The sequence below is a fragment of the Phyllobacterium sp. 01N428 genome (assembly GCF_056399405.1).
This window is the reverse complement of the sequence record NZ_JBFTRH010000007.1, coordinates 113,411-224,823: the sequence shown is the minus strand read 5'-3', so window position 1 is coordinate 224,823 and position 111,413 is coordinate 113,411. Positions and strand designations below refer to the sequence as shown.

Annotated in this window: 117 protein-coding genes and 3 tRNA genes (2 of these 120 running past the window's edge); 65 read left to right on the top strand and 55 right to left on the bottom strand. The window is 58.1% G+C overall.

Annotation, left to right across the window (positions count from 1 at the left end):
* From AC1DNI_RS18045 to AC1DNI_RS18005, 9 genes are all read right to left on the bottom strand, one after another.
* Positions 1–594 carry the 5' portion of a formylglycine-generating enzyme family protein gene (locus AC1DNI_RS18045; protein WP_113280657.1) on the bottom strand. Its footprint begins 396 nt before the window's first position, so only the first 594 of its 990 coding nucleotides appear in the window; the start codon lies at positions 592–594; the stop codon falls past the left edge of the window.
* A gap of 68 nt (positions 595–662) precedes the next feature.
* Entirely contained in the window at positions 663–2,021 is a 1,359-nt protein-coding gene (locus tag AC1DNI_RS18040; RefSeq protein WP_477692832.1) for a BatD family protein, read from the bottom strand.
* The gene (locus AC1DNI_RS18035) at positions 2,018–3,586 is read right to left on the bottom strand and encodes a VWA domain-containing protein (protein WP_477692831.1); all 1,569 of its coding nucleotides are present in this window, start codon (positions 3,584–3,586) and stop codon (positions 2,018–2,020) included. Before AC1DNI_RS18035 ends, AC1DNI_RS18040 begins: the two co-directional genes overlap by 4 nt.
* On the bottom strand, positions 3,583–4,596 hold the full coding sequence (locus tag AC1DNI_RS18030) for a vWA domain-containing protein (protein ID WP_477692830.1): 1,014 nt from the start codon (positions 4,594–4,596) through the stop codon (positions 3,583–3,585). The genes AC1DNI_RS18035 and AC1DNI_RS18030 overlap by 4 nt, the downstream gene beginning before the upstream one ends.
* A complete protein-coding gene (locus AC1DNI_RS18025) occupies positions 4,583–5,086 on the bottom strand; it encodes a DUF4381 domain-containing protein (protein WP_477692829.1) in 504 nt (167 codons plus the stop codon). Before AC1DNI_RS18025 ends, AC1DNI_RS18030 begins: the two co-directional genes overlap by 14 nt.
* The gene (locus tag AC1DNI_RS18020; RefSeq protein ID WP_477692828.1) at positions 5,086–6,051 is read right to left on the bottom strand and encodes a DUF58 domain-containing protein; all 966 of its coding nucleotides are present in this window, start codon (positions 6,049–6,051) and stop codon (positions 5,086–5,088) included. The genes AC1DNI_RS18025 and AC1DNI_RS18020 overlap by 1 nt, the downstream gene beginning before the upstream one ends.
* A gap of 5 nt (positions 6,052–6,056) precedes the next feature.
* Positions 6,057–7,031, bottom strand: a complete 975-nt coding sequence (locus tag AC1DNI_RS18015; RefSeq protein ID WP_477692827.1) for an AAA family ATPase — start codon at positions 7,029–7,031, stop codon at positions 6,057–6,059.
* Positions 7,028–9,559 (bottom strand): spermidine synthase, encoded by a 2,532-nt coding sequence (locus AC1DNI_RS18010; RefSeq protein ID WP_477692826.1) that lies wholly within the window; start codon positions 9,557–9,559, stop codon positions 7,028–7,030. Before AC1DNI_RS18010 ends, AC1DNI_RS18015 begins: the two co-directional genes overlap by 4 nt.
* A 74-nt stretch (positions 9,560–9,633) precedes the next feature.
* On the bottom strand, positions 9,634–11,295 hold the full coding sequence (locus AC1DNI_RS18005) for an arylsulfatase (protein ID WP_477692825.1): 1,662 nt from the start codon (positions 11,293–11,295) through the stop codon (positions 9,634–9,636).
* A 320-nt stretch (positions 11,296–11,615) separates the two neighbouring features.
* Here AC1DNI_RS18005 and AC1DNI_RS18000 point away from each other — a divergent pair, with 320 nt between their 5' ends.
* Positions 11,616–12,269 (top strand): hypothetical protein, encoded by a 654-nt coding sequence (locus AC1DNI_RS18000; protein ID WP_477692824.1) that lies wholly within the window; start codon positions 11,616–11,618, stop codon positions 12,267–12,269.
* A 6-nt stretch (positions 12,270–12,275) separates the two neighbouring features.
* Here AC1DNI_RS18000 and AC1DNI_RS17995 read toward each other — a convergent pair whose 3' ends face one another.
* Entirely contained in the window at positions 12,276–13,046 is a 771-nt protein-coding gene (locus tag AC1DNI_RS17995) for a hypothetical protein (RefSeq protein ID WP_370462217.1), read from the bottom strand.
* Positions 13,047–13,442: 396 nt separating this feature from the next.
* Between AC1DNI_RS17995 and AC1DNI_RS17990 the strand changes: the two genes are divergently transcribed.
* From AC1DNI_RS17990 to AC1DNI_RS17980, 3 genes are all read left to right on the top strand, one after another.
* On the top strand, positions 13,443–13,670 hold the full coding sequence (locus tag AC1DNI_RS17990; protein ID WP_228019418.1) for a hypothetical protein: 228 nt from the start codon (positions 13,443–13,445) through the stop codon (positions 13,668–13,670).
* Between the two features lie 149 nt (positions 13,671–13,819).
* On the top strand, positions 13,820–15,559 hold the full coding sequence (locus tag AC1DNI_RS17985; RefSeq protein WP_477692823.1) for a tetratricopeptide repeat protein: 1,740 nt from the start codon (positions 13,820–13,822) through the stop codon (positions 15,557–15,559).
* Positions 15,560–15,685: 126 nt separating this feature from the next.
* Positions 15,686–17,131, top strand: a complete 1,446-nt coding sequence (locus tag AC1DNI_RS17980) for an MltF family protein (protein WP_477692822.1) — start codon at positions 15,686–15,688, stop codon at positions 17,129–17,131.
* Here AC1DNI_RS17980 and AC1DNI_RS17975 read toward each other — a convergent pair.
* The 3 genes from AC1DNI_RS17975 to AC1DNI_RS17965 all read right to left on the bottom strand — a co-directional run bounded on the left by AC1DNI_RS17975 (position 17,128) and on the right by AC1DNI_RS17965 (position 20,357).
* A complete protein-coding gene (locus tag AC1DNI_RS17975; RefSeq protein ID WP_477692821.1) occupies positions 17,128–18,309 on the bottom strand; it encodes a hypothetical protein in 1,182 nt (393 codons plus the stop codon). The genes AC1DNI_RS17980 and AC1DNI_RS17975 overlap by 4 nt on opposite strands.
* A gap of 9 nt (positions 18,310–18,318) precedes the next feature.
* The gene (locus AC1DNI_RS17970; RefSeq protein ID WP_477692820.1) at positions 18,319–19,584 is read right to left on the bottom strand and encodes an alpha/beta hydrolase; all 1,266 of its coding nucleotides are present in this window, start codon (positions 19,582–19,584) and stop codon (positions 18,319–18,321) included.
* 140 nt (positions 19,585–19,724) lie between these two features.
* A complete protein-coding gene (locus AC1DNI_RS17965) occupies positions 19,725–20,357 on the bottom strand; it encodes a response regulator (RefSeq protein ID WP_027231580.1) in 633 nt (210 codons plus the stop codon).
* 232 nt (positions 20,358–20,589) lie between these two features.
* On the opposite strand from AC1DNI_RS17965, the gene AC1DNI_RS17960 reads away from it, so the two are divergent.
* The 6 genes from AC1DNI_RS17960 to AC1DNI_RS17935 all read left to right on the top strand — a co-directional run bounded on the left by AC1DNI_RS17960 (position 20,590) and on the right by AC1DNI_RS17935 (position 25,943).
* Positions 20,590–21,549, top strand: coding sequence for an ABC transporter substrate-binding protein (locus tag AC1DNI_RS17960; RefSeq protein WP_477692819.1), 960 nt, complete (start codon positions 20,590–20,592; stop codon positions 21,547–21,549).
* On the top strand, positions 21,546–22,238 hold the full coding sequence (locus tag AC1DNI_RS17955) for a L,D-transpeptidase (protein WP_027231578.1): 693 nt from the start codon (positions 21,546–21,548) through the stop codon (positions 22,236–22,238). Before AC1DNI_RS17960 ends, AC1DNI_RS17955 begins: the two co-directional genes overlap by 4 nt.
* Before the next feature lie 22 nt (positions 22,239–22,260).
* The gene (locus tag AC1DNI_RS17950; RefSeq protein ID WP_477692818.1) at positions 22,261–22,590 is read left to right on the top strand and encodes a hypothetical protein; all 330 of its coding nucleotides are present in this window, start codon (positions 22,261–22,263) and stop codon (positions 22,588–22,590) included.
* Positions 22,591–22,662: 72 nt separating this feature from the next.
* Entirely contained in the window at positions 22,663–24,150 is a 1,488-nt protein-coding gene (locus AC1DNI_RS17945; RefSeq protein ID WP_477692817.1) for a DUF3300 domain-containing protein, read from the top strand.
* A gap of 43 nt (positions 24,151–24,193) precedes the next feature.
* Positions 24,194–25,126, top strand: coding sequence for a DUF2950 domain-containing protein (locus AC1DNI_RS17940; protein WP_477692816.1), 933 nt, complete (start codon positions 24,194–24,196; stop codon positions 25,124–25,126).
* 28 nt (positions 25,127–25,154) lie between these two features.
* The gene (locus tag AC1DNI_RS17935; protein ID WP_477692815.1) at positions 25,155–25,943 is read left to right on the top strand and encodes a hypothetical protein; all 789 of its coding nucleotides are present in this window, start codon (positions 25,155–25,157) and stop codon (positions 25,941–25,943) included.
* Between the two features lie 51 nt (positions 25,944–25,994).
* Here the strand turns inward: AC1DNI_RS17935 and AC1DNI_RS17930 are convergent, their stop codons facing one another.
* The 3 genes from AC1DNI_RS17930 to AC1DNI_RS17920 all read right to left on the bottom strand — a co-directional run bounded on the left by AC1DNI_RS17930 (position 25,995) and on the right by AC1DNI_RS17920 (position 28,073).
* Entirely contained in the window at positions 25,995–26,411 is a 417-nt protein-coding gene (locus AC1DNI_RS17930; protein ID WP_477692814.1) for a hypothetical protein, read from the bottom strand.
* Between the two features lie 209 nt (positions 26,412–26,620).
* Positions 26,621–27,076 carry a tetratricopeptide repeat protein gene (locus AC1DNI_RS17925; RefSeq protein ID WP_477692813.1) on the bottom strand — a complete coding sequence of 152 codons (456 nt, stop codon included), beginning with the start codon at positions 27,074–27,076 and terminating at the stop codon, positions 26,621–26,623.
* A gap of 22 nt (positions 27,077–27,098) precedes the next feature.
* Positions 27,099–28,073: an MBL fold metallo-hydrolase gene (locus AC1DNI_RS17920; protein ID WP_477692812.1), complete on the bottom strand. Its 975-nt coding sequence runs from the start codon at positions 28,071–28,073 to the stop codon at positions 27,099–27,101.
* A gap of 84 nt (positions 28,074–28,157) precedes the next feature.
* Between AC1DNI_RS17920 and AC1DNI_RS17915 the strand changes: the two genes are divergently transcribed.
* The 12 genes from AC1DNI_RS17915 to arsC all read left to right on the top strand — a co-directional run bounded on the left by AC1DNI_RS17915 (position 28,158) and on the right by arsC (position 38,379).
* On the top strand, positions 28,158–28,502 hold the full coding sequence (locus AC1DNI_RS17915; protein WP_477692898.1) for a hypothetical protein: 345 nt from the start codon (positions 28,158–28,160) through the stop codon (positions 28,500–28,502).
* Positions 28,384–29,124: a sigma-70 family RNA polymerase sigma factor gene (locus AC1DNI_RS17910; RefSeq protein WP_477692811.1), complete on the top strand. Its 741-nt coding sequence runs from the start codon at positions 28,384–28,386 to the stop codon at positions 29,122–29,124. The genes AC1DNI_RS17915 and AC1DNI_RS17910 overlap by 119 nt, the downstream gene beginning before the upstream one ends.
* Positions 29,121–29,909 (top strand): anti-sigma factor family protein, encoded by a 789-nt coding sequence (locus tag AC1DNI_RS17905; RefSeq protein ID WP_477692810.1) that lies wholly within the window; start codon positions 29,121–29,123, stop codon positions 29,907–29,909. Before AC1DNI_RS17910 ends, AC1DNI_RS17905 begins: the two co-directional genes overlap by 4 nt.
* A gap of 395 nt (positions 29,910–30,304) precedes the next feature.
* Positions 30,305–31,348 (top strand): PstS family phosphate ABC transporter substrate-binding protein, encoded by a 1,044-nt coding sequence (locus AC1DNI_RS17900; RefSeq protein ID WP_027231569.1) that lies wholly within the window; start codon positions 30,305–30,307, stop codon positions 31,346–31,348.
* A gap of 85 nt (positions 31,349–31,433) precedes the next feature.
* Positions 31,434–32,900: a phosphate ABC transporter permease subunit PstC gene (gene pstC / locus AC1DNI_RS17895; protein ID WP_477692809.1), complete on the top strand. Its 1,467-nt coding sequence runs from the start codon at positions 31,434–31,436 to the stop codon at positions 32,898–32,900.
* On the top strand, positions 32,897–34,213 hold the full coding sequence (pstA, locus tag AC1DNI_RS17890; protein ID WP_091945724.1) for a phosphate ABC transporter permease PstA: 1,317 nt from the start codon (positions 32,897–32,899) through the stop codon (positions 34,211–34,213). Before pstC ends, pstA begins: the two co-directional genes overlap by 4 nt.
* Positions 34,214–34,283: 70 nt before the next feature.
* A complete protein-coding gene (gene pstB, locus AC1DNI_RS17885) occupies positions 34,284–35,057 on the top strand; it encodes a phosphate ABC transporter ATP-binding protein PstB (protein WP_027231566.1) in 774 nt (257 codons plus the stop codon).
* Positions 35,058–35,079: 22 nt separating this feature from the next.
* Positions 35,080–35,805: a phosphate signaling complex protein PhoU gene (gene phoU, locus AC1DNI_RS17880; protein ID WP_027231565.1), complete on the top strand. Its 726-nt coding sequence runs from the start codon at positions 35,080–35,082 to the stop codon at positions 35,803–35,805.
* Positions 35,806–35,823: 18 nt separating this feature from the next.
* On the top strand, positions 35,824–36,510 hold the full coding sequence (gene phoB / locus AC1DNI_RS17875) for a phosphate regulon transcriptional regulator PhoB (protein ID WP_027231564.1): 687 nt from the start codon (positions 35,824–35,826) through the stop codon (positions 36,508–36,510).
* Positions 36,511–36,665: 155 nt separating this feature from the next.
* Positions 36,666–36,944: a metal/formaldehyde-sensitive transcriptional repressor gene (locus AC1DNI_RS17870; protein ID WP_477692808.1), complete on the top strand. Its 279-nt coding sequence runs from the start codon at positions 36,666–36,668 to the stop codon at positions 36,942–36,944.
* On the top strand, positions 36,941–37,882 hold the full coding sequence (gene dmeF, locus AC1DNI_RS17865; protein ID WP_477692807.1) for a CDF family Co(II)/Ni(II) efflux transporter DmeF: 942 nt from the start codon (positions 36,941–36,943) through the stop codon (positions 37,880–37,882). Before AC1DNI_RS17870 ends, dmeF begins: the two co-directional genes overlap by 4 nt.
* A gap of 74 nt (positions 37,883–37,956) precedes the next feature.
* Positions 37,957–38,379 carry an arsenate reductase (glutaredoxin) gene (gene arsC, locus AC1DNI_RS17860; RefSeq protein ID WP_477692806.1) on the top strand — a complete coding sequence of 141 codons (423 nt, stop codon included), beginning with the start codon at positions 37,957–37,959 and terminating at the stop codon, positions 38,377–38,379.
* Between the two features lie 9 nt (positions 38,380–38,388).
* Here the strand turns inward: arsC and AC1DNI_RS17855 are convergent, their stop codons facing one another.
* Complete coding sequence (locus tag AC1DNI_RS17855; protein ID WP_477692805.1) at positions 38,389–39,516, bottom strand: LCP family protein; 1,128 nt, start codon at positions 39,514–39,516, stop codon at positions 38,389–38,391.
* Between the two features lie 233 nt (positions 39,517–39,749).
* Here AC1DNI_RS17855 and AC1DNI_RS17850 point away from each other — a divergent pair, with 233 nt between their 5' ends.
* Both AC1DNI_RS17850 and AC1DNI_RS17845 read left to right on the top strand, forming a co-directional pair.
* Entirely contained in the window at positions 39,750–40,211 is a 462-nt protein-coding gene (locus tag AC1DNI_RS17850) for a nucleoside deaminase (RefSeq protein WP_477692804.1), read from the top strand.
* 126 nt (positions 40,212–40,337) lie between these two features.
* Complete coding sequence (locus AC1DNI_RS17845) at positions 40,338–40,727, top strand: nuclear transport factor 2 family protein (RefSeq protein ID WP_477692803.1); 390 nt, start codon at positions 40,338–40,340, stop codon at positions 40,725–40,727.
* A gap of 121 nt (positions 40,728–40,848) precedes the next feature.
* On the opposite strand, the gene AC1DNI_RS17840 is transcribed toward AC1DNI_RS17845, so the two are convergent.
* Positions 40,849–44,646: a vitamin B12-dependent ribonucleotide reductase gene (locus AC1DNI_RS17840; RefSeq protein WP_477692802.1), complete on the bottom strand. Its 3,798-nt coding sequence runs from the start codon at positions 44,644–44,646 to the stop codon at positions 40,849–40,851.
* A gap of 611 nt (positions 44,647–45,257) precedes the next feature.
* Positions 45,258–45,713, bottom strand: coding sequence for an NUDIX hydrolase (locus AC1DNI_RS17835; protein ID WP_477692801.1), 456 nt, complete (start codon positions 45,711–45,713; stop codon positions 45,258–45,260).
* 271 nt (positions 45,714–45,984) lie between these two features.
* Between AC1DNI_RS17835 and corA the strand changes: the two genes are divergently transcribed.
* Complete coding sequence (gene corA / locus AC1DNI_RS17830) at positions 45,985–47,025, top strand: magnesium/cobalt transporter CorA (RefSeq protein WP_091945747.1); 1,041 nt, start codon at positions 45,985–45,987, stop codon at positions 47,023–47,025.
* A gap of 3 nt (positions 47,026–47,028) precedes the next feature.
* Here corA and gpt read toward each other — a convergent pair whose 3' ends face one another.
* The 3 genes from gpt to AC1DNI_RS17815 form a co-directional block, all read right to left on the bottom strand.
* On the bottom strand, positions 47,029–47,526 hold the full coding sequence (gene gpt, locus AC1DNI_RS17825) for a xanthine phosphoribosyltransferase (protein ID WP_477692800.1): 498 nt from the start codon (positions 47,524–47,526) through the stop codon (positions 47,029–47,031).
* A 145-nt stretch (positions 47,527–47,671) separates the two neighbouring features.
* Complete coding sequence (locus AC1DNI_RS17820; RefSeq protein WP_027231555.1) at positions 47,672–48,514, bottom strand: universal stress protein; 843 nt, start codon at positions 48,512–48,514, stop codon at positions 47,672–47,674.
* Between the two features lie 109 nt (positions 48,515–48,623).
* Positions 48,624–49,376, bottom strand: a complete 753-nt coding sequence (locus AC1DNI_RS17815; RefSeq protein WP_091921797.1) for a competence/damage-inducible protein A — start codon at positions 49,374–49,376, stop codon at positions 48,624–48,626.
* Positions 49,377–49,524: 148 nt separating this feature from the next.
* Here AC1DNI_RS17815 and AC1DNI_RS17810 point away from each other — a divergent pair.
* Positions 49,525–49,610, top strand: a tRNA-Leu gene (locus AC1DNI_RS17810).
* A gap of 87 nt (positions 49,611–49,697) precedes the next feature.
* Positions 49,698–51,203 carry an ArnT family glycosyltransferase gene (locus AC1DNI_RS17805; protein ID WP_477692799.1) on the top strand — a complete coding sequence of 502 codons (1,506 nt, stop codon included), beginning with the start codon at positions 49,698–49,700 and terminating at the stop codon, positions 51,201–51,203.
* A gap of 5 nt (positions 51,204–51,208) precedes the next feature.
* Here the strand turns inward: AC1DNI_RS17805 and AC1DNI_RS17800 are convergent, their stop codons facing one another.
* The 3 genes from AC1DNI_RS17800 to AC1DNI_RS17790 all read right to left on the bottom strand — a co-directional run bounded on the left by AC1DNI_RS17800 (position 51,209) and on the right by AC1DNI_RS17790 (position 54,231).
* Entirely contained in the window at positions 51,209–52,711 is a 1,503-nt protein-coding gene (locus AC1DNI_RS17800; protein ID WP_027231553.1) for a tripartite tricarboxylate transporter permease, read from the bottom strand.
* A 7-nt stretch (positions 52,712–52,718) separates the two neighbouring features.
* On the bottom strand, positions 52,719–53,180 hold the full coding sequence (locus AC1DNI_RS17795) for a tripartite tricarboxylate transporter TctB family protein (protein WP_027231552.1): 462 nt from the start codon (positions 53,178–53,180) through the stop codon (positions 52,719–52,721).
* Between the two features lie 73 nt (positions 53,181–53,253).
* The gene (locus tag AC1DNI_RS17790; RefSeq protein WP_091921795.1) at positions 53,254–54,231 is read right to left on the bottom strand and encodes a tripartite tricarboxylate transporter substrate binding protein BugD; all 978 of its coding nucleotides are present in this window, start codon (positions 54,229–54,231) and stop codon (positions 53,254–53,256) included.
* Between the two features lie 259 nt (positions 54,232–54,490).
* On the opposite strand from AC1DNI_RS17790, the gene ade reads away from it, so the two are divergent.
* From ade to AC1DNI_RS17770, 4 genes are read left to right on the top strand one after another with little or no spacing between them, the layout of a single operon-like run.
* A complete protein-coding gene (gene ade / locus AC1DNI_RS17785; protein WP_477692798.1) occupies positions 54,491–56,305 on the top strand; it encodes an adenine deaminase in 1,815 nt (604 codons plus the stop codon).
* Positions 56,302–57,561 carry a threonine ammonia-lyase IlvA gene (gene ilvA, locus AC1DNI_RS17780; RefSeq protein ID WP_477692797.1) on the top strand — a complete coding sequence of 420 codons (1,260 nt, stop codon included), beginning with the start codon at positions 56,302–56,304 and terminating at the stop codon, positions 57,559–57,561. Before ade ends, ilvA begins: the two co-directional genes overlap by 4 nt.
* Positions 57,561–58,109 carry a DUF1697 domain-containing protein gene (locus AC1DNI_RS17775; RefSeq protein WP_477692796.1) on the top strand — a complete coding sequence of 183 codons (549 nt, stop codon included), beginning with the start codon at positions 57,561–57,563 and terminating at the stop codon, positions 58,107–58,109. Before ilvA ends, AC1DNI_RS17775 begins: the two co-directional genes overlap by 1 nt.
* Complete coding sequence (locus AC1DNI_RS17770; RefSeq protein WP_477692795.1) at positions 58,106–58,642, top strand: DUF1697 domain-containing protein; 537 nt, start codon at positions 58,106–58,108, stop codon at positions 58,640–58,642. The genes AC1DNI_RS17775 and AC1DNI_RS17770 overlap by 4 nt, the downstream gene beginning before the upstream one ends.
* Here AC1DNI_RS17770 and AC1DNI_RS17765 read toward each other — a convergent pair.
* Positions 58,618–60,045 carry an aminotransferase-like domain-containing protein gene (locus AC1DNI_RS17765; protein ID WP_477692794.1) on the bottom strand — a complete coding sequence of 476 codons (1,428 nt, stop codon included), beginning with the start codon at positions 60,043–60,045 and terminating at the stop codon, positions 58,618–58,620. The two genes, AC1DNI_RS17770 and AC1DNI_RS17765, sit on opposite strands and share 25 nt — an antisense overlap.
* 112 nt (positions 60,046–60,157) lie before the next feature.
* Between AC1DNI_RS17765 and AC1DNI_RS17760 the strand changes: the two genes are divergently transcribed.
* From AC1DNI_RS17760 to AC1DNI_RS17720, 9 genes are all read left to right on the top strand, one after another.
* Positions 60,158–61,021, top strand: a complete 864-nt coding sequence (locus AC1DNI_RS17760; protein WP_477692793.1) for a DMT family transporter — start codon at positions 60,158–60,160, stop codon at positions 61,019–61,021.
* Positions 61,022–61,114: 93 nt separating this feature from the next.
* On the top strand, positions 61,115–62,332 hold the full coding sequence (locus AC1DNI_RS17755; protein ID WP_477692792.1) for an HPP family protein: 1,218 nt from the start codon (positions 61,115–61,117) through the stop codon (positions 62,330–62,332).
* Positions 62,333–62,671: 339 nt separating this feature from the next.
* Positions 62,672–64,006, top strand: coding sequence for a DEAD/DEAH box helicase (locus AC1DNI_RS17750; RefSeq protein ID WP_477692892.1), 1,335 nt, complete (start codon positions 62,672–62,674; stop codon positions 64,004–64,006).
* Positions 64,007–64,178: 172 nt separating this feature from the next.
* Complete coding sequence (locus AC1DNI_RS17745; protein WP_027231540.1) at positions 64,179–65,210, top strand: cysteine synthase A; 1,032 nt, start codon at positions 64,179–64,181, stop codon at positions 65,208–65,210.
* Complete coding sequence (locus AC1DNI_RS17740) at positions 65,210–65,956, top strand: alanyl-tRNA editing protein (protein ID WP_477692791.1); 747 nt, start codon at positions 65,210–65,212, stop codon at positions 65,954–65,956. Before AC1DNI_RS17745 ends, AC1DNI_RS17740 begins: the two co-directional genes overlap by 1 nt.
* Before the next feature lie 2 nt (positions 65,957–65,958).
* Positions 65,959–66,810, top strand: a complete 852-nt coding sequence (gene sseA, locus AC1DNI_RS17735) for a 3-mercaptopyruvate sulfurtransferase (protein WP_477692790.1) — start codon at positions 65,959–65,961, stop codon at positions 66,808–66,810.
* A 3-nt stretch (positions 66,811–66,813) separates the two neighbouring features.
* The gene (locus AC1DNI_RS17730; protein WP_477692789.1) at positions 66,814–67,350 is read left to right on the top strand and encodes a GNAT family N-acetyltransferase; all 537 of its coding nucleotides are present in this window, start codon (positions 66,814–66,816) and stop codon (positions 67,348–67,350) included.
* A gap of 191 nt (positions 67,351–67,541) precedes the next feature.
* Positions 67,542–67,970 carry a hypothetical protein gene (locus tag AC1DNI_RS17725; RefSeq protein WP_477692788.1) on the top strand — a complete coding sequence of 143 codons (429 nt, stop codon included), beginning with the start codon at positions 67,542–67,544 and terminating at the stop codon, positions 67,968–67,970.
* Positions 67,971–68,047: 77 nt separating this feature from the next.
* Positions 68,048–68,521 carry a DUF1203 domain-containing protein gene (locus tag AC1DNI_RS17720; RefSeq protein WP_477692787.1) on the top strand — a complete coding sequence of 158 codons (474 nt, stop codon included), beginning with the start codon at positions 68,048–68,050 and terminating at the stop codon, positions 68,519–68,521.
* A gap of 48 nt (positions 68,522–68,569) precedes the next feature.
* Here the strand turns inward: AC1DNI_RS17720 and ald are convergent, their stop codons facing one another.
* Positions 68,570–69,685: an alanine dehydrogenase gene (ald, locus tag AC1DNI_RS17715; RefSeq protein ID WP_027231534.1), complete on the bottom strand. Its 1,116-nt coding sequence runs from the start codon at positions 69,683–69,685 to the stop codon at positions 68,570–68,572.
* 151 nt (positions 69,686–69,836) lie between these two features.
* On the opposite strand from ald, the gene AC1DNI_RS17710 reads away from it, so the two are divergent.
* Entirely contained in the window at positions 69,837–70,328 is a 492-nt protein-coding gene (locus AC1DNI_RS17710) for an Lrp/AsnC family transcriptional regulator (RefSeq protein ID WP_153669225.1), read from the top strand.
* Here the strand turns inward: AC1DNI_RS17710 and AC1DNI_RS17705 are convergent.
* Together AC1DNI_RS17705 and AC1DNI_RS17700 are read right to left on the bottom strand one after the other, a co-directional pair.
* On the bottom strand, positions 70,325–70,687 hold the full coding sequence (locus AC1DNI_RS17705; RefSeq protein WP_477692786.1) for an MmcQ/YjbR family DNA-binding protein: 363 nt from the start codon (positions 70,685–70,687) through the stop codon (positions 70,325–70,327). The two genes, AC1DNI_RS17710 and AC1DNI_RS17705, sit on opposite strands and share 4 nt — an antisense overlap.
* Positions 70,684–71,931, bottom strand: coding sequence for a class I SAM-dependent methyltransferase (locus AC1DNI_RS17700; RefSeq protein ID WP_477692785.1), 1,248 nt, complete (start codon positions 71,929–71,931; stop codon positions 70,684–70,686). The genes AC1DNI_RS17705 and AC1DNI_RS17700 overlap by 4 nt, the downstream gene beginning before the upstream one ends.
* A 534-nt stretch (positions 71,932–72,465) precedes the next feature.
* Between AC1DNI_RS17700 and AC1DNI_RS17695 the strand changes: the two genes are divergently transcribed.
* The 3 genes from AC1DNI_RS17695 (at position 72,466) to AC1DNI_RS17685 (ending at position 74,590) form a co-directional block, all read left to right on the top strand.
* The gene (locus AC1DNI_RS17695) at positions 72,466–73,014 is read left to right on the top strand and encodes a Csu type fimbrial protein (RefSeq protein WP_477692784.1); all 549 of its coding nucleotides are present in this window, start codon (positions 72,466–72,468) and stop codon (positions 73,012–73,014) included.
* 195 nt (positions 73,015–73,209) lie between these two features.
* Positions 73,210–73,884, top strand: coding sequence for a fimbrial biogenesis chaperone (locus AC1DNI_RS17690; protein WP_477692783.1), 675 nt, complete (start codon positions 73,210–73,212; stop codon positions 73,882–73,884).
* Positions 73,885–73,978: 94 nt separating this feature from the next.
* Positions 73,979–74,590, top strand: coding sequence for a hypothetical protein (locus tag AC1DNI_RS17685; protein ID WP_477692782.1), 612 nt, complete (start codon positions 73,979–73,981; stop codon positions 74,588–74,590).
* Between the two features lie 236 nt (positions 74,591–74,826).
* On the opposite strand, the gene AC1DNI_RS17680 is transcribed toward AC1DNI_RS17685, so the two are convergent.
* The 5 genes from AC1DNI_RS17680 to AC1DNI_RS17660 all read right to left on the bottom strand — a co-directional run bounded on the left by AC1DNI_RS17680 (position 74,827) and on the right by AC1DNI_RS17660 (position 78,068).
* Positions 74,827–75,246 (bottom strand): hypothetical protein, encoded by a 420-nt coding sequence (locus AC1DNI_RS17680; RefSeq protein ID WP_091945815.1) that lies wholly within the window; start codon positions 75,244–75,246, stop codon positions 74,827–74,829.
* Positions 75,247–75,323: 77 nt separating this feature from the next.
* Complete coding sequence (locus AC1DNI_RS17675; RefSeq protein WP_477692781.1) at positions 75,324–76,832, bottom strand: NAD(P)H-hydrate dehydratase; 1,509 nt, start codon at positions 76,830–76,832, stop codon at positions 75,324–75,326.
* A 169-nt stretch (positions 76,833–77,001) separates the two neighbouring features.
* Positions 77,002–77,310 carry a DUF6665 family protein gene (locus tag AC1DNI_RS17670; RefSeq protein ID WP_113280697.1) on the bottom strand — a complete coding sequence of 103 codons (309 nt, stop codon included), beginning with the start codon at positions 77,308–77,310 and terminating at the stop codon, positions 77,002–77,004.
* A gap of 207 nt (positions 77,311–77,517) precedes the next feature.
* Positions 77,518–77,895, bottom strand: a complete 378-nt coding sequence (locus AC1DNI_RS17665) for a hypothetical protein (protein WP_477692780.1) — start codon at positions 77,893–77,895, stop codon at positions 77,518–77,520.
* 98 nt (positions 77,896–77,993) lie between these two features.
* Positions 77,994–78,068 (bottom strand) — tRNA-Asn (locus AC1DNI_RS17660).
* 234 nt (positions 78,069–78,302) lie between these two features.
* On the opposite strand from AC1DNI_RS17660, the gene AC1DNI_RS17655 reads away from it, so the two are divergent.
* The gene (locus tag AC1DNI_RS17655; protein ID WP_036814496.1) at positions 78,303–78,554 is read left to right on the top strand and encodes a hypothetical protein; all 252 of its coding nucleotides are present in this window, start codon (positions 78,303–78,305) and stop codon (positions 78,552–78,554) included.
* Between the two features lie 526 nt (positions 78,555–79,080).
* Here AC1DNI_RS17655 and AC1DNI_RS17650 read toward each other — a convergent pair.
* Positions 79,081–79,305 carry a metallophosphoesterase gene (locus AC1DNI_RS17650; protein ID WP_477692779.1) on the bottom strand — a complete coding sequence of 75 codons (225 nt, stop codon included), beginning with the start codon at positions 79,303–79,305 and terminating at the stop codon, positions 79,081–79,083.
* A 390-nt stretch (positions 79,306–79,695) separates the two neighbouring features.
* On the opposite strand from AC1DNI_RS17650, the gene AC1DNI_RS17645 reads away from it, so the two are divergent.
* From AC1DNI_RS17645 to AC1DNI_RS17635, 3 genes are all read left to right on the top strand, one after another.
* Positions 79,696–79,769: transfer RNA gene (locus AC1DNI_RS17645), tRNA-Cys, on the top strand.
* Positions 79,770–79,941: 172 nt separating this feature from the next.
* Complete coding sequence (locus tag AC1DNI_RS17640; protein ID WP_477692778.1) at positions 79,942–80,193, top strand: hypothetical protein; 252 nt, start codon at positions 79,942–79,944, stop codon at positions 80,191–80,193.
* 49 nt (positions 80,194–80,242) lie between these two features.
* A complete protein-coding gene (locus tag AC1DNI_RS17635; protein ID WP_477692777.1) occupies positions 80,243–81,013 on the top strand; it encodes a hypothetical protein in 771 nt (256 codons plus the stop codon).
* 124 nt (positions 81,014–81,137) lie between these two features.
* Here the strand turns inward: AC1DNI_RS17635 and AC1DNI_RS17630 are convergent, their stop codons facing one another.
* Complete coding sequence (locus AC1DNI_RS17630) at positions 81,138–81,731, bottom strand: hypothetical protein (protein WP_477692776.1); 594 nt, start codon at positions 81,729–81,731, stop codon at positions 81,138–81,140.
* Positions 81,732–82,084: 353 nt separating this feature from the next.
* On the opposite strand from AC1DNI_RS17630, the gene AC1DNI_RS17625 reads away from it, so the two are divergent.
* Genes AC1DNI_RS17625 through AC1DNI_RS17615 form a run of 3 tightly spaced genes read left to right on the top strand, consistent with a single transcriptional unit; the run spans position 82,085 to position 83,414 of the window.
* Complete coding sequence (locus AC1DNI_RS17625; protein ID WP_477692775.1) at positions 82,085–82,396, top strand: hypothetical protein; 312 nt, start codon at positions 82,085–82,087, stop codon at positions 82,394–82,396.
* 50 nt (positions 82,397–82,446) lie between these two features.
* Positions 82,447–83,061, top strand: a complete 615-nt coding sequence (locus tag AC1DNI_RS17620; protein ID WP_477692774.1) for a tyrosine-type recombinase/integrase — start codon at positions 82,447–82,449, stop codon at positions 83,059–83,061.
* Positions 82,953–83,414, top strand: coding sequence for a site-specific integrase (locus AC1DNI_RS17615; protein ID WP_477692773.1), 462 nt, complete (start codon positions 82,953–82,955; stop codon positions 83,412–83,414). Before AC1DNI_RS17620 ends, AC1DNI_RS17615 begins: the two co-directional genes overlap by 109 nt.
* On the opposite strand, the gene AC1DNI_RS17610 is transcribed toward AC1DNI_RS17615, so the two are convergent.
* Positions 83,409–84,554 (bottom strand): hypothetical protein, encoded by a 1,146-nt coding sequence (locus AC1DNI_RS17610; RefSeq protein ID WP_477692772.1) that lies wholly within the window; start codon positions 84,552–84,554, stop codon positions 83,409–83,411. The genes AC1DNI_RS17615 and AC1DNI_RS17610 overlap by 6 nt on opposite strands.
* Entirely contained in the window at positions 84,551–85,045 is a 495-nt protein-coding gene (locus AC1DNI_RS17605) for a DUF4365 domain-containing protein (protein WP_477692771.1), read from the bottom strand. Before AC1DNI_RS17605 ends, AC1DNI_RS17610 begins: the two co-directional genes overlap by 4 nt.
* 175 nt (positions 85,046–85,220) lie before the next feature.
* Here AC1DNI_RS17605 and AC1DNI_RS17600 point away from each other — a divergent pair, with 175 nt between their 5' ends.
* The 5 genes from AC1DNI_RS17600 to AC1DNI_RS17580 all read left to right on the top strand — a co-directional run bounded on the left by AC1DNI_RS17600 (position 85,221) and on the right by AC1DNI_RS17580 (position 87,322).
* Positions 85,221–85,469: a hypothetical protein gene (locus tag AC1DNI_RS17600; protein ID WP_477692770.1), complete on the top strand. Its 249-nt coding sequence runs from the start codon at positions 85,221–85,223 to the stop codon at positions 85,467–85,469.
* The gene (locus AC1DNI_RS17595; RefSeq protein ID WP_477692769.1) at positions 85,469–85,963 is read left to right on the top strand and encodes a hypothetical protein; all 495 of its coding nucleotides are present in this window, start codon (positions 85,469–85,471) and stop codon (positions 85,961–85,963) included. Before AC1DNI_RS17600 ends, AC1DNI_RS17595 begins: the two co-directional genes overlap by 1 nt.
* 5 nt (positions 85,964–85,968) lie before the next feature.
* On the top strand, positions 85,969–86,304 hold the full coding sequence (locus AC1DNI_RS17590; protein WP_477692768.1) for a hypothetical protein: 336 nt from the start codon (positions 85,969–85,971) through the stop codon (positions 86,302–86,304).
* 204 nt (positions 86,305–86,508) lie between these two features.
* Complete coding sequence (locus AC1DNI_RS17585; protein ID WP_477692767.1) at positions 86,509–86,787, top strand: hypothetical protein; 279 nt, start codon at positions 86,509–86,511, stop codon at positions 86,785–86,787.
* Between the two features lie 91 nt (positions 86,788–86,878).
* On the top strand, positions 86,879–87,322 hold the full coding sequence (locus tag AC1DNI_RS17580; protein WP_477692766.1) for a hypothetical protein: 444 nt from the start codon (positions 86,879–86,881) through the stop codon (positions 87,320–87,322).
* Between the two features lie 162 nt (positions 87,323–87,484).
* Here the strand turns inward: AC1DNI_RS17580 and AC1DNI_RS17575 are convergent, their stop codons facing one another.
* Positions 87,485–88,099, bottom strand: a complete 615-nt coding sequence (locus AC1DNI_RS17575) for a DUF3102 domain-containing protein (protein WP_477692765.1) — start codon at positions 88,097–88,099, stop codon at positions 87,485–87,487.
* A gap of 434 nt (positions 88,100–88,533) precedes the next feature.
* Between AC1DNI_RS17575 and AC1DNI_RS17570 the strand changes: the two genes are divergently transcribed.
* Positions 88,534–88,980, top strand: a complete 447-nt coding sequence (locus AC1DNI_RS17570) for a hypothetical protein (RefSeq protein WP_477692764.1) — start codon at positions 88,534–88,536, stop codon at positions 88,978–88,980.
* A gap of 179 nt (positions 88,981–89,159) precedes the next feature.
* Here the strand turns inward: AC1DNI_RS17570 and AC1DNI_RS17565 are convergent, their stop codons facing one another.
* The 14 genes from AC1DNI_RS17565 to AC1DNI_RS17500 form a co-directional block, all read right to left on the bottom strand.
* A complete protein-coding gene (locus AC1DNI_RS17565) occupies positions 89,160–89,483 on the bottom strand; it encodes a hypothetical protein (protein WP_477692763.1) in 324 nt (107 codons plus the stop codon).
* Complete coding sequence (locus AC1DNI_RS17560; RefSeq protein ID WP_477692762.1) at positions 89,480–89,914, bottom strand: hypothetical protein; 435 nt, start codon at positions 89,912–89,914, stop codon at positions 89,480–89,482. Before AC1DNI_RS17560 ends, AC1DNI_RS17565 begins: the two co-directional genes overlap by 4 nt.
* A 186-nt stretch (positions 89,915–90,100) precedes the next feature.
* On the bottom strand, positions 90,101–90,451 hold the full coding sequence (locus AC1DNI_RS17555) for a hypothetical protein (protein WP_477692761.1): 351 nt from the start codon (positions 90,449–90,451) through the stop codon (positions 90,101–90,103).
* On the bottom strand, positions 90,451–90,951 hold the full coding sequence (locus AC1DNI_RS17550) for a hypothetical protein (protein WP_477692760.1): 501 nt from the start codon (positions 90,949–90,951) through the stop codon (positions 90,451–90,453). Before AC1DNI_RS17550 ends, AC1DNI_RS17555 begins: the two co-directional genes overlap by 1 nt.
* Positions 90,948–91,616 (bottom strand): Gp138 family membrane-puncturing spike protein, encoded by a 669-nt coding sequence (locus tag AC1DNI_RS17545; RefSeq protein WP_477692759.1) that lies wholly within the window; start codon positions 91,614–91,616, stop codon positions 90,948–90,950. Before AC1DNI_RS17545 ends, AC1DNI_RS17550 begins: the two co-directional genes overlap by 4 nt.
* The gene (locus AC1DNI_RS17540; RefSeq protein ID WP_477692758.1) at positions 91,613–92,233 is read right to left on the bottom strand and encodes a phage baseplate protein; all 621 of its coding nucleotides are present in this window, start codon (positions 92,231–92,233) and stop codon (positions 91,613–91,615) included. Before AC1DNI_RS17540 ends, AC1DNI_RS17545 begins: the two co-directional genes overlap by 4 nt.
* On the bottom strand, positions 92,233–93,936 hold the full coding sequence (locus AC1DNI_RS17535; RefSeq protein WP_477692757.1) for a phage tail tape measure protein: 1,704 nt from the start codon (positions 93,934–93,936) through the stop codon (positions 92,233–92,235). The genes AC1DNI_RS17540 and AC1DNI_RS17535 overlap by 1 nt, the downstream gene beginning before the upstream one ends.
* A gap of 178 nt (positions 93,937–94,114) precedes the next feature.
* Positions 94,115–94,567, bottom strand: coding sequence for a phage tail assembly chaperone (locus tag AC1DNI_RS17530; protein ID WP_477692756.1), 453 nt, complete (start codon positions 94,565–94,567; stop codon positions 94,115–94,117).
* A 5-nt stretch (positions 94,568–94,572) separates the two neighbouring features.
* Complete coding sequence (locus AC1DNI_RS17525; protein ID WP_477692755.1) at positions 94,573–94,938, bottom strand: hypothetical protein; 366 nt, start codon at positions 94,936–94,938, stop codon at positions 94,573–94,575.
* Positions 94,939–95,217: 279 nt separating this feature from the next.
* Positions 95,218–95,847: a hypothetical protein gene (locus tag AC1DNI_RS17520; protein ID WP_477692754.1), complete on the bottom strand. Its 630-nt coding sequence runs from the start codon at positions 95,845–95,847 to the stop codon at positions 95,218–95,220.
* 370 nt (positions 95,848–96,217) lie between these two features.
* Complete coding sequence (locus AC1DNI_RS17515; protein WP_477692753.1) at positions 96,218–96,541, bottom strand: hypothetical protein; 324 nt, start codon at positions 96,539–96,541, stop codon at positions 96,218–96,220.
* Positions 96,538–96,828 (bottom strand): DUF6074 family protein, encoded by a 291-nt coding sequence (locus AC1DNI_RS17510; RefSeq protein WP_477692752.1) that lies wholly within the window; start codon positions 96,826–96,828, stop codon positions 96,538–96,540. Before AC1DNI_RS17510 ends, AC1DNI_RS17515 begins: the two co-directional genes overlap by 4 nt.
* Positions 96,829–97,348: 520 nt before the next feature.
* A complete protein-coding gene (locus tag AC1DNI_RS17505; RefSeq protein WP_477692751.1) occupies positions 97,349–97,540 on the bottom strand; it encodes a hypothetical protein in 192 nt (63 codons plus the stop codon).
* Complete coding sequence (locus tag AC1DNI_RS17500; protein WP_477692750.1) at positions 97,537–97,728, bottom strand: DNA-binding protein; 192 nt, start codon at positions 97,726–97,728, stop codon at positions 97,537–97,539. The genes AC1DNI_RS17505 and AC1DNI_RS17500 overlap by 4 nt, the downstream gene beginning before the upstream one ends.
* Positions 97,729–97,842: 114 nt before the next feature.
* On the opposite strand from AC1DNI_RS17500, the gene AC1DNI_RS17495 reads away from it, so the two are divergent.
* Positions 97,843–98,292: an Arc family DNA-binding protein gene (locus AC1DNI_RS17495; RefSeq protein ID WP_477692749.1), complete on the top strand. Its 450-nt coding sequence runs from the start codon at positions 97,843–97,845 to the stop codon at positions 98,290–98,292.
* Positions 98,293–99,486: a tyrosine-type recombinase/integrase gene (locus AC1DNI_RS17490; RefSeq protein WP_477692748.1), complete on the top strand. Its 1,194-nt coding sequence runs from the start codon at positions 98,293–98,295 to the stop codon at positions 99,484–99,486.
* Positions 99,487–99,736: 250 nt separating this feature from the next.
* Here AC1DNI_RS17490 and AC1DNI_RS17485 read toward each other — a convergent pair whose 3' ends face one another.
* Positions 99,737–101,011: an effector-associated domain EAD1-containing protein gene (locus AC1DNI_RS17485; RefSeq protein ID WP_477692747.1), complete on the bottom strand. Its 1,275-nt coding sequence runs from the start codon at positions 101,009–101,011 to the stop codon at positions 99,737–99,739.
* Positions 101,012–101,221: 210 nt separating this feature from the next.
* Here AC1DNI_RS17485 and AC1DNI_RS17480 point away from each other — a divergent pair, with 210 nt between their 5' ends.
* On the top strand, positions 101,222–102,673 hold the full coding sequence (locus AC1DNI_RS17480; protein ID WP_027231495.1) for an NCS1 family nucleobase:cation symporter-1: 1,452 nt from the start codon (positions 101,222–101,224) through the stop codon (positions 102,671–102,673).
* Positions 102,674–102,732: 59 nt separating this feature from the next.
* On the opposite strand, the gene AC1DNI_RS17475 is transcribed toward AC1DNI_RS17480, so the two are convergent.
* On the bottom strand, positions 102,733–103,284 hold the full coding sequence (locus tag AC1DNI_RS17475; protein ID WP_051614898.1) for a GGDEF domain-containing protein: 552 nt from the start codon (positions 103,282–103,284) through the stop codon (positions 102,733–102,735).
* Between the two features lie 423 nt (positions 103,285–103,707).
* On the opposite strand from AC1DNI_RS17475, the gene AC1DNI_RS17470 reads away from it, so the two are divergent.
* From AC1DNI_RS17470 to AC1DNI_RS17450, 5 genes are all read left to right on the top strand, one after another.
* Positions 103,708–104,382 (top strand): protein-L-isoaspartate O-methyltransferase family protein, encoded by a 675-nt coding sequence (locus AC1DNI_RS17470; RefSeq protein ID WP_477692746.1) that lies wholly within the window; start codon positions 103,708–103,710, stop codon positions 104,380–104,382.
* Between the two features lie 143 nt (positions 104,383–104,525).
* The gene (locus AC1DNI_RS17465; RefSeq protein WP_477692745.1) at positions 104,526–105,920 is read left to right on the top strand and encodes a TolC family outer membrane protein; all 1,395 of its coding nucleotides are present in this window, start codon (positions 104,526–104,528) and stop codon (positions 105,918–105,920) included.
* Between the two features lie 207 nt (positions 105,921–106,127).
* The gene (locus AC1DNI_RS17460) at positions 106,128–106,985 is read left to right on the top strand and encodes a PopZ family protein (protein ID WP_477692744.1); all 858 of its coding nucleotides are present in this window, start codon (positions 106,128–106,130) and stop codon (positions 106,983–106,985) included.
* A gap of 218 nt (positions 106,986–107,203) precedes the next feature.
* Complete coding sequence (locus AC1DNI_RS17455) at positions 107,204–109,990, top strand: valine--tRNA ligase (RefSeq protein WP_477692743.1); 2,787 nt, start codon at positions 107,204–107,206, stop codon at positions 109,988–109,990.
* A gap of 391 nt (positions 109,991–110,381) precedes the next feature.
* On the top strand, positions 110,382–111,413 hold the 5' portion of the coding sequence (locus AC1DNI_RS17450; RefSeq protein ID WP_036814316.1) for an OmpP1/FadL family transporter. 273 nt of this gene lie beyond the right edge of the window; 1,032 of the gene's 1,305 nt are visible here — the first part of the coding sequence; the start codon lies at positions 110,382–110,384; its stop codon lies off the right edge, out of view.

Below are 111,413 nucleotides of genomic sequence, written 5' to 3'. Positions count from 1 at the left end.
GCCTTGCCAGGTATTTGCCATCTGCCGGCCGCCGGGGTTCAGTTCGTCACCCCAGGCAAACTCGGTTTCGTCGAGCCCGCCGCGCGCTGCCAGTTCCCACTCGGCTTCCGTCGGCAGGTCCTTGCCGGCCCAATCCGCGTAGGCCTTGGCATCCTGCCATGCCACATGCACGACGGGATGGTCGAGTTTGCCGCGCAAGTCGCTGCGCCGGCCATAGGGGTGACGCCAGTCAGCCCCGAACTTGTAAGTCCACCACTGGGAAATATCGGGGCTTGTGACCGGGCGGGTCGGCGGATCGAACATCAGCGAGCCCGGCTTCAACATATGTGGCAGCGCACCGGGATAATCCTTTGGATTCGGGGCCTTTTCGGCAACGGTTATATGGCCGGTCGCCTTGACGAATTCCATGAATTGACGGTTTGTGACCGGGGTGGCCTGGATCCAGAATCCGTCGACCTCGACCGGGTGCGCAGGGGACTCCTCCGGATAGTGCTTGTTCGACCCCATCATGAAGGTTCGTCCGGGGATCCAGATGAGGCCGTCCTCCGATTTCAACTGCTCGTTGAAGCCATCTCTTTGGGCTGCGGCGGGCATTCTACCTCTCCGAATGTCAACTTGTGCGAGCATTGCCGCGAATTCGCTGCGACTGAAGTACGTTACAGTTACATACTGTTGTTTCTGGCCGGCCGTTGCCAGTTACCGAGCGGCGGATTAAGCGGGGGAAGCGCTGGCGTAACTGTAAAGGATCGCCGGTCGCGGCGGCGATACTTCACACGCCAGGCCAGTATGGCGGACGCAAGAATTCGCGCACTGCCTTGTGTCGGTGGATGTGGTGGGCCGAAGAGATCACGTTCAAATCCTGCCAGAGCGTCCTGCACCGACCGGTCATTGCTTGCCTCAGCCCAATCCGTTGCGCTTCGAAATCCCATGGCTTTCGTCCAGAGGTTGAGCGCCGAATAGGCACGCTTCGCGTCGCCCGAGTTGAGCGCTGCCAGGAGTTCACGATAGCGCGTGGGCTCGGATTGGGCCCGGGCCTGCTTGCGCGCATCAACCCAGCGTTTCATGCGGGGCCACAGGCGATGGAGGAGGAAAGCCAGGCCAAGGGCGGCGAGGACGGTGATAGCAATGCCAAGTATTGCGCGGATGGAAAGGCGGTCTGGTGCTTCCTTTGCCTGGGGAAGATCGGGCGCAATAGCGTTGGCCGTCGCTGGCTTTGCCTTTACGACGAGGACGAGGGGCTTCAGTTCGGCCCGCTGCGCCTGCATGTTTCCCGTGTCGAACCAGGTGGCGGTCAGTGCGGGAAGCGTGAACGTCCCCTCCCTATCCATCACGTAGGTGACGCGCTCGGTGCGGCTGCTCCCTCGCTCACGGCCACTGCCATCGACATTGTCCGCCAGTGCCGGGGCCTGGCGATAGAGCTTTACGCCATCCGGCACGTCGAACGATAATTCCGGCAACATCATTGCCCGCGTCCCTGTCGCAAAGAGCGTAACCGTGCGCACAAGCGTGTCGCCGACCTTGAGATTGGCCGGGTCTCCATCGATGGTCTCGCTGAGCTGGGCACGCGCGGCGGAAAACGCTGATGCTTCCGCTCCGGGTGGCAATTCCGCGGCGACAAAGGTGACTGCGGGAAGATTTACTGTTGCTGGGGTGGATTGATCCGGCACCTTGGCATAGGCGAGCGGTACGCTTGCTGTCGGGAGCGTAAATTCGCCGGCGATCTGCGGAATAATGAAATAGGTGCGGCGAATGCCGGAATATTCTTCGCCGCTGACGGATTTGACCAGGTTCTGAGCCCGCTCGTCGGGAAGCGTGACAATTGCGTTCGGGATGTCTAGCAATGGAAACTGCGGCGGCGATGTGAAGAAATTCGGAACGTAGACGTCGACATCTATGCTCACCTGCTGGCCGACCACGATCTTGCCCTGTGTCGCCAGCGACGTTTCGGCGAATGGCTCGGCAGCATAAACCGGCGATGCAAACAGAAGAGCAAGCGCGACAAGCCAGCCAAAATGTCTCATTGCTTGCCTCCTCGTGCCTCGATGGCAAACTTGCGGGCAAGAAGATCGGCCGGACTGACCTCGATATTCTTCATCCACAGATCGGCAGTCTGTTCAGAAACGTTGACCTGCCCCTTTTTGCCCTGCTTGCCCTTGGCGTCGAACTGGACCTGGTCAGGTTTGAGATTGGGGTCCTGCTGCTGTTCCTCTTCCTCCTGCTTTTGCAGCGCCACGAGTTTCTCGGCAATGGCGAGATTGGCCTTGGCCTCGGGCCAATCTGTTCGAAGTTGCAGCGCGCGCTTGTAGGCGGCGACCGCCTGATCCAGCCGATTGAGGTGAAGCAAAGCGTTGCCCTGGTTGTACCAGGCTTCTGGCGTATCCCTTGCCGCGAAGGCATCGACCGCTTCGCTGAACTTGCCAGCGCGATAGAGTGCGACGCCGTGCCATTCATTGTCCCTGAAGGCAGCCGCGGCGGCGGGATAATCGCCACGCTCATAGGCGAGACGTCCTTGCTGGTCCGGCGTCAGCCACATATCGGCAAGGCTGAGATCGGCGGCGCGTGAAGTGTGAGGGCTGAAAATGAGATGGAAGGCGAAAAGCGCGCCGGCCCAGCGCACGACCCAGCCCCGCCGGAACGACAGCGCGGCAAGCAGCACGATCGGTATGGTCAACCACCAGCCAAAGTCGCGCCAGCGCGTTTCGGCTTCGGCGGCCTTCTGCGCGAAATGCGTCTTGATCCGCTCCACGACCCAGCGCACGTCGCTGTCGTCGCTCGTAAAGGTTGCAACGCTGATGTTTCCGGCGCCTTGCAACCGTTTCAATTCGTCGACGTCAAGCTTGGCGAAGAGGCGACCTCCGGCAGCATCAATGGCGAAACCTCCACCGCTGGTTTTGACCGGACCGCCCTCGGCTGTGCCAATCGCAAGGAGCACGACGTTGTTGCTGCCGCCGAACCGCGCCACTTGATCGAAGGAGGCCGCATCGACACCGTCGGTCATGAGAAGAATCGTTCCGGGCGCTTGCGCACTTTCAAGCGTTTTTTCTGCTGCTGCCAATGCGACAGCAGTATTCTTGCCGGCAACGGGCATAATCCGCGTGGCCAGCGAGTCGACATAGGTGCGCACGAGCGCTGCATCGTCGGTTAACGGAAGAACCAGATGCGCCGAGCCCGCATAGGCAATGATGGCGGTTCGCGCTGCGGGCCGCGCGGCAAGGATGTCGTGAACCTTGAGCTTCGCCCGTTCAAGCCGCGACGGGGTGACGTCGATAGCGTCCATCGTCTGCGACAGGTCGATAGCGATCACCAGCGGCGCTTCGTCCTGAACGAAAGGCGGGAGTTCGCGTTGCCATGTCGGGCCAGCAAGGGCGAGTGCTGCGAGGGCAATGAGAATTGCCGTCAGGTGATAGGGCCGCAGCCGCCCCTTGGATGGATCGTCGGAGACAAGGTGATCGAGCAATTGCGGCGCAATCATATCGCGCCAGCGCAGCCTCATGTCGGACTGGCGCGATGCCAGCCACAATATCGCGATCGCTGCGAGGATCGCGAGCAGCCACCATGGCCAGAGGAAGTGGAAATCGGCGATCATCGGTTGGCTGCCGGTTCAAGCGCAGCGCCGCTGCGGTTTCGCAGCCTTGCGAACAGGAGCGCAAGGAGATGATAGGCGATAAGGAGCAAAAGCGCGGCACCGAGAGGATAGTGGAACAATTCGATGCGCGGGCGCCAGGATAGTGTTTTCTGGTTGATGGGCGTGATGCGGTCGAGCGTCGTATAGATGTCCTGAAGCCCGGTCTGGTCCTGGCCGAAGAAATATCGTCCGCCCGTCGTCGCGGCGATTTTTTCGAGTGAGGCAGTGTCGAGCTTCTCTTCACCGGTGGCTTGGGGATTGCCGATGCCGATCGTATGGATCGTGATCTTTGCATCCCTGGCTATGTCCGACGCCTTGGCCGGCGGCATCTTGCTTGCCGTATCGTTGCCGTCAGTAAGAACGATGAGCACCTTCTCGGGCGCGCTCGTGTCCTTGAACATCTTGATCGCCAGCCCGATGGCATCGCCGAGTGCAGTCCGTGGCCCGGCAATTCCGGGCAGCGCCTCCGCGATCATGGTCTGCACAGTGGGATGATCCATGGTGAAGGGGACGAGCGGGTAGGGTGCGTCGCCAAAGGCGATGAGGCCGATGCGATCGGCCGGGCGCTTCTTGACGAAGTCGCTGACGACGCTGCGAACCGCGTCTATCCGCGAGATGAGGTTGCCGCCCGGATCGCGAAAGTCCTTTGTCTCCATCGACTGTGAAAGGTCGATCGCCAGCATGAGGTCGCGCTGCGGCTCGGTCTTCTCGATCGGCGGTTCGACATATTGCGGACGGGCGAGAGCGACAAGGACAAGAAGCCAGCAGATCGTTCCAACGATCAGCTCCGGCCAGGTTCTGCGCGTAACCAGTGAGCCGGTCGATGGTGCAATTCCCGCGGCCCGCGTGACTTCTTCGAAGAACGGAATGCGTACCGAAGCAGATTGCGAGCGATATGGCGGCAGGAGCCACCAGACGAGGATCGGCAATGGCAGCAGCACCAGCAACCACGGAAAATCAAGCTGGTACATGGTGCTTGTCGATCCAGTGGCGTGCGGCTGCGAGCAATTGCCCGGGGTTACCGGAAGGAGCGCTCCCTTGTGTGGGGTGATATTCCATGTCGTCGAGCATATGGACAAGATCCGCGCCGAGGCGTCGATCCGGCAGGGCATTTTGCAGGAACGCGACCCATGCCCCGCCGCTTTGCGCGGCAACCGCATCGCGCGGCCAGACGGCCAACGCAACGCGCTTGACCAGTATCGGCACCTCTCGGGCGATTGTATCCGCATCGCCTTCGTTCTCGAGCTGATCGAGAATTTGCAGGGCCTCGCGCCGGTAACGATTGGCTCGTCGCTTCTTGAGCCAATGCCAGCAAGCCATTGCCACTCCTGCAAGAAGGAGGATTGCCACCAAGGCCCATCCCCAGGTTTGTGGGAACAGCGCAACGGGGGCGGGGGTTTCGATATCGGCCAGTGATTTCAACGCCTGTTGTGTTGCGAGATCGAGCGGCGTATCGGCCATCATCGCCTCCTTTGCCGCCAGGCGGTCTGCGCCAGCAATCGGCGCAATTGTGGCGCCGTCTCAAGCGCGGTCGATACCGGCAACATCGGCAGGCCGAGTTCCTGCTGCCAGGCCAACAATTCGCGCCCCCTGCTTCGGGCAAAATCGCCGATCGCGTTGCGTGCCTTCGCCTGCTGGAAAGCGAGTTCTGCTTGCATGGAGCCGCCCCTGATAACCATCTCGCCTTTGGTTGGCAATTCGAGCAAGAACGGGTCGTAGACCAGAATGGCGAGCACGTCATTGCGCACGCTGAGGCGCAAAAGGAGATCGCGCGTTTCCGCCGAATGTCCGTCAAAGTCGCTGATGATGATCACAAGATGATCGTGGTGCGCGACATTCTCCACGGTCCGTAGCACCGTGTCCAGCTGTCCCGTGGCGCGCCCGCCGGGGGTGCGCGCATTCAGCGCCTGGTTCATGGCGGCGATGCCGTCGGCCAAGGCAATGACGGATTCGCGGCTGCGATGCGGCCGCAACTGCGTGGTGCCGCTATCGTTGAACACCTGCCCGCCCACCCGGTCGCCCGAGCCGAGAATGCGCCAGGCGCACAGCATGGCAGCTTCCGCAGCTGTGACCGATTTCATGACGCGGCGGCTACCGAAGAACATATTGGTGCGCTGGTCGACGACGATGAGGGCAGGACGTTCCTTTTCCTCGCCGTAGATGCGCACGAAGGGCTTGTTGGTGCGCGCCGTTACGCGCCAGTCGATGGTGCGGATATCGTCGCCCGGAAGATATTCGCGCAGCTCCTCGAAGGTCAGTCCGCGCCCACGCATCCGGGAACTGTGACGCCCGGTCAGGGGCTGCTGTACCGCGTTCCTCTGGATGAATGTCAGATCGCGCGCTGCCGATTCGAGTGCGGCGAGCTGTTCGACCGAGACATAGACGCCGTCGGAGATTTCTTGCGTGGATGGGGAAGCGGGCGCCATGGCACTCAGGCCACCGCTACGCGTTCGACGATCCGGTCAATGACTTTGTCGGGACCGATATCCGCGGCATGTGCCTCATAGGACAGGATCAGCCGGTGCCTGAAAACATCATGGACGATCGCCTTGACATCGTCGGGCGTGACATAGTCGCGGCCCTTTAGCCACGCATAGGCGCGTGAAACCTTATCGAGGCCAATGACGCCGCGCGGGCTTACACCGACCTGCAGCCATTTGGCGAGGTCAGCGTCGATCTTGTCGGGGTAGCGTGTCGCGAAAACGAGTGCCACCATGTAGTCCTCGACCGGCTTGGACACGTTGATGGCCGATATTTCGGCCCGGGCATCGAAGACTGCTTTGGGGTCCAGCTTGTCGTCGGATTTGCCGGGTTTGGACTTGGTTGCAGTCTCCTCGCTGCGAACGAGCCGCATGATCGCCGCCTCCGACTCCTCGTCGGTGTAGCTCACTTCGACATGCATGAGAAAGCGGTCGAGCTGCGCTTCGGGGAGCGGATACGTTCCTTCCTGCTCGATCGGGTTTTGCGTCGCCATCACCATGAAAAGGTCGGGCAGGGGATAGCTTTTGCCCCCGACTGTCACCTGGCGTTCCTCCATCGCTTCAAGCAGCGCCGATTGCACCTTGGCCGGCGCACGGTTCACTTCGTCCGCAAGGATCAGGTTGGCGAAGATCGGGCCCTGCTGGAATTTGAACTCGCCCTTGCCGCCCTCGCTGAAGTAGATTTCGGAGCCGGTGATGTCGGCCGGCAAAAGGTCCGGCGTGAACTGCACCCGCGACAACTCCGCATCGAGATTTTTGGCCAAACTCTTAATTGCCCGGGTCTTGGCAAGGCCCGGCAAGCCTTCCACCAGCAGATGGCCATTGGCGATGAGGCCAAGCAGCAACCGCTCGACCATCGTGTCCTGGCCGATGATCGACTGGCCGATGCGCTTGCCCAATGCGAGAATGTCGTCACGTGCGCTCATTGTGTGTTCCCGCCGAAAAACCAGGCATAATAGGCATTGTCCGGTGCATGGTCACTCACGAATGCAGCGTTGCGCTGCCAGGCGTCCCGATCACCGCGATAGGCGCTTAGGCCGGCATTGTAGAACGTGTGGAGAATTTCCCGTTCCTGCTTCGTGGATGTGATGAAGGCCGCATCGGCATTGACCAGAGGCGGTTCACTGGCAAGGGCGAGAAGTTTCGGCAGGACTGTCGGAAAGGTGTCGGGTCTTACCCACGCCGCATATTCGATGCGAGGCATATCGTCGGTAACAGGGGCCGCGTCTGCGGCATAGGTTTCAAGTCCCTCGCGATCCATCACGAATGTGGCCATCAATTCAGGAAGTGAATTGACGCCGACTTCGCGCAAGGCCTGCTTCACGCCGGGTTGTTCGAACCGCGCACTCATCTGAGCGACATCGAGGTTCATGGGTTCGAACGAGCCGACGAGGAGCATTTCATGCAGTTCGGTTGTCCATAGGGATGCGTGCGGAAAGACATCGATGAAGCTTCGAACGAGCGAGCGTGTATCCTCGTCGTTTTGCGTCGGCAACGGGAGCCATTGGGCGACCATGCCGCCGGGCCGCAGCCGCGCGGCGGCAAGCCTGTAGAAATCGGTGGAGTAGAGATTGGCGACCCCTGCGGCCGAGGGCGGCGGCGGTTCGAGCGTTACAAGATCGTAGGACACTTCGCTTCCAAGCAGTTCCCGCCTGCCATCCCGCAGCCGGATGTCGAGGTTGGGCGATGAGGGAGCATTGAAATTGCCGTTGAAAAGGTTCGCTGCCCGCTGCACGCCCGGGAGGAGTTCAGCGGCGACGCGCTGGTTGAGCCCGTCATAGGCCAGGAGCGCACCTGCGGTTATGCCGGTTCCGAGGCCTACAACCATCGCCGCCTGCGGCTGCTTTTGCATGGTTATCAGGGGAAGGAGCGCCTGGAGCCGCATGTAACGCAGTGAGGGCAGGGAGTCTCCGGTATTGGAGACACCCTGGATGTAGAGTCGGCGGAACTTGCGGTCGCGGCCCTGTTCGACGACCGCGACGGTTGCGCCAAGGCCTTCCTCGTAAAAGACGAGCCTTCCGGTCTGGGCACCAGGCAGCAGACTGGCGAAGCGATCCGAAGGGATGAGGAAGGCCAGGGCCAGTGTCAGGACGCAGACTGATGCGATGGCAATGCGGTGGAGGCGTACGGCCGCGACGTTGCGCAACACGGCGATCAGGCCAATGACGGCGGCAGCGACGGCGAGGATGCCGAACGAGCCGACGAAGCCGAAAGTGGGAACGAGCACAAAGCCAGTCAGGACCGTCCCAACAATGCTGCCGAGCGTGTTCCAGCCGCTAACGAGCCCGACGCCGCTTCCCGTCCGGCCATCGTCAACCACGAGCTTGAGTGCAAAGGGAAAGGCGGCGCCAAGCAGAAGCGTCGTTGGAAACACGATGAGGATCGCGGCGACCGCAAAGCGTGCCGACATTCCCGCAAGCTGGTTTCCTGTCAACTGCAGCAGCCAGTACTCGGCCATGGACTGCAGCATGATGATCCAGTTGCCGAGGAACGCGATGCCGCAAAGACCGACGAGGCCCGCGCCGGCGATCAGCAGGCCGAAAATGCTCCAGTGGTCGCGAACGCGATCGACCCATCTCGAGGCAAGTGCGGAGCCTGCGGCCAAACCAATGAGGTACGTGGCGAGCACGATGGCGAAGGCAAATGTCCGTGTGCTCATGAACTGGACGATGGACTGGGTCCAGATGACCTCGTAGCCGAGTGCGATGCCGCCCGCCACGGAATAGAGAAACAAGGCAAGTCGGACACTCCGGGCATTCACATTGGCAGGCGAGATGGTTTGCGCTTGAACAGGCGAGGCAAGGACGAGCGCAAAAGCAGCTGCAAGAAGGCTCAGCGCCGCCGCAGCATAGGCGGTGCCGGAGACACCAAGATAGGGGATGAAAAGGAATGCGGCAGCGAGAGTGCCAGCAATGGCCCCGGCTGTATTTGCCGCATAGAGGCTGCCGCCCTTGAGGCCGATGTCGCGGTTCGACGCGGCTACCGAACGCACCACCGCCGGAAGAGTGCCGCCCATGAGGACGGCGGGAACACCGACGAGAGCGAAAACGATCAACCAGGCGACGGGTGCCGCAGAATTCTCGATAATTGCAAAGGACGGGGCAAAATGTGCGAGCGCGACGGTAACCGCAATGCCGCAAAGGGCGACACCCGCCTCGAGCAGCGCATAAAGCCGAAAGGGATAATGGCTGCGATCGATTGCGGGCCCGAGCAACAGACTGCCGAGCGCCAACCCTGCCATGAACGCTGCAACGCCTGCCGTGACGGCATAGACGTCGACGCCAACGATCAGCGAGAGTTGCCGTACCCAGACGACCTGAAAGACCAGAGCTGAAAACCCCGAGGCGAAAAGCAGAAGGGCAGGCAGCGCCGTGAGGGTCAATCGTTGGGGCATGGAAACCTCAAACTGTTCGGCACCGGCAGGCTGGTTGCAAAGTTGCGTATCAACGCTCATCTGATGCGCTCCGTAATGATTGTTCGGCTGGCGCATCGTGTGGGCGCCAGCCGGTTATCGAAATCAAACGGGCGTTATTGCGCCTTGTTCTGCTTTGCCAGTTCCTCGTCGATCTTCTTGTGAACGGCTTCCTCCACCTGATCGACACTGAAGCTTGCCGGCTTCTGGCTCGGCGGATAATCGACGAAGGTTTGAAGGAACTCCGAAGCTTTCAACGTGGCAATACCCGTCAGATACGCGTTCTTCACGAGCCAGTCATTGTACTGGTCCGAAGTGATGTCGGCGCGCTCATAGGGGTCCATGCGCAGGTTGAAGATCTTGGGAAGACGCAGGCAGGTAAAGGGCTCTTGCCAGATGTTGAGGTTGCCTGGCGCGCGCTGCTCGCAGAACACCGCTTTCCAGTTGTCCCAACGCATGGCGACGAGTTTACCGTCGTCGTCGAAATAGTAGAACTCGTCGCGCGCACTCTTCGGCTGCTGACCTTCGAGATAAGGCAGCTGATTATAGCCGTCGAGATGCACCTTGAAGTTCTTGCCGCCGATATCGGTACCCTTCAGCAGCCGGTCCTTGATATCCGTGTCGCCAGCAGCGGCGAGCAGGGTTGGAAACCAGTCGAGGCCCGAGAACATGTCGTTGCTCACAGTATCGGGTTTGATCTTGCCTGGCCAACGGATCATCGCCGGGACGCGGAACGCGCCCTCCCAGTTGGAATCCTTTTCGCTGCGGAACGGCGTCATCGCCGCATCCGGCCAGGAGAACATGTTGGGGCCGTTGTCAGTCGTGTAGACGACGATCGTGTTGTTGGCGATGCCTTCGTCGTCGAGTGTCTTCAGAAGCTTGCCGACGTCCTGATCGTGTTCCCACATGCCGTCGGCATATTCATTGCCCGGCATGCCGCTCTTGCCGCGATACTCTTCCCGCACATGAGTAAATACGTGCATGCGGGTCGTGTTCATCCAGACGAAGAAAGGCTTGTCGCCCTTGCTGTGCTGCTTGATGTAATCGATCGCCGCACCGGTGGTCTCGTCGTCGATCGTTTCCATCCGCTTCGTCGTCAACGGACCGGAATCCTCGATCTTGCCATCGGCCGTTGCCTTGATCACGCCGCGCGGCGAGAAATTCTTGACAAAGGGATCATTGGGGTCCTTCGGCCAATAGGGTCGCTCCGGCTCTTCCTCCGCATTGAGGTGATAGAGATTGCCGAAGAACTCGTCAAAACCGTGCTTTACGGGCAGATATTCATCCTTGTCGCCAAGGTGGTTCTTGCCGAATTGGGCGGTGTTGTAGCCAAGCGGCTTAAGGGCCTGGGCGATTGTTATGTCGCGATCCTGGAGCCCAACCGGTGCTCCGGGCGCGCCCACCTTGGAAAGACCGGTGCGCAACGGCGTCTGGCCGGTGATGAAGGAAGAGCGTCCGGCGGTACAGCTGTTCTCGGCATAGTAATCCGTGAACATCATGCCTTCCTTGGCGATGCGGTCGATATTCGGTGTCTGGTAACCGACGAGGCCGCGGGAATAGGCGCTGATATTCGTCTGGCCGATATCGTCGCCGAAAATGACGAGGATGTTGGGTTTGGGAGCGTCCTGCGCCTGCGCGGCCTGAACACCGGGCCATTGCGCAAAAGCAATCCCTGTCGCTATGGCGGCGCCGGCGAGCAGAGAGGTTCTCGCCTTGGCTCCGTTCGGAACGCAAGCTTGCCAAAGCCTGCTTAAATCAATCTTCCATTCAACTGACATCAGGATCCTCCTGGAGACGGGGGCAAATTTCGTGCTGAAGCATTGTACTCTCGTGTCTGGGCAGAGGTATTATCAGGCCCCTGCAACCGCTGCGCGTGTTTCTGCCCTGGATTGGGCTTTTTGGACGACCTGCATGCTTTCGGGCTTCGGCTTCCGAAGGAAGTACGTAACTGTAACGCAATCCTAGATTTTACCGCGAACACGACGAGATTTTATCCGCCTGTTGCAGAGCGTTCTGTAACAGTTAAGTACTTTGTCTTCGGTTGAGATGCGCTCATGATGTCTGCACGCTAGACGCGAAAACTCAGCAGGAGACGTGAATGAAGGTGGCCACCGTGAAGACCCTATGTGCAATGATCATCGCCACCGGTCCATGGATATGGGCTGCGCAGGCGAAGGCTGACGACGTACGGCTTTCGGGCTTTCCATCGCTGATCCTGTCGGGGGGCACAGCCAAATCAACGTCCTATCAAATGCCCAAGCCCTTCAATAATATGCTCAAGGCAGACATGCTCGACATTTCGTTCGGAGCAACGACGCTCGATGCAATCCAGAAGGCGTTTGGCGGCGAGATCAGGACGCGCGGTTCGGGCGCCAATGGTGTCAGCTGGCTCTGCTACCAGGTTGCGCTCGATGGCCACGCGTCGAATCTCTGGTTCATTTCCAATGGTGAAGCAGCGGGCTCGAAACGGCTCCTGACAATGGTATCGGCCGAGGAGAGCGATACTGCGCGGTCAGGCTGCTCGCAAGGTCCTGAAACCTTGACGGCGTGGATGCTGCCGGTCCCGGGCTTGAAGGATGACGAGACGGATCTGCAAAAGGCTTTCGGCATGAGCATTCATGACGGGATTATCCGTTACTCGAATGAACAGGGCCCAAACAGCAATGGCGTGACGACCCTGCAAGCCCTCGTCTACCGGCTTGACGCAGGCAAGATCGACGGCATGTCATTCAGTCAGGTTACGGCCAAATGATCTCGCCTATTTGCCCAGCGCAAACTGAAAGTTGACACCGACGAATACCTGCCACTCGGGGTTGCCGCGACCGTGATCGAAGACGGTGTATTGGGGCTCGACGAAGGCGTTCATCGTCACCTTGTCGTTGACCTGAAACACCTTGCCGACGCCAAAACCGACCGGAACCGAGTAGTTCCCGCTCTCCAGGTCGAAGTTCCAGATGGCGGATGACCTGAGGTAGAAACCCTTGCTCAAGTTGAAATTGACGATGGGCTGGAACGTTGCGAGTGAAACATCATCCCGGTCGCTTTCGCCGGCAAATGACGTCTGGTACGTGACGAGACCGCCGAGCAGGCCCCAGCTTTGCGGTGCGACCACAACGCCGGCGGCGCCCGCCTGCCATTTACCGGCGCCAAGGGCATCGTCCGTCGCAGTCGGGAGGACGACGAGCGGGCCGGCGCCGAATGAAATCTCCTTGCCGGGCACGAGGAAAATGTCCATCAGCGTCAGGTCGCCCAGACCCGTCGTATATCCTGTCGGAAATTCCGGTGCGGTCGCGACCGGAAGCGTGAAACGGATCAGTTGCGGTGCGCCGAAAAGGTCCGAAGGCACGAGACCGCGCAGCAGGAACTGGTTTGCGTAGCGGTCGCCCGGCAGTCCGGTCAGTTCGGGAACATAGTAGTCGTGAAAATTCAGCGTGATCTTGGGCGTCAGCGGGTTGTTTGCAGCATTTACGTCTGCGTGTTCCTGCGACGATGCGGCTTGCGCACTTAACGAAATCGCACCGATGGCCATAATCAATACATCTAACGAATAACTTAAATATCTCATGGTCTTCATCCTTTAATTGAAAGCCAAGGTGAGCCAGATTCCATCCTGCATGACAAGTTCGTAACTGTAACGTTTACGGCCTCCCGCCCATGCCAGGGTAGAACGACCAAAAAGGGGGCAATCCAAATTCATCCAAGGCAAAACATTTCGTTTTTTGGGCTCGCGGATTTGCGGCAACGGACCCCTGTTAACCGTTACGTACTCCCATAAGGCGAGACATCATCCTATGATCAATGACCGAGCGGGGCCTGGGGATATAATTGCTGATTGCGGCCCGACCGGAGCTCGACGGAACAACGAGCAGGGGATGCAATTGAAGCGATGTCGACCGCGTCTGCCCAAAGGGGACTGTGGAAATTGATGCTCAGGCTGCCTGCGATGCGTGGGCAGCTGCAGGTCCTCAGTGCGCGGAATACGACATTGCAAAGCTTGTGCGATGCCTTCGACGAGGCCAGCTCCACGCTTGATCGCTTGCGCCGCAACGGCTCGAAAGATCTCAAGCTGATTGCTGAATATGAAATGCTCTGCGCTGACATCGAGAGTGAAGTGATCGACATCTGCATCGCCACGCGCGGCAGAAGCTACTGAGGCAGAGCGTCCCCAATATCGACCGCTGATCTCCTCAACCTGGTCTTGCGTCAGGACAATTCCATCGCAACCTGGGGGATTTCCCGTATGGCGTTGCGTAGCGTTCCGTTCAATTCTACTATCCAGTGAAACTGGGGTGGGGCGCGAACATGGAAGTTGACTTCAATGTCGACATGCCAGACTCGGAGAGGATCTCCGAAGAAGAGGCGCGGGCGGAACTCGACAGGCTCCTGTCGGACTCACAATTCCATTCGACCGAACGTAACCGGAATTTCCTGAGGTTCGTCGCCCAGGAGATGTTCGAGGGCCGTGCAGCATCGGTAAAAGCATATACGATTGCCGTCGACGTCTTTGGCCGTCCCTCGAGTTTCGACCCGACGACCGATCCCATCGTTCGCATCGAAGCGACGCGGCTTCGGGCCTCCCTGGCGCAATATTATGAGAGCCGGGCCGAGGAAGGCAGCATACGCATCGAACTGCCGCGCGGCCGATACATTCCCGTTTTCACCAAGGCGCCGCCGCAAGCGGAGGTCGTGGAAGAATGCGAGGAGGCGGAAGAACAGCCCGTTATGCCCCCGGCGCAGCCTTCGCGTAGCTTCATGACCAAGCGCCATCTTGCCGTTACAGCAGGCGTCGTGTGTATCACAGCGATTTCTCTCGTGGCAGTTGCGGCCAACCGCCGTGTTTTTTCAGACAAGCCGGTTGTTGCTGTCGAGATGAAGCTGGCAGGCGATGGCACCGATGCGGAAGCCGGCCTCATCCGCGACTATCTGATGACGGCGCTTTCGCAATTTCAGACTTTGACGCTGGCGGCCGCAGAAATGCCTTCCCCGGTAAAGGCGACGGTTCCAGCGCTTAGCTGGTTCCGAAGCGCGCGGCGCGCTGCCAATCCCTACCATGTCGTCCTCAAGTATCACCCGGACATAAATGGCCGAGCAGTCTGGTGGCAGGTCGTCGATCCGGTGAGCGGCGAGGCCCTGCGGTCGGGGGTGGAGCGTGCTACCCCGGACGACCGACCGGACACGGAGGTTCGCCGCGAGCTTGTCACCGATCTCGCCACCCGCTTCGCCGGCCCGCAAGGCGTCATCAACAATATCGAGTATACGCGAGAACTCGCAGCCCCCAGTCTCGGCAATGGCTGTATCCTTAGAACCGGGGTGGCGCTCGAGCGGCAAGATGCTGCCGAACTAGACGCCGTTCGCGACTGTCTCGCCGCCACTTTGCAAGCCATGCCGAACAATCCCGATGCCAATGCAGCCATGGCAGTCACCATGATCGAGTCCGCGGCGCCGGAAGTCGTCAACGGCACTGCAGCGCAGGCGCTGCTTCTGGCCAATAAGGCCGTTGCATTGGCGCCGATGTCGGACCGCGCCGGCTATGCGCAAATGCTGGCGCTCTATCACAACGGACAGAGTGAAGCGGCCTTCGTTGCCGGCTATCGGGCGATGGCGCTCAATCCCAACAATAGCTTCATACCAGCCAAGCTTGGCGCAATGTTTTTCGCCAACGGCAATTGGACCGAGGGCGCCAACCTCGCCTCCAGGGCAGAACAGATCAACGGCAAGCAGGATGATGCCGAGTTGATCCTTGCGCTTGATGCCTATCGCAAGGGCGATTTCACCAAGGCCGTGCTCAAGGTTCAGCAGATGGGTCATTCGGGGAACTATCTGGCCGATGTGCTTGAACTTGCAGCCTTCGGCCAATTGGGTGATGCCTCTGGTGTCCGGGAAACCATGGACCGTCTGACCCGCTACCACGACCGCTTCTGGACGACGTTCCGCGCCGACATGATTGCGCGCCGCTATGCTCCGGCCATGATCGATGGACTCGAGGCCGGGCTGGCCAAAGCCGGTCTTCCGTTGGCCCAGCCGCTTCCTGCAACCAATTAACAGTTACGTACTTGCAGGGAGTGGTGGTGTCGGTGAAATCTCACCAGTGCACTGCCGTTGCTCATCCAGGATAGAACCGGGAAACCATAGCGACACGGCGCTGCTGGGCGGGGAGGCCCAAAACAAATGAATAAGAGGTGGTTCGTCAGTGCTGTCGCGCTCGCGCTGGCACTTTTGTGCGTGCCTGCAAGCCCGGCGGTGGCGGAAACAAAATCCCTCGTCCAGCCCCATCTGGACGATCTTGACGGAATGAAGCAGCGGCGTCTGGTCCGTGTCCTCGTTCCTTACAGCAAGACGATCTTTTTCCTCGACAAGGGCCGCGAACTCGGCACGGCCGTGGACTTCGGGCTGGAGCTTGAGACAGCCCTCAACATCGGCAAGAAGCGTGAAGTCGATCGCATCCACGTCGCCTTTATCCCGATGGGACGCGACCGACTGATACCGGCGTTGGACGAAGGGCTTGGTGACATTATCATGGCCAACCTGACGATCACGCCAGACCGCCTGAAGCAGGTCGATTTCACTATCCCTATCTATGACAAGGCAAGCGAGGTGCTGGTAACAGGGCCGGCGTCAGAGGAGGTAATCAACCTTGACGGACTGTCCGGTAAGGAACTCGCAGTGCGGGAAACGAGCAGCTATTACGAGCATCTTCTGAAGGTAAACGAGGACCTTAAGTCGCGCGGCAAGGAGCCGATCAAGCTCAGGATCATGGACGACAATCTCGAAGACGAAGACATCCTCGAAATGGTCAATGCCGGCATTTTGCAATACACCGTCGTCGACAAATACAAGGCGGATATCTGGGCGACGATTTTTACCGACATCAAGGTGCATGAGGATATCGCAGTCGCCAAGGACGGCGAGATTGCCTGGGCGATCCGCAAAAACAGCCCGCAACTCAAGAAGGAACTCGACACTTTCGTCGCCGCCCACCGCGTTGGAACGGCGTTCGGCAACATGTTGCGCAGCAAATATTTCAAGAGCGACAAGATCCTGCAGCGCGCCTATTCGGGCGAAGACGTGGAAAAATTCAAGCAGCTTGTCGAGATATTCCGCAAACACGGCAAGACCTATTCCTTCGATTATCTGATGTTGATGGCGCAGGGTTATCAGGAATCAAAACTCGATCAGGCGAAACGCAGCCCGAGGGGCGCCGTCGGAATCATGCAACTGCTGCCCGCCACCGCGCGAGACAAGGCGGTCGGCATAAACGGCATCGACAAGGACCAGGACCGCAACGTTGAAGCCGGGTCGAAATATTTGCGCTATCTTATCGATACCTACCTCAACGAGCCGGACATGAAGGAACGCGACCGCCAGTTGATGGCATTTGCCGCCTATAATGCCGGCCCGGGCAACCTCAACAAGTTCCGGAAAAGGGCCACGCAGATGGGGCTCGATCCGAACATCTGGTTCGGCAATGTGGAGAATTCGGCGGCCGATATCATCGGGCGGGAGACGGTGCAATACGTCAGCAACATCTTCAAATATTACGTTGCCTATTCGATGCTCGTCGAGCGCCTCGGCGAGCATGCCGACGCGGTCAATGCCGGAGCCAAAGGCGGCTAGAGAAGCAGCAGGCGCTTCAGCACCGGTACGAGTTCCTTGATCGGCAGCTGCGTGATCGCGACGGCCACGAATGGAAGCAGGGCGGCCGCGGACACCGGTACCAGGGTAGAGCGGGTCACCAGCATGGGCGATAGCTTCTTGGCGGCGTCGTAGAATTTGCCGGGATCGCCGAGTTCATCGTCGGCCATCGCCTTGCCGTCATCGGCCACGAGATTCTTGCCGAACGTCTTGCGCTCGACCTGCCGCTGGAAGTCCGTTCCGCGTTCGCTCGCCGCACGCAGTGCGCGCTTCTTGAAGTTGGCGAGAAGCGCTATGAAGCCGGCGAGCGGTATGCCGAAATAGGCAAAAATGAGGGCCAGCCACAGCCCCATGACCTGTGCGATTGCAGTAACGGTAAAGCTGCCATGCAGCACCTCGTGGGTCACCGACGCGGCAATCACACAACTGACGGCCACCGTAAAGAGCATATAGGCATTGGGGTATTGGCCGACGAAACCAAGGCCGGCGTGCCCGTCCGGGTGAGTGGCGACAAGTCGCGTTTCCAGCTTGGAAAAATCCGCAAGCAGCATCGACCAGATGATATGGCGCCAGAATGCGCGGGCGGCGAGAAACCAGAATAGCGTGTTGCTGACGGCAACCGCCCACCAGGCTGCGAGGCTCGGTGTCGGACCGTCCGGCCCGACGGCCGCCGCCCAGGAAGCCAGTGGCTGGTCCTGCATGTTGTGGTAGAGGAGGAACGAGGAGACGATCGCCAGAAAGAGACTGACCAGGTCGCCGGCCGGGGCGTTCCTTCGCCAAAGCGCCTTGGCAACGGCAGCGCTGGCCCCGGCTCTGGATGCCTCGGGAAGCAATGGGCCCGAAAAGAAGTTCCGCACACCTTCGCGAAGATTGTTTTCGATCTGGGTCTCGGCAAGCATCAGCAGGCCGATGGCAAGGCAAAAGCGGGCCCAGGGTCCGGGGTCGAGCAGGAAAGGCCGCTCTGCAAGCGGCCCGAAAGCAGTGCCTGCAACCAGGCTCAAGAGCAGCGGCACACCCCAGCTGAGCCCCACGAAGAGGGCCGCGCGCAGTGCGGGCTTAAGGTCCTGGCGACGGACGAGTTTCGCTTGCAACTGCAGATCATAGAACGGCCCCCCACGCGCAATGAGGAACTGCTGGCCGTCCTTGTGATCGTCGGTCATCGCATCACCCTAGTAGCTCAGTTCCTTCGATGGTGTCGGGCTGCCCAAGGTCGAACCGAGTTCGTCGCTCTTCTTCGGCATGCGCTTTGGCTCTTCAATCACGGTCAGCGGCGCCGCCACGGTTTTCGCTGCGATATTGCCGACGGTGCTGACCGATCCGGCAACGACTGCCGTGATGCCCTGTCCAAGCGAGACGTTGGAGTCCGTCAGCGTCTGCCCGGTCACGAGGCGCTGGCCGATAAGCTGGACCACTTGCGGGCTCTCGGCGAACTTGCCGTGGTTGAGGCTATCGCCGGCTTTCACCTTGGTGAGGTCGATAACGGTGATGCCTGCGTGTTCCAGCTTCGAGCGGTAAGGCTCCTCCGCCGGATTGATGGCTCCAAGCCGCTGCACATCGCCGGAGATGAAACGCGACGCGGCGAGAGCGCGGTCGTCCTGCGAAACGAAAATCGTGAACTTCGGGCGCTTTTCTCCCATCTCGGTGAATTGCCGCGCGAACACATCGACATCGATATCCGGTGAAGCGAGGATCACATTGTCGATCTTCGGCGCTACGCGTCCATCGCGAATTGCCATCTGGCGCAGCGACTCCATGGCAAGCCAGGTGCCCATCGAGTGGGCCATGACCGTGATATCCTTAACTTCAGGATCGTTGGCGAGCGTGCGCAAGGTTTGCTCGAAGGCGACGCGCGAATAGTTCGTGCTTTCCTTGTCGTAATTGTAGTCGAAGACGCTGGCGCGCGAAGGCCAAGTAAACAGGATCGGCGTCACCTGTGCGCCGGAGTCGTGCACGATCTGGGCAAAGCGGAAGACGGAGTCCTCATAGCGATTGTTGAACCCGTGCACGAAGACCAGCGCATGGCCGCCGACGACATGCTCGCGGAACCAAGCGCGTCCTTCGGCAACCGAATTCAATTCCTTCACGTGGGTGACCGCGAAGTCGGTCTTCGGATTGGGCGGAAGCCGCTTCGGCCACTGTACGGTGCCGGGTTTGCGAATCTTGTCGGAGGGGATCGAGACCGTGATATCGGTCATGTAGGGTTTTGGACTACGCTCGCCGGTAAAGAGCGTTGCCGGATCGTCCGACGGCACGCGGCTTGTCACGACCAGCATGTCGACCGACGAGCCACCGGTCGCACCGGTGGTCATGACCGGCGCCATCACGCCTTTGGGGTGCCCTGCGCATCCGGCAAGGGCCAAACCAAGGACAATAATGGCAGGGGAGAATGTGCGGACGGACCGGAACAAACGTGCTTTCGAATATTGACGAACCATGGTCAGGCTTTCAAACAGGCGGATTGCTCCGAACTAAGACAAAACGATACGCGCCGAACGACGACAATGTGTACATGCTGGCTTGAGCTAGTAGTGGACGAAAATGTCAGTTTGTTAAAGCTCATGCGACGGCCATCCGGTCAAGCTTCGATCAGCCGATTGCGAATCGCGTAGCGAACCAGCGAGGCGGTCGACTTCGCATCGAGCTTGCGCATCGAGGCCGCCCTATGGCTTTCCACGGTCTTTTCACTGAGACCGAGGATTGCTGCCGTCTCCTTGTTGCTGTGTCCCTCGGCGATGAGCTTCACCACTGCGGTTTCGCGCGACGTCAGGACACTCGGGGAAGCGTCCGCCTTGGCGAGATAGGACGAGACCAGGATGTCCGAGACGGTTTTGGTGAAAAACGGCTGGCGATGTTCCAGGGCCTCGACGGCCTGTACGAGATAGAGCGTTGCGTCCGATTTCAGGAGGTAGCCGCGAACGCCGGCCTCCAGGATGCTGCGCAGCAATGCCTCATTGTCATGCTGGGTGAAGATGAGGACTTCGGTTTTGGGACTGTGCAGCCTGATCTGGCGCGCCGCTTCCACGCCGTTGATGAAAGGCAGGGCATAGTCGAGGATGGCGATGTCAGGCTCGCTGAGGCGCGCCTGTTCGACGGCGTCGCGACCGTCGCCGGCTTCCGCCACGACCTCCCAGCGATCGCGCTTCGACAGGATCGCGCGGACGCCCTGTCTGACGATCTCATGGTCGTCCGCGATCAGAATTCGTGTCATGCCAATCCTCGTATTCATCTGCCACGATCATCTCGCCGGCACGGTTTACCCCTACACTGGAAACGGCGATGCGGCAAAAATTAACTGTTACGTACTTCCGGTAACGGACGCGATGTTGGCTAATGCGCGCAACGAAACAGCGGGAGCGCTGAACATGAGTCAACGATCGTTCGGGAGCCATTTGCAATCTGTGGATGAGCTTGGCTTGGGGGGACCGGCGCTGCGAAAGAGGATGGCACGGTTGGGACAGACCGCAGCGTTGACGTTGCTGCTGGCAATGGCCCAGTCCGGACTGGCCGGCGCCGCCGATCTTGTGGTCGCAATGCCGAACTGGCCTTCGGGGCAGGTGACGGCCAACATCATAAAGAGCGCCCTGAAAAAGGAACTGAGCCTCGACGTCGAGGTTCGCGAGATGGGTACGATGATCGCCTTTGCCGGCCTTGCGTCGGGCGAGGTCGACGTGCATCCCGAAGTGTGGCTGCCGAACCTGAATTCTCTCGTCACCAAATATGCCGACAAGGTTCAACTCGCCGATACCGGCGTCGATGCTTGGCAGGGCATCTGCACGACCAAGCAGACGGTCGAAAAGACCGGAATCCACTCGGTCACCGATCTCTTGGACGCCAAGAAGACCGCCGCCCTCGATACCGACGGCGATGGCAAAGGCGAGATGTGGGTCGGCGCCGAAACCTGGTCGTCGACGGCCATCGAGCAAATCCGCGCCAAAAGCTATGGTTACGACAAGGACCTGCAGCTTCTGCAAATGCCCGAGGACATGGGCATGGCGTCAGTGGATGCGGCCGAGGCCGCGGACAAGCCCGTGGTCTTCGCCTGCTACAGCCCGCACGTCGTCTTCAAACTGCATGATATCGTCAAGCTCGACGAGCCGGCCTTCGACCCCGCCAAGTGGCACGTCGTCCTTCCCGCCGACGATCCCGACTGGCTCGCCAAATCAAACGCGCCCGTCGCATGGGACAAGGCGCATTTTCACATCGCCTATGCCAAGGCGTTGGCGACGCGCAAGCCCGAGGTGACCAAGTTCCTCGAAAGCATCGATTTCACGCCCGAGGAAATCACCGACATGAGCTATGCGGTGGAAGTCGACCGCCAGACACCGGAAGACTACGCCGAGGCCTGGGTGGAAAAGAACCCGGATCGTATCGCGAAGTGGGTAAAGGGGGGAGGGCAATGACCATGCACCTGCGTAATCCGTTGAGGGCGAAGCTCGTTGCCGGGGTGGCGGTGGCAAGCCTTGTTCTGGTCGCTCCGTTCGGACTTGGTTTCGCGCAAGTTCCAAAGACCCAGATTTACGATGTGAAGACGCGTACCTGGATACCCTACGACAGCCGCAAGGCGCGCAAATACTACGCCGCCAATGGCCAGGTTCCGGAAGCGTTCAGACGGCAAATGGTTACGTTCCGCACGGCCGAAAAGCCTGGAACGATCATCATCGATGGCAACCAGCATTTCCTTTATCTGGTCAAGGGCGGCGGTCAGGCTGTTCGCTACGGTATCGGTGTCGGCCGTGACGGGTTTGGTTGGGCAGGCATCGTCCGCGTCGGCCGCATTGCCGAGTGGCCGACCTGGACTCCGCCCGCAGAAATGGTGGCGCGCGATCCGAACGCCGTCAAGTTTGCCGGCGGCATGCCCGGCGGGCCCGACAATCCGCTCGGCGCAAGGGCGCTCTATCTCTATGATGGCGACCAGGACACCATCTACCGCATCCACGGCACGCCTGAACCCTGGTCGATCGGACTTAACGTCTCGTCGGGCTGCATCAGAATGAACAATGACGATATCGTCGATCTTGCCTCACAGATACAGGTCGGCGCCAAGGTGATCGTGCTCATGCAGGGCGCTTCACTTTACAAAGGTGTTTAAGCAACTGGAGCAGGGGGACACGATGCTTTGGAAGTCTGATCGGGAATACACGAAAACGCTCGTCTGGATTGCGCTTGCCGCTGGCACCTTGACGTTCGGGGGATGCGTATCGAATACGCCTGCGCCCGAAAACATGGCGAGAAACACGCAGCAGACTGCTCCAGCCGACCTGCAGGTCGCCTGTGCCAACGCCGCGACGCAAAAGTTCGGCGCCGATCACGCTTCGGTGCTGCCGGTCAGTTCGAGCGCGCTCGACGGCGGGAAATACCAGATCATACTCGAGGCAAAGGGTCAGCGCTCAACCTGCCTGATCGACCAGACGGGGCAGGTGCTGTCGCTCGAAAAGATGTGAGTATTCTTACGTAACCATAAGCAAGCAATGAAATTGCCTGTCGCGAAAGCGAACCACCAAGGAGATGCCGGAATGCCATTGCACTACAAGACGATTGCCCTCATTTCATCAGTCGCATTCATTTTATTTTCCGGACCTGATTTAAATTATGCCTTCGCCCAGACCGCCGCCGCACCTGCACCGGCAGCGGCGCCCGCCGCAACGCATGCAACGCCCGCCGCTGAAGCTCCGGTACTGATGACGGCGGACGAACTGCAAATCCTCGTTGCGCGGATCGCGCTCTATCCAGACGATCTTGTCGCATTGGTATTGTCGGCCAGCCTCAACCCGCTGCAGATCGTGCAGGCTGAGCGGTTTATAGAACAGAACAAGCCAAACGCAAAGCCGGATGCTGCATGGGATGGAAGCGTGGTATCGCTTCTCAACTATCCGACGGTCCTGAAGATGATGAGCGACGACCTTGATTGGACGCAGCAGCTCGAAACCGCCGTCGTCAATCAGCAGAAGGACGTGCTCGTCGCCATCCAGGATTTGCGTGACAAGGCGGTTGCAAATGGCACGATCAAGTCCAACGACAAGGTCGTCGTCGAAACCAAGAACGACAATGTGATCATCCGCCCGGCCAAGAAGGAAGTGACCTACGTTCCGACCTATGATCCCGTCATCCTGACGAGCCCTACCTATGTCGCGGCCGCGCCCATTGTCTACGGCGACCCCTATCCGTCCTACTATTATCCTTACGCGCCGTATTGGGCCGGCTTCGTGACCGGGGTCGCGTTCGGTGCCGCCGTCGATTGGGATAACTGGCATTCGTGGGGAGGCAATGACGTCAACATCAACGTCAACAACTTCAACCGCGACGATTTCCATTTCGACAGAAACAACATCAACAATCTAAATTTCGACAACAGCAAGTTCAATTTCGATCGCGATTCGATCACGAACAATCTGCGCGAAAACAATGCGAACCGTCTCGATCTCAAAAACGGCGGCTTGCAGAATCTTGGCGCTGGCGGCGGCCTTGCCGGCGTCGGATCGCGGCTGCAGAGTTCTGATGTTCGGCGCGACGTCCAGAATCAGCTGAAGCAGGGCGGCGGCAATCTTGCCGGCAAGCTGCAGGGGCAGGGCGGCAACCTCGCTGGCAAGCTCCAGGGGCAGGCCGGCGGCGGCAATCTTGCTGGAAAGCTCCAGAATCAGGCTGGAGGCGGTGATCTCGCAGGCAAGCTGCAAAATCAGGCCGGGAACAGGAATATTGGTCAGAACAAGGGCAATGTGCGTGCCAATGCGCAGAAGGCCGCGGGCCGCGTCGACAATCGCCCAAGGCAGCCGAGCGCCCTCGGCAATTACGGACCGGGTCGCGACGCGCGTTCTGCCTCGCAACGGGGCAATCTGAGCCTCGGCGGCGGTGGCGGCGGACAGCGCTTCCAGGGCGGCGGCGGTGGCTTCCAGGGCGGCGGTGGGCGCTTCCAAGGTGGTGGCGGCGGGTTCCACGGTGGTGGCGGTGGTTTCCACGGCGGTGGTGGTGGTTTTCACGGCGGCGGTGGCCGTTTCCATCGCTGACCGCACTCAACACCAATTGCGCATTCCTTGAAGGGATTTCGATATGTACAGGACAACTTTCAAAATACTGCTTGCCTCCGCCTTCATTGCACTGGCGGCCCCCTCTGCACCATCATTTGCGGCGGAACCCTCCTTGCAGCGTTTCGTCGGCGCTGAGCCGCAAATGTTCAAGGAACCGGGCGAAGCGCTCGATGCCTTGAAGAAAGACCTCGATGCAAAGGACGTGGATGCCTTGGCAAAGGTTCTGGGCCTCAACGCAGCGGCTGCGAAGAAATCCGATGATTTCGACGACCGGCTGAGCGATCTCCAGAAGGCATCGAAGGAGCGTGCCGAACTCAAGGATCGCGAGGATGGCTCAAAGACCGTCATCCTTGGAAATCTCGACTGGCCCTTCCCATTTCCGCTGGTCAAGCACGATGCCGGTTGGCAGTTTGATACGCTTGCCGGCCTCGAAGAGGTCGTGGCGCGGCGAATCGGTGAAAACGAACTCGAAGCTATCAAGACCATGCGCAATTACGTCGCCGCGCAGGTGCTTTACGCCCAAAGCGATCACGATGGCGATGGCGTGCTTGAATTTGCCCAAAAGCTCATTAGCGACAAAGGCAAGCAGGATGGACTTTATTGGCCATCGGCAGGCGGCGAGGAGAGCCCTGCCGGCAATTTCGGCGAAGCAAGCAAGATCGAGGGCGCTCCTGCCTCGGATCATGGGTATTTCGGCTATCGCTACAGAATACTCAGGTCACAGGGCGATAACATCGCCGGCGGCAAGTATGATTTCGTCATCAATGGCAACATGATCGCAGGTTACGCGCTGATCGCCTGGCCGGCGGTCTATGACGAAACGGGCGTCAAGACATTTGTTGTGAGCCATCATGGCACCATCTACGAAAAAGACCTTGGCCCGGCTACCGATAAGCGCGCAAAGGAGATAAGGTCATTCAATCCTGACAAGTCATGGGAACCGGTCGAGGATTGAGTGCTTGCGCAGAACTCGGGGGAATGACATGAAAAATCCTATCGCACTTGTGTCCGTACTGGCTGCGGGTCTGCTCGCCGCCAGCCCGGTACGCGCCGCTGATATTTACTCCGCGATGGCGCCGGAAATGAATCAGGTCGAGAGGGACGGTTGGACATTCGCGGTCAGCCCCTATTTCTGGGCGGCGGGAATGTCCGGGGATACGGGCGTCTTCGGCCTCCCGCCCGTACACACGGATATGAGCTTCAGCGATATCTGGGACGAGCTTGACTTTGCCGCGATGACAATCGGCGAAGCGCGCTACGACCGGTACAGCATTTTTGCCGACGTGATGTACAGCAAGATTTCAGACGCATCGGGGACACCGCGAGGAATATTGGCGGATAGCGTCGGTGTGTCTTCCGAAACGTTCGCCGGCCTGCTCGGCGGCGGCTATTCGGTGCTGCAAAACGACCGAGGCAATCTCGACCTCGTCGCAGCGGCCCGTCTCTGGTACGCCAAGACTGAGATTTCATTCAACGGCGGCATACTTGACGGCGTCGATCGAAGCGACAGTGCTACATGGGTTGATGCGCTTGCCGGCGTGCGCGGCAAATATTCGCTTACCAACAATATCTATTTAACAGGCTGGGGCCTGGTTGGTGGCGGCCAGGCAAACCTTGATTGGGACGTTGCGGGTGGGATCGGCTATTCGTTCAACGAGAAGGTATCGGCCGTAGCCGGCTATCGTGCCCTCGGGGTCGACTACAGTGATGACGGTTTTGTTTTCGACGTTGTCCAGCAGGGCCCGATCCTCGGCGTCGTCTTGCATTTCTGATCAGGAAACGTCAAAGGGCTCGCCGCATTATAGCGGCGAGCCCTTGTCTATTCACATGTCGCACTTCTGGTAGGTGACATACATATTGTCGCCGAACGGATCGTAACGCTGGAATGTCTTTGCGTCGACGATCTTGAACGTGACCGTCATGTCATTCTGGATCATCGAGTCGACGCAGCTGAGATTGGCCGAAACCCGGTCCTTCTGCTTGCGAACGCTCTTTGTTGTGCAGATCGCGTTGGGCCCTGCGACCTTGCTTCCCGTAACCAGCAACCCGGTGGACGTTGACGCCGTTCGGTCCTTGAAGACCGTCGACTTGCCCTTCTTGGTGAAGGTGTCCTCGCATTTGGTGCCGTCCATGGTCCAGGCCCCCTGCAGTTCCTTTATCGTCGCAGCCATCACGCCCGTTGCCATGCAAAGGCTGATCACACTGCCCAAGAGCGCGACCTTGCTCATTTTACCCGTCATCGAGTTCACTCCGATTTGTTTTAGTGGTGGCGCGATAGGGTTCCGAGTTCTTGCCGGACTTGGCGCTGCCAAACGATATACGGCTACGGAATGCCAACCATGTCAACGGCTTCCGGCTCATTTACTGCAAGGAATGGTTGCATATATCGCGATCGAAAAATGCGGTCGGCGCACGTCGCGGGCGGCAAGTAACCGCCCGCGACATTGGTTCATCTCGCCGCAATGAAGTTGCGCAGATCATCCAGTTCTTCGCAACCAGCCGGACATAGCTTGGTCAGCGAGGCAAGCTGTTCCTGCGCCTTGTCCATCTTGCCGGTCTCGACATAGAGCTCGCCGAGATATTCGTGGGCGCCCTTATGATCCGGTTCAAGTTGCAATGCCTTGTCGTAATAGGTGAGGGCGGTGTCGAAGTCGCCGGTCTTGCGCAAGGTGAACCCGAGGAGGTTGTAGACATCAGCCTGCTGGTCGGTCTCGGCCAGGTCGCGAAGCTCGGCCAAAGCACCGGCATAGTCCTTTGCATCGATCTTCGTGCGAACCGAGGTAAGGTCCACCGTCGGGTTGGGCTCGATGTTGTCGACCGCGTAGGCCGGCGTTATTGAACCCAGCGGCGTGAAAGCCGTGGTGGCGGCGAATGTCAGCAGGCCGATAAGTACGTGCTTGATCATAATTTCATGCTCCTTTGTTTGGTCAGGCTTGAACGGTCGGGGTAAAGGCATAGGCGTTGCCGTCCTTTACGAATGTTCCCGATCCCGGAAACGGGAAGTGCGACCCGCAGATCTTGATGTTGTCAGCGATGACGCGGTCGATAAGCTTGTGCCGGGTAGCGATCGCCATGGGACCGTCCTGATCATAGCTCCCCTGCCACTCCGGATGCGGCGCCAACAATGCGGGCACGTACATCGTGTCGGCCGACACCATCAGTTGCTCACTGCCCGAGGTGACGAGGAACACCGAATGTCCGGGCGTGTGGCCGGGGGCGGCGATCATCTGGATGCCGGGCGCTACCTCGGCTCCATTCTCGACGCGGGTCCAATTCTTCCAGGTGGGGAACACCGAGGCGATGCGCCGTCCTGCCGCTTTGCGGCCCTCGGCCAGCTTGTCGACCCGACCGGGGTCCGTCCACCACTGATACTCGGAGTCGTTGACGATGATTTCGGCGTTGGGGAAGATCGGGGCGTTGGTCTGCTTTTCCATGAGGCCCCAGACGTGGTCGGGATGGAAGTGCGAAATCATCAACGTATCGATCTTGGTATAGTCGATGCCCGCAGCTTTCATATTTGCCGGCAGATGCGTTGCGTTGGCCTGCCACTGGCCGACGCCCGAGCCTGCATCCATCATGATTACGCGGTCACCGACCTTGAGGACGACGACGGTGAGCGGTATCGGCATGAAATCGGTGGTTAGCCCGGCCTTCGCCAGTGCTTGCTTCGTCTCGTCGACGGAAGCGTTCTTGATGAACGCCGGATCGTGCGGCTTGCGCCAGATGCCGTCATAGATGGCGGTCACTTCAATGGATCCGACCGTGTATTTGTAGAAGCCGGTTGCCGGCTCAACTTGCGCTTCGGCACGCGCGGGCAGGGTGACTTCCAATTTGCGCGCGAGGCCGAAGGCGGCGGCCGAGGCGGCCGCTCCAAGGACTGTACGGCGTGTAATATCAAACATGTGCTCGTCTCCTCGTAAAATGGTTCATTCCGGGCGGAGAACTTTGTCCGATTGAATGTTCGATCCGCTGCACAAGGAGACTGAATGGAAGGCGATTTTATTCTCGCACCGAGTCGAAAAATCCAACAAGCCATTGAATTGAAATGGATATATTTGGTTTGTCCGAAAGAGCGCGGTCACGCCGGCATTTTCGGCCCGTCCCAAAAACGAGGGCGTCTCAAAAAAATCATCGATGTGGAGAATATTTCACGCGGCAGGACGATCTACCTGGTGAATGCGGCTTTTGCCGCTCGATGTTCAGTAGGCAAAAATGACAATTGTACGAGGCATGCGCATGGCGCTTACATCGACTTTGCTGCCGCAAAATCCGGCCTTCACCTGGCTGTCCGGGCTATTCGATTTCAGGAGTGCGGGCGACCGTGGATTTAAGCCACGGGCGAATACCACGCTGTTTATGGTTTCGTCGGCAGCTGCAAGAACGCCCATCGTGGACGAGGCCCGTTCGGCCCGCTTCAACCAACTCATGCTTCCGCAACTGGACGCGGCCTATAATTTCGCACGCTATCTCAGCCGCGATAGCGACGCCGCGCAGGATATCGTCCAGGACGCCTTTTTGCGGGCTTATCGCAATTTCGACGGCTACCTCGGCGGCGATGCTCGCGCCTGGATATTTGCCATCGTCAGGAACTGCTACTTTGCGTGGCAGCAGGAGCGGGGTCGCAAGCGCCGGTTCGAGGCCCCTCTTGCCGAATCTGCGCATTCCGATGAAGCCGGAGCCGAGGCGCCCGACATAGCGTCGGAGGAAGATACGCCGGAAGACGTGCTTATCCGGGCGTCCGAATCGGAGCGGGTTCGCTCCATCATCAACGCGCTCGCCGACGACCTGCGGGAAATACTGGTATTGCGCGAACTCGAACAGCTTTCCTACCGCCAGATCGCCGATATCATCGATGTGCCGATTGGAACCGTGATGTCGCGGCTCGCCCGGGCACGACGGGAGTTCGGCCGGTGCTGGCGCAACGAGAACGGCGATGAGGAGGCAGCAAAATGAGCAAGACCTCTCACGCCTGCCCGGACTGGTTTGTGATGATGCACGGTTATATCGATGACGAACTCGATGCGGTCCATGCGCTCGCATTCGAAGAGCATCTCCAGACCTGCGCGAACTGTGCAAGGGAACTCGACAACGTCCGATCGCTGAAGCACATGATGTCCCAGGACAATGTTCGGTGGGCGATGCCGCCGCAGGTCCGCGAGACAATTCTTGCAGCAATTACGCAGGAACAAAGCGGGGCGCGCGCACAAGCCAACCACTGGGCTGCGTGGCTGCTGCAATTCACCAAGCGCTGGAGCTACATTCCTTCCTTTGCCGCCCTGGCGGCGAGCCTTTTCTTGGTCTTCTCGCTGCCGCAGACGCAAACGTCGCTGCAGGATCAAATTCTCGCCAGCCATGTCCGTTCGTTGATGGTCAGCCATCTGACCGACGTGCTGACCTCAGACCAGCACACCGTGAAGCCGTGGTTCAACGGGAAGGTCGATTATTCGCCGCCGGTGGTCGATCTTTCGGCGCATGGCTTTCCCCTCGTCGGCGGCCGCATGGACTACATTGACGGCAAGGCTGTCGCAGCGCTCGTCTACCGACGCAACGCCCACGTTATCAACGTGTTCGTGTGGCCATCCGCACCAGCGGCAAACAGTGAAAGCGTGCGGGAAGGGTATAATCTGATCAAATGGTATGAGGATGGCCTGACGTTTTGGGCGGTTTCCGATGTCAATCCGTCCGACCTCCGAGCATTTCGCGAGCTTTTTGCCAACGCGGTCGAGAAATCGGGCTAGAACGTTCTCCCGCTCGTTTTGATGCCCTCAACGGCGCACAGCCTTATTGCGGGCCCGGAGAATTTAGCGAAACTTTCGAGCGTGACCGGGCATGTTAAGCTGGCTAAGTTCCTGTCCTGCGGCAACTTGGCCGGCTTGTCGCCGCCTGTCGCAATTTTATCCGGAGAAGCTGCTGGAATCATTGATCATATTCGATTGAGCCCATCTACACCCAATTCAGTAGACTAATAAGGTTTTGGTTTCAGTGCGATTTTCGATTCACGTGCTGGATAAGGGCCCACGCAACCTCTGCAACATAACTGTTACAATGCTGTCATATGACTGTAATAAAGCTTCTATAGACCGCAGCCGACGTTAGAGGCGTCACACGAATTAAACCAACAGGAGCTGCTCCTATGAACAAGCTAATTTCCACGGCCGCAGTGCTTGCAATTGCGGTGGCCGCATCGACGGTGGGTGCATCTGCCCGCGACCAGATTCAGGTTTCTGGCTCCTCGACCGTGCTGCCCTATGCCAAGATTGTTGCCGAAACGTTCGGTGAGACCTTCCCGAACTTCAAGACGCCGGTTGTTGAATCCGGTGGTTCCGGCGCAGGCATCAAGGAATTCTGCAAGGGCGTCGGCGAAGACACGATCGACATTGCCAACTCTTCGCGCCCCATTAAGGACACCGAGCTGAAGTCCTGCGTGGACGCTGGCGTCAAGGACGTTGAAGAAATCCGCATCGGCTATGACGGCATCGTTTTCGCCACCGACATCAAGGGTCCGGACTGGAAGATCGTCCCGAAGGACATCTACACCGCTCTCGCCGCTCAGATCGTTGTTGACGGCAAGCTCGTAGACAATCCGAACACCAAATGGAACCAGGTCAACCCGAACCTTCCGGATTGGGACATTGCTGCCTATATCCCCGGCGAAAAGCACGGCACCCGTGAAGTTTTCGAAGAGAAGCTGATGACGGGCGGCTGCAAGGCTTCCGGCGCTGCTGACGCAATCAAGAAGCTCGGCCTCGACGAAAAAGCTTCGGCTGCTGCCTGCGTCAAGATCCGCAAGGACGGCAAGGCCATCGATATCGATGGCGACTATCCCGAGACGCTTGCCCGCATCGACGCCAACAAGACCGGCGTTGGCGTATTCGGCCTCGCTTTTTATGAAAACAATGCCGACAAGCTGAAAGTCGCGACGGTTTCGGACGTAGTGCCGAGCACCGAGACGATCGCTTCGGGCAAGTATCCGGTCTCGCGTCCGCTGTTCTTCTACGTCAAGAAGGCGCATCTCGGCGTTATTCCGGGCCTGAAGGAATATGTCGACTTCTTCCTCAGCGATCAAATGATCGGCGAAGACAGCCCGCTTGCCGAATACGGTCTCGTACCGGCTCCGGAAGCAGAACGTAAGGCCCAGCGCGACGCGTTCGCCGCCGGAACCACGATGAAGAACTAAATTCCTGAGGGACAGGGGCGGCGCGAGCCGCCCCTGTCCCGTTTCGAATTCAAACTGAATTACAGGACAGATCGGGGAAAGCTTGATGTCCACGTCATTGGTGTTTGTCATTGTCCTTGCGATCGGCGTTATCGGATACTTCCTTGGGCGCCAGCGCGCTGTCAGCAAGAATGACGGAAGCGTAAAGCCGCACTCCCTGCCGCACTACCATGCCTGGTGGGTATTCCTGGCTTCGGCGTTGCCAGCGATCCTGTTCCTGGTCGTCTGGGCCGGCGCGACCAATATCTACCTGGAGCGCTCCGCGATTGCTGAACTGCCAGTCCGTACGGCTGACACCGTTATCGCCAGCCAAAGCCTCGAACTCGGCATGGTCAGCGGCATTGCCCGCGGCCTCGGGAAGCTGACGACCGATGAGATGGCCAATCTTCCCCAGACCTTCGCCGAGTTGCGCCCGCTGCTTTCAGCCAAGGGTGTGGCGCTCGCGCCCGACGGTCAGGACTATATGATCCCGATCGCCGTTGAGTGGAACAAGAACACCCAGCGCGCGAATTATATCGGCGGCATCATAGCCCTTCTTCTGGCGGTCGGCGGCGCACTTTATGGCCTGTCGGGCGTTCATGTTCGGGCGAGGGCGCGCAACAATGTCGAGCGCGTCATCCTCGGTGCCCTGCTCGCTGCCTCCACGATCGCCATTCTGACAACCGTCGGCATTATCCTGTCGATGTTGTTCCAGACGCTCACCTTCTTCCAGTCGGTCTCGCCGGCAAGCTTCTTCTTCGGCACCGTATGGGATCCGCGTTTTGCCGCGGCTGGGTCGGGCGGATCACAAGGCCAGTTCGGACTGATCCCGCTCCTTGCGGGCACACTTTACATCGCTTTCGTCGCCATGCTTTTCGCCGTCCCGGTCGGCCTCTTCTCGGCCATCTACATGGCGGAGTATGCGAGCCGCGGCGTGCGCTCGGTCGTCAAGCCGCTGCTCGAAGTGCTCGCCGGCATCCCGACCATCGTCTACGGCTTCTTCGCGCTCGTCACCGTCGGACCGTTCCTGCGCGACCTCAGCGCGGCGCTTTCCGGCGGCTATGCCTTCATCCAGGCGCAGAGCGTTCTCACCGCCGGCATCGTCATGGGCGTCATGCTGATCCCGTTCGTCTCGTCGCTCTCCGACGACATCATCACCGCCGTGCCGCAGTCGCTGCGTGACGGATCGCTCGGGCTCGGCTCGACCCGTTCCGAAACGATCCGCCGCGTCGTGCTGCCGGCCGCGCTTCCGGGCATTGTCGGCGCGCTGCTCCTGACGGCATCACGCGCCATCGGCGAAACGATGATTGTCGTGCTCGCAGCCGGTGTTGCCGCCAATCTCAACATCAATCCGTTCGAGGCGATGACGACGATCACCGTCAAGATCGTCAACCAGCTGACGGGAGACCTTGAGTTCAATTCGCCGCAAACCCTCGTGGCCTTTGCTCTCGGTCTCACGCTCTTCTTCATCACGCTGGGCATGAACATTTTCGCGCTCTACATCGTCCGCAAGTATCGGGAGCAGTACGAATGACCGACATAGCCCTCAATCCCGCTGCTGCATCGGCACGTCCCGCCCGGCGAGACATTGGATTAAAGCGTCGCTACGCTGCCGAACGCCGGTTCAAGCTCTATGGCATTGCGGCGATAGCGATCGGCATCTTCTTCCTCATTGCGCTGCTGTTCTCCGTGTTCTCCAACGGCTACACCGCGTTCTGGCAGACCGAGGTCAATCTTGCGATCAATCTCGATCCGAAGATCATCGATCCGGACAATAAGCGTGCCACCGATCCGAACGTGCTTCTGACCGCCAATTATCCGGTTCTCGCCCGTAATGCACTGGCGGAAAAGCTCGGGGTCGCCCAGACCGACAAGCCCGGCTTGCGCGAACTTGGGAAGCTTTTCTCCGATGGCGTGCGCGGCCAGTTGCGTGAGCTCGTCGTTGCAAATCCCAATCTTATCGGCACTACCCAGAATGTCTGGGTGCTTACGGGTGCCGACATCGACTCCGCATTCAAGGGCCAGATCGATCTCAGCGTCGACCAGTCGCGCCGTAAGGTTTCGGACAAGCAGGTCGAATGGATGAACAAGCTGAAGGCTGACGGCGCCATGGCCCAGCGCTTCAACACCGGTCTCTTCACCTATGGCGCGTCAAGCCGTCCTGAAACTTCGGGTCTCAGCGTCGCCCTCATCGGTTCGCTCTACATGATGCTGATCGTGCTCGGCCTCTCGCTGCCCATCGGCGTTGCCGCTTCGATCTATCTTGAGGAATACGCCAAGAAGAACCGCCTGACCGATATTATCGAGGTCAACATCAATAATCTTGCGGCGGTCCCGTCGATCGTCTTCGGTCTGCTCGGCCTCGCAGTCTTCATCAACTTCCTGCACATGCCGCGCTCGGCATCGCTGGTCGGCGGTCTCGTGCTGACACTGATGACGCTGCCGACAATCATTATCGCGACGCGCGCCGCGCTGCGTGCCGTACCCCCGTCCATCCGCGCGGCGGCACTTGGCATTGGCGCGTCGAAGACGCAGATGGTTTTCCACCACGTCCTGCCGCTCGCCGCACCCGGCATTCTGACCGGTACCATCATCGGCCTGGCGCATGCCCTCGGCGAGACCGCGCCGCTGCTTCTGATCGGCATGGTGGCTTTCGTCGCCAACAATCCGGTAACGCCGCTCGATCCTTCGACGGCCTTGCCCGTGCAAATCTACATGTGGGCCAACGAAGCGGAGCGCGCCTTCGTCGAGCGGACGTCCGGTGCTATCATCGTGCTGCTTCTCTTCCTCGCGGTCATGAACATCACGGCCATCCTTCTGCGTCGCCGCTTCGAGCGCCGCTGGTAACTGTTCGAGAGAGGACCTAGTTATGAACCTTATGACGGAACGAAATCTCGAAAAGGCGGTAAACGACAAGATGAGCGCCCAGCCCAACGCAATCAAAATGCAAGGCAAGGATGTCACCGTTCACTATGGCGACAAACAGGCCTTGTTCGGTGTCAGCCTCGACGTGCCGGAAAAGATGGTCACGGCGCTGATCGGCCCTTCAGGCTGCGGCAAGTCGACGTTCCTGCGCAGTCTCAATCGCATGAACGACACCATTGAAGGCTGCAAGATCGGCGGCAAGATCACGCTCGATGACGAGGATATCTACAATCCTAAGATCGACGTCGTCGAGCTGCGCGCCCGCGTGGGCATGGTGTTCCAGAAGCCCAACCCTTTTCCGAAGTCCATCTTCGAGAACGTCGCCTATGGTCCGCGCATTCACGGGCTCGCCAAGGGTCGCCACGAACTTGATGAAATCGTTGAGAAAAGCCTGCGCCGCGCCAGCCTTTTCGACGAGGTGAAGGATCGCCTGCATGAAGCTGGTACCGGTCTTTCCGGCGGCCAGCAGCAGCGGCTGTGCATTGCCCGCGCCATCGCCGTCAGTCCGGAAGTGATCCTCATGGACGAGCCGTGTTCGGCGCTTGATCCGATCGCCACCGCAAAGGTGGAGGAATTGATCGACGAATTGCGCGAAAACTACACCATCGTCATCGTCACCCACTCGATGCAACAGGCAGCGCGCGTTTCGCAGCGCACGGCCATGTTCCATCTCGGCAATCTTGTCGAGGTCGGCGATACGGAAATGATGTTCACAAGCCCCACCGAGAAGCGCACCCAGGACTATATCACCGGACGCTTCGGCTGACGCAGGAACGAGGACAAAGCACATGACCGAGTTGCAGCACACTGTGCGCTCTTACGATGACGAACTGAAGTTCCTGACGCACAAGATCGCCGAGATGGGCGGTCATGCCGAACGCATGGTCGAACAGGCGGTCGCCGCCATGGTCAATTCCGACAATGCGCTGGCGCAGCGCGTTATCTCGGACGATCTGATCCTCGACGCCGGTCAGCGCGAGATCGATGAAAAGGCCATCACCATCATCGGCAAGCGCCAGCCGATGGCGATCGACCTGCGTGAAGTCATCGGGACGATCCGTATTTCCTCCGATCTCGAGCGCATCGGCGATCTCGGCAAGAACATTGCCAAGCGCGTCGTTGCCGTGACCGATACCCGCCAGACGCTCTCGGTCTACCGGGGCTTGCAGACAATTGCCGAACTTGCCTTGACCCAGCTCAAGGACGTGCTCGACGCCTATGCGACGCGCTCGGTACAGCAGGTGAACATTGTGCGCGAACGCGACGACGAAATTGACGCGCTCTATACGTCGCTGTTCCGCGAATTGCTGACCTACATGATGGAAGATCCACGCAACATTTCAGCCTGCACGCATCTTTTGTTCTGCGCCAAGAATATCGAGCGCATCGGCGACCACGCCACCAATATTGCCGAGACGGTCTATTACATTGTTACCGGTTCGCAACTGCCGGCGGAACGTCCCAAGGAAGACCAGACGCATACTATTATTGTGGATGAAACGACCGAGTCCTAATTTAACTGAAGGCTTGATATGGCAATAGCTCCCAAAATCACCGTTGTGGAGGACGAGGAAGCCCTGAGCGTCCTCCTCCGTTACAATCTTGAAGCTGAAGGCTATGTTGTCGAGACGATCGCACGTGGCGACGAAGCGGAAATTGCGCTGCGCGAGAACGTTCCGGATCTTCTGATCCTCGACTGGATGCTGCCCGGCCTGTCGGGCATCGAACTCTGCCGCCGCCTGCGGGCGCGGCGCGAGACCGAAATCCTGCCAATCATCATGCTCACCGCCCGCGGCGAGGAGAGCGAACGCGTTCGCGGCCTTTCGACCGGTGCCGACGACTACATGGTCAAGCCCTTTTCGACGCCTGAACTATTGGCGCGCATCAAGTCCATGCTCCGCCGCGTCAATCCGAGCCTGCTTTCGCACGTGCTGAGCTTCGGCGATCTCAAGCTCGACCGCGAACAGCACCGCGTTTTCCGCAAGGAGCGCGAACTCAAACTTGGCCCGACGGAGTTCCGGCTGCTCGAATTCCTCATGCAATCACCCGGACGGGTCTTTTCGCGCGGCCAGCTGCTCGACAATGTCTGGGGTGCGGACATCTATGTCGATGATCGCACCGTTGACGTCCACGTCGGTCGCCTGCGCAAGGCGATCAATATCGGACGTTCGATAGATCCGATTCGCACGGTACGTGGCGCCGGCTATTCGTTCGGCTGATCCCTAATTATTCCGGTTCTGATAAGGGCGTCGCATCAGCGCTAGATGGCTGATGCGGCGCCTTTTGGTATTTTGTAGTCCGCCGACAATGCCTTGCTCAAAGTCTCCACAGTCTGGCTTGAAATTCACGCAAATATAGGGTAGGGGGCTATATTATGTCTCATACCACCAAGGAAAAATCAAAACTGATCGCAAGGATCCGTCGTCTCAAGGGGCAGATGGAGGCCGTCGAGCGGGCGCTCGAAGCGGAAATGCCGTGCGGCGACATTCTAAACCTGGTGGCGTCGGTGCGCGGCGCCGTAAACGGCCTGATGGGTGAACTCATCGAGGATCATATTCGCATGCACGTCGTCGATCCTGGAACCGAGACGGACAGCGAACGCGCCAAGGGCGCCGCGGATCTCATCGACGTTGTAAGGATGTACCTGAAATGAGCCACGATCACTCGATCCATTTGCCTCAAGGCACGCATGCTCATGTGTTTCTGGGTGACGATCACGAGCGCAACGAACGACGCACCTGGTTTGTGATCGCGCTGACCGCGACGATGATGGTTGCGGAGATCGTGGCGGGAACGGTTTTCGGTTCGATGGCGCTTGTCGCCGATGGCTGGCATATGTCGACACATGCTGCCGCGATGCTGATTGCGGCATTGGCCTATCTCTATGCAAGGAAGAATGCCAGCAATCCGCGTTTCACCTTTGGCACGGGAAAATTCGGCGATCTCGCAGGTTTTGCCAGCGCTGTGATCCTCGCGCTTATTGCACTGCTGATCGGCTGGGAGAGTTTCCTACGCCTTGCCAACCCGATCTCGATCAGTTTTCCGCAGGCGATCTCCGTTGCCGTGCTTGGCCTTGCCGTCAATCTCGTTTGTGCCTGGCTCTTGCGTGACGACCATAGCCATCATCATCACGGTCACCATGGCGATAATCATCATCACCACGGTCACGATCATAATTTGCGTGCCGCCTATCTGCACGTTCTTGCCGATGCGCTGACGTCCATCCTCGCCATCATCGCCCTTCTCGCCGGCAGCATTTACGGCTGGCTTTGGCTCGATCCGGCCATGGGAATTGTCGGTGCTCTTGTTATCGCCAGATGGTCATGGGGTCTCATCCGCGATGCGGGCGGCGTGTTGCTCGACTATGTCCCTCAGGGTGAAGACCTGCCTGATGAAATACGCGGCGCCATCGAAAAGGAGGGCGACGTGATTACCGACCTGCACGTCTGGCAGCTTGGCCCGGGGCATCACGGTGCCATTGTTTCGCTTTTGAGCGACGATCCGAAAGCGCCGTCGTCCTATCGTGCGAAACTCGCACATATCCATGAGTTGTCGCATGTGACCGTTGAGGTCGAGCCGAAGGCCGCCTAAATTTCGATTCGGGTGTGTCACACGCATTGAAGACGCCGCGTGCGACGAACGTTCGATAGCCAGGAGCCCAGGTGATGACCGTCACGATTTACCACAACCCGAAATGCGGTACCTCGCGTAATACCCTCGCCATGATCCGCAATGCTGGAATCGAGCCGGTTATCGTGGAATATCTCAAGACGCCGCCGAGCCGGGAAGCCCTGAAGGAAATGATCAGCCGAGCAGGCCTTAGCGTGCGCCAGGCCTTGCGCCAAAAAGGCACGCCCTATGTCGAGCTTGGCCTCGACGATGCTTCGCTGGACGACGATGCGCTTCTCGATGCGATGATGGCCAATCCGATCCTTATCGAACGTCCTTTCGTTGTGACCGAAAGAGGCGTGCGCCTCAGTCGCCCTTCAGAGGTTGTGCTTGAGATCCTGCCAGATGCGCAGAAGGGGCCATTTACCAAGGAAGATGGTGAGGTCGTAATAGACAGCTCGGGCAATCGCGTCCGCTGAGCCGCGATGTTATGGACGAGCAACGCCGTCGGCCTGCGAAATTTCGGCGCAGTGGTCGGCGCGGCTGGCGCCGCAGGGCTTGGTCGTGGAATCTTGCGGCTCGCCGAGCTTGGCCCGCGTGAACTCGGTATCCATCAGGGATTTGTCGGCGGCTATCGAGCGGAAAAGCCGCTTTGCAGGCTTCTCGACCCACTCGACCCGTCCGGGGGATGCGGTCGAGTAGTGCCATGGCATGGTGATGAAGTGAATATTTTCAGACGAAAGATGCTGGACGGCGAAGGCGAGTTCCCGCATTACGCCCGGACTGAAACCTGGGTCGGTGATGACGGATTTCGTCGCGGCATCCATGAAGCTGAAGAGCCGCACAGGGTTCGCCAGTTGCGCTCCGAGCAGTTTTTGGGCCATGGCACCAAAGAATTCATGCTGGCGATGAATGCGTCCGATATCGGTGCCGTCGCCTATGCTGTAGCGGGCGCGCACGTAGCCTAGCGCTTCTTCGCCATTAAGCGTCTGGCATCCCGCAGCGAGGTCCAGCCCGGCAAGCTTGTCGTGGATTGGTTCGGATATGCAATATTCGACGCCGCCAATGGCCTCCACAATCCGCCTGAAGCCGCTAAAATCGACCTTGATCACGTGATCGATCTTTATGCCCGTCAGTGTTTCGACGGTCTTCCAGGTACAACCGATGCCGCCGAACATGAAGGACGAGTTGATCATACCGAGGTGCGCCCGCTGGCCGGGCAGGCCCTCGCGGCCGGAGCAGGTCGGAAGGGGTACGAGCAGGTCGCGCGGGAAGCTCACGACATTCAACTCGCTGCGATCGGCCGAAAGATGCGCAAGCATAAGGACGTCGCTGCGCTCGCCGGGATTGGCGACGGAAGCGGTTTGCTGGTCCGAACCCACGATCAGTATGTTGAGCGCATCAGGCGATGCCTTGGCCGGTCGACGATTGCCGAGGTCGGCTTCAGCAACCTCGAAGTGCCGCAAATTGCTCGTGAATTTCCAATACATGCCGCAAATGGCAAGCAGGATTACCAGCATCAGGCAAGTGACGGAAGCGAGCAGCAAATGCAGCCGCCGGCGACGTTGAGGATCGCCCTCAGGCTTCGGCGCGCTGTTGATCAATCCCTCACTCACAAAATTCTCCAGTAGAACAAGCCAAGGTAATCATTATCCGGGCCAAGCCAACTAACATTTCCGTTTTAACGATGCCCATCGCACAAGCAACAACGCGAATGCCAGAGAATTCGAACAAGACATTTGCCATGCCCAGAGTGTGCTAACGCCGCAAGGAGATGGCCAAGCCGTTGCGACACACGGCAGAACGACTATGCTGAGAGGCGCGAATTGAAGGAAGGCGCTACCGCACTATGACGGACATCAATCGATTTCTCGAAGAAGCGATCGCACTAGCACCGGACAATATAAAAAGCGGCGGCCGTCCTTTCGGGGCCGTGGTCGTCAAGGACGGAAAGGTCATCGGGCGCGGCGTCAACCGGATTCAGGCCGACAACGATCCAACAGCGCATGCCGAGCTCCTGGCCCTGCGTGCTGCCGGGCTTGCATTGCAATCTCCACGTCTGGACGGCTGTTCGGTCTACGCAAGCGGCCAACCCTGTCCCATGTGCCTCGCAGCGATGCGCATGGCCGGCATTGGCGATATCAAGTTCGCTTATTCCAATGAACAGGCAGAACCTTTCGGCCTCTCTACGGCCGTCATAGCGAAAGAGTTGGCGAAACCAATCGACCAGCAAGCGGGGCTGTCATACACGCATTCGCCCGTGGGCGATGGTACGCTGTATCAAGTGTGGCAGGACAACCAAATGCGCTGATATCCGCGTCATTCTGCAATGGCTGCGGGTCTTGTCCTGAGAAGGCGAGCACCCGCGCAGCGACGGTAGCGGGAACTTGGGGCATCACTGAGCGTTTTCGATGATACACCATCGGAGGACGAGGCCATGACCGCTCGCAGGATGCCAACGAAGGACGACATCGTAGCTCTCGAAAAATCCTATTGGGATGCGATGAAGGCGAAAGATGGCGACCGCACCGCGGAACTGTCGGCGGATCCGGCACTTGTAACCGGCGCCCAAGGTGTGATGCGCATCGGCAAAAAGAAAATGGGCCAGATGACCGAGGACGGCAACTGGAGCCTGGAATCCTACGATTTCGCAGATGTCGAGGTTTCGACGCCGTCGCCTGATGTCGCGCTTATCGCCTACACGGTCGAGCAGAATGTAACGATGAATGGCAAATCGCAGAAAATGCGGGCCGCAGATAGCTCGGTTTGGATTCGCGGATCAAATGGTTGGGAGTGTCACGCGCACAGCGAGACGTTTCTGAAGTAGCACGAACCTGTTCACCTGAAAATTTTCATCTCCGGCCGTGAAAACGACCGGAGATGAATTTGTTTGTCCTGAACATTGTCCAGCTGATTGTGCGGGACAATGCGCGTTGCACTCGAACCTATCAGCTGCAGCCGCTGGTTGCGCCGCATGTGTCGCACTTCAGGCAGGTGCCGTTGCGCACCATCGTGAAGTTCGAGCACTCCGAGCAGTTGTCGCCGGTATAGCCCTGCATCATCGACTTGATGCGCCGGTCCGACATGATTTTCTTTGCTTCGGCCTTGGCTTCCTCGGCAGCAGCTTCTGCATCCTCGTTCTCGAAGAGCGCGCAAGCGGCGCTGGCCTCGGCCTCGCCCTTGGCGCGTTCTTCATAATCGCGCTTGAAGGCCGAGGATTCCTCGCTGACTGCGGCGATGGCCGGTTTGGCAGCGACGGCGACGGCGGAGCGGGCGGCAAGGGTCGTGACATTTGATGACGCAGCTGCCTTCAGAGCGCTTACCGCACCCTGACCCCCTGCATTGCTAAAACCCTTTGGGTCCGCCTTGCCCGGCGAAACTACTTTCAGCGAAGCGCCGCGCGTCAGGCCCTTCGATACCGGTTCCGCCTTGCCTTCGGAAATGCCACGCCCGAGCGAAGTGTTCGAGAAGTCAGACTGGTCGACATGGGCGAGGTCGTGACGGTCGAGATAGGAAACGGCAAGCTCGCGGAAGACGTAATCGAGGATTGATGTTGCGTTCTTGATCGCATCATTGCCCTGAACCATGCCAGCCGGCTCGAACTTGGTGAAAGTGAAGGCTTCCACATATTCCTCGAGCGGCACGCCATATTGCAGGCCGAGCGAGATGGCGATGGCGAAGTTGTTCATCATTGCACGGAAGGCGGCGCCTTCCTTGTGCATGTCGATGAAGATTTCGCCGAGACGGCCATCGTCGAATTCGCCGGTGCGCAGGTAGACCTTGTGGCCCCCGACGACTGCCTTCTGCGTGTAGCCCTTGCGCCGGTTGGGCAGCTTCTCGCGGTCATGGATATACTTCTCGACGATGCGCTCGACGATCTTTTCGGTAACCTGCACGGCGCGTGCCGCGGTTGGTGCCTCGATCAGCGCCTCGACTGCATCGTCCTCATCCTCGTCCTCATCGGCGATAAGCGAGGAATTGAGCGGCTGCGAAAGCTTGGAACCGTCGCGATAGAGTGCGTTTGCCTTGAGCGCCAGCTTCCACGAGAGCATGTAAGCGGACTTGCAATCGTCGACCGTTGCTTCATTCGGCATGTTGATCGTCTTCGAGATCGCGCCGGAAATGAACGGCTGGGCGGCGGCCATCATGCGAATATGGCTGTCGACCGAGAGGAAACGCTTGCCGACCTTGCCGCAGGGATTGGCGCAATCGAACACCGGATAGTGCTCTTCCTTCAGGAAGGGGGCGCCTTCGAGTGTCATTGCACCGCAGACGTGGATATTGGCGGCTTCGATTTCCTTCTTCGAGAAGCCGAGAGTCGGCAGCATCTCAAAGGAAATATCGTTGAGCTGCTCGTCGGTAAAACCGAGAGCGTTCCTGGCAAAATCTTCACCGAGCGTCCACTTGTTGAAAGCGAACTTGATGTCGAAGGCCGACTTCAGCGCAGTGTTCAACGTGGCGATGATCTCGTCGGTAAATCCCTTCGCCTTCAGCGAGCCGGGATTGATGCCGGGCGCTTGGTTGAGATTGCCATGACCAACGGCATAGGCCTCGATCTCGGCAATCTGGCTTTCCGTATAGCCGAGCGTGCGCAGGGCTTCCGGTACGGCGCGGTTGATGATCTTGAAGTAGCCGCCACCGGCAAGCTTCTTGAATTTCACCAGGGCGAAATCGGGTTCGATACCGGTGGTGTCGCAATCCATGACAAGGCCGATCGTGCCGGTCGGTGCGATGACGGTTGCCTGGGCGTTGCGATAGCCATGCTTCTCGCCGAGCGCCAAGGCCTGGTCCCAGGCGGATTTCGCGTGGGCAATCAGGTCCTGGTCAGGGCAATCGGTGGCGATCAGGGCGACCGGGTTTACCGAAAGCGCCTCGTAGCCTTGGGTTTCGCCATGGGCAGCGCGGCGATGGTTGCGAATGACGCGCAGCATGTTGGCGGCATTCGGCGCATAGCCGGGGAAAGTGCCGAGTTCCTTCGCCATTTCGGCGGAGGTCGCATAGGCAACGCCGGTCATGATCGCGGTGAGGGCACCGCCGATGGCGCGGCCTTCAGCGCTGTCATAAGGAATGCCGGAGGTCATCAGCAGACCGCCGATATTGGCATAGCCAAGACCGAGCGTGCGGTATTCGTAAGAGAGCCGTGCGATCTCCTTCGAAGGGAATTGCGCCATCATCACCGAGATTTCGAGGACAATGGTCCACAGACGGGCCGTATGCTCGTAGCCGACGACGTCGAACTTTCCGTCCTTGCCGCGATAGGTGAGGAGGTTGATCGAGGCGAGGTTGCAGGCCGTATCGTCAAGGAACATATATTCCGAGCACGGATTTGACGCGCGGATCGGCCCTGCGGCGGGGCAGGTATGCCAATCATTCATGGTCGTGTTGAAATGCAGGCCCGGATCAGCCGAGGCCCATGCGGCATAGCCGATCTTCTCCCAGAGGTCGCGGGCTTTCAGCGTCTTCATCACCTTGCCGTCCTTGCGGGCGGTCAGGTTCCAGTTGCCATCGCCTTCGACTGCGCGCAGGAACTCATCCTTCAGCGAAACCGAATTGTTGGAGTTCTGGCCGGCAACGGTGAGATAGGCTTCTGAATCCCAATCCGTATCGTAGGTCTTGAAGTCGATGTCCGTATAACCCTGCCGGGCAAACTGAATGACCCGCTGGATATAGTTTTCCGGAACCTGGTTCTTCTTCGCGGCCTTGATCTCGCGCTTCAGCGCCGGATTCTTGGTCGGGTCGTAGCAATCGCCATTGTCGGCCTCGCAATTGACGCAGGCCTTCATGATCGCGGTCAGGTGCTGGCGAACGATCTTCGAGCCGGTTACAAGCGCGGCAACCTTCTGCTCTTCCTTGACCTTCCAGTCGATATATTCCTCGATATCCGGATGATCGACGTCGACGACAACCATCTTCGCGGCGCGGCGCGTCGTGCCACCCGACTTGATCGCGCCGGCAGCGCGATCGCCGATTTTCAGGAACGACATCAGGCCGGATGAGCGGCCGCCGCCCGAAAGCTTTTCGCCTTCGCCGCGCAGATAGGAGAAGTTCGAGCCGGTTCCCGAGCCATATTTGAACAGGCGCGCCTCGCGCACCCACAGATCCATGATGCCGCCTTCATTGACGAGATCGTCGGCAACAGACTGGATGAAGCAGGCATGGGGTTGCGGATGCTCGTAGGCGGACTTTGATTTTGTCAGCTTGCCGGTTTCGGGATCGACATAATAGTGACCCTGGCCGGGACCATCGATGCCATAGGCCCAATGCAGGCCGGTGTTGAACCATTGCGGCGAATTCGGCGCGACGCGCTGGGTTGCGAGCATGTAGGCAAGTTCGTCGCGGAAGGCGAGGGCATCTTCCTCACTGTCGAAGTACTTGCCCTTCCAGCCCCAATAGGTCCAAGTGCCGGCAAGGCGGTCGAAGACCTGGCGTGCGTCCATTTCCGAACCATAGCGCGCATCTGCCGGCAATGCCGCGAGCGCCTCTTCGTCGGCGACCGAGCGCCAGAGCCATGACGGAACGTTGTTCTCTTCGATTTTCTTCAGCTTGGCCGGAACGCCGGCCTTGCGGAAATATTTCTGCGCCAGAATATCGGCAGCCACCTGACTGAACTGGGCCGGAACGTCGATATTCTCAAGACGGAACACGACGGATCCATCAGGATTTTTGATCTCGCTCGTCGCTACACGAAATTCGATGTCCGCATAGGCTGACTGATTGTCTTTGGTAAAACGCCGTTCTATCCGCATCTCTCTCGTCCTTGTCTCTATATATAGTGTCCATCGGGCTCCCTGTGAAGAGACGCGCAGCTATGGACACATGTCCGCCCTATCCGGCTCCAGCGGTCTGGAGCCAGCCGAATTTCCTCGACCCGTCATCGGCGCGGTCGCCCGCATGATTTCCGGGCCTGGCGGCCCATTTTTTGACGCCTGTCGTGTGATTCATCTTTTATGATGTGTTCACACTATCTGGTATTCACTCTACCCTGTAAACACTAAATATAGTGTTAAATTGCCGTTTACCCAAGAAATATCTGCCAGCAGATGCAAAGAAGTTGTCCGTCCGGGCATAGCTTCGCCGATGCCTTGGCACAACAGGCCAAGCTGCGGAAAAACCTGCATAAACTGGTAAGAAGACCGGTAACAGACACGCCGGCCACGCCACGAACGCAACGCCGTCGATCATAAAAAATGACTCGGGCGTGAGCGTCAAGGCATAGTTTTTTACATATTTGTGACCGCAATATCTTGTGTGTCACATATGTGGATAACGGGGAGAACCTTGCGGAAAAAACGCCTGTGGATAGGCGTCGCGAAAACGACGACGATCTTTAAGTCAGCGGAAATCAGCGAGCTTGAAACTAGTGAAGGTCCAGGATTGCAGGATCGAAGCTGGCGATGAGCTCGCGCAATTCCGGCTCGTCGACGCATTCTGCTGCTGCGGCCACGCTCATCCATTCGATGCGGCGCTGACCGCGTTCCGGCCAGTTCTTTTCCTGCCGGGAAAAATGCATCGGAAAAACGTCGACAATGAAGTCGCCATTCTCGCCGTCGCACATGTCGCTCTTTTTGTAGGTGTAGGTGCCGATGGAGAAGGGCGCGACATCGCCGCGTGCGCCCGCTTCTTCGTAGGCTTCGGTGCGTGCGGACTGAGCGAAAGTCTTGCGTACCTGCGGCCAGCCCTTGGGCAACACCCAACGGCCGGTACCCCGGCTCGTAACCAGCAAGATTTCGGTCTTGCTCTTCTTCGTACGATAGACAAGCGCCGCCACCTGGCGAATTTTGCCGTTTGGCAATTCAATTCGCTTGTCGGTCACGATCTCATCCAAGTAGGTTACGTTCAATGGTCCGCTCGTACTTTAGTCTTACTATTTTCTACTAATGTGGACCGATTCTCCGAATTCACAAGGGTTTCGGCCCAACTACAGGTTGCTTATACGCCACTTGTGACGATTTTTTGAACAGCAGTGCAAAAATCTCACGATCCATCATTCTTAATTGCAGGGCAAACCAACCACACGACCAAGTGATAACTGGAAAGGGATCGCTACACGCGATAATCTGTCGTTCAACGCGATCGGAGGTGCAATGGTTTCCCAACATTCGTCTTTCGATGACGATTTACCTCATTCGCACACTTCGACCGCGGACACCGGCCGTTCGAGCGTCATTGCCTCGTGTGTTTACGCCAACGGCAAGCGTATTGCCGATATTCCGATCGATGAGGCGGGCAACTGGTCCAAGAAAGACGGACACGTGGTTTGGATCGGGCTGCTCGAGCCCGACGGCGAACTCCTGCACCGGGTACAGAACCAGTTTGGCCTGCATAGCCTTGCGATCGAGGATGCGGAGCACGCGCACCAGCGGCCGAAGCTCGAGCAATATGGCGATGCGATTTTCGTGGTGGCGCGCACAGCACAACTCATCGACAACCGGGTGGCTTTCGGCGAGACCCATGTCTTTGTCGGCAAGGGTTATCTCGTCAGCGTCCGTCACGGACCTTCAACATCCTATACGGCCGTCCGCCAACATTGGGAAACATCGCCCTATGCCCTGGCCAAGGGCGAAGACTTCATCCTCTACGCCATTCTCGATTTCATCGTGGACAATTACATGCCGGTGCTCGAGTCGATCCATGACGAGGTTGAGTCGATCGAAGACCGCGTCCTGACCAAGCCTATGACAAGCAGCGATCTCGAGCGGCTCTACATGCTTCGGCGCGATCTTTTGCGCCTGCGCAACGCCATTGGTCCGCTGGTCGATGTATGCGGGCGGCTCAGCAATACGGACCTGCCGCAGATACAGACTGCGATGCAGCCCCTGTTTCGCGATGTGACAGACCATGTGCGCACGGTGCAGGAGAAAATCGACGGTTTGCGCGAGGTTCTCGCCTTCGCCTTCGAGGCGAGCCTGCTGGTCGGCCAAAGCCAGGAGACGATTATTTCCAAGCGGCTTGCCGCTTGGGCGGCAATCCTCGCAGTGCCGACGGCAATTGCCGGGATCTACGGCATGAACTTCAAATACATGCCCGAACTCGACTCGCCCAACGGCTATTACTGGATCATGGCACTGATGCTGTGCGTGTGCCTGATTCTCTTCTGGCGGTTCCGCAAGAGCGGCTGGCTCTAGCCATCAGCCACGGTGTCCCTTGGTTATCGGTTCCTGATATGTCAGGCCCATGTCCCAGGGGAAATAGATCCAGGTATCCTGCGAGACTTCCGTAACGAACGTATCGATGAGCGGGCGGCCCTTGGGCTTGGCATAGACAGTGGCGAAATGCGCCTTCGGCATCATTGCGCGGACGATAGCCGCCGTCTTGCCGGTGTCGGTGAGGTCGTCGACAACGAGGATGCCTTCGCCCTCGTTTTCGAGGAGCCGCGCATCGACATCCTTCAGCACCTTGAGATCGCCCTGCTCGTCATAATCATGGTAGGAGGCGATGCAGACTGTCTCGATCATCCTTATGCCCAGTTCGCGGCAGATGATCGCTGCTGGAACAAGCCCGCCGCGCGTGATCGCCACCATGGCGCGCCATTCGCGCTGCATCCCGGCAACGCGCCAGGCGAGGGCGCGCGCGTCGCGATGAAACTGGTCCCAGGAGACCGGAAAAGCTTTGTCGGGCAGGGACATGGCGCGCACTCCAATAAGGCTGGATCGATAAAATAGCGGAAATCCGCTCGGAATGCATTTCGCAATAGCGGCAAATGCCGGCCGATGGCAAGCGGCATGCGATGTTGGCCCATCGCGAGTCCTCGAAATATGTGTATTGCGGGCGCTAGCGCGACATCAGCGTCAGGCAGGGCATGTCCGCCATGATCGAACTGGTCACGCCACCGAACACCCATTCCTTAAGGCGCGACTGGCTATAGGCACCCATGACGAACAGCGATGCATTGGTCTCGGCAATGCGGCGACGCAACACCTTGTCGGTGGCCTCGCCATGGGAATCGACGATGTGGGGCGTGACGTTGACGCCGTGGCGCCGCAACGCATCGGAAAGCGGCGTGCCCGGGATTTCGAGGCTGGGATCGAGCGGCTTCTTGGGATCGATCCACAGGATATCGACGGAGTGCGCCTTGAGAAGCAGGGGAAGCGCGTCGAACGCGGCGCGTGACGCCTCGCGCTTGCCATTGAAGGCAAGCACCACATGGTCGATCCGTTCCGGGATGCTGACCTTGTAGGGAACGAAGAGCACCGGCCGGCCGCTTTCCATCACAAGCGGATCGGTGACGTCGTTGACGCTGTCGGGATCGTTCGGGTCTGGCTGGCCGGCAATGATGATATCGGCGCGCAATGCACTTTGCGTGACGCCGGCGGAAGGACTGCTGCTTTCCGAGCGCACGATGCGAAATTCATGGCTGATCTTGCCGCGCCCCATTTCGGCATTGAAAAGCTTGGTGATCGCCTCGGAATTTTCCTTGTGTCGCTGCTCATGCGCTTCAAACAGCGTCGTATCGGCAAAGCCGGTAGGATCGGCGTAAACGATCGGCGAAGGGATCGTATAGAGACCAATAATGTGGGTTCGCTCGCTCGACGAAGCAATCAGTCTTGCGGCATCGATCACTCTCTTTGCTTCACGTTCGCTGCGAATGAATGCGATGATCGTGCGAAATGCCATAGTGGTCTCCATCATATCTTGCGCCGCTCGGCGCATCTGACAGTATTATACCCCTTAAACACAAGAATTTCTTTGCGTTTTCCGTAAGCTGGCGTCAATTCGATGTGTATCAGCGTCCAAGCTGCGACGCCGACAAGCCCTCGACCATATTCCTGACTGCGGTTTCCGCGGCGATGAGTTTTTCCTTATCGCGAGCCCGGATGACGAGTTCGGTCGAGAACCTGTCATTTTCATATTTCGGATAGGATCCGATGATCGTATCGGGATGGGCGGCCTGGATATCACGCAGGGCAGTGGCGATCGTTCCTTCGCCAAACGGGCAATTCACCGAGCGCGACAGCAACTGCTGGCCGACACGCAAAGTCGGCAAGACGTTGTCGAGCATGGCCTGGAAAACCGATGGAACGCCGGCCATCACATAGACATTGCCGATATGAAAGCCTGGGGCCGTTGAAACCGGATTGGCGATATGCTCCGATCCGCGCGGCATGCGGGCCATGCGCTGGCGGCTTTCGGTAAACTCGATGCCGCGCGCCGCATAATTGTCGCCCATGATCTTCATGGCCCTGGCATCATGTTCGCACGGCACATCGAATGCCTTGGCGATAGCGTCGGCGGTGATGTCGTCATGCGTTGGACCGATGCCGCCGGAGGTGAAGACGTAGTCATAGCGGGCACGCAGCGCATTCAGCGCCTCGACGATGCGGTCTTGCTCGTCTGGAACGATGCGCACCTCCTCAAGGTCAATGCCGACCGCTGTCAGGATATCGGCGAGATGGCCGATATTCTTGTCCTTTGTCCGGCCGGAGAGCAATTCATCCCCGATGGCAAGCATGGCAGCGGTCACGACTTCGTTCGGCATCAGATTCTCCTATCGGACGGCGACGGTAATTGCAGGCGGGTCCGGCGGCAAGCCATTTCCGATGGACGTCGTTGCTCTTCCCGTGCAAGGCCGGCGACGGCAAATCAACGATTGACTGAATCGCCTGAACCGTCGAAAAGCAAAGCGCGCGGACGTGGCGAAACTGGTAGACGCAAGGGACTTAAAATCCCTCGGCCATAGGTCATGCGGGTTCGATCCCCGCCGTCCGCACCATGCACGCTTGCGTGAGGCGAGGCATGGCGGGTGGATTTGGTATCCAACATCGCATAAAAGCGGCACTTCCAACGCCAAGAGAAGATGATGCCGGCCATTTCTGCACAGACCCCGACCACCAGGATCAAGTCATTCGCCGCGAGCAATCCAGCGATGCTGTTCGTGCTTTGCTATTTCGCCTTCCAGATATTTTTCCTGACAATGATCTCGAATGGCGCAGGGGTGGATGACGCCGAGCAACTCGCCTATGTCGGGGCCTTGCAATGGGGCTATGGCGGCTCGCAAGCCCCGCTCTATACGTGGATCAACAGCATTGCTGGCGATGTTCTGGGCATCAGTCTCTTTACGATCTATCTCGTCAAATTCAGCATGCTCGCAAGCCTCTTTGCCAGCGTTTATTTTGGCGCAAGGCTTCTCGGGCTATCGCGCATGGTCGCCGCCGCAGGCATGCTGGGCATGTTCATGCTACCGCAAATCTCGTGGGAATCGCAGCGCACGCTCACCCACTCCGTCGGCGGAACGACCGGTTGCGCCTGGGCTTTCCTCGCATTTGCCTGGCATATGAAGTCGCGGTCTTGGCATTCGGCAACACTGCTCGGGCTCGGCATCGCCGCCGGCCTTCTTGGCAAATTCAATGCAAGTTTCTTTCTTATCGCTTTGATTTCGGCTGGTCTTTCCATCCCGTCCTATCGTGCCGTGCTGCTTTCGCGTCCAACGCTTGCTGCGGTCCTCGCCTTCGTGGTTGCCGTCACGCCGACGGGCCTTTGGGCGCTCGCCCATACCGAAAACCTGCTCGCGCGGACGCACAAGTTCGAAATGAACGCGGGCGGCCATTTTCTCTTCAGCCGTCTTCACGGCGAATGGAAGGTGCTCCTCAACAGCGTGCTTTTCTCAGGCGTCGCGCTGGCGTTCTTCGGCATCGCCTGGTGGCGCAGCCGCCGCGACCGCGTGACAGCGCGCTCCAGCGCGACCGATGGGGAAAAGTTCGTTGCGCGGCTCATCTGGTTCGCGCTCGCATGCGTTGCGGTCGGGGTCTTGATCAGCGGCGCTGCCGAGGTCAAGGATCGCTGGCTGCAGCCGGTTCTCTTCCTGTCGCCCTTGTATCTTGCCGTGCTGCTCGACCGGTTCATCAGATCCGATCTTCCCCTGAAGCGCTTTGCCGTGGTCGGGGCAATCTGCGGCCTCATCGTCATTCCGGGCCTCGCCATCAACATGCTCTACGCCCGCGATGGTGAAGATCCCTATATCGGCGAACTCGACTATGCGAAGCTTTTTGCCACGACGCGCGCCGAGGGCAGCTATCAGTCGGTTGTTTCCGACGGCCCGCAATTTCCCGGCAATTTGCGGCTTTATGATACGTCACTAACGCCTGTGCACATGGAAATGCCGAACGCCTCGGCGCGCATCAAGTTTCCGGCGCTCTTTGTCTGGTTCGGCGAGGGTCTCAATCCTGGCGTCATGGCCTTGATGAGCGCTGCCGGCGTGCCCACACCGCCCACGGATGTGCGGCACATTTCGCTCAACTTCAGGAATTATCCGGATCGGAACGAGGCCGTCAGCTACGTCCTCGTTCCAGGTCCGGCAAAGCCTTAGGCTTCTCAATCCTCGACGAAGACCTCGTCGCGCTTCTTGCGGATGCTCGGCAGGAGCACGACGACGAGCACGGCAGCCGCAAGGAGCAGCAGACCGAGGCTGAGCGGCCGCGTCACGAATGTCGTCGGGTCGCCGCGCGACATGATCATGGCGCGCCGGAGGTGCTCCTCGAGCAGCGGGCCGAGCACGAAGCCGAGGAGAAGCGGCGCCGGTTCGCAGCGCAGTTTCGAAAGCCCGTAACCGAGAAGCCCGAAGAAGGCGACGGCGTAGAGATCGAATACATTGGAATTGACGCTGTAGACGCCGATCGAGCAGAACGCGATGATCGCCGGGAAGAGCATATAATAGGGGATCGTCAGCAGCTTCACCCAAAGACCGATCAGCGGCAGATTGAGCAGGATCAGCATGAGGTTGCCGATCCACATCGAAGCAATGATGCCCCAGAACAGCGCTGGTTGTTCCGTGGCGACATTCGGGCCGGGAACGATGCCCTGAATGATCATCGCGCCGATCATCAGCGCCATGACCGGATTGGCAGGAATACCGAGGGTCAGCATGGGAATGAACGACGTTTGCGCGCCGGCATTATTGGCGGATTCGGGTCCCGCAACGCCAGCGATGGCGCCCTTGCCGAACTCTTCCGGCGTTTTCGAGATACGCTTTTCCACCGTATAGGAGGCGAAGGAAGCGAGAATTGCGCCGCCCCCGGGCAGGATGCCAAGTGCCGAACCGATGGCCGTGCCGCGCAGGATCGGCGCAGTCATCGCCTTCCAGTCCTCGCGCGTCGGCCAGAGATTGGTCACTTTCTTGATCATGACGTCGCGCTCATGCTCGTTTTCGAGATTGCGCAGAATCTCGGCGATACCGAAGACGCCGACGGCAAGGGCGACGAAATTGAGGCCATCGGAGAGTTCAAGGATCCCGAGGTTGAACCTCGGCGTACCCGTATAAATATCGGTGCCGACAAGCCCAAGCAGAAGCCCGAGAACGACCATTCCAAGCGCCTTGATGACCGAGCCATGGGCAAGCGCGATGGACGAGACGAGGCCGACGATCATCAGCGAGAAATATTCGGCTGAACCGAATTGCAGTGCCACGGCGGTGAGCGGCGGCGCAAAGACGGCGACAAGGATCGTCGAAACGGTACCGGCGAAGAACGAGCCAATGGCGGCGATAGCGAGCGCTGCGCCGGCGCGGCCCTTGCGCGCCATCTGGTAGCCGTCGATGGCGGTGACTGCCGAGGACGATTCCCCCGGCATGTTGATCAGGATTGCCGTCGTCGAGCCGCCATACTGCGCGCCGTAATAGATGCCGGCGAGCATGATCAGGGAGGAGACCGGCTCGAGTTGGAATGTGAGCGGCAGAAGCATGGCGATCGTCGCGGTCGCGCCGATGCCCGGCAATACGCCGATCAGCGTGCCGAGAATAACGCCGATCAGACAGAACAACAGGTTCCACGGGTGTCCCGCGGTGACGAAGCCAAGCGTGAGATTGTCGATCAGTTCCATCTTGGCCTCACTGTCCGAGCCAGGGGCCGAACCGCCGGAACGGCAGGCCAAGCGCGTAGCTGAAAACGATTACCGAAAAAAGTGTCAGCCCGCTGACGAGGAGAAGGGCGGTTCCAGGCCGCATCTTCGAGCTGGCGAAGGCGGCGAGCAGGCCGGACAAGAACAGGGAAGGCACAAAGCCAAGTCCGCGCACCGTGAGTCCGAAAAGAATGGGAGCTGGCAGGATGAAAAGCATGCCGCGCCAGGCGATCGGACCCATCGGCTCATGCTCGACCTGCGTGCCCTGGATGATCACGATGATCCCGAAAATGACGAGCAGGCCAGCGAGGACCAGAGGGAAATAGCCCGGACCCATCTTGAAGGCCGTTCCGATATCGAGGCCATAGGCCTGAATTGCGAAGAAGAGACCGACTGCGATGAAAAACAGGCCGCATATCAGGTCGCGCATACTGAAACTTAAGGATTTCATATGTCCCCCGTACCAATAAATTCTTTGTAATGGGCCGGCTCAGGCCCATGAGGACCTGAACCGGCGAATAGTTCTAGTCGGCGTACTGGCCCGCGGCCTCGATGATCGGCTTCCAGCGGGAAACTTCGCTTTCAAGCTTCGACTTGAGCCCGTCAGGCGTCGCCTCGGCGTCGGTGACCGGTACGGTGCCGAGTTCGGCAAAGCGAGCGACGACATTCGGGTCTTTCAGCGCCTTCTGCAGCGATGCTGAGAGCTTCGCGGTGACATCCGCCGGCGTTCCCTTCGGCGCGTAGATGCCGTGCCAGATGCCGACCTGCAAGCCCGGCAGGCCAGCTTCCGCAACCGTCGGCAGATCGGGGAGGGCATCAAGGCGCTTGGCCGAGGTCACGGCATAGGCCTTGACCGTCGCGCCCTTGATCTGCTTGGTCGTGTTCGTGGTCTGGTCGCACATCAAATCGACCTGGCCGCCGAGAAGGTCGGTCATGGCAGGCCCGGTTCCCTTGTAAGGCACCGTCACCAGCGACGTCTTAATCTCGCTCATCAACAGCATGCCGCACAGATGCGAAGCTGCTCCGATGCCCGCATTGGCGAGGGTAATCTTGTCAGCGTTGGCCTTCACGTATTCGACGAGGCCCTTCATGTCCGCTGGCTCGAAATCCTTCTTGGCGACAATGGTCATCGGCACGTCGGTGACGAGGCCGACATATTCGAAGGCGTTCAGCGTGTCGTAGGGAAGCTTGCGGTAAAGCGTGGCACTCGTTGCCATGCCGATGTGGTGCAGGAGGAGGGTGTAGCCGTCCGGATCAGCCTTGGCGACCTGCGAGGCGCCCAGCGTGCCGCCGGCGCCGCCTACGTTCTCAACGACGATCTGCTGGCCGAGATCCTTCGACATCGATTCGGCTACGAGGCGCGTAACGGTATCGGTGGGTCCGCCTGCGGCAAAGGGCACGACCATGGTTATACTGCGCTCGGGATAACCAGCGGCATTGGCGCCCCCGGCGATAAGGGCGAAGGCAGCCGTGGCAGCCAGCGAAGAGATGAGTTTGTGCATCTTTGTTCCTCCCAGACGATTCTTGAAATTACTCGAAACGAACCATGGCGCCGAAGCTTGCCAATATCTTTCTCCTACCGATATTGGCAGCGACGCTTTCGGCGCGTAGCATCCAGTCTATCGGACGAAACCACGGCCGGTATGTCAAGCAATTCATGGGGTTCGTGAATATTTTTGACAGAGCGACTGTGAACAAACCCACTATGCCTTAGGCTTTAGTATAGGTTTGTTCGCACCACCAAGCATCAGAGGCAGTTTAATGGTCAAGCAAGCAAATCATGGCGGAAAGCCCAAGTCCTGGACGGAATCAGCATCCTTGCTGGTCGATGTCGCGATGGGCCGCAAACATGCCGATCTCGTGGTGCGCAATGGTCGCCTCGTCAGCGTTTATTCCGGTGAAATCATTGCAGGGATGGATATAGCCGTCGCGGCGGGCCGGTTCGCCTTTGTCGGGCACGGTGTCGAGCACTGTATCGGACCGAAGACCAAGGTGGTGGATGCGGGCGGCCGCTACCTTGTCCCGGGCCTCTGCGATGCGCACATGCACGTCGAAAGCGGCATGGTGACGGTGACCGAATTCACCCGCGCCGTCATACCGCATGGCACGACCTCGATGTTCATCGATCCGCACGAGATTGCCAATGTGCTTGGGCTCGAAGGCGTGCGCCTCATGCATGACGAAGCGCTCGCCATGCCCATCAACGTCCACGTGCAGATGCCGAGCTGCGTTCCGTCAGCCCCGGGCCTCGAAAATGCCGGCGCCGCCATCAGTCCGCACGATATCGAAGAAGCCATGACCTGGCCGAATATCATCGGTCTCGGCGAGGTGATGAATTTTCCGGGCGTCGCCAGCAACAATGCCACGATGCGCGGCGGCATTGATGCGACCATGAACGCCGGCAAGACAGTGGGCGGCCATTTCGCCTCGCCCGAGCTTGGACGGGCTTTCCACGGCTATGTCGCAGGCGGCCCGGAGGACGACCATGAAGGAACGCGCATGGACGATGCAATTGCGCGCGTCCGCCAGGGCATGCGCGCCATGCTGCGGCTGGGCTCTGCCTGGTATGACGTTGCCAGCCAGATCAAGGCAGTGACCGAGCAGGGGCTCGATCCGCGCAATTTCATTCTTTGCACCGATGACAGCCATTCGGGAACGCTGGTGCATGAAGGTCATATGGACCGCGTCGTCCGCCATGCGATCGCGCAGGGCCTGAAGCCAGTGACTGCGATTCAGATGGCAACGTTGAACACCGCCCAGCATTTCCGCCTTGAGCGCGAGATTGGCTCAATCACCCCGGGACGCCTTGCGGATTTCCTCATCGTTTCGGACCTTGCCAATCTGACGATCGACCGCGTCTATGCGCGCGGCAGGCATGTGGCCGAAAAGGGCAAGCTCCTCGCCGAGATCCCGCCATACAACTATCCGGCGTTCGCAAAGAACACGATCAAGCTCGGCAAGAAGCTTACGGCGAAAGACTTTGACATCAAGGCGCCGAAGCCCGCAAAGCATGTCACGGCCCGGGTAATCGGGGTCATCGAGAACCAGGCGCCGACACGCGCGCTTGAAGCCGATCTTACCGTCTCCGATGATATCGTGCAGATGGACCGGCGCAACGATGTCTGCCAGATCGCGCTGGTCGAGCGGCATCGCGGTACCGGCGCAGTGGTCAACGGTTTCGTTTCGGGCTTCGGCTATACGCTCGATTGCGCCATGGCATCCACGGTCGCACATGACAGCCACCACATGATCGTCGTCGGCACAAACAAGGAAGACATGGCCAAGGCTGCCAATCGGCTCGGCCAGGTCGGCGGCGGCGTGGTGCTATTCTCGAAGGGCCGCGAACTGGCGCTGGTTCGGATGCCGATTGCCGGCCTGATGTCTGATCAGCGGGCCGAGGTCGTTGCCGAGCAGGCGGACAAACTGGTCAAGGCCATGCGCGCCATGGGCTGCAGCCTCAACAACGCCTATATGCAGCATTCCTTGCTCGCTCTCGTCGTGATACCGGAATTGCGCATTTCCGATGTCGGCATTATCGACGTCAGGACATTCGAGAAGGTTGACCTGTTCCTATGACTGCATTCATCAAGGCCGTGGAGCGCGCGGCAGAAAAAATGCGCGCCCTTTTTCCAGAAACGCCGCTGCAACTCAATCACTATTTGTCCCATAAGTATGGTGCGCAGATCTGGCTTAAGCGCGAAGACCTGTCGCCGGTTCGCTCCTATAAGATCAGGGGCGCGTTCAATTTCATCGCGCATTACCTGAACGAGCACAAAGGCGAAGACACCAGCTTTGTCTGCGCCTCGGCGGGCAATCATGCGCAGGGTTTCGCTTTCATCTGCCGGAATTTCGGCAAGAAGGGCGTCGTGTTCATGCCGGTGACGACACCGCAGCAGAAGATCGACAAGACGCGTACCTTCGGCGGCGAGTTTATCGAGATACGTCTTGTCGGCGATATATTCGACCAATGCTATGTCGCCGCGCAGGATTATGCCGCCGAAACGGGTGCCGTCATGGTGCCGCCATTCGACCACAACGACATCATCACCGGACAGGCGACGGTCGCGTTCGAGATTGCCCATCAGCTACCGGACAAGCGTTTACCGGATTTGATGATCCTCCCCGTCGGCGGGGGTGGCTTATCTGGCGGCGTTACCCGCTATCTCGGCGAACTCGGCTGGGAAACACGCTTTCGCTTCGTTGAGCCGGCTGGCGCGCCGAGCCTCAAGCGGAGTCTCGAGGCAGGCAAGCGCGTCAAGCTCGACACCGTCGACAATTTTGTCGACGGCGCTGCAGTGGCCGAGATCGGGCGCGAAAATTTCAAGATTCTCAAAGGCTTCACAGCGGACGCTGTGACTTTGATTCCGGAGAACCGCCTGAGTTCGACGATCCTCGAAATGCTCAACATCGAAGGCATCGTACTGGAGCCGGCCGGTGCGCTCGCCATAGACTCGCTCAAGGACTTCAAGAAGAGCGAACTCAAGGGCAAGCGGATTATCCTCGTCGTTTCCGGCAGCAATTTCGACTTCGAGCGACTTCCGGAACTGAAGGAGCGATCGCTGCGCTATGAGGGTCTGAAGAAGTATTTCATCTTCCGCTTTCCGCAGCGCCCCGGCGCATTGCGCTCCTTTCTCGATCTTCGCGGGCCCGAGGATGACGTCGCGCGCTTCGAATATTTGAAGAAATCGGCGCGAAATTTCGGCTCGGTCCTGATTGGCATCGAGACCAAGAACAAGGTCAATTTCGACATTCTGTTCAAACGCTTCGATGAGGCGGGCTGGGCCTATCAGGATATTACCGACAATGAGGCGATTGCCGGACTGATCATCTGATGACGACCTATATCATCCTGTTCCGTGGCGTGGGCGGGGCAACCCTCTTGCCCGTCAAGCCGCTGAAGGACGCTCTGGTCGCTGACGGCTTCGGCAAGGTCGCCACCTATATCAATACCGGCAATGTCGTTTTGGTGTCGGAGCTTCAGCGGCAAACCATCTTGCAAAGAGTAGCTTCTATCGCACTGGAAAACTTTGCGTTCTCCAAGGCAATCATGATCCTCGACCGGCAGGAATGGTCGAGCCTCATTGCCGGCAATCCGTTCCCGCAGCACGCGGCCGAGGGCAACAAACTCCACGCGTTCATTCTGGAGAAGGAGCCTGAAAAGGAGGCGGTCCAGGCCCTTGAGCGGAAGGCGGCGGGGTTGCCGGAACAATTCAAAATTCTGGGCAAGGTCCTTTACTACTATCCGCCGCAGGGGGCATCGCAGTCGAAACTGCATGGCAAAATTGAATCGACGCTGAAGGTTGCCGCGACGGCGCGCAATTGGAATACAGTGCTGAAATTGGGGGATCTGGCTGAGCGGCTGGAGGGGGAAACGCAATGACGGTCCATGTCGCGCTGTTTCGCGGGATCAATGTCGGGGGCAACAAGCTTGTCAAAATGGAGACGTTGCGCAGCGCGCTGGAGGCGGAGGGTCTGGCGGACGTGACGACGTATATTCAGAGTGGCAATGTCGTCTTTAAATCGAGCCAGACGGCAGCGCGTGTCGAAAAGATCATTGCCGATCTCTTTCCAAAGACGTTTGGCTTTGAGTCTCGCGTCTCGCTTCGCAGCATCGACGAATGGAATTGCATGGTCGCGAAGAATCCCTATCCGCAGGCCAAGGAAAACCCGAAATCACTGCATGCCGTGATCCTCGATAGCGAACCGACTGACGCTGCCCTTACAGAGCTTGAGACGAGGGCACGTGGTTCCGAGAGCTTCACCGTCAGTAATCGCGTGCTCTATCTCTATACGCCCGACGGCTTCGGCACCTCGAAGCTGGCCGAAGCGCTCGACAAGGTTTTGAAAGTGCCGCTGACGGCGCGCAATTGGCGCACGGTTCTGACGCTTCAGGAGATGGCAGGCGCCATCTGAGCCCGAGCGAGCGCGTCCTCCAGTGTCCGGAAAATGCGTGGGTCGGAACATTGCGCAACATTGAAGCGCATGTAGGCATTTGCGCCAGGCGAGGGACTGAACACCTGCCCGGGTGCAAAGATCACGCCTTCGGTGAGCCCGTACTGTGCGACTGCCGCCGCATCCGCACCTTGCGGCAGCTTGCACCACACAAACATGCCGCCGCGCGGTTCGATCCACGGGGTAACGCCCATGGATTTCAACCGGGACAGGGTTTCACCCATGCTGCGCGCCAGGCGCGTGCGCAACCCATCGATGTGCTTGCGATAGCCGCCATCCTTGAGCATCAGGTAGACCAGTTCCGCAGAAATGCGGCCAGCGCCGAAGGAGGTCGCGACACGCAGGTCCACCAGGGCCTCGATCCAATCACGGCGGGCCGCGACGAAACCGCAGCGCACCGATGCGGAAAGCGACTTCGAGAAGCTGCCGATGTGGATCACCCGTTCGAGACCGTCGAATGCGGCAAGACGGGGAGCGGACTCCTGCTCGAAATCAGCAAAGATATCATCCTCGACTATGGTCAAGCCATACTGCTCGGCCAGCTTCAGCAGGCGGTGGGCTACGACTGGCGAGAGGGTCGCTCCGGTAGGATTGTGCAATGCCGCGTTGGTGATGTAGAGGCGCGGCCGGTTCGCCTCGAGCGCAGCGGCAAAGCGTTCAAGATCGGGACCCGACGGCGTAAAGGGCACGCCTATGATCCTGGCGCGGTGCGCTTTGAGCAGGGCGTGAAAGTTGAAGTAGCAGGGATCGTCCACGATAACGGCATCGCCGGGTTCGATGAGAAACCGGCAAATCAAATCGATCGCCTGCGTACCCGACTCTGTCAGCATGATCTGGTCCGATGCGGCCTCGATGCCATGATCGGCCATGCGGCGCGAAAGCAGTTGCCGCAGGGGATGCAGCCCGAGAGGTGAGGCGTAATCGGTAAGGGCCGAAGTCTCGCCCCGCGCCAATGTCCGCAAGGCCCGGCGAATGCCCTCCTCGGGCATCCATTCGGCGGGAAGCCAGCCGCAGCCGGGCTTTGCCACGTCCTCGCCAGCCTCAAGCGACAGGCGCGACACCCATAGCGGGTCGATGGCGCGGTCGAGGCGCGGGCCAATTTCTGTCAGGCTGAGGGGCGGCAGATGGCCGGCCACGTAGAAGCCCGAGCCTCTCCGCGACTGGATGGCGCCTTCCGCGGTGAGCCGGTCATAGGCCTCGACAACTGTCGATTTTGATACACCCATTGTGGCTGCAAGGCTGCGAATCGATGGCAGCTTGGCTCCCGGTGCGAGCGTGCGCCGCGTCACCCGCTGACGGATCTCGTCCATCACCTGTTCGACCAGCGTGCCCCGCAGGCGTGCAATATGCGTGCTTAAGTCCATCTGTACTGCACTTGTATCCATTACAGTTTGACGAAATTGTACCGGACCGTCTCTGGAAAATCCATCCTTCCGACGTCAGAAAGCGACACAAATGCAGGCAGTGGGAATCAATATGGACAAGATGGCGAGCGGCTGGGTCAACGGCTTCATGGGCGTACTTATCTTCAGCGGATCGCTGCCGGCGACCCGCGCGGCCGTATCAGGGTTCGATCCGATCTTTTTGACGGGGGCCCGGGCGACTATCGCGGCACTCCTGGGCTTGGCGCTGCTTCTTGCCTTTCGCGAAAAGCGTCCTGACAAGGCCGATCTCATTTCGCTTGTCGTGACCGCGCTTGGCGTCGTCGTCGGCTTTCCACTGTTGACCGCGCTGGCGCTCCGTCATGTCACGTCCGCGCATTCGATCGTTTTTGTCGGCCTTCTGCCGCTCGCAACCGCCATCTTCGCAGTCTGGCGCGGCGGCGAGCGGGTACGCCCGCTATTCTGGTTGTTTTCCTGCCTCGGCAGCCTGCTCGTCGTCGGTTTTGCTCTCACTCAGAACGTCAGGGCATCGCTCGTTGGCGATCTTTTGATGTTCACAGCAATCGTCGTGTGCGGTCTAGGCTATGCCGAAGGAGCAAAGCTGTCGCGCCGCCTTGGCGGCTGGCAGGTTATATGCTGGGCGCTTGTCATCTCGCTGCCAGTCATGTTGCCGCTGACGCTATACGTCATGCCCGGCGAGTGGCAGGGCATAAGCGGGCCTGCCTGGTTCGGTCTATTTTATGTCTCTCTCTTCTCGATGCTGATCGGCTTCATCTTCTGGTATCGCGGACTTGCGCAGGGTGGCATTGCCGCAGTCGGGCAACTGCAACTGCTGCAGCCCTTTTTCGGCCTCGTCCTTGCGGCAACCCTGCTCGGCGAGCATGTCGGCTGGCCGATGATCCTGGCTACGGTTGGTGTGATCGCCTGCGTTGTCGGTGCCAAGCGCTTTGCGCGATAGGTTGGACAGATTTTCTATTTCCTGTGTGCCCACGCGCAAACTTATCCTTTGCCAGGGCCGCATCGACCGGTTATCGCCTGACGCACTCCCGTGATGCTGGATGCTGCACCCTCGATGAATGCCCTGGCTGATTACCTGAAGCGATTCCTGCCTGCGCTTGCCCCCGTGAGCGGCATGGAGCGCTTGCGCGCCTGCATCGGCGCTTTCCTCGGAATACTCGCAACCGGCATCGTCAGCGAGGCCGCCCTCGGCCCGACCTCCAGCGTTCCCTTGCTCATCGCGCCAATGGGCGCCTCGGCGGTGCTTCTCTTTGCCGTTCCGTCCAGTCCGCTGGCACAGCCCTGGTCGATCCTCTGCGGCAACATACTCGCCTGCCTGATCGGCGTGACCTGCGCGATCTGGATTCCCGACCCTGTCATTGCATCGGCCGCTGCCATAGGCGCGGCGATTGCCGTCATGATGCTGACGAAATCGCTGCATCCGCCAAGCGGAGCGGTTGCGCTGACTGCCGTATTGGGTGGGCCTGTCGTCCATGATCTCGGCTACAGCTTCGTCATCTGGCCGGTGGGACTGAACTCGCTTCTGCTGCTCGTTATCGCCATCGCCTACAACAATCTGACGGGCCGGCGCTATCCGCATCTGGCGCCACCGGCGGCCAAGAATATCCACGATACCGCCGATCCAATTCCGTCGGAGCGCATTGGATTTACGCGGGGCGATCTTCGATTTGCGCTAGGCCAGCACGACGAACTGATCGATGTGAGCCCGGACGATCTCGATTCCATCCTGCATCGGGCGCAAATGCACGCCTATCATCGCCGCTTCGGCGAGATACGCTGTGAAGAGATCATGTCAAGCGACGTGGTGAGCGTCGCGCCCGAGACGTCCGTACGGCGCGCCTTCGCCCAGTTGCGCCGGCATCGGATAAAGGCACTGCCCGTCGTCAATAGCGAGGGCAGGCTGATCGGTATCGTGACGCAAACGGATTTCATGCAGCGCGCCGCGTGGCCGTCCCGAACCGCGCTAAGACCGGGCATTGTCGGCAAGTTTGGCAGCATTCTTGGTGTCGCCCAAAAACAGCCGCGCGTGGTTGCGGACATCATGACGGCGCCGGTTCAGTTTGTCAGACCCGACACGCTTGTCACGGAACTCGTGCCGGCGATGGCCGATCGCGGCCTCCATCATTTGCCGGTCGCCGATGCGGAAGGGCGCGTGTTGGGCATCGTTACCCAATCCGACCTTATCGCTGCGCTCTACGCGCGCAATCTCAACGACAGGCAGAAGCCCGAACCGCTTTCACTTGCCGGCTAACCGGCGCCGCAGACGCTGTTTTTGCGCCGCACAATAATTCATTTGCATTTTCGCGCGATAAGGCCCATATGCGGTTCAGGCGCTTGGGCCGGTTTGATCCGGTCTTCCAGAATTTGGACTTGTGGCGTCTTCAGTCCCATCCGCAAAAGGCGATGGGCACGGCTGCGCAAGTCGCTTGGGCCCGCCAATCCGGCGGTGCTTCCCTCCGCGTCTCGTCGTTCATCCATAAATTGTGCATGCAGGTTGCGCCCTGCGATGCGTTTGTGACCCGCGAAAATTCGCGCCGGTCAGTGAAAGAAGATTGAATTGAACACTCCAGAAACAAACGGCTTTGCCGCAATGGGCCTGAACGTGGTCCTTCTCAAGGCCATCGAAGCGGCCGGCATGGCAGAGCCGAAACCCATCCAGGAAAAGGCTATTCCGGCACAGGTGTCCGGTAAGGACATTCTCGGCATCGCCCAGACGGGTTCGGGCAAGACGGCTGCCTTCAGCCTGCCGATCCTGCAGAAGATCATGGGTCTTGGCGACAAGCGCAAGGGCAAGACTGCCCGCGCCCTCATTCTCGCCCCGACCCGCGAGCTTGCCGTGCAGATCGAAGAAACGATCCGCAAGCTCTCGAAGGGCGCGCATATTTCGACAGCGCTTGTTCTCGGCGGCGTCTCGCGCATCTCCCAGATCAAGAAGATGCAGCCGGGCGTCGACGTCCTCATAGCAACGCCGGGCCGCTTGACCGATCTCGTGCGCGAAAACTGCATCGATCTTTCGGAGACGCGTTGGCTTGTCCTCGATGAAGCCGACCGCATGCTCGACATGGGTTTCATCAACGATGTTAAGCGCATCGCCAAGGGCACGCATCGCGATCGCCAGACCGCGCTTTTCTCGGCAACGATGCCCCAGGAAGTCGCCACGCTGGCCCAGGGCCTGTTGCGCGACCCGGTTCGCGTCGAAGTCGCGCCGCAGGGCACGACCGCGGCCGAGATCAAGCAGGTGGTACACGCCATTCCGACGAAGCAGAAGAAGCAGGTTCTTTCGGCAATGCTGAAGGACGAGGCGCTGGCTTCGGTCATCGTCTTCACCCGTACCAAGCACGGCGCGGATGCGGTAACGCGCGTCCTCGAGAAGGACGGCTATGAAGTTGCCGCCATTCACGGCAATAAGTCGCAGAATGCCCGCCAGCGCGCGTTGAACGGCTTCAAGGACGGTTCCGTTCGCATTCTCGTTGCGACGGATATCGCGGCGCGCGGCATTGACGTCGTCGGCATCAGCCATGTCATCAATTTCGACCTGCCGGATGAGCCCGAGAGCTACGTTCACCGCATTGGCCGTACCGGGCGTAATGGCGCATCGGGTTCGGCGATTACGCTTTACGATCCGGCCGAAGAGAGCGTCAAGCTGAAGGCCGTCGAGCGGGTTACGCGCATGCGTTTGCCGATGGCCGATTCGCCGGTTGATCTTTCGAGCCTGCCGGCCCGTGCTGCTAATAGCGACCAGCGTCCGCCGCGCCGCGAAGGCGGCAGCGGTGCACCCGGCAAGAAGCCGCATCGCGGCCAGGCAGCCAGCAAGCCGCGCGAGGCGCGTGGTGAGAAGATTTGGAGCAATGATGGCGGCGCCCCGGCGCAAAAGCGTCCGTTCCGCCGCAACAAGCGCCGCAGCTTTGGCGCCAAGGCTGCCTGAGCGTAGCGTCTGAAACGTATAAGGGCCGCCGGCATAAACGTGCCGGCGGCCTTTCTTTTTGCTGGTATCCTGCAGCGTAATCAGACAATTCACGTGGCTGATTGAATTCTGCGCTTGAACGGCCCGCCCGGGACAAATAGGTTCAAGCCCTGCAGATTGAAGGACTTGTGCCATGCTGAATTCAGTGATCGACGCGATCGGCAACACGCCGCTCATCCGCCTCAAAAAAGCCTCCGATCTCACTGGCTGCGAAATCTACGGCAAGGCGGAATTTCTCAATCCGGGGCAATCGGTGAAGGATCGCGCGGCACTCTACATTATTCGCGACGCGGAAAGGCGCGGCCTGCTTCGTCCGGGCGGCGTGATCGTCGAAGGGACCGCCGGTAATACCGGTATCGGGCTCACCATGGTGGCCAAGGCGCTCGGCTATCGCACAGTCATTGTCATCCCCGAAACGCAAAGCGAGGAAAAGAAGGACGCCCTGCGTCTCCTCGGCGCCGAGCTCGTTGAAGTGCCGGCAGTCCCTTACCGCAATCCGAACAATTACGTGAAGGTTTCCGGGCGGTTAGCCGAGCAGATGGCGAAGTCCGAGCCGAACGGTGCGGTCTGGGCCAACCAGTTCGATAATGTGATCAACCGTCAGGCGCACGTGGAAACCACCGCACCAGAGATATGGCGCGACACCAACGGCAAGGTCGACGCATTCATTTGCGCAGTCGGTTCCGGAGGCACGCTTGCCGGGGTGGCGGAAGGGCTGAAGGGGCGCGACCCGTCGATCAAGATAGGGCTCGCCGATCCGCTCGGCGCTGCACTGTTCTCCTATTATACCACCGGCGAGTTCAAGGCCGAGGGCAACTCGATCACCGAAGGCATCGGGCAGGGGCGGGTGACGGCCAATCTCGAAGGCTTCAAGCCTGATTTTTCCTATCAGATTCCGGATGCGGAAGCTCTCGACGTGGTGTTCGACCTCGTGCAGGAAGAGGGGCTTTGCCTCGGCGGCTCGTCGGGGATCAACATTGCCGGCGCCATCCGCATGGCGCGCGATCTTGGCCCGGAGCATATCATCGTCACGGTGCTGTGCGACTATGGCAACCGCTATCAGTCGAAGATGTTCAATCCCGAATTCTTGCGATCCAAGGACCTGCCGGTACCGGCGTGGATGGAGACCAAGTCCGACATTTCCGTCCCGTTCGAGAATTCATAATGGCTTACGATACCACGATCCTGTTTCGCGACGATTCCTACCTCAAGGAGATTGAGGCGACGGTTGTCGGCGTCAACGAGCGCGGCGGCATTCTTACGGATCGGACGGTCTTTTATGCCACCTCGGGCGGCCAGCCCGGCGATACCGGCGCCTTCATCCGGCCCGACGGATCGAGCATCGCCATCGCCGCAACCGTGACGGGCGAAACCAAGGAAGAGATCATCCATGTGCCGGCTGCAGAGCAGCCTGTGCCGGCAATCGGCGAGAAGCTCTTGCTTCGCATCGATTGGGACCGCCGCTACAGGCTGATGCGCATGCATACGGCCTGCCATCTCTTGAGTGTCGTGTGCCCGTTTCCCATCACAGGAGCAGCGGTCAGCGAGGATGACAGCCGCGTCGACTTCGATTTGCCGGAAGCGGGGGTCACGCGCGAGGGCGTAACGGCCAAGCTGATGGAACTGGTCAACGCCAATCATCCGGTATTCACCCGCTGGATTACCGACGAGGAACTGGCGGCAAATCCCGGCCTGATCAAGTCGAAGAATGTCCGTCCGCCCATGGGCACGGGACGTATCCGGCTGGTGTGCATCGGCAAGGACGCGGTGATCGATTCGCAGCCCTGCGGCGGAACCCATGTAGCGACCACCGGCGAGGTCGGAGCAATCCATATCGGCAAAATCGAAAAGAAGGGCAAGGAGAACCGGCGTTTTCGCATCAGGTTTGGCGCCTTGCCGGAGGGAGAGTAAACGTGTCGGAAAAAAGCGCCTTTGTCGTTTCGCCGGATTGGCTTGAGGAGCGCCTCGATCAGCCCGGCTTGAGCATCCTCGATGCGTCCTGGTACTTTCCTTTCCAGAACCGCGATGCCAAGGCCGAGTACGAGGCAGCCCACATCCCAGGCGCTGTCTTCTTCGACCATGAGCAGTTGTCGGATCCCGATTCTGCCCTGCCGCATACTTTCCCGAAGCCAGAAGCCTTTGCGGCTGCCGTCAGCAGCATGGGCATTACCAACGAGGATACGATCGTCGTCTATGATGGGCCCGGCATGTACACGTCGCCCCGGGTGTGGTGGATGTTCCGCACCATGGGCGCGAAGAAAGTCTTCGTGCTCGATGGCGGCTTCGACAATTGGAAGGCTTCGGGCCGCCCGGTCACTGACGCGGTGACCAAGATCGCGCCCTCTGCATTCGTGGAAAAGTTCGATGCCGGCAAGGTCGCAAGTTTCGAGCAGATGCGACAGATCGTCGATAGCGGCTCGCGTCAGATTGCCGATGCGCGTTCCGCCGGCCGCTTCGTCGGGACCGATCCGGAACCACGTCCAGGCCTGCGCTCCGGCCACATGCCGGGCGCCCGCAGCGTACCCTCATCGAGCCTTGCCGATAAGGGTTACCTCAAGGACCTCAGCGGGTTGCGGCATGTCCTTGACGAGGCCGGCGTCGACTTGTCCCGTCCGATCGTGACGAGTTGCGGCTCGGGGATCACCGCAGCGGTTATCACCCTTGCGCTCGAATCGCTCGGCCATAAGGACAATCTGCTTTATGATGGCTCGTGGTCGGAGTGGGGCGCCCACAAGGATACTCCGGTCGCAACGGGCGAAGCGTAAGCCATGGCCGACAATCCCAAGCCCCGCATGCTGAAGACCCGGGTGACGCATCTCGAACTGACCGATCGCCCCACCCAATCCGTTCCGACGCCCGTCAGTTTCAAGCTGGCAATCATGCGGGCGACGAGGATTTCATTACCCTTCTACCGGTTTCTTTATGAGCAGGTAGGCAAGCCGCATCATTGGTCGGTCCACCGCCATCTCGATGACAAGGCGCTCGCCGCGATCATTCACCGCGACAATGTCGATATCCACGTTTTGTATGCGGATGGTTCTCCGGCCGGCTTCTTCGAGCTCGTCACCGGCGACGAAGAAGGCGTCACGGAGATACTCTATTTCGGCCTGATCCCGGAATTTCAGGGCCGCGGTCTTGCCAGGTTCTTTCTCAACGAGGCGATCGCGACGGCGTGGATGAGCGACCCGCAGAAGGTCATCATCGAAACCAACACGCTCGACAGCCCACGTGCCTTGCAGATGTACCAGCGGATGGGATTTCATCCGGTCAGCTTCGCCGAGGCCGAAATCGAGGCGTGGGTTTAAGCCCGCAGTGCCCTCCCTGATCCTCGGGCTCTGGCCCGAGGACATGGCCAATGAACCGACCCAGGACGAAGAACCCTGCGCTTGCCACGTTCTAATCAACCATCCTGTGGAATTCGACGGGCACCGAATAGAGAAAACGTCAATAACCCCCTATGAACGCAAATAGATTCGTTCCGGGAGGTAAAATTATCTTGTCGATGCGCAGTGCCCTTTATTCCATGATCGCCATGGCCTTGCTGTCTGGTTGTGTCCCTTCCGAACTCTCGACGACCAAGGAAGGGTCGGGAAGCGCCAAGGTGTCCGCGAAAACCGGACAGGAAACCGGACTTGCCGGATTTTACAAAGTAAACGGTGATTGTTCAGGTCGAAACCCGGGCTCGTTGAAAGTAGTCACGGAACCTGCGCACGGTACGGTCAGAATTCAACGCTTCACAGGCAATCCGACCTATGCGGCCGGGCACTTTCTTGCCAAGTGCAATTCGCACAAGGTGCCGCAACTCGGGCTGTTCTATAAGCCGGCGCCCGGTTTCGTGGGAAGTGACCGGGTCGTCGTTGCAGCCAAGGCCGCAGGCAGCGATGTTTACGGCTACGTCACCTTTCACATCGAGGTCGCAAACTAGCCGGCCAACATCCGCATGAATCGGGTGGCTCGGCTCCCTCGTTCGGTGTCTTCTTGCTCGCAACAAAGGAGACACCGATGACCGCGATCCGCTATATTGCCATGGCCACCACGCTCGCTCGCCACTACCAGCAGGGCGGAGCCGATGCCAATGGCCAGACACCCGAAACCCACCTATCTGACGGCGATGGCATGCCGTGCCGCCATTGCCTGCAGAACATTGCGGCTGGCGACAAATATCTGGTCCTGTCGCATCGGCCGTTTCCAGCGCCGCAACCTTATGCGGAAACAGGGCCGGTCTTTCTCCATGCTGACAGATGCGAGCGCTACCCGGAAACAGAGGAGATGCCGGCGATGTTTCGCGAGACGAGCGACTACATCTTGCGCGGCTATTCCTGCCAGGACCGTATCGTCTATGGAACGGGCGGGGTAATCCGGACCGAGGCAATTGCCAACCGCGCGGCGGAATTACTCGCGCGAGACGATGTCGCCTATGTGCACATGCGCTCTGCGGGCAACAATTGCTTCCAGTGCCGGATCGAACTGCCATGAAAAGCCCGGACACAGGTCCGGGCTCCTTGATAGTGATGCAGCGATGCGTCAGGCGGCAATGGCGGCCTTGGCTTCGACCATCTCCAGGCCCAGCGCTTCGGCAACGGCCTGGTTGGTGATCCGCCCCTTGTGGACGTTGAGGCCATTGCGCAGATGCGGGTTGTCGACCAGCGCCTTGACGCCACGGTCGGCCAGCTGCAGGCCATATTGCAGTGTCGCATTGTTCAGCGCATGGGCCGAAGTGACCGGCACAGCGCCCGGCATGTTGGCGACGCAATAGTGGATGATCCCGTCGACTTCGTAGGTCGGTTCGGAATGGGTGGTCGCATGCGATGTCTCGAAGCAGCCGCCCTGGTCGATGGCGACGTCGACAATGACAGCACCCTTCTTCATGCCTGACAGCATTTCGCGGGTGACGAGCTTCGGCGCTGCGGCGCCCGGAATGAGCACGGCGCCGACGACGATATCCGCCGAGAAGACCTCTTCGTCGAGGGCTTCGATCGTCGAATAGCGCGTGTGGATACGGCCGCGGAAAAGGTCGTCGAGCTGACGCAGGCGCGGAATGGAGCGGTCGAGGATCGTGACATCAGCGCCAAGACCGGTCGCCATCATGGCCGCGTTGATGCCGACGACGCCGCCGCCGATGATCGTGACTTTGCCCGGAAGGACCCCCGGCACGCCGCCGAGAAGAACGCCGCGGCCGCCATTGGCCTTCTGCAGGGCCGTTGCACCCGCCTGTATCGCAAGACGGCCGGCGACCTCCGACATTGGCGCGAGCAGCGGCAGGCCGCCGCGATCATCCGTAACCGTCTCGTAGGCAATCGCCGTCACACCGGATGCCAGGAGACCCTTGGTCTGTTCCGGATCGGGAGCGAGATGCAAATATGTGTAGAGAAGCTGACCTTCGCGCAGCTGCGCCCATTCGGAGGGCTGCGGCTCTTTCACTTTCACGATCATGTCGGATTGCTGAAAGACTTCTTCGGCAGTCTTGGCGATCTTCGCGCCTGCTGCCTGGTAGGCCCCGTCGTCGGCGCCTATTCCAATGCCAGCTCCGGACTGGACGATGACCGTGTGGCCATGAGCGATGTATTCGCGTACGGCCCCCGGAGTGAGACCGACGCGATATTCATGGTTTTTGATTTCCTTCGGGCAGCCAACGCGCATAACGCCTCCTGTAAGTGTTTTTGAGTTCCCTTTTGAGGCGAATATTTCACCACGAATCCTGTCGCATGTCCTTGCCAAGACGGCTCGACGGACGGCAAAAATTCGAATATTCTTGCGGAGTATCGGCAATTAAAAGCGGAAAGCGCGAAGAATGACATTGGACAGGATCGATATCGCGATTCTCGACAGCTTGCAGAAGGATGGACGCATGTCGAATGCGACGCTGGCGGAGAAGGTTGGCCTGTCGCAATCGGCCTGCTCGCGCCGGCTCGACATTCTGGAGAAATCCGGCGTCATCCGGGGCTATCACGCGCGGCTCTCCAACAAGATGCTCGGGCATCCGGTCATCGTCATCGTCAATATTTCGCTGTCCGGGCAGGCAGACAAGCAATTGCGGGAGTTTGAGACGGCGGTGAAACGCTGCCCCAATGTTCTTGTCTGCTATCTGATGTCGGGCGAATACGACTATCTGCTGCGGATCGCCGCGAAAGATCTCGAGGACTACGAGCGAATCCACAAATTCTGGCTTTCGGCGATGCCGCATGTGACGAAGATAAATTCGTCCTTTGCGCTACGCGAAGTCGCGGACCGGACCGGGCTCGGGGTCGAGACGGCGCTGATCGAAACGACAGGCGAGCGCTAAGGCTTTGCTTCCACAGCTTTACGCAGCTTGGCAGGCGCCTTGGCATGCCAGGCCAGTTTGATGCGATGGGCAAGTTCCGCATCCGAAACATGGCCGAGGCGCATCAGGATATATGGCCAGCCCTTGTAGTGGTCGGTTTCGAAGTAGATTTCGGGGGCACTCTCCATAAGGAGCGGCTTTTCCTCGAGCGGACAGTGGATAGCGAAGGTGTCGGCATCCTTGAGACGACCGATGAACGACGTCTTTACTTTCAGGGAAGGTGTTCCATGCGTCGTGCTCTCAACGAGTTCGGGTAATCCAAGCCCATTCGCCACGTTCCAGATGCGTTCGAACGCCTTATCCAGGCCGCTCTGCGTCATGACTTGTAGAAGACCTGGCGCACGTCGATGTATTCGGAGCGGAAGCCGGCCTCGCAATAGAACAGGTAAAACTCCCAGAGCTTCTTGAAACGGCCGTCGAAACCAAGGTGACGCAGATGGTCCCACGAGTCCCAGAAGCGCTGACGCCATTCGGCGAGCGTTCGCGCATAGTCCTGCGGGAACACATGCTCGCGGTAAAGGTCGAGACCAAAATCCTTGCCGAGCCGTTTCAGCCTTTCCGGCGTCGGCAACATGCCGCCCGGAAAAACATAGCGCTGGATGAAATCCGGCCGCTTGCGGTAGCGATCGAACGATTTGTCGTTGATGGTGATGATCTGCAGGCCGGCGCTGCCGCCCGGCTTCAAACAGTCCTTCACCTTACCGAAGAATACCGGCCAATATTTTTCGCCCACCGCCTCGAACATCTCGATCGACGCGACATGGTCGTATTTGCCGGTCTCGTCGCGGTAATCCTGGAATTTGATGTCGACCTTGCCGGATAGCTTTGCGCGTTCGATGCGCTGGCGCGCATAGTCGTATTGTTCGCGGCTGATCGTGAGCCCGGTCACATGCGCGCCGATCTCACGCGCGGCAAATTCGGCGAATCCGCCCCAGCCGCAGCCGATTTCCAGCACCCTGCTGCCGGGGGTAATGCCGATATTGCGGGCGAGGGCGCGATACTTGGCGTTCTGGGCGCTTTCGAGGTCGGTGGCGTTTTCGGCAAACAGGGCCGACGAATAGGTCATCGTCGGATCGAGCCATTCGCGATAGAAGGCGTTGCCGAGGTCGTAATGCGCCGAGATATTCTTGCGCGAACGGCTGCGGGTATTGTCATTGAGCCAATGCCGCATCCGCTGGAGCGTGTTCAGGACAAAGTTCGAGCCGCCGGCAAGGTTTTCGCCGACCTCTTCATTGACGACGAAGAGTTCGAGGAAGGTCGCGACATCGGGGCTCTCCCAATCGCCGTCCATATAGGACTCCGCAAGGCCAATCGTACCGCCCGAGAAGGCGCGGCCCGGGAGGTTCCAATTGTGAAGAATGACCGACGCATTTGGCCCCGCCTGCCGGCCGCCAACCTTGAACAATTGGCCATTGGGGGTTGTGATCGCCAGCGTTCCTCGGGGCAGGTGAACCGCGGCGCGAAGTGCAGCCTGGGCCTTCAGAGGGAGTCCCTTCAGCATGGCGCCGACATTTTCAGGCGTGAGCCACTGGGCGTCGGGGGTGGCGAGAGATGTTTGCGTCATGCCGTCGATCTTCCAATTGGCGGACTGTTGGTTGGCCCATGTTATCAAACGTTTAAGTTGCATCCAGTGGTTCTAAAACGCAAGCGAGTGATGGCGCGTGTGAATGTAGTTCGTAAGCTACTCGTGTTTCGAAAGCGCCAATATCAACTCGCGCGAGCAAGGGATTGGCGGCTTTGAGCATCACGGCTAGCGACTACCAGTATTCGACAACGAATAACGTCATTCGAGCTTCGCTTAGCCGGCATATGAACGTTCGCTTACGTTCGAATAGATCATCGCAAGAGTACAAACGAAACAAAACGCGATTTTTTGTGGTTTATATTAGACTAAAGTATCATAATATTTTGCAATAAAACTATGGACCGATCATCTGATCTAATATATTCACCTGTTTTGTCGTTAATTTCTAAATTGACGTCGCTTCAAATAAAATTGTGACAAAACTATTGCCGTACTCACGACAACGGTAATTTAAATACCCCAATAAATAGGGGTCACAACTTTTCATATGTATCTGATTTGAGGACACCACCAATGAGCACTAAAACACTACGCCTCGCTGCTGCCCTCTTCGTGGTCGCAGCCACTTCGTCGATCGGTTCGGCGCTTGCTGCCAGCCAGACTTCGGAACTCAATGTGCGGCTTGAAATCCAATCCGGTTGTACCGCAAATCTGCTTGAGGGCGCGACGCTCGACTTCGGCCAGGTTGCCGGAACGCCGACAAACGACATTCAGCGTTCGGCTCGTGTCAGCGTATCCTGCAGTGGCTACAGACCGGCGACCGGCCCTAATGCAGTCGCCCCGACGCTCGGGCTTGGCAACGGTTTGCACGCCGAGGGAACCCAACGCTTTGTACAGAGCGGCACGAACAAGATTCCTTATTTCCTCTACAAGAATGGTTACTATGGTGACCCCTGGGGTCTTGCCGGAGCCGGTGCTGGCGGTCCGCTCACCATAAACAACCTGGCCAACGACACGCCGCAGGAAGTGACGATCTATGGCGTGGTCAAGAAGACCGATATTAGCAGCAAAACCCCGGTCGGCGTTTATACCGATACGGTCCAGATCGTTCTCACCTACTAATTTATTATGCGAGCAGGGGGATTTGTCTCGCTGCTCGCATCGTTTTGTTCTGTGAAATATATCCGTCCGATTTTGCGTATATTTTAGTAATATTACTGAATAGATCATTCGATACATTGCATTTGTAGGTTATTTTTATCGATGTTGCGGTATAAGCTGCCATTCTTTTCTTTGATCGGTGTAGTTTGTCTATGGTTGTCGACGTCAACCTGGGCTGCGGCGTCGTCACTGACGGTCATGCCGATAAAGCTCGATATTTCCTCCCCGCAGGTCGCCAGCAAGCTCACATTGACCAACGGCGACGATGAGCCGGTAAACATACAGGTCCGGGTGTTCCGCTGGTCGACCGTCAACGGCGTCGAGAAGCTTGACCCGACACCTGATGTGGTTGCGAGTCCCCCGGCGGCGAAAGTACCTGCAGGAGGCCAATACGTCCTTCGCGTTGTTCGCGTCAGCAAGGCGCCAGTCGTCGGCGAAGAACGCTACCGCATCTTGATTGACGAAATTCCTGACCCGAGGAAAGCCAAGGCCGGCACAGTAGGTTTTGCGCTGCGTTTCTCGGTTCCGGTGTTTTTTCACAACAAGGATGCGGTCGACGCCAAGGTAAGCTGGAGCGTGAAGCAGACCCTGAGGGGCCTGGTCGTGACCGGCTCCAACGCCGGCGATATCACCGCACGCATATCCGATCTCAAAATTCTCTCGGGCGGGCGCGTTGTTGCCAGCAAGTCAGGCCTTGTCGGCTACGTGCAGGGCGGGTCTAGCGCCGACTTTTCGTTGGGGCTGGTGAAAGGCCCCCTGCAGGGCAACGTTCAGATCCGGGCTCAAAGCGATAGGGGCGCAATCGATGCGACGGTTCCTATACGCAACTAGCTTTGCGATAGCCGGAACACTTGTACTTAATACACTTGCCTCTGCTCAGCAGCCGGCGCAAGGTTCGACCGCGATCATCCAGGCTGCAACCGACATGCAACCGGAACTGGGAACTCTGCCATCGCACACGTCGCAGGAACTGCAGCTCGAAGTCTTTATCAACGACGTGTCCACCGGCCTGCTCGGTGCCTTTGAGCAGGCGCGGGACGGACATCTCAGCGCCAAGGCCGGTGAGCTAAAGGAACTCGGCCTGCGTCCGCCGAAAGGCAAAGGGGCGGACGACTTAATAAATCTCAACGACCTCGCAGGCGTTTCCTATCACGTGGTGAGCGAGACCCAGATGGTTTACATCGAGGCTACGGACGCGGCGCGTTTGCCCAAAATTATCGACGCCAACCCGACAGAAAAGCCGCAGCCTGCCACGGCGAGTACGGGAGCTGTGCTCAACTATTCCCTGTTCTCGAGCACCGACAACATGCTCGATGGTTCGTTCGACGCGTTTCGCGGCGAGATCAAAGCGAAGCGGGTAGCAAGCGATGAGCTTGGTGACGCGGCAAGCCGCCCTCATGTGCCGGTGGCAGGTTCCGGAATGCCTCGCCGTTGCGACGAGAAACGGCTAGCGGTCTGGCGCTGGGACTCGGTAACGAACGACCTTTGTATCCGATACTCGATACGCGTGTCTCCAAACATTCGATGCAGAACTTAGAAAAGCAAAAGGCCGGGAGCGACCCGACCTTCCTAAACTTACCTCTACATCAGTGCCAGTACATCCGTGGTCAAAGACGAAGATAAGCTGTTCGCTTGAGAACGTTCACTACCCTGTTATTACGACAGAATGATGACGTGCATCGATTAAAACGGGAAGCGCGTACGCAACACCTTTTCGCGCTCGGGAACAAGGTGAACGATCAAGGTAAAGACCGGGTTAATGCGGCTATCGAACTATTGGGCCGGTCCCAACAATCGATCCTGGTTGGTCCGCCCGCCCATGCAGGTGTAGCGAACCTCATAGCGCGGATCCATGATCGCGGTCACGTCCTGAGCCGTACAGTTTCGTCCGGTGCTGCGCAGGAACTGCTCGGCGGCGTCGCGGTAGACTACCGGTGGGGTCGCCACCAGACCGCCGGCTACGCCGCCCGCAAGGCCCTTGACGAAGCCTTGCGTCGCTCCACCGCCGCCACCCGGTCCAATCATCAAGCGGTTGCGCTGCGGATTGTCGATGATCTGGAACGACTGGCCGTTGCTCGCTGTAAATTGTTGCTGCGGCAGGCCGCCATAGTTGGATTTTGCGTAGTCGATCCCCGCGCAACCGGTCAAAGCGGCGAGAAGGAGAGGGGCTGTCAGCAGCAGCGAAGGTTTCATACTGTAACTCCATAATTGACGCCTTGAGTGGCGTGGCATTCCTGTCAGGCGTACCGGTATCGGCGCCTCCGGCTCGGTTATTTGCTCTCCTCTGCTTTTTCCATCATGGAGGCTAGAACGCTTCCGGCTGCCCGTGGCAGATCTTCGGCAATCAGCCCAAAGCCAAGTGCATGGGCCGCCGCGCCGTGGATATGAACCGCCGCGCAGGCCGCCGCAAACGGCGCCATGCCCTGCGCCATCAGTCCTGCGTTGAGCCCCGCAAGCACATCGCCCGACCCTGCGGTCGCCAAAAGGGGCGTGCCGTTGCTGTTGATGACGGCGCGCCCGTCTGGCGCTGCAATGACGGTATCGGCGCCCTTATAGATAATGATGGCGTTGGCGCGTGCAGCTGCAGCGCGTGCCCGCTCCAGCTTTGAGGGCATGGCCTCCGCATCGAGGTCAGGGAAGAGGCGCTTGAATTCGCCTTCATGCGGCGTAAGCACCAGGCGCACCTCCGGCAGGCGCCGGGTCGCGGCAAACAGCATATCCGGCTTGTCCTTGAACGATGTGATCGTATCGGCATCGAAGACGACGTGTCCGGACGCGTTGTCAAGGAGGTCAAGCGCAAGGGTGCGCGTCTTTTCGCCAATACCGAAGCCGGGCCCGATAACGAAGGCGGTTGGCTTGCGCGCATCGATAAAGTCGGCAAGGTCCTGTCCATGGTCGCACCGGCTGAGCATGATCGACGTCAGATGCGCTGCGTTGGCCGCGAGTGCCTCACCTGGCGATAGGACCGTGACCGCCCCCGCGCCGCTGCGGGCCGCAGCCATCGCCGACAGGCGCGCCGCCCCCGTTGACGTGGCGCCGCCCGAGAATACGGCGGCATGACCGCGACGATACTTGTGGGTATCCACATCAGGCGAGGGGAGTTGGTCCCGCCACAAGCCGGGCGCGTTCTCGAAGCAACGTGACGCGATCGCGGCGAGCACTTCATCCCCTATGCCAATATCGTGGACGATAAGATCGCCGCACAGCGCGCGGCCCGGATAGAGCAAATGCGCCGGCTTCTTTCTGAAGAATGTGATGGTGCTATCGGCATGGAAGACAGTGCCAAGCGGCAGGCCGGTTGCGCCATCGAGCCCCGAAGGCACATCGACGGCAACCCTGCGCACAGGCGCCTGATTGGCGCGCTCGATCGCCTCGGCAGCCTTGCCGGTGACCGGCCGGTGCAGCCCGGCGCCAAATAAGGCATCGACGACGACAGAGCCGGGCTGGGGCGCGAAGCCATCGATTGTACGAGGACGTAGCGGGCAGTCCGCAAGTGCGCGGGCGGCATCGGTGCCGGCCTTGGGCGCGCCGTCCGACCAGACGAAGGCGCTGGCGCCGCTGTCGTTAAGTGCGCGGGCGATCACGTAACCGTCGCCGCCATTATTGCCGGGCCCGCAAAGAACGTGAAACGCTGGCGCATCGCCATGATGGGCAAGGAGATGGCTTGCGATGCCTTCGCCGGCACGGAGCATCAGCGTATACCCGTCTCCCGGTCCGGCAGCGATGCTGAGCCGGTCGGCCTCGCTCATTTCGGCCGGCGTCAAGATCTCATATGCCATTCGCGCTTTCCCTTGAACATTTCGCTCGAGACTAGAACAAATCCCGGCGAAATGAAGCCGGTTCAAGCGAAGCCGGTGTTGGAAGTACGCTCCGCAGCCTCCAAAACGCGGCAAGGCCGGCAAAGTTCAACAGGCGGCAGCGCCACGCGTATTCGCTGGTCTATGAATCCTAGTCGGCGCCCAGCCGCACCAGCACCGCGCGCGGGATACCATAGTGGTTTATCGCGTCGTCATGTCTTCGCAGCCCGCAAAGTTCGCGCTGGATGAAATAGGCGTGCACTGCTTTCGCCGCTGCCTTGAGGCGCGCCGCGCGTTCAGTATCCGAGGCCGCGTTCAGTTGCTCCAGCGCCTGTTCGACTTTCTGTCCCGCGCGGCCCAGCGCCGCTGCCATTTCAGCGATGATTTCCATGTCGATCGCGCTCGGCGGCGCTCCGCGATCGAGACCGGATGAAGTGTTTTGTGGCGGTCGAAACGACATAGGCAGCTCGGTATAAGGATCATCGAAAGGCGACGATCATAATTCGAGCATACGAGCCGCCGCATCGCAAGGGTGCATTGTTCTCCCGGCACGGCTTGCCGCTGCCACGCAGAATCGGCCGCTGCCAAAGTTTATAAAGTCATTCAGTGCAGCATCGGGCGGATTTATGCCATCTGCTATTGCGCCAAAACTACCAACACACCTTCATCAAGGCATCCGCGCGAAGCACCAGCGATAAGTATCCGTCCCAAGGGAGAACTCTTTGGGGGAGCGCACAAATAGTGTCCAGTTGACGGTCGCCTGCAAGCCGCCGCCCATGCCTTCGTCGCCCTCCTGATAAAGAGTGACAACAAAAGCTTGTTTCTGCCGGATAACCTTCTTAATGGTGCCAATGACGTGCGTGCTGTTGAGTTCATTGCCCCAAAATGAGAGCGTATTGCTGTTATCGCTCGCAGTGCATTTAACCCGTTTATCGACGAAAATTCCTTGCGCCAGCGGAAGTAGGTACTTCGCAGCGGCTGTGTAAGGCAATGTTGTAACTGTTAGCGCTCCGATTGCACAAAGGCACAATTTCTTAAAAGCCATATCCCCCTCCGAAGGGTAAAAAAAGCATTTGCGCACCTACGCGCACCTATCAAATTCTTCCAGATGTCAGGCGACTTTAGAAATATTTTAAATAAAAGTGGCTCCCCGGGCCGGATTCGAACCAGCGACCAACCGGTTAACAGCCGGTTGCTCTACCGCTGAGCTACCGGGGAACAGCTACTCAGTCATCAGCGATGTGGCCTATAGCAAAAGGGTTTCGCTTTTGCAAAGGACCATTTCGATTTTTTTTCCGCAAATGTGCATAACAGAAGGATGACATAGCCGGCCCGGCTTCTTACATCCGGTCGAAACACGTCCAGATGATGAGAAAAGTTTTGGCTGAGCGCCCGGAAGACAACAAGGAACACGCCGAAGAGACGCACAAGGCCCGGGTCAAGCGCCGGCATATGCGCATTCTCGGCCGCCACGTACCCATGCCGCAATCGGTGGCAATGCGTCGCACGCTCGGTGGTGCGCTTGTCGCTGGCGGTACATTGGGTTTTCTCCCGGTTCTCGGGTTCTGGATGATTCCGCTTGGCCTTGTCGTCCTGTCACATGATTCTGCCCTGGTGCGGCGCAAGCGACGTCAACTGGAGGTAAAGCTCGGACGCCGCTGGAAGGGGAATGCCGCGAACAAGAAAGACGGCTCTGGCACGTGATGCCTTGGCCGCATACAGTCGGGCGTTCCGTGTAAGCACCTTTGGCGGGAGCGCGTTCTAAGCCGGCGTGCGCATCAGATTAGATCCATGCGCTTCGCTGCCCTAAGCCATTTCAGCAGACATCGACGTCGACAAATTCCAGTTCGGCCAAGCACTGGAACGTCGTTCGCCCACGCTGAAAAATCATAGACTCGTGCCAATGGCCAAACACCCAATACCGAGGCTGGTGGTGATCAAGCATTATCTCCAAGGCTTGCCGTGTGCGTGAGCCGTCCGCAACCTTGGTTTTGTTGACGGCAGCCATGATTTCGCCGGCGATAGATTCGGGGCATTCGTGTGTGCACACGATCTCTGGCTTCATTTTAACGTATCGGTCCACACAGTCTTGCAACTCGGCCGTCGTGCATTCTTCGTCTGGCCACCAGTCCCGGCCCTCCGTGCGGTAGGCGCGATCGATACTAACTGCACCGCCAAGGCAGAAAATGCCGTCCACCTCTGTGCCATCCGGTATCCAGTATTTGTGACGTCAGCAGACCTCGGGGTTGTCGTGATTGCCCCTTATGAACAGGTGCCGTCCCTTGCTCATCCTATCGAATGGAGGGTTTCTTGCCCAAACTTCTTCGCCGTATCTGATTGTCCGGAAGCCAACGCCCATGTCGCCAACCTGAATGCTGAACGGCACGCTTTTGATCGCGGCTTTGTATCCGTCATATTTGCCGTGTACATCACCGATGAAGCGGACTTTGGTCATACTGCCACCCCCTCAACGTCTCGCCGAGTAGGTTGTGCAGTTGCGCAATGGTGCCTGTGTTTGGAACCACGGCGTCGGCGAGGTCGAGGCGCGCGCTATCGCATCTCCTGTCGACAGCACTATGCGGTACTTTTTCTTTGCCATGGGTTACCTGCCTGAAGTCGCAAACCTCGGGCGACCGATGATGATTTCCCATTACTATGGAAGCACTTTTGCGAAGGCAAGCAGGGTGGTCAGATAGCCAATTTTAACCAATCAGGAACGATGCGAGAATGCCTGTTCGCAATGGGATGAGGAATTTGTTCGGAATGGCTTGACGGAGCGATTTCGGTCTCATAGAGAACAGCACCGGAGTTTCAACGGGTTATTCCGTGCTTCGACTGCAGTTGAGGCCTCGTGGCGGAGTGGTTACGCAGAGGACTGCAAATCCTTGTATCCCGGTTCGATTCCGGGCGAGGCCTCCAACATTTTTCACAGTTAAATCAACTATTTAACTTAGCGTCAGTAACGGCGCTGAGTTCATTTCATGTTGCATCATGTTGCAACTGGCTTCCATTGATTTCCAACGATTTTCTTGGAGGCACGGCGAATCCGTGCAACATAGACGCAACATGGGAAGCCTAAATAGGGGCAGGAATGACAATACTGGCAGGACATGGGCAACTCTTCATCGAAGGGGAAGATCGAGGGAGTGCCGAGTACAAGATTTTCGAGAGGAACGGGCGCGGGATGCTCTATGCAAGCCCGGAAGTTCTGTTTGAAGCTTGGGAAAGTGAGAACGTGACACTCACACTGAAGGGTGAAAATACGCCGACGGCGATCATTGTTGTCAGCGTAAATGGCGGTGGACCGGCGGAGATTGCTTTCAAAACCATCCCGAGGAAATAATCCAAGGTCAGATAGCCTGATCCGGTGAGTCGCGTCCGGAGCAAACCGATTGAAACCAATTATCCTTGATCAAATGATCGATATGACCGTTGCGCTCAATGGTCTCTCTATCCCCGCGGGCTCGATAGAAACATCTCTGAGGAGATACGCGCGGGCTATCCTTGTCCATACTGATATGCCTGAGTATCCCGTTTATATTCGGGGATCCGGGCTGCCAATAAGGTATCGAGGCAGATACTTTCTTGTTTGCACCCAGCATCAACTAAAGGACGACGTAGATTTTGAGAGGGTATCCATTGAACACAAAGGAGCGCTGATCACTTCGGGAGGCGCGCGGAGTTATATCACAAATGATGGTGATTCCGATTACCGGGATATTGTAGCCTTTGATTACAGTGAGCCGTGCGCGCAACTTCCGGAGTTGCGGTCAACGTTCTTCGATTTATCGAAGCTTCCCAACGAAGGTACCAGTGAAAAAATCGCGTTTTCCATTGCTGCCGGATATGCCACGGTGGACCAGAAATACGAGATAGATGAACTCAATCATCTCGGACTCGCTCGGCGAACGGTCGTTTGCGAACTCGACGGACAGAGTACCGACAATGCTGTGCTTCGTTTGAAGTGCGTAAACCCTTTAAAGATTAATCCGGACGGTCTCAGCGGCGGGCCGGCTTTCGTGATCCAGTTTGTCGGTTTGCGTCACGCTGAAGCGGTTCTCGGAGGCATGATTTTGCGTGCTGGCGGTGATTACCTTCACATTCTAAAGGTCGGCGTCATCGCCAACTTCCTTGATGCCTACGTCAATCAGGCCGACGGCTAACACTTGCGATCCAACAGCTCTAGGACCTTTTCTGCTGCCCAATCGCACCATCTACTTAAGCGAAGCAGACCGACGGCCGCGCGCAAGCGAACCCATTCCCACCCACACCGGACCAAGCTAAAGATCAGTCGCATTTCAGTGCTCTCCCGATCGATGCCAGCACTGCCAGTAAGTCTTTCTTATCCAAGTAAGAATTTCCTTCCAAATTCTCGCATACAAACGAGGCGAGCGTGGCGGCCGCGGTGATCGACCTTGGAACGAAGATAACTATCTGTTGCTCTACCTTGTCGACATCGGCTTTGGTGGCACGTGCTGCAGCGAGCGCGTCTGTATATCCGGACTCATCCTCGATGCGCTTATGTTCGGCCTTTTGTGCTGCCAGGTTGGCTTTATGTGCAGCTCGCTTAGCCTCGTACTTGTTTCGCTCGAGCTCGTTGAGGTCCCCACGGCTCCCGCACATCGATAACGCCGACCGCAAATGAATATCGATGTGATGATCGATATCGGGGAAGGAGTAAGCGTACTCCTTGCCTATTGGGACACGGGGGGTCTTCAAGCCGCACATAGGCTCGGAATCGTCGATTTTCGACAGTTTGTCCCACGTTGCCTCGTCGATCGCGTATGCGGCACGGTGGGCTGCGATAAGCGCTTTGATGGCTTCAAGGGACGGGTCTTCGGAAGACAAGCCTTCGGCGGCGGCCTGAATCGTGTTCGGCATCATGCTCTCCTATGTGGTTATCGGAACCAGTTAACTATATTTGATAACCTATATCAGAAATCATACTTGTCAACAGGTATCTAGTTCTGATAACTATTTTTCAAGTTTTAAGAGGGACTTCTGATGCTGACCACAGGAAATCAATTGAAAGCAGCCCGAGCGCTTGCTGGTATGGAACAACGCGACGTCGCCGAAAGAGCGGACGTGAATGTGAATACGATCAGAAGCATGGAAGCTTCTGGCGCCGGCTCAATCTCCGGCCGAGCCCAAAATGTCCAGAACGTACAGAGAGTTCTCGAAGAGGCCGGGATCGAGTTTCTAAACCATGGGCAGCCTGGTGTGAGGCTGCGAAAATGAACCTCCGCCTTCACCATGCAGCACAGGTTTTCGGTGAAGCGACAGAAGCGCTGGTGTCCAGTGGATCAACGCGCGAGCGCCTGCATCTGGCTTCTCAGATCATCCAAGGCATCATCCCGAAGGAATTCGATGCGTTCCCCGATCTGAAAGCAAAATACGAAGAGGTACACACACGGCTATCCAAGGTTCAGGACGATCCGTCATTGGGCAGTTATCGCCGGAGTGTCGACCGTATGAGCGGTCCGAAGATGCGCGAGCTCTGCGAACTGGTCCTCGATCTCGATCGATCCATTCGTGCTACTGAATAACGAGAATACCGATTATCGCTACCCATTCCGAGTATGGAGGACTCGCATAAATGAACGCTGTCGCATCCATCACCATCCTTGAAACCAACGATCTGCAGGTTGTCGAAGAGCTCAGTCACGAAGCTCGGGACTTCGGCAACGCCGCATTGTCGGCGAACACCACAAGGGCCTACAAGGCTGACTGGAAAGAGTTTCAGGATTGGTGCGCTACCCGCCAGCGGTCGTCCTTGCCGGCGCTGCCCACCACGGTAGCGAACTTCGCGTCCACCCTCGCCAGTGATGGCAAGAAGGTGCCCACGATCGCACGCAAGCTCGCTGCCATCCGGTTTTTCCATCGTGCGGCGGAGATGGACAATCCGACCGATCATGCAGGTGTGGCAGCCATCCTAAAAGGGATACGGCGCACCATCGGCACAGCGCCTCACCAGAAGGCACCGGCGACAGTTGACGTCATTCACGCTTTGTTGGCTCGCATTGAGCCTGACACCCTCCAAGGCAAACGTGACAGGGCAATGTTGCTTCTCGGCTTTGCAGGCGCATTCCGCCGATCGAGCTGGTGGCCATTACCGTCGAGGAACTCACCTTCAGCGAGGAGGGTGTCGACGTGTTCCTTCCCAAGTCGAAGACAGACCAGGAAGGGAAGGGGCAATCGGTTGCGGTGCTAAATGGAAAGGCTCTCAGACCCGCTGATAAGCTCAAGGAGTGGCTTTCTGCAGCCGGGATAGCCTCGGGACCAATCTTCCGCCGGATCAACCGTGGCGACCACTTGGCAGACGATGCCTTAACGGCTCAGTCCGTGGCATTGATCGTCAAGCGGTACGCCGAGGCGGCCGGGCTCGACGTCGCGAAGCTATCAGGCCACTCGCTGCGCGCCGGGTTTGTGACATCGGCCGCTGAGAACAGAGCAAGCATCTCGCGCATCATGGAGGTCACCCGGCATCGCGATCCGAGGACCGTCGAGACGTATGTGCGACGCGCCGATCGGTTTAAGGATCATGCCGGTGATGGGTTCCTATGAGCCATCAGCAGGAATTTCTTCGACCAAAACTTCCATATTCCTCGGATTATCAAGTCTCCAACGCTGACCTTCTCGACGAAGGTCCCCCGTCAAAACGACAGCGTTTTTGTCGTCATGGGCTGACAACGCCAGCGTGTAAAGCTCGGCAGGCAGCTTTGTTTTGACCGATACGGGCTTTTCATCGACGAATGTTTTCAACGTGACCTGGCCATCGACATCTTCGATGCGGCGACCAGCTCCGACCACGTAACCCTCCAACCGTTCATCCGGACGAGGCTCTTGCAGCCTCAACATCCTCGCGGCCTCCTTGAATACTTCACTTTCTGCCCGATTAAAGACAATCCTCCGGCGAGGCTCTGGTGTTGGTCGCGTCCTCGACCATGTTACTGATACGTCGAGGCCTTGACCCACATCGATCAATGAAGAAAGAGCTTCGCAAAGGTTCGCGCTTACACCCTTCTGAACTGATTTTGTAAAAGCGCTGATGCCATCTTCTCGGATCCACACTTCTGCAGCTTTATGAGCTGCCTCTAACCCATCCGCGAGAAACCTGGTGACCAAACGATCATAAGGCTCTTCGGCCGGCTCGGGCCAAAACTCGGCCTGTTTCGGTTCCTGAAGGGAAGGAGGAACCGGAGCCAAGAGAGTTACTATGAAACTACCTTGTTCTGTCTGACCGAGGCGTACTCGGTTCATGTAAGCCGTGGCCTCTTTATTCTTGCCTGTGCGGTATGCTGGGCGAGGTTCGTTCGCGGAGCACGCAGCCGACAAAAGCAGCTCTCTACCTTGCGCGAATATGTTAACGCCAGCATCGATCTGTACAGATCCGTCACCCGCGGCCTCTGGGGCTCGGATCCTCACCACATCTCGATCAGAACCGACCAAATCGCGAAAGATTTGAATCTCCGTGCGGTTTTCGTAGGAAGCGAGTTGGCTTATCAATGACGACACAACATTTGAATAATCCCCAAGTTGCGCCGTGCTGGGAATTATCAGTTCTGGGCCCTCGACACGAGTATACACGTCAGAGTGAGCCCCAAACCGCTCGGCTCGCACCCATCCTTCAGTTTTGACATACGATATCAGCGCAACCGGAGTTATTGCCTGCAGTGCTTGAGCGTCGACAATCAGCGCTTTCATCGCAAAGTTCCTGTTCGTGACTTATCCATTAGTTCGATCAAGCACTTAACGCTGAAATGATTACTGGCGGGGATGTCCACCGTGATTGTGGCAACGTTGTCAGTCGGCGGCGCGCCGGTGAGACATACCCAATACGCACAATTCCTCACTATAAGGGATTCGACCCCAACATTCACCCATCCCTCTTTCTTCTCGGGAAGGTGCATCACAACCAGTATGCGGGGTGTTTGAGTCTCAATTATCAGGTGATCGTAGTTGCGCCTTTTGAGGGGGAATTTGAAAACGTCACCAATTCGTGGAAGATTAATTGTCGCCTTGACCTGGAGGTCGATTTTCGGACGAGCTAGACCACCGGCTTCTATGGTCAGATCGACTCCATCCCGGTCAAAGTTCTTGATAGCAATGACGTAACCGGCGGTCGCTGCCACGGCGTGCACGTATGCCGTTGACAAGGCCTCTTCAATATCTGTACCCGCCAGCAAAGCATCCATACCAATCTCCCATACGAGGATGGATTACAAATATTTCGAATTCATTGCCATATGAATATTTGATGGCATGGGATCGATCAGTGATAACCGTGATTATCGCTAGCATTCAGAGCCATCCAGATTGACGGTAAACTCGACGTCTGTAAGTTTGTCTGCGGGTTCAAGGGGAAACATCATGCAGACAATATTGAAGGTCGTCGGAACGCTTACAATCATCGCGGGCGTATTGGTGGCTGTGATTGGTGTGGCATCTGGCGGAGCAGCGGGTGGATTGGCATTGGCACTGACGGTCGGACTTCCGCTTCTCGTCACGGGCGCACTATTCCATTGCTTCGGTGTGATCGTCGACCACCTCGAAGCAATCCGGAAATATCAGAAACGCCAAACCGAAATCCTCGAAGCGTCCACGAGCAAGGCACATTGATGAACGAGACGCCCGAACAGCGCGCCGAGCGTATGCGCTTAGCCGAGCGAGAATTTGACTCCAATGCTGCCAGACGTAAGGCAACGATGGAGCAAATCCTATCGTTCTCTAATGCGGCGATGAGAGCTCCGGCCCTGGTGGCTGCCGGCGGCGTTGCGGCCGCATTGGGTTTCTATAGCGCCAACTACGCGCGCCTATCATCATCGCCGGCAGGGCTGCAAACTTTCAACGATGTCCTGTTTTGGTTGTTTGCCGGCCTTTTGCTCACGGTTATGGCGCCGGGAATGGCCTACTTCAGCCAGATGGCCTACCATGAAGCGCTTGTCGCCGAAAAGCATTCTTACGCCCCGCCATTCATTGAACCGACCCGCAAAACGAAGGTAATGAACGCGATCGGTGATGCTTTCCGGATTGCTGCGACACTCATGATCCTTTGCTCGATCGGGGCGGTATCTTTTGGTGGCTACAAATTCCTGTCCCTCACACAGCAGTAAGTCGTATGGCAATCGATTGGATTCTTGCTCTACAGGAACAAGCGGACTTCGCGACGCAGATTGCTGAGGACGTGTCCAAGACGCTCGATTGTGCTCACCTGACAGCTACCCAGGCAGCACGACTCTATCGTACCGTGGAGCAGGGTGCCCAGACGTTCGATCGTTTCATTGATGAGATGGATCAGCATGATCTGGACGATGATCTGACCGAGGCGGCAGACGCCATCGCCGATATATGGACCAATCTTTCGGTTGCCGCGGCCAACAAGCTCCGAACGCTGCAAGGACTTCAGCCCATCGAATTTCCTCCGAGCAGGGATAATCCTCCAGAGGTCGAGTGAGGAAGTGAATTCGCCAATGACTGAGATCACGCCACCACGAATATCATTTCCTCGTATGGTACGTCTTTGTCTGTTGGCTCTGTTTTCGCCAACCAAGTTTATCGATGAGGAAGCGCAGTACCTCATAAGGCTTTTTGGCACGACAGAGGCAGATGCAACAAGTCCGGTAGTTCGCGGTCGGGTATATGTGATCAGGAACGCGTTTTGGCGTTCTTTCTCGTGTGTGCCTCCGCATCTCTCGTCGGTGTGCTGATAAGCTGGACAGCGGGGTTTTTCCTGACGAAGGAGGCTGCCGCAGCTGGCTGGATAGGAACGGCTGGTGCCGCAATCCTCCTCTGGGGCACTCTTGCAGTTCGGGGATGGGAAATACAGTCCTACAAAGGCCTCACGCTCTCGGAGCGCGTCAATAGATGGCTGTTCGTGGCACTCTACTGGATCGGAACATCTGCGTTGGTGGCAGCGACGTCCTGGACGATATTGTAGCGATAATGCCGTTTCTCGTTGCACATCGTATGTGATTGACGCCTTCCGCCCGCTCTGCGATTTTGGTGGGGGGACGATGGGGATTAACGGAATGTCATTCAAGAAAAGTTACTGCGCGGCTGCAACAGCAATGCTCGGGCTGTTGTTATTGACATCGGCAGGTGCGGACGCTGCAGACAAGTACTTTTGCACTGCTGAAAGATCGACTGGTTTCAAGTTCTTAAACGAGGCATGGGTTCAAACAGCATTCAAGATCGATGCTGACAAATACGTCGTCCAACGCGTTCCAGCACCATATGAGCAATTTGGCGAAAAAATATCGTGGGAGGTCAAAAAAGTTGGCGAGAAGGCACCAGCATTCCTCTGCAGGGAATCCGGAGACATCCGCATAATCTGTGGCGGACTTGGATGGGGCTTCATAATGAACCCAAAGATGCTGCGCTACCAAGAATTTTACGGCATGGGTTTTATCGATGGGGACTCTCCTGAAAACACCCCCGCACTTACGCTGGGTAAGTGCGTTCAGCTGGAGTGAGTCCTTATGCAGCCTCACCGAGCGACGCCTGATGGTTTCCGCTGACTACCAGCCATTCGCGTCAATGGCGCTTGGTGACTCAATGTAGGCAGATTAGGACCTACCTAGTCGCTGTAGTAGATCAAGATAGTCCAGTGTCCGTAATGTGCTTGCCCTTTGCGATTACGCTGCCTCCTTGGCGAGCCGCATGTATCTCATCGCGGTTCCATAGGAGATGCCCGACTCCTTCTCGATCCACGGACCAAAGTGACCATATGGGAGCGAGGCCTTCACCTCAAGAAGCTTTCGGCCAGCGACAATGGCCTCGTCGGGAGTGAGCTGCACCCGGCCAAACGCACGGCGTATCAGGCCTGCCGCAGGCTCTCGCTCACTCATGCCCTCCCGGCTGTATTGCGCAAGCATGAAATAGATGGTGCCGGCCAAGGCGTGACGCTGATGGACCCTCCCACGAAGTTGGTTGATCGTGATCATGATCGTGCCGAGAGGGATTCGGTCCCACCACTCCAGCCACTCGCTGGTTCGGTTCTCCACCCAATCAGGACAGGCTCGTATCAGGTCACTGGTGGCCCAGAGCGAGGCTTCGTCGATGAGAGCGTTGTTACCCTTGGTTTCGCCCAACGTGGTCATGACGAGGCGGAAATGCCCCTCGCCATATTTGGTCATGATGTTGCGCATCGTGGCAACTGCCCGGGTCTGACCGGGTTGGGGATACACACTGGCGGGAACGATCTCGATCGCGAATTCGGAGCAGATCGATTCGACAGTAGATGGTGACATAGAAGCACCCTTATTTATGGATGCTCATTGGTAGCATTGGAACAGGCGATTGTTAAGGGATGACTTAATGGTTCCACAGCGCGCAGTTGCGGCGATGATCGCCAAACGGCTCGAAACCATGGCGCATGGCGGTGATAGGAAATCGGATCAAGATGCAAGTTGAGGCAGCCGTCGCAACCGATCTGGGCGACACGTTGAGCATTTTGGCCGCCGTGTCACGATCAACATGCAAATTCAACTTGAGATGTGGAAATTTCAACATCTGCCTGGCAGGGAAAAATGGTTAGCTAAAGTTGGAAATCCGCTTGCCTGCACATCGACCACCCTTGCCCTTACCTTGTTGTTGGAGAGCAAGGCGCGTCTAGTCTGAGTAGTGATAAATGTTATTCTCGTGAGTGGAAGTCTGTGGGTCTCACGACAAAGGAGTGTGAACGATGTACCAGTCCCGTGTTCCCTCGGACCCGGAATACCTCAGGGCTATTGGTCAAGCCACTTTCAGTTTTTGCTATCTGGAATGGCAAGTCATTTGGGTGGCTCAAAAGCTCGACCCAGCATTTCAGATTTCCAATACCAACGAACTAACGGCCGGTAGAATCGCAGTGGAATTCAAAAAGGCAGTAATCTCGAACACCCAAACCCTCGATATTGCGGTCTACCAACGTCTGGAATCGGCCTATAAGAGCTTCTTTGAACTCGTAGGGATGCGAAACGATCTATTACACGCTCACCCATTCACGTCACAGGATAATGCGCAGCGCCTCGGCAGATACAAAAACGGCGAAAACTTCGAATGGACGCCAAATGAGATTGATGCAGCGTCCGAGCGCTTCGACAACCTAACAAGTGAGCTGAACGATCTATATTACAATCATTTAAACTAGGGCTCGTCGCTGACAGGGTTGCCAATTTCAGCAACAGGCGAAGTTCTGCCTTTGGAACTTCCGTCACGTCTGTGTACCTCACAAACGGAGTGCTTTGCACTCCTGTAGTACATGCGGTAGTAGGGGCGCGGGCGCGACTGCCATTAGAGTTAGAATGGGGTCGGGCGGGCGATTGACGTCTACCTCGCTGCCACGACCCAACGTGGCCGCCCCTTGCTCTCAGAGCGATCCCGCGTTTCTTCAATCTCTGCCTTTGCGTCTCCGGTGGCAATGTAAAATGCCTCGAACCGATCGAGCTCCTCATTGGTCAATCCTTCGACTGCCCCTTTGACATCATCGGGCAGAAAAGGGGCCATTTTGGCAATGGTGCTGGCAATTTGAGCCTGATCGTCGTTCGACATTGCGAGGTACACTGGCTCTTCAGACCACGCCCATTCCCGAATCTCGATCGCTACCCGGGCGCGCTGCTCGAGCCTCGCCAATCTGCTCTGCGCATTCTTCATGGCATCTTCTCCTCAAGGGCCTTCAGCCTCGCTTCATGCTCCGCGGCCTCTACGGCATTCACATAGCGACTACAGAGGCTAGCAACCGCATCCGCCTCATCCGTAGTCATATCGCCCTTAGAGACCGCTACGAGCAACGCTGAAAGCGCCCCTGGCACATCGGCTGCACTCTCGATCTTGGGGAAGTTATCGATCGTAACGACACGACCCCTGCGGACCGGCGCAATACGCTCCATACAGAGCTTCAAGGCCGCGGTGTCGCCGGCCAGTGCGGTGGTGATCGCCTTTCGCGTAAGACGCCGCGCATCGTTCCCGAGGAGCTGCTCGATCGCCAAGGTAGTCTGAGAGCGAGCTCCCTTCGGTTTACCGGGATTACCCTTCGCAAAGCGTCCTTTACGGTCGCGCGATCCGTTCTCATTGTCCGTTGTCATAGTGCCTCCGTCCGCTGCATCCGCCGTTATTGGCATGGTGCTTGTTGCTGGTTTGACCGCTATGAAGCGCCGTCACCACAGGCGATGGTCGTCGACAACCTGACGCAAAATGCCGCAAAAGCCCCGTATTTCCGGGACTTCTCTGGTGTTGATAATCACACTTATCGCTAGTCATCAGTGCTGCATTCATCTTAACAGCCCCAACAAAGCACGGTAGAACCCGCCGTCCTGTCTGTCCCACACGAACAGCACTCGATAGTTCTGACCCTTGTAAACGACGGTGTCGTCCAGGGCGAAGTCCGATCGGCTCCAGGCGGCAAGTTTGGCTTCTGTACGAACTCCCTCAGGCAAATCCATAAGCTGATGGCCAAAGGTCGAATTGATCGCTCCACCTATGATGGGCTGAACAACGGCGGTAACGGCCGTAGAAGTTGGAGGGCCGGGTATCCACTTCCCGTCGACATATGATCCCGGCGCATTGCGAATGCGCGTAATGGACACGCCGAGAAAATCGATCGCAATTCCAACATCCAGCATTATTCGTCCTCCAGTTTGTAGGTCACGGATTGGCGCATGCGTCCGGTGTCGATGAGCGGGTTTGAGCTGCCCTTGCGTGCAATGGTCACCTGGCTGTTCGGAGGGGAGCGCAGAGCGGTGATCTCGCTCTGGATGTCACCCTGAGCAATTATTCCCAGCTGACGCAGTGCTTGACGCTTGGCGGCCGCTGGACTGCTTCCGTTAATGGCAGCGTCAATGATGGTTTTGGCTGCTTTCTTCAGGAAGGATTGATACTTGCCGTCGTTGGAACGCATGGCATTGCGCATGAAGGGACGCTCAGGGATTGGCCCACCCCAGCCACCACCGGAGGCACCACCCTTTGTGCCGAATTCGTTCCAGACCGCAATATTGATGACGTCGGACGAAACTTTCCCAGCGGGGAAACCAACTTGGACCTGGTCGGGCCCGTCACTGGCTCGGGCTAGCGACTTCGCCACGTTCTTGTTCGAAGTGCGCTTGATCTTGACTGAGATGTTCATAACGCCATCGCCCTCAGTTTCTCTGCGAGCTCGGTCAGGTCCTCGCCGATCTCGGCGTACTGAACTCTATGAACGAGGTCCGGTTCGGTCCCCAGCAGGGTGAAGCCCTCGGCCGTCTTCTCGACGTTCTGCACGAGGAAGTCGAAGATGTTACCTTCCGAGCCTTCGATCTTGATCTTGCCGTCTGCACTGCCCCGGATGCCGTGCTGGCCATCAGGGTCGAACCGGACGTGCATGTTCTCGTTGTCGAAGTTGGATATCGGGTCAGTCAGGGATTCACCACCGTCGAGGAATGCCTCCATGTCGCTCAGGTTGAGCGATCGAGCATCCGAGGCTGTCCCATCGTCGTCGACATGGTAGTTCTCGCTGGAGCGCATCTGCGGCCGAAGCGTGACCATATCGCCCGCCTTGACCGGAAACGTAACGGCGCCATTGCCTGCGCGCTGAAAGCGAACCGGCACCTCGAGCAACTCAGGCATATCGATCGGCTTGCCGAAAACCCGCGGCTTGTACAGAGGCTGTATCGTTGCGGTCTGCGTCTGGGCGTCGAAATCAATGATGCGACCAGGGATTTCTCCCCACTGGGCTTCGCGTTCAGCCAGCGCCTGCTGTGCCACGATATCGTGTCGTGTATTGGGGACTTTGCCGACGTATCCGACGCTCATCGCTTCGTGCTCCCAAATACGGTCTTAAGCATCTCGGTACTCTTGACTGCGTCCGAGGATGAATTCGGCGAGGACTTTGTGTTTAAGGGAACGTTCCTGGCCGGAGCATCACCCCTCTGGACAATACCGCTGGCTCGAGCCCGCGTTGCTGCATCGCCTGCACGGGCTTTGCTTGGAGCGGCGGCACGGCTACTTTTCGCTCCGCCCGGCCTTCCGCTCGTCGGTGCCTGACTACCGGGTTCGGCTGCCGCATAAGCGGTTTCAACAATAACCGCTTCCTGGAGCTCCGCCGTTCCTTTGAGAACTCGGGAATAGGTCGAATCCCGCTCCACAGAAATCGACTTGATCAGCATGTCAGAATATACAAAGAAGCCGGTGACTATCGAAAACGGCACACGGCTCTCTTGAAACCGGACGAGAGCATTATAGGTCAGCGCAGCATTTTCGTCTGCGAACTCCAAGGATAGCCGTTTGGGCTCAACATAAGCGTGATCAGTGATGTTGGAGCCGGTTTCGAGCGGCTGCTCGGTGATGCCGAGCGTGGAATCGTGCCTCTCGGAGAGCACCACGGAAATGGGAACTGGACCGATTGAGCCGTTGAAGATGATTGCTGACATCAGAAAAATGGTCCTTGTTCGAGCCGGGTTGCTTGTTCAGTCGCGGCTTGTCCCACGGCGCGGCCTACAGCGGCCCCGGCAGCAGCCGGCGCCTGGGTTGCTTGCTGGACGTTGACGGTGACGGGCGCGCTCACACTGACCGGGAATTGGCGATTATCCTGCCTTGCATCAGTGATGGTGGCGTCGACCGCGGCTTTTGATGTCATCTGAGCGAGATTGCTGTTCATGGCCTCGACACGTGCGGCAAGGTTATCGAACCCGGCCTCAATCATAGATTGCGCACCGACGGGCGAGGGGCCTGATGAGGGAGCGGCCGGCGGCGCCGCCGATGTAGCCGGTGTGGAGATCGCTGGCGTGGAGACCGGCCGCTGCGGCATCCGACCGAGCAACTTCCAGGCTTCTGGAGCGCTGTCTGCGACAGAACGCTGTTCAGGCGTGTCTCCCTTCCATCCGCCGAGCCGGGCTTTAGCGTCCTGCTCTTCCGTATCGAATCCATGCAGCGCCCACCACCCACGGCGGCCGAGAAAGCTCGTCCCCTCCTTGTCGAGCTGGGAATTAATGGCATCTGCCTTGGAAATTCCTGAAGTTGCAAAATCGAGCGCATCCGATACCGGCTGCGATGCCGAGTTACCAACCGACTTCATGAACTGATCCCACGAATTGGAAAGTCGCTGAATGCTGCCGGTCGTATCATTGATAACCCGCTGCGTATCCCGGAAGGCGGTACCGTCGACGTCGGCGCTGTTAAGCACATCGAAGAACTTCTTGAGACTGTCGCCTGACGTCAGCAAGGATTGCATACCAAGCTGGAACTGCTGGTCGGCAAACAGGTCTGAGAGCTTCGCTGTCGGATGTTTGTCGAGAACCTTCTGCGTCAATCGGAGGTAGGCGCTGATCGCGTCCTCGCCCGACTTGCTGGCCTTGGTCATCTCCTGACGGATATTGACGCCAAATTCCTTGAAGTTCTTCTCGGTTTCCTGGCTGAACATCTTGCTGAAGATATTTTGCGCGTTGGTCGCAGCAGAGCCAGCAGAGCCAGTGTCCTCGCGGATCGTCTGCAGGATAGCAATCAGGCGCTTAAGCCCATCCTCTCCCTTGTATCCCATCTGAGCAAACGAGTTTGCCAGGTCGGGAATATACTGCGCCATGTCCTTCAGTTCGAACTGGCCGGCCTTACCGCCTGCCACCATGATATCAAAAGCGTGCTGCATATCCTTTGTTTGAATCTTGAGCGCAGAGGACGCTTTCAGCGCCGTGTTGGCGATGTCCTGGGTGGCTGCTCCAGATGCCTGGGCGGTGTTGAGAACGGACGGCATGAAATCCATTGCCGACTTGAGATCAAGCCCGGAGGACACGAGAGTATCGAGACCATTGACAGCCTCGTCTATGGGCAATGCGAAGTCGTTGGCCAGTTTCTGCAGTTGTTGACCAGCCGCTGCTGTATCAGCCGCCGAAGCGCCGGCAGTAACGCCGATACGCGTGAGTTGCCGCTCGAATGCTGCAAAGTTCTTGAAGCTGGCTACACCAAACGCTGTTATTCCAGTTGTGGTAAGCCCGGCGGCGACGCCGATACGTTTAATGGCTGAGGCTGATTTCTTCGCCATGCCCTCGGTATCGTCCAAACCCTTATTGAACTTGCGGAGCTTATCCTCACCTTCAATCTGGTAACCGAGAACAGCGACAAGACGATCGATGACGCTCATTGGGACGCCTTTCCGGTTCTGGACATCTTTTCCTGCGCGGCTGCACGGAAATCCAATGCCTCATGCATGTCCATCAACTGTCGGAGGTTGATCCGTTCACAGTCGAGGAACGAGCACACGGGAGGACTTGCCAACGCCGGCCGATACAGAAAGAAGTTGAGGTTCGGCGCCACGCGTTTCACCTCGTCGGCTGTAAGAGAGCGGTCATCCTGGCGATGATGCCATTCCCCCCGCTTCCGATAAAAAAATCGCCGTACTGCTCCTTCAGAACGAAGGCTGCGACGGGCAAAATGTCGCCAAGGCTCCCAGTGAAATCACCGTCGAGGTCGACCTGTTCGTAACTGCCGCTCGGGCGATGGATCATTGCCAGTTCGATGATACGCTTGATGAGGTCGCGAACTTCAGCGGAAGACGAGCCGCTGAGTATGTCGGTAAGGGCATGTAGTGCGGCGACGTCTGCCAAAAGGCGGCCCTCCAGATCTTCTCCGGTACTCAATCCCAGGATGATGGCGGACAGTCGACCGGCACCTTGACCAGCTATGCGAATAATGTCGCCGTAGAGTTCCAGTGCTGCGCCGGCAGGCATTGGCACCACTTTGAAAACTCGATTACCGATTTTTTTCTCGGCCATGCCGCTCACCTCTTCCAGGCGTTTGTCTGAGTGCTCACATACCGATGGTAAGCGAGTTCGCTATCAGTCAGCGTCGAGATGTGGCGACCATCCTTGGTGTACTCAGGAACTGACGCAGCAGCATCCTGACTGGTGGCGTCGCCGTTCCAGGCATTGCTCTGCTGGTGAATCATGTGATCCCGGTGTGCTTCGGCTCGCGCTTCGGTATCCGTCTGCTGTGCATCTGGGACAGCACCATCCAAAAATGCGCAGCGCTGGAGGAACTGTGGATTGACTCGGAAATCATCGTAAATTGGAAGCTTGACGGCATCCGAAAGGGGCATACCTCGAACGCTATCGCGCATAGTCCGTTTTTCTGCATCTGTGAGCATGTGTGCCTCCTTTCGTGGGGCGCTATCCGACAACATGACGTTGCTGGTCCGACTCGCGTCGTCCGCCATCAACATGGAAACTCTGACTGACCTACGTTCGACGAGGACACGGTCTTTGAGGACACCGCATCCGCACGTTCCTTGGGTTCGGCACGACCCGTCACAGTTTTTCATCAGAAGGCCTCTCGAGTTGTGGTGATGGAGAGACGGGCATCACCAGACCCGTCTCTCCATCTGATCCGAGGTTCTGATTTAAGGAGACGACCAGGAATCCCCATGTCAGTACCTCGAAGGTTTCGGCCAGGCATAACCGCTGCCCCAGTTGGGCAAACGCAAACCTTGAACGAAGGGCGGGAAGTTTCCGTCGGGGTTAGTCAGCCAGTTGTCGGGGACGGGACGTGCCAGCATCTCTGCGGGATAGATCCAGGGGCCTACACTGGCCATGTTGATCCGCCGGATTCGATCGTCGGAGGCGGCCACGCGTTCCAGCAGATCGCACAGCGCCTGTTGAAGGCCAGGGTATTTCGCAGCAAGCTCTTTGGCCAATGCATCGCGCTCGCTAACGGCAAGTTCGTATTCTCCTTGAGCCGCGGTCCTGGCTTCGCGCTCACGAGCTTGGACAAGAAGGCCTTGGAGCTTTTCAGCGGCGATGGACAGGCGATCGCTCGTGAACTGGCAATCCTCCATCTCCTTGCGAGCCTTGGCGACGTCTTCAGGCCGGGTGGCCGGGTCGAAAGCAATGGTTTTTGCCTTCTCGTTCGACCCGAGGGCCAGCTCGGCTACCTCGTTTGCTTCGTTCAGTAGGGCTGACACGGCTTCGGATGAAAGTTCCGAGGAGAAGGCGTCAGCGATCCGGTGATCCAGAGAAAGCGCCGAAGGCTGGCTTTGTTTGCTAGTGATAATCGTCATTATGGATAGTTTCCTGGGCCAGTGATTTGAGCTCAGGATGAACGATCAACCGCTCGCAGCACATTGGATATGTGTGGACATGTGTGGAAACAGAGACCACGATTATGCTCGAATCCATATGGGATTTTGCATTGAGCAAGGGGAGGGCTGAATGATCAGCAAGAACGTTCCACACTCTGATTTCAGAGAGGGCTTCATAGTTGGGTACCAGTTGATCAGAGGGACGGCTGTTGGAATTCCTGGCATACCGGGAATGCCCGGCGTCCCTGGCAACACTACGGCGTTCCTTATGGGGATCAGAGCGGGCATCAATGCCGCCGGGGGCAAGCTCTCTTGACCTCTGTTTGGAGGATTTGGCAATGAGACCCTCTCAGGCCGGCAAAAGCAGCCACTTGAAATAGCGACTCACGTCCGGATGTGAACGATCGCCGTTGCGTAGAAGTTCCAAAGCGTCCCAGTCTCCCTGCAGGACCATCTCGAGCGCAACGCGCGAAATCTCGATCGGAGCACTGGGCCCGGCCTGCCGTCCGATGCCGTACTCTCGGCACCAATTGCGAATTGTCTTCGGATCCCGATTGCAGTAGTGCGCCGCGAACTTGATGTCGCAAATCTCATCACGCCTCATGAGCACCGGACGTTGGAACGTAGCGCGTCGGCTCGGCAGTTTCACGATATTGGGCCGAGCCGATTTCATGCAGCACCGCCTGGTTGCTGCTGGCCTGCTCGGCGGCTGATCTCCGCCTCGACCGCAAACTTGAACTCCTCGAGCTGATGCTGGATGACCGGCTCTGGTATGCCCGATCGCCGCATCTGCTGGATGATCGTGGACAGCGCTGCCTGCCAGAGTTTGAGGCGGCCGTTGTCAGTCTTGCGAGTGAGATAATGGTCGACGAAGGCGCGGACCTTGCCGACCCGCCTATGGGTCGGGAATGGGATGATCTCGACCTTTGGTTTCCAATCGAGAAGGCTGAGCTGGGTCATGCTGCCCTCCCACTCGCTCTCGCGTAGACGCTAGATTCTGAACCCTTCGGAGCCCCTTTTTCTTTTAAGGTATCCTGTAAGGTATCAGGATAAGGTATAAGGGTATCACCGGCGTCACCTATTAAGGTAACGGTGTCGTCACCTGTATAGGTAACAGCGTCGTTACCTATTTCACTCTGAGAATCCCGCCATTCGAGGACATTCTGAGCCCATCCAAAATTGAGGACGTATACCTGTCCGCGGCCATCTCTGCGGCCAATTTCCGCTTTCTGATCCGATGATAATTGGGATATCGGGAATAAGGTAACTGCGCCACTTTCCCTGAGAGCTCGCAACCACCGGGACACGCTTACTTGGGGTGCTGAGAGCCGATCAGCCAAGGTTTGTCGAGTGGGATAAGCAAAGCCTAATTCCTGTCTGTATAGTTCACAGAGTAGCCAAGACAATCGCACTACGCCTGCTGTATCCCGGAAACCCGGAAAACACCTGCAGGCATCGCCCCATTGGTACTTTCCGATTTTCATGACGCCCTCGCTTTAATCAGCTGGGCCATCTTGAGTGCTTCACAGGCCTGCAGCGCGGTCAGGCCAAAGCGATCACGGAGGAGAACAACGCCAGGCGTACTGAAATCCCGAGGCGTGGTGGCGTACCAGCGAGCCGCTTCGTGAACTATATCGCTGTGCTCGTGCTCTAGAGGGGTGAGGTCGTTCATGCGGCGTCCTCATCCATAAAAAAGCGGATCAATTTGCTGCGCTCAGCAACCCACCGACCTCCAACTTTTTTGGCAGGCAGTTGACCGGTAGACAGCAAATGAAATGTTTGCCTCTCCGTCCGACCAATCAGTTTAGCGATCTCTGACACTTCCCAAAGAAGATCAATGGGTGCTGGTTCCGTGGTCATTTGCTCTCCTATTCCGCTGTAGCGACTCGCTATATTTTGAAAATAGCGACTCCGTAGACTTGCATCAAGTGAAAAATATACGTAATCGCTACTATGCATTCCGGAGATATCAATATGGTTCGACCCAAGTATCCCAGCGACAAACAAGACCAGTTCATGCTTCGACTCCCTAACGGCCTTCGGGACCGCATCAAAGCAAAGGCTGACGAGCACAAACGATCGATGAATGCCGAGATTGTACATGTACTCGAGCAAAAATATCCGGAGCCGTGGGACCTTCAGACTAGGTTGATTGGGCTCCTAGGATTGATGGAGATCATGAAGAAAGGACTGGTCGACAAAGCCGTTGATGAAGTCACCGACGACATCTACCAAACGCTACACGCAGTTGCGAACGGTCGGATTAAAGGCGTGGCTGCCGACGTCCGCGACCAAATCAGAGACTTATTGCAGAAATGGGATATTGATTGGGCTGAAGAACTTGTCACCCGCGATATGGAGGGCATGGACCCAGACGAGATTGACGGCATCGCCAGCGGTCGACAGAAGTATCCGGAAGAATAAATGTCCACTCGCAAGCGCTCATGGACCAATGGCAAGGGCGAGGAGAAAACCGCCTGGGTGGTCGATTATGTCGACACCAAAGGCAAGCGCCGGCTAAAGACTTTTAAGCTTAAGAAACAGGCCGATCAGTTTGCTGCCACCGCAACAGTTGAGGTGAGGGAAGGCATTCACGTCGCTGACAGGGACAGCATTACAGTTGAAAAAGCCGGGTCGCTCTGGATTGCCTCGGGCGAGAAGGCAGGGCTTGAGCGCTCGACGATAAACCAGCGGAAGAGCCACCTCGAGCATCATATCAAGCCCATGATCGGCGACATGCTGTTGTCCAAGCTTACCGTGCCTGCAGTGCGCGAATTTGAGGACAGGTTGCGGAAGGACGGCCGATCATCGGTAATGGCCAAAAAGATCATCACGTCATTGGGGGCCATGTTGGCGGACGCTACCGAACGCGGGCTCGCAACTCGAAACCCGGTCAGGGACATCCGCGGAAACAGGAATGGCAGCGAGAGACGCACGGAGAGGCGCCAGAAAGGCCGTCTAGAGGTTGGGACAGATATTCCCACCCGCGAGGAGATAAAAGCGCTTGTAAATGCTCTGGACGCTCACTGGAGGCCGTTACTGGTCACTGTGATATTCACCGGCATGCGATCTTCGGAATTGCGCGGGCTGCGATGGCAGGATGTCGATTTCAAGCGTGGTGAGATCAGCGTCCGTCAACGGGTCGACCAGTTTCGGAAAGTCGGGCCCCCAAAGTCCGAGGCCGGAGTGAGGACCATTCCGGTACCGCCGCCGGTAATCAATGCGCTCAAAGAACTGAAGCTCAAGCAGGGTAACAAGCAGGAGATCGTTTTTGCCAATCCTGATGGCGAATCCCGATCGCACTCCAATGTGGTTATCAAGGGGCTCCAACCGGCAATGATCAGGGCAGGGGTGACGATCGAAACCCGAAAGATCGACAAGGAGGGCAATCCAATCCTCAAGGCGAAGTATACTGGTCTTCATGCTCTACGGCATTTCTACGCGAGCTGGCTCATTAATCGGAAAGAGGACGGAGGGCTCGGATTGCCGCCCAAGATGGTCCAGGAGCGGCTCGGGCATGCCTCAATTGTCATGACCATGGACGTCTATGGACACCTGTTTCCGAGGGACGATGATGGCGGCGAATTGGCCGAGGCTGCGACTGCACTTCTGACCTAGATGCAACATGGGCGCAACATAGCGGAAAAAAATCGTTTGATATCAATATTGGGAAGAGGCCTGCAAATCCTTGTATCCCGGTTCGATTCCGGGCGAGGCCTCCAACGCTTTCCGGCTCCGCTCCAATTTCCTGAAATGTTTGATTTTTTGTCGGGAGCGGCAAAATGGGCTGCCACTTCACCTACAGGGTGTGGCATGGCATCCGTTCAGCCGATCATTTCCCTCAAGCATCATCAGGTCTGTGGCTTCGTCAATTGAGTCGAGCGTCGATGCTCGCGGTCGCTCGAATTTGCTCGACGAGATGCCTGGTGCTCGGAAAGCGCTTCTCCTGAAGGGATTGAACCAGATCGAGGGTCCATCCCTCGGCTTGGACATAGAGCAGATAATCATGGACCTGTTGCTCAAATCCGCCATCACTGACTTTCAGTCCCATCGGCCCTTTATTGAGTTCGTTTGCTAGAAACAAGTCGAAGTCCGCGGGTTTAGGAAACGTGCGCACAATCGATTCTCGTAGGACTTTCTGCTGTTTGCCGGAGATCTCGTCCCAATTGACCGTCGTATAGTCGACAGAAGCTGGATCGCTGACCGTTTGAGAGCTTTTGACGAACGACGCGGCCCCGTCTTGCGGTAACAAAGGTGCTTTGCGCCGTCGCACGCGTGCGACCAAGACTACGATCCCGCCGATCACTATAAGCGACGCCAGGAGTGGAGCCAGCGTCGTGAGAAACACCTCGCCCCAGGACGCAGGCTTCACCTTGACGGAGACTTCTCCGAAATAGCTGTCGATACGCAGGCGTGCTGTAGAATCTCCGTCAGGAATGAGCGCATAGAGAGTCGCTTCGAGAATCTGATCTCCCTCGTTAAGAGCCGTTACCTGCCATTTCCAAACGGTTGGAAAATCGCCTTCGGCAATTGGCTGAACCCGCTCGCTGATCGGTACGATACGGAATGAGCTGCCCTCCAGTTGAGCTTCCATTTCTGTCGAAACATGCAACGTCTTTAACGAAGTCTGGTCATCGTGGGTCACCGCTCCCATGAGAACCTCGTCAGAAATCTTGACTCCGACGCGAGCACTGACGGTCCGCGTTTCCTGGACGGTCATTTCTCCGGGAGCAATCAACACAATCTTGCCAACAGGGAGGGCTTTGAGGGTTTCGCCACGTTCGTCCAGGCGAGTGCTTACCTGCCCGGAACCTTTGGCAGGATAAGCGCTTGGAGGCGGTTTCGCATTCACATCACCAAACGCGCCGTCAGCGTTGGGGAACGTCGTGCCCTTATCGTTTGGCGTTATCTCCTCGCGATTGAGCGTTGCTTTTCGGCCTTCGGCCCCATCATACCGGAAACTCAAGACAGTCAAGGCCGTGGCTACCGCAAGTAGCGAGATGATGCCTAGGCCAATCCAGACTGATCGACGCCACTTGAACACGTGTTCGCGCCCCCTTCCGCTCAATATACTCGATTGCACGAGCGTTGCAGAGCCGGCTTTTTGCGTAACACAGCCGGAGACGCAGACGTCGTGCCGCAATTCATCGCCACCATAAGGCTCGCCAGTGCAAATACGATTGTGGAGAAGTATTTAGCCTGCGCACAATAGAATAGGAAATGGCTCGACTGTTGGCTATGCTCTGCGAAACCAATCAGCGTTCCGTATTGTTGGAGGGGTTGATTGGGGTTGCAGCGTTCAATGCCGAGGGCATTGAACTATTCGATATCCCGTCTGAATGAGGAAGGCGATATGTCTCTAAGCAATCCTTCACCCGCATTGCACAATGAGGATCTGGCACCTGCCACGGAACGAAAGTGGGGTGCCTTCAGTATATTCAACGTGTGGACGTCGGACGTTCACAGTCTTTGGGGCTATTATCTCGCCGCCAGTCTTTTTCTTCTATGCGGCAGCTTCCTCAATTTCATCATCGCCATTGGCCTCGGCTCCCTGGTGATTTTCTTCCTCATGAGCCTCGTCGGCAATGCCGGCGTCAAAACAGGCGTGCCGTTTCCTGTGCTCGCCCGAGCATCTTTCGGCACGTTCGGTGCAAACGTGCCCGCGCTGGTGCGGGCGGTGGTTGCATGCTTCTGGTACGGTGCACAGACAGCAGCGGCATCGGGTGCCATCGTCGCGCTGTTGATCCGCAATGACGCCATGCTCAACTTCCACCAGAACAGCCATATGCTCGGCCATTCCACGCTGGAAGTCATCTGCTATGTAATCATATGGTCGCTGCAACTGATGATCATTCAGCGCGGCATGGAAACGGTCCGCAGGTTTCAGGATTGGGCCGGTCCCGCGGTGTGGATCATGATGCTTTTCCTTGCGATCTATCTGGTCATCAAGGCTGGGACATTCTCGTTCGGCAGCGAAATTCCGCGCGATGTTCTTTTGGAAAAGACCAAGGATGCAGGCGTTCCGGGTGAACCCGGTTCAGTCGCCGCGCTCGCAGCGGTGGCTGCGACATGGATCACCTATTTCGCCGCGCTCTATCTCAATTTCTGTGATTTTTCACGCTACGCGAAGGATGTGAAAACGCTGCGCAAAGGCAACCTCTGGGGCCTGCCGATCAATTTGCTCGCCTTCTGCCTCGTGGCCGGCATCACCACGACAGCCGCGTACACGGTCTATGGTGAAGTGCTTCTCCATCCCGATGGCATTTCAGCGAAGTTCGACAACTGGTTCCTGGCGCTGCTGGCAGCTCTCACCTTTGCCGTTGCGACACTCGGCATCAATGTGGTGGCGAATTTCGTTTCCCCGGCCTTCGACTTTTCCAACGCCTTTCCACGCCAGATCAGCTTCAAGCGTGGCGGCTATATCGCAGCACTGATCGCCCTGTTGCTCTATCCATTCGCGCCGTGGGAGACGGGTGCTGCCCACTTCGTCAACTTCATAGGATCGACCATGGGCCCGATATTCGGCGTCATGATGGTCGACTATTACCTGATACGCAAAGGGGTCCTGGATGTGAACGCGCTTTACCAGGAGAACGGGGAATTCCGTTTCCAAGGTGGGTGGCATGCAAATGCATTCATTGCCTTCGCGGCCGGGGTCTTGTTCTCGTCGATACTTCCGACCTTCACCAGTATTCTTCCGGCCTGGTGGGGAACCTATGGCTGGTTCTTCGGCGTGGCGATCGGTGGCGGTGTGTACTTCATGCTGCGCATGGGAGCGCGCGCCAAACCGGCATTCGCCACCTGACTCGCAGGCTATCGTCGAGGGTTACTGCGAGAAGCGGGTGGGGGACTTGCCGGGATCGTTCAACTCGAACGTCGTTCCGAGTATCTGCGGTAAACGCCCTTGCCGGCCTTCTTGGCGATGTAGAGCGCTGCGTCCCCACACCAGAGCAGGCTTTCCGGCGTATCGCCGTCGCGCGGCGCCAGCGCTGCGCCAACATTGACGGTGACCGTGACCGGTTCCGCGCGCCCAAGGTCGAGCGGTTCGGATACGGTGCCAATGATGCGGTCGGCGATGTTCGCAACTTCGTTGGCGGTTACTTGCAAAAGGATGATGGCGAATTCGTCGCCGGCAATGCGATAGACGACATCGTTCCTGCGCATGCATGACTGGAGCCGGTCGGCTACCAACCGTAGCAGGGTATCGCCATCGGCGCGGCCATAGCGCTCATTGAACTTGCCGAAGCCATCGACGTCGATGCACAGGATCGCGAACTGCAGACGATCGTCGAAATCGCTGTCCGCATAGGTGCCGCACAGGCTGTCGAGATGTTCTTCAAGCGCGGCGCGGTCCGCCAGTCCGGTCAACTCGTCCTGCGTGAACGGAACATCGCCGAATCCTTTGACCTCAATCATTTGCCTCGATTTCCTATCGTCCATGTGGACGCATCCTCCGCGTTCCATGTGGACAATGACAGGTGGGCGCCCAACGTTCAATCCCGCATTCGGCCAAGGGTTAAGCAACCGTACCCGAGGCACGCTCGCGGCGTCATCTTGGTATGATCCGCGCTCGGCGTTGTGCATGTGCAAGTGGTGCACGAACGCCGCAATCCTCCAACAATTTGGATCATGCAGTCCGAAGCGCATTAGTCATTCATTGACGCTAACGGAATTTTTTGCCACACCCTTTAAGTAAAATAGTAACTTCTGTGAGAGGGTGATCCTGCGAAGGACCATCAGCTTGACGGACGGCGGGTTTGATGGGGATTCGCCAGAAGCATGTTACGCGCTTGCAAAGCGTAGTGGTTGCAAGCGCCTTGCCAGGAAAGCTTGTAGAGAATGACACCGAATTTCGAAGACCTGCGGATCAAGATGGTCGACAATCAGTTGCGCACGACTGATGTGACCGCAAAGGCCGTTCTGCAGGCTTTTCTAGACGTTCCACGGGAAAAATTCGTGCCGGCCGCGCGTCAGCCGCTGGCCTATATCGACGAGGATGTGCTGCTCGATTCGGATCGTGCCGAATCGGGCCCGCGCTATCTGATGGAGCCGTCCCCCTTCGCGAAACTCGTACAGCTTTGCAATATTCAGCCCGGCGATGTCGTTCTCGATATCGGCTGCGGCACGGGCTATTCCGCTGCTGTCCTGTCGCGAATCGCAAGCTCGGTGATAGCTCTCGAAAGCGACAAGGAATTGGCCGACAAGGCCGCCGAAACCCTGCCTGCGCTCGGCTTCGACAACGTTGTCCTGGTCAATGCGCCGCTGAAGCAGGGATATCCGGCCGAAGCGCCCTACGATGTAGTCATTATTGAGGGTAGCGTGGACGAAGTTCCTGGTACATTATTCGACCAATTGAAGGAGGGGGGACGACTCGCGGTGGTCGTGGGGACCGGAAACGCGGGAAAGGCTATGCTCTACGGAAAGAATGAGGGGATTGTTTCCGGGCGACGTGCCTTCAATGCCGCGGTCAAACCGCTTCCCGGATTTGAGAAGGTTGCTGCGTTCGAGTTCTGACTGTGGGCGATGAGACAAATGTGCAACTGTAGCTGAATTTTGTTGCACATCGGAAGTTGTGCCTGTGGCCATCTTGGCAATTGGCAGTTATTGAACCACATGTTGTCGAACCAATCGGTTCGGTTAAACGTGAGAGTTAGAGAATGAAGGGGCTTATGGTGTTCAAAGCGGGTAAGCGAGTTCTAACCGCAGCGCTATTGTCAGCGACGGTGTTGGCCACAACGCCATCGATGGCAGAGACGATCTTTGGCGCGATGGCCAAGGCCTATAACAACAATGCTTCGCTGAACGCAGACAGGGCCGGCGTGCGCGTTACCGATGAGGGCGTTGCAGTCGCGAAGTCCGGCTACCGCCCGATCGTTTCTGCGACGGCGGATCTGACGTCTACCAATCGCCGCCTGGATGGCGGCCCAAGCGGCACTTCGAATGTTGGTACATTCGGCGTTTCGGTCAATCAGGTGCTTTTCGACGGTTTTACCGTAAGCAACAACATCAAGGCTGCGAAAACTCAGGTGTTGGCCGCGCGCGAAAACCTGCGCAATAACGAGCAGAACCTGCTTTTCAGCGCTGCGCAGGCTTATATGAACGTCTATCTGACGCGGCAGATCGTCATTTTGCGCCAGAAGAACCTCGAGTTCCTTGATGAACAGTTGCGTGCCGCAAAGGCGCGTTTCGACGTTGGCGAGGGCACCCGGACGGACGTTGCGCAGGCCGAGGCATCAAAGGCTTCCGCGATTGCAACGCTCGATGCTGCAAAGTCCGACGAGAAGACCGCAGAGGCGACCTATATCCAGGTCGTCGGTGACGCTCCAGGCAGGCTTGCGGCAGCGGCGATGGCAACGAAAGCCGTACCGAAATCTATGGATCAGGCATTCTCCATTGCCACCAACAATCACCCCGCGATCCTTTCCACACAGTACGCCGTTGACTCGGCGGGCTACAATGTGAAGGCCAATGAAGGTCAGCTCCTGCCGCAGATCGGCTTGAATGGCACCATCCAACGCGACGAGATTTTTTCCGGTGGTATCAGTTCGGGAACGACCGACGGAACGTCTGCTTCGGCGGGCATCCAGGTGACGATCCCGATCTATAATGGCGGCCGAACCTCTGCGCTCGTGCGCCAATCAAAGGAAACGTTGGGCCAGCGTCGTATCGAAGTTGACGTCGCTCGCGACAGCGTGCGCCAGGCAATTGCCCAAGCCTATTCGGAGATGGAATCCGCCAAGGCGCAGATTGTTGCTCAGCGTTCGGTTGTTGCCGCCGCCCAGCTTGCCCTGAACGGTGTCATCGAAGAACGCAAGGTCGGACAGCGGACAACGCTCGACGTCTTGAATGCCCAGGCTGATGTTCTGACTGGGCAGATCAATCTCGCGCAAGCGGAGCGCGACAGCGTGGTGACGAGCTATGCGGTTCTTTCCGCCGTGGGTCGCCTGACCGCGATGCAGATTGGACTCCAGGTTGCAGAGTACAAGCCTGAAGAGCATTACGATGCGGTCAAGGACAAGTGGATCGGCTTGCGGACACCAGACGGCCGCTAACTCTTCTCCGTTTCTGATTGATTATTTGCCGTCAGGTCGATCGCCTGGCGGCAAATTCATTTCAGGGCTTCGGACAATCGCCTCCAGAAAATCTGTGGGTTAGCGCCAAACACCGCGCGCAGGGATTCTCAAACTCAATCCGAGCCTCTACACTGAATACAGATTCGTTGCAGCGCAACGGAACAAGATGTAGTGGGCAAGGGTATTATGGCACAATCATCCAGCGTCGCGCGGGAACCTTCGATGGAGGAGATTCTCGCATCGATACGTCGTATCATTGAAGAAAGCGACACGACGCGGACCGACGATGTGCCGCCCAAAGCAGTCAACACCGACGTCGCTTCGCCTGTAGCGCGCTCCGAGCCCCCCGTCAGCGAGGAACCGGTCCTGCCGCCGCGCGAGGGGATCGCAGTACGGCCACCTGTTGCCAGCGCGCGGCCGACCTTTGAAGCGCCCTTGCGCCGGGCTGCGTCACCGGTTCAGGCGAAAGCCAGCGAACCGGAGATTGCCCAGGCGAAACCGATGGAACTACCCGCCGAAGATGCGACAGAGCAGTCAACCGCCAGCTACGCAGCGCAGGCTGAAGCGAACGAACCTGTCGTGTCGGCGCCCGTCCTCGAGGCTTCAAGGCATCTCCAGCAGCCAGTGACTGAGATGAGCATCGAGGAGGCGCGAGCTCTTCTACCGGAGTTCGAGCCGATCGCAGATGTCAGGCCGCCGGTTACGCCAAGGGTAGAACCTGCCGCAGTGGCCGAGTACCTGGCCGAGCCAACGAAGGAACAGGAAGACGTGCGTAGCGCAAATCCGGACGAGGCGGTCTCGCTCAATCTCGAACAGGCGCTGGAGCCGATCCTTTCCGCAGCAGCGGAGCGCGAGGTCAGCGCCGCTTTCGACAATTTGTCGTTTGCCGTGCGCAATGAGCAGCGCCGCTCCTTTGACGAGATTGCGCAGGAAATCATGCGTCCGCTCTTGCAGGAATGGCTCGACAATAACCTGCCGACGCTGGTCGAGCGCCTTGTGCGTGAGGAGATCGAGCGCGTCGCACGTGGTGGGCGGCGGGCCTAGGCCTACCAATTCAATCGCATTTTCGGCGAGGCTGCACCGCGCGGGCGAGGATGCGCTCGCTGAACCAAAATGCGCCACATTGCGCATGCCATTGGGTAAGAAGCCCAATGATTCTGCGAGCAGTGCCGGGCACGCGTTCGACAAGCATCATTGACTTATAGGCAGGCATTCGGTTTACACCGTAGCCAATCCTTTCCGCGAAATGACGGACCATTTGCATGCTTGAGAAGACGTATGACGCAGCGGCCATAGAGCCGAAGATCGCAGAAATCTGGGACGAGGCCGGGGCCTTCAAGGCCGGGGCCGGTTCGAAACCGGGCGCCGATCCTTTTGCCGTCGTCATTCCTCCGCCCAATGTCACTGGCTCGTTGCACATGGGCCATGCGCTCAATAATACCATTCAGGATATTCTGGTGCGCTTCGAGCGCATGCGCGGCAAGAACGTTCTGTGGCAGCCCGGCATGGACCATGCCGGCATTGCGACCCAGATGGTTGTCGAGCGCCAGTTGATGGAACGCCAGCTTCCCGGGCGCCGCGCCATGGGACGTGAAAAGTTCGTCGAACGTGTGTGGGAATGGAAAGCGGAGTCCGGCGGGATTATCGCGGGACAGCTGAAGCGCCTGGGGGCTTCATGCGATTGGTCGCGCGAACGCTTCACCATGGACGAAGGCCTTTCGAAGGCGGTTCTCGAAGTCTTTGTAACGCTTTACAAGGAAGGTCTCATCTACAAGGACAAGCGCCTCGTCAATTGGGACCCGAAGTTGCTTACCGCGATTTCGGACCTCGAAGTCGAGCAGCGGGAGATCAAGGGCAATCTCTGGCATTTCCGCTATCCGCTTGAGAACGTCGCATTCGACCCGGAAAACCCGCACACGTTCATCGTCGTCGCTACCACGCGCCCGGAGACCATGCTTGGCGATACCGGTGTTGCCGTCAATCCGGACGACACGCGATATCACGCGCTGGTCGACAACAATGTCGTGCTGCCGCTCGTCGGCCGGCATATTCCGATCGTTGCCGACAGCTATGCGGATCCGGAAGCAGGTTCCGGGGCGGTCAAGATTACGCCGGCTCATGACTTCAACGATTTCGAAGTCGGCAAGCGCAACGATCTGCGCCAGATCAACATCCTCAATACCGATGCCTCGATACACCTGAAGGACAATGACGATTTCCTGGAAGGCCTGGAGCCTTCGCGAAATCTGACCCAACTCATCCATGTGCTTGACGGCAAGGATCGCTTTGCGGCGCGCAAGCTGGTCGTGGCCATGATGGAGGAGGGCGGCTACCTCGAAAAGATCGAGGAACATACGCACATGGTCCCGCATGGTGACCGCGGCGATGTGCCGATTGAACCATTCCTGACGGACCAATGGTATGTGAACGCAGCCGAACTCGCCAAGCCGGCGATCGCGAGCGTGCGCGAAGGCAGGACCAGTTTCGTTCCGAAGAATTGGGAAAAGACCTATTTCGACTGGATGGAAAATATCCAGCCCTGGACGATTTCCCGCCAGCTGTGGTGGGGTCATCAGATTCCGGCCTGGTATGGTCCTGATGGCCAGGTGTTCGTCGAGCGTACCGAGCAAGAAGCGCTGAGCGCCGCTATCCAGCATTATCTCGCGCATGAAGGCCCGATGAAGGCCTATGTCGAAGACCTCTTGGAAAACCTCAAGCCAGGTGAAATCCTGACGCGCGACGAAGATGTGCTCGACACCTGGTTCTCCTCGGCACTCTGGCCGTTTTCTACGCTTGGCTGGCCGGACAAGACGCCGGAACTTGCCACCTATTACCAGACCGACGTGCTCGTCACCGGTTTCGACATCATCTTCTTCTGGGTCGCCCGGATGATGATGATGGGCCTGCACTTCATGAATGAAGAACCGTTCCATACGGTTTACGTGCACGCTCTTGTTCGCGACAAGAACGGCGCCAAGATGTCGAAGTCGAAGGGTAATGTCATCGACCCGCTCGACCTTATCGACGAGTACGGCGCAGACGCGTTGCGCTTCACCCTCGCCATCATGGCGGCGCAGGGGCGTGACGTGAAACTCGACCCGAGCCGTATTGCCGGCTACCGCAACTTCGGCACGAAACTCTGGAATTCGACGCGTTTTGCCGAGATGAACGGCGTCAAGCGTGACCCGTCGTTCCGCCCGCAGGATGCCAAGCTCACGGTCAATCGCTGGATCCTGACCGAGCTGACCAATGCAGTGCGCGATGTCACCGACGGGATAACCAGCTATCGCTTCAACGAGGCAGCGGGCGCAGCCTACCGCTTCGTCTGGAACCAGTTCTGCGATTGGTACATCGAACTATTGAAGCCGGTGTTCAATGGCGAGGATGCCGAAGCGAAGGCGGAAGCGCAGGCTTGCGCTGCCTATGTGCTCGACGAGATCTACAAGCTGCTCCACCCGTTCATGCCGTTCATGACCGAGGAGCTCTGGGCCCATACGGCTGGAGAGGGCCAGACCCGCGATACGCTGCTTTGCCATGCTCCATGGCCGCAGCCGGAGTTTCTCGATGCTGAAGCCGCTGCCGATATCAACTGGCTGATAGATCTTGTCACCGGCATTCGCTCCGTACGGTCCGAAATGAACGTCCCGGCAGCGGCGGTTGCGCCACTTGTCGTCGTCGGAGCCAACGAAGCCACGCGCGAGCGGCTCCAGCGGCACGAGGCCTCGATCAAATGGCGGGCGCGCGTCGATTCGATCACGATCGGCGATAATGTGCCGAAGGGCTCAGCGCAATTCGTTATCGGCGAAGCCACTGCTTGCCTGCCGCTTGGCAGCCTTATCGATGTCGATGCCGAGGTGGCGCGGCTCCGCAAGGAAGCCGGCAAGATCGCCGACGAGCTCGAGAAGATCAACAGGAAGCTCGGCAATGAGAAATTCGTTGCCAATGCCAAGCCGGAAATCGTCGCCGCTGAGCGCGAGCGTCTCGCTGAACTCGAAGCTGCGGCTAAAAAGATCGAGGCTGCAATTCAGCGTGTCCGCGACGTCGAATAACCCATACCGAGGATTCGCTACCCGAGCGAATCCTCGGTTTGCCTCCGGCTTTCCCCGATAGGGGTGTGGGTAACTTCCCATTTTCGCCTGTCATTTACCCCAATTTCGTCATTTTTCAACGTCGTTGCATTTGCGCAACAACGGCAAGTTTGACGCGAAAACCGTCCTTTTTGGCCGTAACCCTTTCGGATTAGTTTGGAAAATTGGGAAAAGCGTCGCGTCGAGGCGGCAAATTTCGTGGTTTTGCAAAAACCCGTTAATTCAACCAAAGAGAGTCCTCCCTTAAAGTCGTTGCACGTTCTGCGCGCTTTGTTACCTATTACGTATTAGTAACAATTCTGCTGAACCGTATTGATGTTCAGCGTGCTTTTTGGACTTCGGGAGGGGTTTTATGTCAGGGGCAATATCGAAAATCGTGGGCGGGGCATTGCTCTTGGCAAGTGTGGCCTCCGCTGCTCAGGCCGGGGGGCTCGAGCGCGGAGGTTATAACTGGGATCTGTTGTTCGAACCGGGCCGCTTCGCTTCGGAAGCCGGCGCCATCTATGTGATGCCCGAACGGCGGATCAAGAACGCGGTTGATACCAATCCGCGCGACGGTCTTGGATCGAACGGTATTGGCGGTGGCGCGACGTCCGTGGACGAAACGCCGGACTATACGGTTCCGCGTTTTGGCGTGAAGGTCGGTCTGACCGACGATGCCGACTGTCTTGCCAGCTACGCCGAACCGTGGGGCGTTCACACCGACCCCGGCTATGATTGGGTTGGCGCTAACCAGAACATCGAGACCAAGATCCGCAGCCATGATTATGGCCTGACCTGCTCCTATCGCTTTGACGTTGGCAAAGGCCAACTGCGCGCTATCGGCGGCGTATCGTACCAGGAAGTCTCCGGCTTCAAGCGCCGCCTCGTTCTTGGGCCGGCCATTATTCAGGGAGCACTTGGACCTGCGGCTGCTGGCTTTGACGGAAGTGGACTTCTTGATCTAGAGGCAGACGGTGTTGGCTGGCGCGTTGGTGCTGCCTACGAAATTCCCGAATACGCGTTTCGCGCCAGCCTGATCTACAATGCCGAGATCGATCTCGGCCAGATCAATGGCACGGTGGACCTGACGGAAATTCCTGGCGTCATGGCCGGCGCGCTGCGCAATCCATTCGTCGGCCGGATCACGGATGTCTACGGCACCGCGACCATGCCGCAGTCAGTCCAGTTCAACTGGCAGACCGGTATTGCTCCGGACTGGCTCGCCTTCGGTACGGTGAAGTGGGTTGACTGGAGCGTTCTCGAAGTCATCGCCTTCTGCCCGACTTCAACGAAGTCGCTTGGTTCCTGCGGTCCGAGCTCGCCATTCCGCCTGACCTCGCTTGACCTGATGTTCCAGGATGGTTGGACTGTCTCTGCGGGCCTTGGCCACAAGTTCAACGAT

Bases quoted from the DNA above. Each gene is read 5' to 3' on its own strand.
- AC1DNI_RS17510 (WP_477692752.1), bottom strand. From the start codon at position 96,828: ATGACCCAGCTCAGCCTTCTCGATTGGAAACCAAAGGTCGAGATCATC.
- AC1DNI_RS17960 (WP_477692819.1), top strand. From the start codon at position 20,590: ATGGCACGGTTGGGACAGACCGCAGCGTTGACGTTGCTGCTGGCAATG.
- AC1DNI_RS17775 (WP_477692796.1), top strand. From the start codon at position 57,561: ATGACGACCTATATCATCCTGTTCCGTGGCGTGGGCGGGGCAACCCTC.
- AC1DNI_RS18020 (WP_477692828.1), bottom strand. From the start codon at position 6,051: ATGGCGCCCGCTTCCCCATCCACGCAAGAAATCTCCGACGGCGTCTAT.
- AC1DNI_RS17720 (WP_477692787.1), top strand. From the start codon at position 68,048: ATGACCGCGATCCGCTATATTGCCATGGCCACCACGCTCGCTCGCCAC.
- AC1DNI_RS17970 (WP_477692820.1), bottom strand. From the start codon at position 19,584: ATGGTTCGTCAATATTCGAAAGCACGTTTGTTCCGGTCCGTCCGCACA.
- AC1DNI_RS17765 (WP_477692794.1), bottom strand. From the start codon at position 60,045: ATGGACTTAAGCACGCATATTGCACGCCTGCGGGGCACGCTGGTCGAA.
- gpt (WP_477692800.1), bottom strand. From the start codon at position 47,526: ATGTCCCTGCCCGACAAAGCTTTTCCGGTCTCCTGGGACCAGTTTCAT.
- AC1DNI_RS17705 (WP_477692786.1), bottom strand. From the start codon at position 70,687: ATGACGCAGAGCGGCCTGGATAAGGCGTTCGAACGCATCTGGAACGTG.
- AC1DNI_RS17935 (WP_477692815.1), top strand. From the start codon at position 25,155: ATGAAAAATCCTATCGCACTTGTGTCCGTACTGGCTGCGGGTCTGCTC.
- AC1DNI_RS17710 (WP_153669225.1), top strand. From the start codon at position 69,837: ATGACATTGGACAGGATCGATATCGCGATTCTCGACAGCTTGCAGAAG.
- AC1DNI_RS17980 (WP_477692822.1), top strand. From the start codon at position 15,686: ATGAATAAGAGGTGGTTCGTCAGTGCTGTCGCGCTCGCGCTGGCACTT.
- AC1DNI_RS17455 (WP_477692743.1), top strand. From the start codon at position 107,204: ATGCTTGAGAAGACGTATGACGCAGCGGCCATAGAGCCGAAGATCGCA.
- AC1DNI_RS17915 (WP_477692898.1), top strand. From the start codon at position 28,158: ATGGAAGGCGATTTTATTCTCGCACCGAGTCGAAAAATCCAACAAGCC.
- AC1DNI_RS17795 (WP_027231552.1), bottom strand. From the start codon at position 53,180: ATGAAATCCTTAAGTTTCAGTATGCGCGACCTGATATGCGGCCTGTTT.
- AC1DNI_RS17920 (WP_477692812.1), bottom strand. From the start codon at position 28,073: ATGTTTGATATTACACGCCGTACAGTCCTTGGAGCGGCCGCCTCGGCC.
- AC1DNI_RS17655 (WP_036814496.1), top strand. From the start codon at position 78,303: ATGCGCATTCTCGGCCGCCACGTACCCATGCCGCAATCGGTGGCAATG.
- AC1DNI_RS17870 (WP_477692808.1), top strand. From the start codon at position 36,666: ATGTCTCATACCACCAAGGAAAAATCAAAACTGATCGCAAGGATCCGT.
- AC1DNI_RS17740 (WP_477692791.1), top strand. From the start codon at position 65,210: ATGGCTTACGATACCACGATCCTGTTTCGCGACGATTCCTACCTCAAG.
- ade (WP_477692798.1), top strand. From the start codon at position 54,491: ATGGTCAAGCAAGCAAATCATGGCGGAAAGCCCAAGTCCTGGACGGAA.
- AC1DNI_RS17500 (WP_477692750.1), bottom strand. From the start codon at position 97,728: ATGACCACGGAACCAGCACCCATTGATCTTCTTTGGGAAGTGTCAGAG.
- AC1DNI_RS17605 (WP_477692771.1), bottom strand. From the start codon at position 85,045: ATGGATGCTTTGCTGGCGGGTACAGATATTGAAGAGGCCTTGTCAACG.
- AC1DNI_RS17525 (WP_477692755.1), bottom strand. From the start codon at position 94,938: ATGCTCACAGATGCAGAAAAACGGACTATGCGCGATAGCGTTCGAGGT.
- AC1DNI_RS17685 (WP_477692782.1), top strand. From the start codon at position 73,979: ATGCAACCGGAACTGGGAACTCTGCCATCGCACACGTCGCAGGAACTG.
- AC1DNI_RS17845 (WP_477692803.1), top strand. From the start codon at position 40,338: ATGACCGCTCGCAGGATGCCAACGAAGGACGACATCGTAGCTCTCGAA.
- AC1DNI_RS17945 (WP_477692817.1), top strand. From the start codon at position 22,663: ATGCCATTGCACTACAAGACGATTGCCCTCATTTCATCAGTCGCATTC.
- AC1DNI_RS17530 (WP_477692756.1), bottom strand. From the start codon at position 94,567: ATGGCCGAGAAAAAAATCGGTAATCGAGTTTTCAAAGTGGTGCCAATG.
- AC1DNI_RS17815 (WP_091921797.1), bottom strand. From the start codon at position 49,376: ATGCCGAACGAAGTCGTGACCGCTGCCATGCTTGCCATCGGGGATGAA.
- AC1DNI_RS18025 (WP_477692829.1), bottom strand. From the start codon at position 5,086: ATGGCCGATACGCCGCTCGATCTCGCAACACAACAGGCGTTGAAATCA.
- AC1DNI_RS17675 (WP_477692781.1), bottom strand. From the start codon at position 76,832: ATGGCATATGAGATCTTGACGCCGGCCGAAATGAGCGAGGCCGACCGG.
- ald (WP_027231534.1), bottom strand. From the start codon at position 69,685: ATGCGCGTTGGCTGCCCGAAGGAAATCAAAAACCATGAATATCGCGTC.
- AC1DNI_RS17760 (WP_477692793.1), top strand. From the start codon at position 60,158: ATGGACAAGATGGCGAGCGGCTGGGTCAACGGCTTCATGGGCGTACTT.
- arsC (WP_477692806.1), top strand. From the start codon at position 37,957: ATGACCGTCACGATTTACCACAACCCGAAATGCGGTACCTCGCGTAAT.
- AC1DNI_RS17755 (WP_477692792.1), top strand. From the start codon at position 61,115: ATGCTGGATGCTGCACCCTCGATGAATGCCCTGGCTGATTACCTGAAG.
- AC1DNI_RS17550 (WP_477692760.1), bottom strand. From the start codon at position 90,951: ATGAACATCTCAGTCAAGATCAAGCGCACTTCGAACAAGAACGTGGCG.
- AC1DNI_RS17700 (WP_477692785.1), bottom strand. From the start codon at position 71,931: ATGACGCAAACATCTCTCGCCACCCCCGACGCCCAGTGGCTCACGCCT.
- AC1DNI_RS17610 (WP_477692772.1), bottom strand. From the start codon at position 84,554: ATGAAAGCGCTGATTGTCGACGCTCAAGCACTGCAGGCAATAACTCCG.
- AC1DNI_RS17495 (WP_477692749.1), top strand. From the start codon at position 97,843: ATGGTTCGACCCAAGTATCCCAGCGACAAACAAGACCAGTTCATGCTT.
- AC1DNI_RS17990 (WP_228019418.1), top strand. From the start codon at position 13,443: ATGCTCAGGCTGCCTGCGATGCGTGGGCAGCTGCAGGTCCTCAGTGCG.
- AC1DNI_RS18000 (WP_477692824.1), top strand. From the start codon at position 11,616: ATGAAGGTGGCCACCGTGAAGACCCTATGTGCAATGATCATCGCCACC.
- AC1DNI_RS17975 (WP_477692821.1), bottom strand. From the start codon at position 18,309: ATGACCGACGATCACAAGGACGGCCAGCAGTTCCTCATTGCGCGTGGG.
- AC1DNI_RS17600 (WP_477692770.1), top strand. From the start codon at position 85,221: ATGCAGACAATATTGAAGGTCGTCGGAACGCTTACAATCATCGCGGGC.
- AC1DNI_RS17590 (WP_477692768.1), top strand. From the start codon at position 85,969: ATGGCAATCGATTGGATTCTTGCTCTACAGGAACAAGCGGACTTCGCG.
- AC1DNI_RS17950 (WP_477692818.1), top strand. From the start codon at position 22,261: ATGCTTTGGAAGTCTGATCGGGAATACACGAAAACGCTCGTCTGGATT.
- AC1DNI_RS18030 (WP_477692830.1), bottom strand. From the start codon at position 4,596: ATGTACCAGCTTGATTTTCCGTGGTTGCTGGTGCTGCTGCCATTGCCG.
- pstC (WP_477692809.1), top strand. From the start codon at position 31,434: ATGTCCACGTCATTGGTGTTTGTCATTGTCCTTGCGATCGGCGTTATC.
- AC1DNI_RS18010 (WP_477692826.1), bottom strand. From the start codon at position 9,559: ATGAGCGTTGATACGCAACTTTGCAACCAGCCTGCCGGTGCCGAACAG.
- AC1DNI_RS17555 (WP_477692761.1), bottom strand. From the start codon at position 90,451: ATGCTGGATGTTGGAATTGCGATCGATTTTCTCGGCGTGTCCATTACG.
- AC1DNI_RS17580 (WP_477692766.1), top strand. From the start codon at position 86,879: ATGTCATTCAAGAAAAGTTACTGCGCGGCTGCAACAGCAATGCTCGGG.
- AC1DNI_RS17545 (WP_477692759.1), bottom strand. From the start codon at position 91,616: ATGAGCGTCGGATACGTCGGCAAAGTCCCCAATACACGACACGATATC.
- AC1DNI_RS17680 (WP_091945815.1), bottom strand. From the start codon at position 75,246: ATGAAACCTTCGCTGCTGCTGACAGCCCCTCTCCTTCTCGCCGCTTTG.
- AC1DNI_RS17930 (WP_477692814.1), bottom strand. From the start codon at position 26,411: ATGACGGGTAAAATGAGCAAGGTCGCGCTCTTGGGCAGTGTGATCAGC.
- AC1DNI_RS17670 (WP_113280697.1), bottom strand. From the start codon at position 77,310: ATGTCGTTTCGACCGCCACAAAACACTTCATCCGGTCTCGATCGCGGA.
- AC1DNI_RS17560 (WP_477692762.1), bottom strand. From the start codon at position 89,914: ATGACAACGGACAATGAGAACGGATCGCGCGACCGTAAAGGACGCTTT.
- AC1DNI_RS17965 (WP_027231580.1), bottom strand. From the start codon at position 20,357: ATGACACGAATTCTGATCGCGGACGACCATGAGATCGTCAGACAGGGC.
- AC1DNI_RS18040 (WP_477692832.1), bottom strand. From the start codon at position 2,021: ATGAGACATTTTGGCTGGCTTGTCGCGCTTGCTCTTCTGTTTGCATCG.
- pstB (WP_027231566.1), top strand. From the start codon at position 34,284: ATGAGCGCCCAGCCCAACGCAATCAAAATGCAAGGCAAGGATGTCACC.
- AC1DNI_RS17640 (WP_477692778.1), top strand. From the start codon at position 79,942: ATGACAATACTGGCAGGACATGGGCAACTCTTCATCGAAGGGGAAGAT.
- AC1DNI_RS17535 (WP_477692757.1), bottom strand. From the start codon at position 93,936: ATGAGCGTCATCGATCGTCTTGTCGCTGTTCTCGGTTACCAGATTGAA.
- AC1DNI_RS17955 (WP_027231578.1), top strand. From the start codon at position 21,546: ATGACCATGCACCTGCGTAATCCGTTGAGGGCGAAGCTCGTTGCCGGG.
- AC1DNI_RS17650 (WP_477692779.1), bottom strand. From the start codon at position 79,305: ATGACCAAAGTCCGCTTCATCGGTGATGTACACGGCAAATATGACGGA.
- AC1DNI_RS17540 (WP_477692758.1), bottom strand. From the start codon at position 92,233: ATGTCAGCAATCATCTTCAACGGCTCAATCGGTCCAGTTCCCATTTCC.
- AC1DNI_RS17570 (WP_477692764.1), top strand. From the start codon at position 88,534: ATGTACCAGTCCCGTGTTCCCTCGGACCCGGAATACCTCAGGGCTATT.
- AC1DNI_RS17620 (WP_477692774.1), top strand. From the start codon at position 82,447: ATGAACGCTGTCGCATCCATCACCATCCTTGAAACCAACGATCTGCAG.
- AC1DNI_RS17940 (WP_477692816.1), top strand. From the start codon at position 24,194: ATGTACAGGACAACTTTCAAAATACTGCTTGCCTCCGCCTTCATTGCA.
- AC1DNI_RS17625 (WP_477692775.1), top strand. From the start codon at position 82,085: ATGAACCTCCGCCTTCACCATGCAGCACAGGTTTTCGGTGAAGCGACA.
- AC1DNI_RS17770 (WP_477692795.1), top strand. From the start codon at position 58,106: ATGACGGTCCATGTCGCGCTGTTTCGCGGGATCAATGTCGGGGGCAAC.
- AC1DNI_RS18035 (WP_477692831.1), bottom strand. From the start codon at position 3,586: ATGATCGCCGATTTCCACTTCCTCTGGCCATGGTGGCTGCTCGCGATC.
- ilvA (WP_477692797.1), top strand. From the start codon at position 56,302: ATGACTGCATTCATCAAGGCCGTGGAGCGCGCGGCAGAAAAAATGCGC.
- AC1DNI_RS17750 (WP_477692892.1), top strand. From the start codon at position 62,672: ATGGGCCTGAACGTGGTCCTTCTCAAGGCCATCGAAGCGGCCGGCATG.
- AC1DNI_RS17470 (WP_477692746.1), top strand. From the start codon at position 103,708: ATGACACCGAATTTCGAAGACCTGCGGATCAAGATGGTCGACAATCAG.
- AC1DNI_RS17505 (WP_477692751.1), bottom strand. From the start codon at position 97,540: ATGAACGACCTCACCCCTCTAGAGCACGAGCACAGCGATATAGTTCAC.
- AC1DNI_RS17805 (WP_477692799.1), top strand. From the start codon at position 49,698: ATGCCGGCCATTTCTGCACAGACCCCGACCACCAGGATCAAGTCATTC.
- AC1DNI_RS17900 (WP_027231569.1), top strand. From the start codon at position 30,305: ATGAACAAGCTAATTTCCACGGCCGCAGTGCTTGCAATTGCGGTGGCC.
- dmeF (WP_477692807.1), top strand. From the start codon at position 36,941: ATGAGCCACGATCACTCGATCCATTTGCCTCAAGGCACGCATGCTCAT.
- AC1DNI_RS17480 (WP_027231495.1), top strand. From the start codon at position 101,222: ATGTCTCTAAGCAATCCTTCACCCGCATTGCACAATGAGGATCTGGCA.
- AC1DNI_RS17840 (WP_477692802.1), bottom strand. From the start codon at position 44,646: ATGCGGATAGAACGGCGTTTTACCAAAGACAATCAGTCAGCCTATGCG.
- AC1DNI_RS17910 (WP_477692811.1), top strand. From the start codon at position 28,384: ATGACAATTGTACGAGGCATGCGCATGGCGCTTACATCGACTTTGCTG.
- AC1DNI_RS17800 (WP_027231553.1), bottom strand. From the start codon at position 52,711: ATGGAACTGATCGACAATCTCACGCTTGGCTTCGTCACCGCGGGACAC.
- AC1DNI_RS17905 (WP_477692810.1), top strand. From the start codon at position 29,121: ATGAGCAAGACCTCTCACGCCTGCCCGGACTGGTTTGTGATGATGCAC.
- AC1DNI_RS18015 (WP_477692827.1), bottom strand. From the start codon at position 7,031: ATGAGCGCACGTGACGACATTCTCGCATTGGGCAAGCGCATCGGCCAG.
- AC1DNI_RS17460 (WP_477692744.1), top strand. From the start codon at position 106,128: ATGGCACAATCATCCAGCGTCGCGCGGGAACCTTCGATGGAGGAGATT.
- AC1DNI_RS17630 (WP_477692776.1), bottom strand. From the start codon at position 81,731: ATGCCGAACACGATTCAGGCCGCCGCCGAAGGCTTGTCTTCCGAAGAC.
- phoB (WP_027231564.1), top strand. From the start codon at position 35,824: ATGGCAATAGCTCCCAAAATCACCGTTGTGGAGGACGAGGAAGCCCTG.
- AC1DNI_RS17490 (WP_477692748.1), top strand. From the start codon at position 98,293: ATGTCCACTCGCAAGCGCTCATGGACCAATGGCAAGGGCGAGGAGAAA.
- AC1DNI_RS17465 (WP_477692745.1), top strand. From the start codon at position 104,526: ATGAAGGGGCTTATGGTGTTCAAAGCGGGTAAGCGAGTTCTAACCGCA.
- AC1DNI_RS17995 (WP_370462217.1), bottom strand. From the start codon at position 13,046: ATGGCCATCGGTGCGATTTCGTTAAGTGCGCAAGCCGCATCGTCGCAG.
- AC1DNI_RS17745 (WP_027231540.1), top strand. From the start codon at position 64,179: ATGCTGAATTCAGTGATCGACGCGATCGGCAACACGCCGCTCATCCGC.
- AC1DNI_RS17730 (WP_477692789.1), top strand. From the start codon at position 66,814: ATGGCCGACAATCCCAAGCCCCGCATGCTGAAGACCCGGGTGACGCAT.
- AC1DNI_RS18005 (WP_477692825.1), bottom strand. From the start codon at position 11,295: ATGTCAGTTGAATGGAAGATTGATTTAAGCAGGCTTTGGCAAGCTTGC.
- AC1DNI_RS17925 (WP_477692813.1), bottom strand. From the start codon at position 27,076: ATGATCAAGCACGTACTTATCGGCCTGCTGACATTCGCCGCCACCACG.
- AC1DNI_RS17515 (WP_477692753.1), bottom strand. From the start codon at position 96,541: ATGAAATCGGCTCGGCCCAATATCGTGAAACTGCCGAGCCGACGCGCT.
- AC1DNI_RS17665 (WP_477692780.1), bottom strand. From the start codon at position 77,895: ATGGCTTTTAAGAAATTGTGCCTTTGTGCAATCGGAGCGCTAACAGTT.
- AC1DNI_RS17850 (WP_477692804.1), top strand. From the start codon at position 39,750: ATGACGGACATCAATCGATTTCTCGAAGAAGCGATCGCACTAGCACCG.
- AC1DNI_RS17985 (WP_477692823.1), top strand. From the start codon at position 13,820: ATGGAAGTTGACTTCAATGTCGACATGCCAGACTCGGAGAGGATCTCC.
- AC1DNI_RS17520 (WP_477692754.1), bottom strand. From the start codon at position 95,847: ATGACGATTATCACTAGCAAACAAAGCCAGCCTTCGGCGCTTTCTCTG.
- corA (WP_091945747.1), top strand. From the start codon at position 45,985: ATGGTTTCCCAACATTCGTCTTTCGATGACGATTTACCTCATTCGCAC.
- phoU (WP_027231565.1), top strand. From the start codon at position 35,080: ATGACCGAGTTGCAGCACACTGTGCGCTCTTACGATGACGAACTGAAG.
- AC1DNI_RS17695 (WP_477692784.1), top strand. From the start codon at position 72,466: ATGAGCACTAAAACACTACGCCTCGCTGCTGCCCTCTTCGTGGTCGCA.
- AC1DNI_RS17565 (WP_477692763.1), bottom strand. From the start codon at position 89,483: ATGAAGAATGCGCAGAGCAGATTGGCGAGGCTCGAGCAGCGCGCCCGG.
- AC1DNI_RS17790 (WP_091921795.1), bottom strand. From the start codon at position 54,231: ATGCACAAACTCATCTCTTCGCTGGCTGCCACGGCTGCCTTCGCCCTT.
- pstA (WP_091945724.1), top strand. From the start codon at position 32,897: ATGACCGACATAGCCCTCAATCCCGCTGCTGCATCGGCACGTCCCGCC.
- AC1DNI_RS17595 (WP_477692769.1), top strand. From the start codon at position 85,469: ATGAACGAGACGCCCGAACAGCGCGCCGAGCGTATGCGCTTAGCCGAG.
- AC1DNI_RS17475 (WP_051614898.1), bottom strand. From the start codon at position 103,284: ATGATTGAGGTCAAAGGATTCGGCGATGTTCCGTTCACGCAGGACGAG.
- AC1DNI_RS17820 (WP_027231555.1), bottom strand. From the start codon at position 48,514: ATGGCATTTCGCACGATCATCGCATTCATTCGCAGCGAACGTGAAGCA.
- AC1DNI_RS17575 (WP_477692765.1), bottom strand. From the start codon at position 88,099: ATGTCACCATCTACTGTCGAATCGATCTGCTCCGAATTCGCGATCGAG.